General features: G+C 60.2%; 103 protein-coding genes, 2 pseudogenes and 1 riboswitch (2 of these 106 running past the window's edge). Of the genes and pseudogenes, 60 read left to right on the forward strand and 45 right to left on the reverse strand.

Annotated elements, in window-relative coordinates; genetic code table 11:
• The 4 genes from P2T68_RS33530 to P2T68_RS33545 form a co-directional block, all read right to left on the reverse strand.
• A protein-coding gene (locus P2T68_RS33530) for a sarcosine oxidase subunit delta (RefSeq protein ID WP_024077783.1) crosses the window boundary here: on the reverse strand, positions 1-281 show its 5' portion. 22 nt of this gene lie to the left of the window's left edge; 281 of the gene's 303 nt are visible here — the first part of the coding sequence; it begins with the start codon at positions 279-281; its stop codon lies off the left edge, out of view.
• Positions 282-296: 15 nt separating this feature from the next.
• Complete coding sequence (locus P2T68_RS33535) at positions 297-1,547, reverse strand: sarcosine oxidase subunit beta (RefSeq protein WP_010207084.1); 1,251 nt, start codon at positions 1,545-1,547, stop codon at positions 297-299.
• A 22-nt stretch (positions 1,548-1,569) separates the two neighbouring features.
• Positions 1,570-2,823, reverse strand: coding sequence for a serine hydroxymethyltransferase (gene glyA, locus P2T68_RS33540; protein ID WP_024077784.1), 1,254 nt, complete (start codon positions 2,821-2,823; stop codon positions 1,570-1,572).
• A gap of 256 nt (positions 2,824-3,079) precedes the next feature.
• Positions 3,080-3,808, reverse strand: a complete 729-nt coding sequence (locus P2T68_RS33545; RefSeq protein WP_069077123.1) for a TraX family protein — start codon at positions 3,806-3,808, stop codon at positions 3,080-3,082.
• A 90-nt stretch (positions 3,809-3,898) separates the two neighbouring features.
• On the opposite strand from P2T68_RS33545, the gene P2T68_RS33550 reads away from it, so the two are divergent.
• A complete protein-coding gene (locus P2T68_RS33550; RefSeq protein ID WP_003176549.1) occupies positions 3,899-4,939 on the forward strand; it encodes a low specificity L-threonine aldolase in 1,041 nt (346 codons plus the stop codon).
• Between the two features lie 103 nt (positions 4,940-5,042).
• Here P2T68_RS33550 and P2T68_RS33555 read toward each other — a convergent pair whose 3' ends face one another.
• A complete protein-coding gene (locus P2T68_RS33555; RefSeq protein ID WP_024077786.1) occupies positions 5,043-6,860 on the reverse strand; it encodes an NAD(P)/FAD-dependent oxidoreductase in 1,818 nt (605 codons plus the stop codon).
• 277 nt (positions 6,861-7,137) lie between these two features.
• Here P2T68_RS33555 and P2T68_RS33560 point away from each other — a divergent pair, with 277 nt between their 5' ends.
• Complete coding sequence (locus P2T68_RS33560; RefSeq protein ID WP_277378833.1) at positions 7,138-8,583, forward strand: cytosine permease; 1,446 nt, start codon at positions 7,138-7,140, stop codon at positions 8,581-8,583.
• Positions 8,580-9,395 (forward strand): nitrilase-related carbon-nitrogen hydrolase, encoded by an 816-nt coding sequence (locus P2T68_RS33565; RefSeq protein ID WP_277378834.1) that lies wholly within the window; start codon positions 8,580-8,582, stop codon positions 9,393-9,395. Before P2T68_RS33560 ends, P2T68_RS33565 begins: the two co-directional genes overlap by 4 nt.
• A 3-nt stretch (positions 9,396-9,398) precedes the next feature.
• Here P2T68_RS33565 and gbcB read toward each other — a convergent pair whose 3' ends face one another.
• The gene (gene gbcB, locus P2T68_RS33570) at positions 9,399-10,499 is read right to left on the reverse strand and encodes a glycine-betaine demethylase subunit GbcB (RefSeq protein WP_024077789.1); all 1,101 of its coding nucleotides are present in this window, start codon (positions 10,497-10,499) and stop codon (positions 9,399-9,401) included.
• 281 nt (positions 10,500-10,780) lie between these two features.
• Here gbcB and gbcA point away from each other — a divergent pair, with 281 nt between their 5' ends.
• The 14 genes from gbcA (at position 10,781) to P2T68_RS33640 (ending at position 24,059) form a co-directional block, all read left to right on the forward strand.
• Positions 10,781-12,076: a glycine-betaine demethylase subunit GbcA gene (gbcA, locus tag P2T68_RS33575; RefSeq protein ID WP_024077790.1), complete on the forward strand. Its 1,296-nt coding sequence runs from the start codon at positions 10,781-10,783 to the stop codon at positions 12,074-12,076.
• A gap of 809 nt (positions 12,077-12,885) precedes the next feature.
• The gene (locus P2T68_RS33580) at positions 12,886-13,380 is read left to right on the forward strand and encodes a type II secretion system protein (RefSeq protein WP_069077121.1); all 495 of its coding nucleotides are present in this window, start codon (positions 12,886-12,888) and stop codon (positions 13,378-13,380) included.
• The gene (locus tag P2T68_RS33585; protein ID WP_024077792.1) at positions 13,355-13,735 is read left to right on the forward strand and encodes a prepilin-type N-terminal cleavage/methylation domain-containing protein; all 381 of its coding nucleotides are present in this window, start codon (positions 13,355-13,357) and stop codon (positions 13,733-13,735) included. Before P2T68_RS33580 ends, P2T68_RS33585 begins: the two co-directional genes overlap by 26 nt.
• A complete protein-coding gene (locus tag P2T68_RS33590; protein ID WP_277378835.1) occupies positions 13,722-14,228 on the forward strand; it encodes a type II secretion system protein in 507 nt (168 codons plus the stop codon). The genes P2T68_RS33585 and P2T68_RS33590 overlap by 14 nt, the downstream gene beginning before the upstream one ends.
• 74 nt (positions 14,229-14,302) lie before the next feature.
• On the forward strand, positions 14,303-15,799 hold the full coding sequence (locus P2T68_RS33595; RefSeq protein WP_024077794.1) for a lytic polysaccharide monooxygenase: 1,497 nt from the start codon (positions 14,303-14,305) through the stop codon (positions 15,797-15,799).
• Positions 15,800-16,092: 293 nt separating this feature from the next.
• On the forward strand, positions 16,093-16,524 hold the full coding sequence (gspG, locus tag P2T68_RS33600) for a type II secretion system major pseudopilin GspG (RefSeq protein ID WP_069077120.1): 432 nt from the start codon (positions 16,093-16,095) through the stop codon (positions 16,522-16,524).
• Between the two features lie 6 nt (positions 16,525-16,530).
• Positions 16,531-16,995, forward strand: a complete 465-nt coding sequence (locus P2T68_RS33605) for a transglycosylase SLT domain-containing protein (RefSeq protein ID WP_024077796.1) — start codon at positions 16,531-16,533, stop codon at positions 16,993-16,995.
• Positions 16,992-18,176, forward strand: coding sequence for a type II secretion system F family protein (locus P2T68_RS33610; RefSeq protein WP_277378836.1), 1,185 nt, complete (start codon positions 16,992-16,994; stop codon positions 18,174-18,176). The genes P2T68_RS33605 and P2T68_RS33610 overlap by 4 nt, the downstream gene beginning before the upstream one ends.
• 4 nt (positions 18,177-18,180) lie before the next feature.
• Positions 18,181-19,818 (forward strand): GspE/PulE family protein, encoded by a 1,638-nt coding sequence (locus P2T68_RS33615; protein WP_024077798.1) that lies wholly within the window; start codon positions 18,181-18,183, stop codon positions 19,816-19,818.
• Positions 19,799-20,524 (forward strand): hypothetical protein, encoded by a 726-nt coding sequence (locus P2T68_RS33620; protein WP_277378837.1) that lies wholly within the window; start codon positions 19,799-19,801, stop codon positions 20,522-20,524. Before P2T68_RS33615 ends, P2T68_RS33620 begins: the two co-directional genes overlap by 20 nt.
• The gene (locus P2T68_RS33625) at positions 20,521-21,078 is read left to right on the forward strand and encodes a hypothetical protein (protein ID WP_277378838.1); all 558 of its coding nucleotides are present in this window, start codon (positions 20,521-20,523) and stop codon (positions 21,076-21,078) included. Before P2T68_RS33620 ends, P2T68_RS33625 begins: the two co-directional genes overlap by 4 nt.
• A 6-nt stretch (positions 21,079-21,084) precedes the next feature.
• On the forward strand, positions 21,085-21,621 hold the full coding sequence (locus tag P2T68_RS33630) for a hypothetical protein (protein ID WP_069077116.1): 537 nt from the start codon (positions 21,085-21,087) through the stop codon (positions 21,619-21,621).
• The gene (locus P2T68_RS33635; RefSeq protein ID WP_277378839.1) at positions 21,618-22,109 is read left to right on the forward strand and encodes a hypothetical protein; all 492 of its coding nucleotides are present in this window, start codon (positions 21,618-21,620) and stop codon (positions 22,107-22,109) included. The genes P2T68_RS33630 and P2T68_RS33635 overlap by 4 nt, the downstream gene beginning before the upstream one ends.
• A gap of 18 nt (positions 22,110-22,127) precedes the next feature.
• Positions 22,128-24,059 carry a secretin N-terminal domain-containing protein gene (locus P2T68_RS33640; RefSeq protein WP_024077803.1) on the forward strand — a complete coding sequence of 644 codons (1,932 nt, stop codon included), beginning with the start codon at positions 22,128-22,130 and terminating at the stop codon, positions 24,057-24,059.
• 355 nt (positions 24,060-24,414) lie between these two features.
• Here the strand turns inward: P2T68_RS33640 and P2T68_RS33645 are convergent, their stop codons facing one another.
• The 7 genes from P2T68_RS33645 to P2T68_RS33675 form a co-directional block, all read right to left on the reverse strand.
• Positions 24,415-24,636 (reverse strand): EF-hand domain-containing protein, encoded by a 222-nt coding sequence (locus P2T68_RS33645; RefSeq protein WP_024077804.1) that lies wholly within the window; start codon positions 24,634-24,636, stop codon positions 24,415-24,417.
• Between the two features lie 898 nt (positions 24,637-25,534).
• Positions 25,535-26,305, reverse strand: coding sequence for an electron transfer flavoprotein subunit beta (locus tag P2T68_RS33650; RefSeq protein WP_024077805.1), 771 nt, complete (start codon positions 26,303-26,305; stop codon positions 25,535-25,537).
• A 10-nt stretch (positions 26,306-26,315) separates the two neighbouring features.
• The gene (locus P2T68_RS33655; RefSeq protein WP_024077806.1) at positions 26,316-27,536 is read right to left on the reverse strand and encodes an electron transfer flavoprotein subunit alpha/FixB family protein; all 1,221 of its coding nucleotides are present in this window, start codon (positions 27,534-27,536) and stop codon (positions 26,316-26,318) included.
• Positions 27,536-29,479 (reverse strand): dimethylglycine demethylation protein DgcB, encoded by a 1,944-nt coding sequence (gene dgcB, locus P2T68_RS33660; protein WP_024077807.1) that lies wholly within the window; start codon positions 29,477-29,479, stop codon positions 27,536-27,538. Before dgcB ends, P2T68_RS33655 begins: the two co-directional genes overlap by 1 nt.
• Before the next feature lie 171 nt (positions 29,480-29,650).
• Positions 29,651-31,711, reverse strand: coding sequence for a dimethylglycine demethylation protein DgcA (gene dgcA, locus P2T68_RS33665; protein ID WP_102625682.1), 2,061 nt, complete (start codon positions 31,709-31,711; stop codon positions 29,651-29,653).
• A gap of 15 nt (positions 31,712-31,726) precedes the next feature.
• Entirely contained in the window at positions 31,727-32,257 is a 531-nt protein-coding gene (locus P2T68_RS33670) for a 4-vinyl reductase (protein WP_024077809.1), read from the reverse strand.
• 51 nt (positions 32,258-32,308) lie between these two features.
• Positions 32,309-33,286, reverse strand: a complete 978-nt coding sequence (locus P2T68_RS33675) for a dipeptidase (protein WP_024077810.1) — start codon at positions 33,284-33,286, stop codon at positions 32,309-32,311.
• A 219-nt stretch (positions 33,287-33,505) separates the two neighbouring features.
• Here P2T68_RS33675 and P2T68_RS33680 point away from each other — a divergent pair, with 219 nt between their 5' ends.
• Positions 33,506-33,907 carry a lysozyme inhibitor LprI family protein gene (locus tag P2T68_RS33680; protein ID WP_069077113.1) on the forward strand — a complete coding sequence of 134 codons (402 nt, stop codon included), beginning with the start codon at positions 33,506-33,508 and terminating at the stop codon, positions 33,905-33,907.
• A gap of 39 nt (positions 33,908-33,946) precedes the next feature.
• Entirely contained in the window at positions 33,947-34,363 is a 417-nt protein-coding gene (locus P2T68_RS33685) for a DUF3010 family protein (protein WP_277378840.1), read from the forward strand.
• 124 nt (positions 34,364-34,487) lie between these two features.
• Here the strand turns inward: P2T68_RS33685 and P2T68_RS33690 are convergent, their stop codons facing one another.
• Positions 34,488-35,666 carry an AAA family ATPase gene (locus P2T68_RS33690; protein WP_277378841.1) on the reverse strand — a complete coding sequence of 393 codons (1,179 nt, stop codon included), beginning with the start codon at positions 35,664-35,666 and terminating at the stop codon, positions 34,488-34,490.
• A gap of 68 nt (positions 35,667-35,734) precedes the next feature.
• Positions 35,735-36,679, reverse strand: coding sequence for a GlxA family transcriptional regulator (locus P2T68_RS33695; RefSeq protein ID WP_277378842.1), 945 nt, complete (start codon positions 36,677-36,679; stop codon positions 35,735-35,737).
• Between the two features lie 193 nt (positions 36,680-36,872).
• On the opposite strand from P2T68_RS33695, the gene P2T68_RS33700 reads away from it, so the two are divergent.
• From P2T68_RS33700 to P2T68_RS33730, 7 genes and pseudogenes are all read left to right on the forward strand, one after another.
• A complete protein-coding gene (locus P2T68_RS33700; protein WP_024077815.1) occupies positions 36,873-37,817 on the forward strand; it encodes a choline ABC transporter substrate-binding protein in 945 nt (314 codons plus the stop codon).
• 89 nt (positions 37,818-37,906) lie between these two features.
• Positions 37,907-38,794, forward strand: a complete 888-nt coding sequence (locus P2T68_RS33705) for a 3-keto-5-aminohexanoate cleavage protein (protein ID WP_024077816.1) — start codon at positions 37,907-37,909, stop codon at positions 38,792-38,794.
• 128 nt (positions 38,795-38,922) lie between these two features.
• Positions 38,923-39,888: an L-carnitine dehydrogenase gene (locus P2T68_RS33710; RefSeq protein ID WP_069077111.1), complete on the forward strand. Its 966-nt coding sequence runs from the start codon at positions 38,923-38,925 to the stop codon at positions 39,886-39,888.
• 64 nt (positions 39,889-39,952) lie between these two features.
• The gene (locus P2T68_RS33715) at positions 39,953-40,429 is read left to right on the forward strand and encodes a thioesterase family protein (protein WP_277378843.1); all 477 of its coding nucleotides are present in this window, start codon (positions 39,953-39,955) and stop codon (positions 40,427-40,429) included.
• A 9-nt stretch (positions 40,430-40,438) separates the two neighbouring features.
• Positions 40,439-41,599 carry a gamma-butyrobetaine dioxygenase gene (locus P2T68_RS33720; protein ID WP_277378844.1) on the forward strand — a complete coding sequence of 387 codons (1,161 nt, stop codon included), beginning with the start codon at positions 40,439-40,441 and terminating at the stop codon, positions 41,597-41,599.
• Positions 41,600-41,881: 282 nt separating this feature from the next.
• Positions 41,882-42,145, forward strand: a complete 264-nt coding sequence (locus P2T68_RS33725; protein ID WP_024077820.1) for a hypothetical protein — start codon at positions 41,882-41,884, stop codon at positions 42,143-42,145.
• Positions 42,142-42,261, forward strand: a pseudogene (locus P2T68_RS33730) (outer membrane lipoprotein carrier protein LolA); the annotation flags it as partial. The gene P2T68_RS33725 and the pseudogene P2T68_RS33730, both read left to right, overlap by 4 nt.
• Here P2T68_RS33730 and P2T68_RS33735 read toward each other — a convergent pair.
• A complete protein-coding gene (locus P2T68_RS33735; RefSeq protein ID WP_024077821.1) occupies positions 42,260-43,363 on the reverse strand; it encodes a GlxA family transcriptional regulator in 1,104 nt (367 codons plus the stop codon). The pseudogene P2T68_RS33730 and the gene P2T68_RS33735 overlap by 2 nt on opposite strands.
• A gap of 523 nt (positions 43,364-43,886) precedes the next feature.
• Positions 43,887-45,263: an L-serine ammonia-lyase gene (locus P2T68_RS33740; protein WP_024077822.1), complete on the reverse strand. Its 1,377-nt coding sequence runs from the start codon at positions 45,261-45,263 to the stop codon at positions 43,887-43,889.
• Between the two features lie 572 nt (positions 45,264-45,835).
• On the opposite strand from P2T68_RS33740, the gene P2T68_RS33745 reads away from it, so the two are divergent.
• From P2T68_RS33745 to choV, 3 genes are all read left to right on the forward strand, one after another.
• Entirely contained in the window at positions 45,836-46,783 is a 948-nt protein-coding gene (locus P2T68_RS33745; RefSeq protein ID WP_024077823.1) for a choline ABC transporter substrate-binding protein, read from the forward strand.
• 66 nt (positions 46,784-46,849) lie between these two features.
• Positions 46,850-47,695 carry a choline ABC transporter permease subunit gene (choW, locus tag P2T68_RS33750; protein WP_041161040.1) on the forward strand — a complete coding sequence of 282 codons (846 nt, stop codon included), beginning with the start codon at positions 46,850-46,852 and terminating at the stop codon, positions 47,693-47,695.
• Positions 47,692-48,870: a choline ABC transporter ATP-binding protein gene (gene choV, locus P2T68_RS33755; protein WP_024077825.1), complete on the forward strand. Its 1,179-nt coding sequence runs from the start codon at positions 47,692-47,694 to the stop codon at positions 48,868-48,870. Before choW ends, choV begins: the two co-directional genes overlap by 4 nt.
• 286 nt (positions 48,871-49,156) lie before the next feature.
• Here choV and P2T68_RS33760 read toward each other — a convergent pair whose 3' ends face one another.
• Positions 49,157-51,091: a BCCT family transporter gene (locus P2T68_RS33760; protein ID WP_277379786.1), complete on the reverse strand. Its 1,935-nt coding sequence runs from the start codon at positions 51,089-51,091 to the stop codon at positions 49,157-49,159.
• Positions 51,092-51,469: 378 nt separating this feature from the next.
• Between P2T68_RS33760 and betI the strand changes: the two genes are divergently transcribed.
• From betI to yccS, 10 genes are all read left to right on the forward strand, one after another.
• Positions 51,470-52,063 carry a transcriptional regulator BetI gene (gene betI / locus P2T68_RS33765; protein ID WP_024077827.1) on the forward strand — a complete coding sequence of 198 codons (594 nt, stop codon included), beginning with the start codon at positions 51,470-51,472 and terminating at the stop codon, positions 52,061-52,063.
• A 110-nt stretch (positions 52,064-52,173) separates the two neighbouring features.
• Entirely contained in the window at positions 52,174-53,646 is a 1,473-nt protein-coding gene (betB, locus tag P2T68_RS33770; RefSeq protein WP_024077828.1) for a betaine-aldehyde dehydrogenase, read from the forward strand.
• Positions 53,647-53,805: 159 nt separating this feature from the next.
• Positions 53,806-55,509, forward strand: coding sequence for a choline dehydrogenase (gene betA / locus P2T68_RS33775; protein WP_024077829.1), 1,704 nt, complete (start codon positions 53,806-53,808; stop codon positions 55,507-55,509).
• 372 nt (positions 55,510-55,881) lie between these two features.
• Positions 55,882-57,324: a TldD/PmbA family protein gene (locus P2T68_RS33780; RefSeq protein WP_277378846.1), complete on the forward strand. Its 1,443-nt coding sequence runs from the start codon at positions 55,882-55,884 to the stop codon at positions 57,322-57,324.
• Positions 57,324-58,640 (forward strand): TldD/PmbA family protein, encoded by a 1,317-nt coding sequence (locus P2T68_RS33785; protein ID WP_277378847.1) that lies wholly within the window; start codon positions 57,324-57,326, stop codon positions 58,638-58,640. The genes P2T68_RS33780 and P2T68_RS33785 overlap by 1 nt, the downstream gene beginning before the upstream one ends.
• A 282-nt stretch (positions 58,641-58,922) precedes the next feature.
• Positions 58,923-59,813, forward strand: a complete 891-nt coding sequence (locus P2T68_RS33790; protein WP_024077832.1) for an alpha/beta hydrolase — start codon at positions 58,923-58,925, stop codon at positions 59,811-59,813.
• Positions 59,814-59,849: 36 nt separating this feature from the next.
• Positions 59,850-61,277 carry a multidrug transporter subunit MdtD gene (gene mdtD, locus P2T68_RS33795; RefSeq protein WP_024077833.1) on the forward strand — a complete coding sequence of 476 codons (1,428 nt, stop codon included), beginning with the start codon at positions 59,850-59,852 and terminating at the stop codon, positions 61,275-61,277.
• A 130-nt stretch (positions 61,278-61,407) separates the two neighbouring features.
• On the forward strand, positions 61,408-62,745 hold the full coding sequence (gene dbpA / locus P2T68_RS33800; RefSeq protein WP_236646017.1) for an ATP-dependent RNA helicase DbpA: 1,338 nt from the start codon (positions 61,408-61,410) through the stop codon (positions 62,743-62,745).
• A gap of 150 nt (positions 62,746-62,895) precedes the next feature.
• On the forward strand, positions 62,896-64,074 hold the full coding sequence (locus tag P2T68_RS33805) for an NAD(P)/FAD-dependent oxidoreductase (protein WP_193689919.1): 1,179 nt from the start codon (positions 62,896-62,898) through the stop codon (positions 64,072-64,074).
• Between the two features lie 133 nt (positions 64,075-64,207).
• Positions 64,208-66,391 (forward strand): YccS family putative transporter, encoded by a 2,184-nt coding sequence (gene yccS, locus P2T68_RS33810; RefSeq protein ID WP_024077836.1) that lies wholly within the window; start codon positions 64,208-64,210, stop codon positions 66,389-66,391.
• A gap of 42 nt (positions 66,392-66,433) precedes the next feature.
• On the opposite strand, the gene P2T68_RS33815 is transcribed toward yccS, so the two are convergent.
• Positions 66,434-67,171, reverse strand: coding sequence for a transporter substrate-binding domain-containing protein (locus tag P2T68_RS33815; RefSeq protein WP_024077837.1), 738 nt, complete (start codon positions 67,169-67,171; stop codon positions 66,434-66,436).
• A 201-nt stretch (positions 67,172-67,372) separates the two neighbouring features.
• On the opposite strand from P2T68_RS33815, the gene P2T68_RS33820 reads away from it, so the two are divergent.
• Positions 67,373-67,825, forward strand: a complete 453-nt coding sequence (locus tag P2T68_RS33820) for a GNAT family N-acetyltransferase (protein ID WP_069077182.1) — start codon at positions 67,373-67,375, stop codon at positions 67,823-67,825.
• A 119-nt stretch (positions 67,826-67,944) separates the two neighbouring features.
• On the opposite strand, the gene P2T68_RS33825 is transcribed toward P2T68_RS33820, so the two are convergent.
• The 3 genes from P2T68_RS33825 to P2T68_RS33835 are packed head-to-tail and all read right to left on the reverse strand — an operon-like array spanning position 67,945 to position 70,911.
• A complete protein-coding gene (locus tag P2T68_RS33825) occupies positions 67,945-68,241 on the reverse strand; it encodes a winged helix-turn-helix domain-containing protein (RefSeq protein ID WP_024077839.1) in 297 nt (98 codons plus the stop codon).
• A gap of 19 nt (positions 68,242-68,260) precedes the next feature.
• Complete coding sequence (locus P2T68_RS33830; RefSeq protein ID WP_069077183.1) at positions 68,261-68,761, reverse strand: M48 family metallopeptidase; 501 nt, start codon at positions 68,759-68,761, stop codon at positions 68,261-68,263.
• A 44-nt stretch (positions 68,762-68,805) separates the two neighbouring features.
• Positions 68,806-70,911 carry an EAL domain-containing protein gene (locus P2T68_RS33835; RefSeq protein ID WP_024077841.1) on the reverse strand — a complete coding sequence of 702 codons (2,106 nt, stop codon included), beginning with the start codon at positions 70,909-70,911 and terminating at the stop codon, positions 68,806-68,808.
• Between the two features lie 313 nt (positions 70,912-71,224).
• Here P2T68_RS33835 and P2T68_RS33840 point away from each other — a divergent pair, with 313 nt between their 5' ends.
• Entirely contained in the window at positions 71,225-71,890 is a 666-nt protein-coding gene (locus tag P2T68_RS33840; protein WP_069077184.1) for a polysaccharide lyase family 7 protein, read from the forward strand.
• A gap of 191 nt (positions 71,891-72,081) precedes the next feature.
• On the opposite strand, the gene P2T68_RS33845 is transcribed toward P2T68_RS33840, so the two are convergent.
• The 7 genes from P2T68_RS33845 to tkt all read right to left on the reverse strand — a co-directional run bounded on the left by P2T68_RS33845 (position 72,082) and on the right by tkt (position 79,332).
• On the reverse strand, positions 72,082-72,534 hold the full coding sequence (locus P2T68_RS33845) for a hypothetical protein (RefSeq protein WP_277378848.1): 453 nt from the start codon (positions 72,532-72,534) through the stop codon (positions 72,082-72,084).
• 360 nt (positions 72,535-72,894) lie between these two features.
• A complete protein-coding gene (gene fba, locus P2T68_RS33850; RefSeq protein ID WP_003177554.1) occupies positions 72,895-73,959 on the reverse strand; it encodes a class II fructose-bisphosphate aldolase in 1,065 nt (354 codons plus the stop codon).
• 282 nt (positions 73,960-74,241) lie between these two features.
• The gene (locus P2T68_RS33855; RefSeq protein ID WP_024077844.1) at positions 74,242-74,574 is read right to left on the reverse strand and encodes an MliC family protein; all 333 of its coding nucleotides are present in this window, start codon (positions 74,572-74,574) and stop codon (positions 74,242-74,244) included.
• Positions 74,575-74,636: 62 nt separating this feature from the next.
• The gene (locus tag P2T68_RS33860) at positions 74,637-74,864 is read right to left on the reverse strand and encodes a hypothetical protein (protein WP_024077845.1); all 228 of its coding nucleotides are present in this window, start codon (positions 74,862-74,864) and stop codon (positions 74,637-74,639) included.
• Positions 74,865-74,893: 29 nt separating this feature from the next.
• Positions 74,894-76,057, reverse strand: coding sequence for a phosphoglycerate kinase (locus tag P2T68_RS33865; RefSeq protein WP_024077846.1), 1,164 nt, complete (start codon positions 76,055-76,057; stop codon positions 74,894-74,896).
• An 18-nt stretch (positions 76,058-76,075) separates the two neighbouring features.
• Positions 76,076-77,125: an erythrose-4-phosphate dehydrogenase gene (epd, locus tag P2T68_RS33870; RefSeq protein ID WP_024077847.1), complete on the reverse strand. Its 1,050-nt coding sequence runs from the start codon at positions 77,123-77,125 to the stop codon at positions 76,076-76,078.
• A 209-nt stretch (positions 77,126-77,334) separates the two neighbouring features.
• Entirely contained in the window at positions 77,335-79,332 is a 1,998-nt protein-coding gene (tkt, locus tag P2T68_RS33875; RefSeq protein WP_024077848.1) for a transketolase, read from the reverse strand.
• A gap of 272 nt (positions 79,333-79,604) precedes the next feature.
• Here tkt and P2T68_RS33880 point away from each other — a divergent pair, with 272 nt between their 5' ends.
• The 5 genes from P2T68_RS33880 to P2T68_RS33900 all read left to right on the forward strand — a co-directional run bounded on the left by P2T68_RS33880 (position 79,605) and on the right by P2T68_RS33900 (position 84,602).
• On the forward strand, positions 79,605-80,600 hold the full coding sequence (locus tag P2T68_RS33880) for a metalloregulator ArsR/SmtB family transcription factor (RefSeq protein ID WP_277378849.1): 996 nt from the start codon (positions 79,605-79,607) through the stop codon (positions 80,598-80,600).
• A 19-nt stretch (positions 80,601-80,619) separates the two neighbouring features.
• On the forward strand, positions 80,620-81,810 hold the full coding sequence (gene metK, locus P2T68_RS33885; RefSeq protein ID WP_024077850.1) for a methionine adenosyltransferase: 1,191 nt from the start codon (positions 80,620-80,622) through the stop codon (positions 81,808-81,810).
• Between the two features lie 219 nt (positions 81,811-82,029).
• Positions 82,030-82,377 (forward strand): hypothetical protein, encoded by a 348-nt coding sequence (locus tag P2T68_RS33890; protein WP_024077851.1) that lies wholly within the window; start codon positions 82,030-82,032, stop codon positions 82,375-82,377.
• A gap of 95 nt (positions 82,378-82,472) precedes the next feature.
• Positions 82,473-84,137, forward strand: a complete 1,665-nt coding sequence (gene ligB, locus P2T68_RS33895; protein ID WP_277378850.1) for an NAD-dependent DNA ligase LigB — start codon at positions 82,473-82,475, stop codon at positions 84,135-84,137.
• Between the two features lie 69 nt (positions 84,138-84,206).
• A complete protein-coding gene (locus tag P2T68_RS33900) occupies positions 84,207-84,602 on the forward strand; it encodes a DUF1090 domain-containing protein (protein ID WP_277378851.1) in 396 nt (131 codons plus the stop codon).
• 6 nt (positions 84,603-84,608) lie between these two features.
• On the opposite strand, the gene P2T68_RS33905 is transcribed toward P2T68_RS33900, so the two are convergent.
• Positions 84,609-85,058, reverse strand: a complete 450-nt coding sequence (locus P2T68_RS33905) for a cytochrome c (protein WP_024077854.1) — start codon at positions 85,056-85,058, stop codon at positions 84,609-84,611.
• A 128-nt stretch (positions 85,059-85,186) separates the two neighbouring features.
• On the opposite strand from P2T68_RS33905, the gene P2T68_RS33910 reads away from it, so the two are divergent.
• Positions 85,187-86,371 (forward strand): murein transglycosylase A, encoded by a 1,185-nt coding sequence (locus P2T68_RS33910; RefSeq protein ID WP_102623702.1) that lies wholly within the window; start codon positions 85,187-85,189, stop codon positions 86,369-86,371.
• 135 nt (positions 86,372-86,506) lie between these two features.
• Here the strand turns inward: P2T68_RS33910 and P2T68_RS33915 are convergent, their stop codons facing one another.
• Complete coding sequence (locus P2T68_RS33915) at positions 86,507-86,893, reverse strand: MAPEG family protein (protein ID WP_024077856.1); 387 nt, start codon at positions 86,891-86,893, stop codon at positions 86,507-86,509.
• 31 nt (positions 86,894-86,924) lie between these two features.
• Positions 86,925-87,758 carry an EamA family transporter gene (locus P2T68_RS33920; protein ID WP_277378852.1) on the reverse strand — a complete coding sequence of 278 codons (834 nt, stop codon included), beginning with the start codon at positions 87,756-87,758 and terminating at the stop codon, positions 86,925-86,927.
• Between the two features lie 124 nt (positions 87,759-87,882).
• On the opposite strand from P2T68_RS33920, the pseudogene P2T68_RS33925 reads away from it, so the two are divergent.
• Positions 87,883-89,142: pseudogene (locus P2T68_RS33925) on the forward strand (sodium:proton antiporter).
• On the opposite strand, the gene P2T68_RS33930 reads toward P2T68_RS33925, so the two are convergent.
• Together P2T68_RS33930 and P2T68_RS33935 are read right to left on the reverse strand one after the other, a co-directional pair.
• A complete protein-coding gene (locus tag P2T68_RS33930) occupies positions 89,136-90,023 on the reverse strand; it encodes a formate/nitrite transporter family protein (protein ID WP_024077859.1) in 888 nt (295 codons plus the stop codon). The pseudogene P2T68_RS33925 and the gene P2T68_RS33930 overlap by 7 nt on opposite strands.
• A 75-nt stretch (positions 90,024-90,098) precedes the next feature.
• Positions 90,099-90,503 carry a hotdog domain-containing protein gene (locus tag P2T68_RS33935; RefSeq protein WP_041161043.1) on the reverse strand — a complete coding sequence of 135 codons (405 nt, stop codon included), beginning with the start codon at positions 90,501-90,503 and terminating at the stop codon, positions 90,099-90,101.
• A gap of 198 nt (positions 90,504-90,701) precedes the next feature.
• Positions 90,702-90,808, forward strand: a riboswitch (S-adenosyl-L-homocysteine riboswitch).
• Between the two features lie 21 nt (positions 90,809-90,829).
• Here P2T68_RS33935 and ahcY point away from each other — a divergent pair.
• From ahcY to P2T68_RS33960, 5 genes are all read left to right on the forward strand, one after another.
• Positions 90,830-92,239, forward strand: a complete 1,410-nt coding sequence (gene ahcY / locus P2T68_RS33940; protein ID WP_277378853.1) for an adenosylhomocysteinase — start codon at positions 90,830-90,832, stop codon at positions 92,237-92,239.
• A 167-nt stretch (positions 92,240-92,406) separates the two neighbouring features.
• Complete coding sequence (metF, locus tag P2T68_RS33945; RefSeq protein WP_277378854.1) at positions 92,407-93,252, forward strand: methylenetetrahydrofolate reductase [NAD(P)H]; 846 nt, start codon at positions 92,407-92,409, stop codon at positions 93,250-93,252.
• A gap of 78 nt (positions 93,253-93,330) precedes the next feature.
• The gene (locus P2T68_RS33950) at positions 93,331-94,413 is read left to right on the forward strand and encodes a hypothetical protein (protein WP_024077863.1); all 1,083 of its coding nucleotides are present in this window, start codon (positions 93,331-93,333) and stop codon (positions 94,411-94,413) included.
• Between the two features lie 63 nt (positions 94,414-94,476).
• Complete coding sequence (locus P2T68_RS33955; RefSeq protein ID WP_168232796.1) at positions 94,477-95,280, forward strand: transporter substrate-binding domain-containing protein; 804 nt, start codon at positions 94,477-94,479, stop codon at positions 95,278-95,280.
• A gap of 222 nt (positions 95,281-95,502) precedes the next feature.
• Positions 95,503-97,395 carry a DEAD/DEAH box helicase gene (locus P2T68_RS33960; protein WP_024077865.1) on the forward strand — a complete coding sequence of 631 codons (1,893 nt, stop codon included), beginning with the start codon at positions 95,503-95,505 and terminating at the stop codon, positions 97,393-97,395.
• Positions 97,396-97,463: 68 nt separating this feature from the next.
• Here the strand turns inward: P2T68_RS33960 and P2T68_RS33965 are convergent, their stop codons facing one another.
• Positions 97,464-98,060, reverse strand: coding sequence for a YceI family protein (locus P2T68_RS33965; protein ID WP_041161044.1), 597 nt, complete (start codon positions 98,058-98,060; stop codon positions 97,464-97,466).
• Between the two features lie 32 nt (positions 98,061-98,092).
• Complete coding sequence (locus P2T68_RS33970; RefSeq protein WP_024077867.1) at positions 98,093-98,644, reverse strand: cytochrome b; 552 nt, start codon at positions 98,642-98,644, stop codon at positions 98,093-98,095.
• A gap of 274 nt (positions 98,645-98,918) precedes the next feature.
• Here P2T68_RS33970 and P2T68_RS33975 point away from each other — a divergent pair, with 274 nt between their 5' ends.
• Both P2T68_RS33975 and P2T68_RS33980 read left to right on the forward strand, forming a co-directional pair.
• Entirely contained in the window at positions 98,919-100,325 is a 1,407-nt protein-coding gene (locus tag P2T68_RS33975; RefSeq protein WP_024077868.1) for an adenosylmethionine--8-amino-7-oxononanoate transaminase, read from the forward strand.
• Positions 100,326-100,475: 150 nt separating this feature from the next.
• Positions 100,476-101,195, forward strand: coding sequence for a 16S rRNA (uracil(1498)-N(3))-methyltransferase (locus P2T68_RS33980; protein ID WP_024077869.1), 720 nt, complete (start codon positions 100,476-100,478; stop codon positions 101,193-101,195).
• Between the two features lie 69 nt (positions 101,196-101,264).
• Here P2T68_RS33980 and P2T68_RS33985 read toward each other — a convergent pair whose 3' ends face one another.
• The 3 genes from P2T68_RS33985 to P2T68_RS33995 are packed head-to-tail and all read right to left on the reverse strand — an operon-like array spanning position 101,265 to position 103,794.
• Complete coding sequence (locus tag P2T68_RS33985; protein WP_024077870.1) at positions 101,265-102,167, reverse strand: transporter substrate-binding domain-containing protein; 903 nt, start codon at positions 102,165-102,167, stop codon at positions 101,265-101,267.
• 24 nt (positions 102,168-102,191) lie between these two features.
• Positions 102,192-102,542, reverse strand: a complete 351-nt coding sequence (locus P2T68_RS33990) for a RidA family protein (RefSeq protein WP_024077871.1) — start codon at positions 102,540-102,542, stop codon at positions 102,192-102,194.
• Between the two features lie 10 nt (positions 102,543-102,552).
• Positions 102,553-103,794 (reverse strand): D-amino acid dehydrogenase, encoded by a 1,242-nt coding sequence (locus P2T68_RS33995; RefSeq protein ID WP_277378855.1) that lies wholly within the window; start codon positions 103,792-103,794, stop codon positions 102,553-102,555.
• A gap of 107 nt (positions 103,795-103,901) precedes the next feature.
• On the opposite strand from P2T68_RS33995, the gene P2T68_RS34000 reads away from it, so the two are divergent.
• The 4 genes from P2T68_RS34000 to P2T68_RS34015 all read left to right on the forward strand — a co-directional run bounded on the left by P2T68_RS34000 (position 103,902) and on the right by P2T68_RS34015 (position 110,268).
• The gene (locus P2T68_RS34000; RefSeq protein WP_024077873.1) at positions 103,902-104,804 is read left to right on the forward strand and encodes a LysR family transcriptional regulator; all 903 of its coding nucleotides are present in this window, start codon (positions 103,902-103,904) and stop codon (positions 104,802-104,804) included.
• Positions 104,805-105,865: 1,061 nt separating this feature from the next.
• A complete protein-coding gene (locus P2T68_RS34005) occupies positions 105,866-107,614 on the forward strand; it encodes a radical SAM protein (RefSeq protein ID WP_168232799.1) in 1,749 nt (582 codons plus the stop codon).
• A 22-nt stretch (positions 107,615-107,636) separates the two neighbouring features.
• Positions 107,637-108,485, forward strand: coding sequence for a DUF692 family multinuclear iron-containing protein (locus tag P2T68_RS34010; RefSeq protein WP_168232800.1), 849 nt, complete (start codon positions 107,637-107,639; stop codon positions 108,483-108,485).
• A 526-nt stretch (positions 108,486-109,011) separates the two neighbouring features.
• Positions 109,012-110,268 (forward strand): hypothetical protein, encoded by a 1,257-nt coding sequence (locus P2T68_RS34015; RefSeq protein WP_168232801.1) that lies wholly within the window; start codon positions 109,012-109,014, stop codon positions 110,266-110,268.
• A gap of 315 nt (positions 110,269-110,583) precedes the next feature.
• Here P2T68_RS34015 and P2T68_RS34020 read toward each other — a convergent pair whose 3' ends face one another.
• Complete coding sequence (locus tag P2T68_RS34020; RefSeq protein ID WP_024077878.1) at positions 110,584-111,201, reverse strand: hemolysin III family protein; 618 nt, start codon at positions 111,199-111,201, stop codon at positions 110,584-110,586.
• Positions 111,202-111,345: 144 nt separating this feature from the next.
• On the opposite strand from P2T68_RS34020, the gene P2T68_RS34025 reads away from it, so the two are divergent.
• A complete protein-coding gene (locus P2T68_RS34025; protein WP_150054231.1) occupies positions 111,346-112,260 on the forward strand; it encodes a LysR substrate-binding domain-containing protein in 915 nt (304 codons plus the stop codon).
• Positions 112,261-112,612: 352 nt separating this feature from the next.
• Here P2T68_RS34025 and madM read toward each other — a convergent pair whose 3' ends face one another.
• Positions 112,613-113,377 carry a malonate transporter subunit MadM gene (gene madM, locus P2T68_RS34030; protein ID WP_024077880.1) on the reverse strand — a complete coding sequence of 255 codons (765 nt, stop codon included), beginning with the start codon at positions 113,375-113,377 and terminating at the stop codon, positions 112,613-112,615.
• 1 nt (position 113,378) lies between these two features.
• Positions 113,379-113,783, reverse strand: a complete 405-nt coding sequence (gene madL / locus P2T68_RS34035; RefSeq protein ID WP_015886323.1) for a malonate transporter subunit MadL — start codon at positions 113,781-113,783, stop codon at positions 113,379-113,381.
• A gap of 67 nt (positions 113,784-113,850) precedes the next feature.
• Positions 113,851-114,750 carry a malonate decarboxylase subunit epsilon gene (mdcH, locus tag P2T68_RS34040; protein WP_069077209.1) on the reverse strand — a complete coding sequence of 300 codons (900 nt, stop codon included), beginning with the start codon at positions 114,748-114,750 and terminating at the stop codon, positions 113,851-113,853.
• Positions 114,747-115,343, reverse strand: a complete 597-nt coding sequence (locus P2T68_RS34045; protein WP_277378856.1) for a malonate decarboxylase holo-ACP synthase — start codon at positions 115,341-115,343, stop codon at positions 114,747-114,749. Before P2T68_RS34045 ends, mdcH begins: the two co-directional genes overlap by 4 nt.
• Positions 115,337-115,343, reverse strand: partial view of a biotin-independent malonate decarboxylase subunit gamma gene (gene mdcE / locus P2T68_RS34050; RefSeq protein ID WP_277378857.1) — the end only. The gene runs 764 nt beyond the window's last position; the window shows 7 of its 771 coding nt (coding positions 765-771); the start codon falls outside the window, past its right edge; it ends in the stop codon at positions 115,337-115,339. Before mdcE ends, P2T68_RS34045 begins: the two co-directional genes overlap by 7 nt.

Genomic DNA, 115,343 nt, shown 5'->3' on the forward strand with positions numbered 1-115,343 from the left:
TTGGCGGTGAATTGCGGCTTGCTGCCAATCTTGTAGGTTTCAAGAATTTCGTAGGTCACGGTGTCGCGGGTCGCGTTGAAATACTGGCGGCAACCGGCGGCGTGAATCCACAGTTCGTGGTGCAACCCACGCGGGTTATCGCGGAAGAACATGTAGTCGCCCCACTCTTCATCGGTGCAGGCGTTCGGGTCCAGCGGGCGCGGGATGTGCGCTTGGCCGGACGCGTGGAATTCCTCTTCGGAGCGCAGTTCGCCACAGTGAGGACAGAAGATATGCAACATAGGGAATTTCTCCTGTTAGTGGGCGACGGCCGCAGCGCCGTGTTCGTCGATCAACGCACCGTTGTGGAAACGGTCGATGGAGAAAGGTGCAGCCAATGGGTGCATCTCACCTTTGGCCAGGCTGGCGGCAAACACGTTGCCTGAGCCTGGGGTGGCCTTGAAGCCACCGGTACCCCAACCGCAGTTGAAGAACATGTTCGGCACCGGGGTCTTGGAGATGATCGGGCAGGCATCCGGGGTGGTGTCGACGATACCGCCCCACTGGCGGTTCATGCGCACCCGCGACAGCACCGGGAACATCTCGACGATGGCCTGGATGGTGTGTTCGATCACCGGGTACGAGCCGCGCTGGCCGTAGCCGTTGTAACCGTCGATACCGGCGCCGATCACCAGGTCGCCCTTGTCGGACTGGCTGATGTAACCGTGCACGGCGTTGGACATGATCACGCTGTCGATAATCGGCTTGATCGGCTCCGACACCAACGCTTGCAGCGGGTGGGATTCGATCGGCAAACGGAAGCCGGCGAGGGACGCCATGTGCCCGGAGTTACCCGCGGTGACCACACCGACGCGCTTGGCGCCGATAAAACCCTTGTTGGTTTCCACGCCGATGCACACGCCGTTTTCCTTGCGGAAGCCGATCACTTCGGTCTGCTGGATCAAGTCCACGCCGAGGGCGTCGGCCGCACGGGCAAAGCCCCAGGCCACGGCATCGTGACGGGCCACGCCGCCGCGACGTTGCACGGTGGCGCCGAGTACCGGGTAGCGCGTGTTTTTCGAGCAATCCAGGTACGGAATCTCGTCGGCCACTTGCTTGGCATTCAGCAACTCGCCATCCACGCCGTTAAGGCGGTTGGCGCTGACGCGACGTTCGGAATCACGGATGTCCTGCAGGGTGTGGCACAGGTTGTAGACGCCACGCTGGGAGAACATCACGTTGTAGTTCAGGTCCTGGGACAGGCCTTCCCACAGTTTCATCGCGTGTTCGTACAGGTGCGCCGACTCGTCCCACAGGTAGTTGGAGCGCACGATGGTGGTGTTGCGCGCGGTGTTACCGCCGCCCAGCCAGCCTTTCTCGACCACGGCCACGTTGGTGATGCCGTGCTCTTTGGCCAGGTAGTAGGCGGTTGCCAGACCATGCCCGCCGCCGCCGACGATGACCACGTCGTAGACCTTTTTAGGGGTCGGCGTGCGCCACATCTTCTGCCAGTTTTCGTGGTGGCTGAGTGAGTGCTTGAAGAGGCCGAAGCCCGAGTAGCGTTGCATAGTCATTACTCCAAAACCGCGCTCAGCGATAAACCGGGAAATCAGCGCACAGGGCAGACACGTGCTTGGCCACGTTGGCCTCGACGTCGGCGTCGCCGAGGTTATCGAGGATGTCGCAGATCCAGCCGGCCAGCTCGATGCACTGCGGCACCTTGAAACCACGCGTGGTCACCGCCGGGGTGCCGATGCGCAGGCCCGAGGTCACGAACGGCGACTGCGGGTCGTTCGGTACGGCGTTCTTGTTGACGGTGATGTGGGCGCGACCGAGGGCGGCGTCCGCCTCTTTGCCGGTGAGGCCCTGACGGATCAGGCTGACCAGGAACAGGTGGTTATCGGTGCCGCCGGACACTACATCGTAGCCGCGTTTGATAAACACGCTGGCCATGGCCTGGGCATTGTCGATCACTTGTTGCTGGTAGGCCTTGAAGCCTGGCTCCTGGGCTTCCTTGAAGCACACCGCCTTGCCGGCGATCACATGCATCAGCGGGCCACCCTGGGCGCCGGGGAATACGGCAGCGTTGAGTTTCTTCTCGATTTCTTCGTTGGCCTTGGCCAGGATCAAACCGCCACGGGGACCGCGCAGGGTCTTGTGGGTGGTGGTGGTGACCACATCGGCGTACGGCAGCGGGTTCGGGTACAGGCCAGCGGCGACCAGGCCAGCAACGTGGGCCATGTCGACGAACAGCAGCGCCCCGACCTTGTCGGCGATCGCGCGAAAACGTGGGAAATCCAGGGTCTTGGAGTAGGCGGAGAAACCGGCCACTACCATCTTCGGTTTGTGTTCTACGGCCAGGCGCTCGACTTCGTCGTAGTCGATCAGGCCGGTGTCGGTGTTGATGCCGTACTGCACGGCGTTGTACAGCTTGCCCGAGGACGACACTTTGGCGCCGTGGGTCAGGTGGCCGCCGTGGGCCAGGCTCATGCCGAGAATGGTGTCGCCGGCGTTCAACAGCGCCAGGTAAACCGCACTATTGGCGGAGGAGCCGGAGTGCGGCTGTACGTTGGCGTAATCGGCGCCGAACAGCTGCTTGGCGCGCTCGATGGCCAGGGCCTCGACCTTGTCCACGTGCTCGCAACCACCGTAGTAGCGCTTGCCTGGGTAGCCTTCGGCGTATTTGTTGGTGAGGCCGCTGCCCTGGGCTTCCATGACGCGCTTGCTGGTGTAGTTCTCCGACGCGATCAGCTCGATATGATCTTCCTGACGTTGCTCCTCGGCATTCATCGCCGCCAGCAGTGCATCGTCATAACCCTGGATCTGGTCTTTCTTGCTGAACATCGCGTCTCTCCCAGCCTTTCGTATTGTTGAGGCCCGTGCACGGTGGCATAGCCCTTTGATGCGATGGTAGGGCTGGCGCAGGCAGGTCAAATGCCTACGGACGCCACGCAAAGGTGCGTTTACGACATTGCCTGCAAATGACCCTGGCCCCTGTAGGAGCGAGCTTGCTCGCGAAAAACCTGAGGGCGCGGTATTCATTCAGGCAATCCGCATAATCGTTGACGTTTTTCGCGAGCAAGCTCGCTCCTACAGGAGGTCAGGCGATGATCTTGCGGACGAGTAGCAGCAGCAGGAAATGCAGGGGATAGAGGGAATAGGCCCAGCGGCGCATGGCTGGCGGCGAGGCGCTGCGGGCATGTCGCAACAGGACCAATCCCGCCAACGGCGCAATCAGGCACGCCGCCAACCCCATCAGCGCCACCGGCGTGCCGCTATCGAGCAGGATCTGCCATTGGTTGGCGGCCACGCACACCAGGCCCGGCAACAGGCTGAAATACCAAGGCCTGCGAAACACCAGCAGCATCGCCAGTGGCAGCAATACACCAAAGAAACCGAACATTAACTGCGTCGAAAATACCGCGGCTATCGTGACAGCGATCAGCGCCAATCCTCGATCAACCAGCGCCTTCTGCTGCCATCCTCGGGCAACCAGCAACCCCAAGGCCAGGGTCGGCAGCACATTCAACGTATCGGCATCGTCGATAAACATCCGGTACGGCACTTCGCTGATCACACTGAACAGCAACAACCAACCCAGGTAGCGCCACTGGCCGGTCACGGGTGCGTTCCTGACCCGATGCAGATTCGCCGCAATCGCCAGGCAAAACCACGGGAACGCCAGGCGCCCTGGTACATACAGGCCATCCAGGCTCAGGCCGACGTAGCGCAGGTGATCGAGCACCATGCACAGCAGCGCCAGCCACTTGAGCAAATCCAAAGCGCCATCACGGACACGTCCGACAGCCATCGTTTCAGTACCGTGCATAATTCCCCAGTGACTTTGCATTTACAGTGCGTGCGCACGCCCGACAATCTTGGTTAAAGTGCGCACCAACATCGACCACAGGAATGGGCCATGACCGACAAGAGCCAGCAATTCGCCAGCGACAACTATTCCGGCATCTGCCCGGAAGCCTGGGCCGCCATGGAACAAGCCAACCACGGCCACCAGCGCGCCTATGGCGACGATGAATGGACCCACCGCGCCGCCGACGGTTTCCGTAACCTGTTCGAAACCGACTGCGAAGTGTTCTTCGCCTTCAACGGCACCGCCGCCAACTCCCTGGCGCTGTCTTCGCTGTGCCAGAGCTACCATAGCGTGATTTGCTCGGAAACCGCCCACGTCGAAACCGACGAGTGCGGCGCACCGGAGTTTTTCTCCAACGGCTCGAAACTGCTCACTGCCCGCACTGAAAACGGCAAGCTGACCCCGGAATCGATCCGCGAGATCGCCCTCAAGCGCCAGGACATCCATTACCCCAAACCGCGCGTAGTGACCCTGACCCAGGCGACGGAAGTCGGCAGCGTCTACACCCCGGAAGAAATCCGCGCCATCAGCGCCACCTGTAAGGAACTCGGCCTGAACCTGCACATGGACGGCGCGCGCTTTTCCAACGCCTGTGCGTTTCTCGGCTGCTCACCCGCCGACCTGACCTGGAAAGCCGGGGTGGACGTGTTGTGCTTCGGCGGCACCAAGAACGGCATGGCCGTGGGTGAAGCCATCCTGTTCTTCAACCACAAGCTGGCCGAAGACTTCGACTACCGCTGCAAACAGGCCGGCCAACTGGCCTCGAAGATGCGCTTCCTCTCCGCCCCCTGGGTGGGCCTGCTGGAAAACGACGCCTGGCTCAAACACGCACGCCACGCCAACCACTGCGCGCAGTTGCTCAGCAGCCTGGTGGCGGATATTCCCGGCGTGGAGTTGATGTTCCCGGTGCAGGCCAACGGCGTGTTCCTGCAACTGTCGGAACCGGCGATTGCAGCGTTGACGGCCAAGGGCTGGCGCTTCTACACCTTTATCGGCAAAGGCGGCGCACGGTTCATGTGTGCGTGGGATACCGAAGAAGAACGCGTGCGCGAACTGGCGGCGGATATTCGCGAAGTCATGGGTGCCTGAAACGACGGCCGCGCAAGCCCGCGTCGCAGCCTCATGACCTGCGACGCGCAGCTGGAGCCACTTGCGCGCCTATCGCTCCCGCACCTCACTCACACACCTATGCTCACAAGGCTTTGGGCTGAAGCGCTTGCCATTCATCAATGGGGCCGCGGTTGGTGAGCAAGGTCCCACCGTTGAAGTGCACCGCCAGTTTATTTACGGCGTTCAAGGCCGTCGTTACCGCCCCTTCCGCCCAGCCCCCCGTCCAGGAAACATCGTCCCCGGCGAGAATGAACCCATCGGGTTGCCCACTCGACACACCGTTCATGAACTGGGAAAACAGCAAGCGCTGGTACTCGTATTGTCCCGGCAGGTTCATTTTGAACGCGCACAGGAAAAACGGCTGCTCTTCCCAGTTGATCTCGACAAAGGGATTGGTCATGCCGAACTCAGCCGCCAGGTTCAACTGATGAGGGGCGTACACGCTATCCAGCAAGCTTGTGCATAACTGCACATGAGACGGCAGCGGCGCACTGCGATCACCCAGGAATTTGAGGCTGTCGTCATTCCAGGTGTAAGACAAAAACATGCCACTGCCTCTGTGAGGCCCTTCGCTGCGGCCATAGTCCAGCAGGTAGGTGCCACGGGTGATTCGGTCCGACAACGTCACGCTCATCTTGTGCTGCAAATCCACGCCCACGTCGGTCCAGAACGGTCGTTTGGTTTGCGCGAAGATTTTTGCCGACTGCATGTAATGGGTGTACATCACCGCTTCCCATTCCTTGGGGGATAACAGGTCATTCATCTGATTGAAGCGGGCAGCGCCGTCCATATAACGGAATTTATCGAGGATCCGCTTTTGAGGGGTGTAGACCACGGCAGGAAAGGTGTATTGGCGCTCGCCTGCCAGATGATGATCAAACACCCACACGTCGAATTTGCCATCCGGCCGCCGCAGGATCTGCCGCACTTCCTGCTTCAAAGGCTGAGCGATGACCTGGGTGGTCAGGCCTCGGACGGTGGTACCCGCAGGCCAATGAACCATAGCGTCGCCAAAAGTCTCCGGGGCACGCGTCCAAAGTCGGTTTGGCAGCTCACTGGAGCCGTCGTACATCAGCTTGTGGTTGGTATCCAGCCCGGTATACAGCACCCGTAACACCTCCAGGAAGCAGTTCGGGTAATCGGTGTTCCAACCGCCTGTGCCGAAGCCGATCTGGCCGAACAGATCGATATCTTCGCGGCTCCAACCCGCCTGCTCGACCATCGCAGCAAAAAAACTGAGGTTGTCCCAACCCGCATCAAGGATCGCGTTCCACAGGGCTTTGATCTTGGCTTGATCCAGGCTGCCCTCGGACATTGCCGTTTCCATCTCAGTGAACTTGATCGGGTTCTGCTCAAGAAACACGTTGAATAACTTATCCTCGATCTCAGCGTAATCAGGCGGCAGGTTATCGCGTTCGTAATAGACCTGTTGCTGCTGATAGTCGACGACCGTACTGGGGGTAAACGCCGACCCCGGATTGGGAAAATCGGTCGAACGGGCCGTCATGCCAACTTTGTTGAAATAGTGCATCAACGCCTTGCCTGAAACAGGAAAGCGCATGGCGCCCAGCTCGCAGATGACGCTGTTATCCGGATCTTGCGGATTACCTGCCACATGGGAATACAGTCGCCCACCGATGCGGTCACTGGCCTCTACCACCACCGGGTGCAACCCCATGCGCATGACTTCATAGGCCGTCACCAGGCCGGCGACCCCGCCCCCGACGATCAATACCTGGCTGCCATACGCCAGGTGGGATACCCGCGCCAGCGGCGTGCCCTGACTGGCGGCCGTCTCAAGAAACCGGGCGTAATGAAAAGGAAAGTCTGGAATCAGTGCAGTGACATCGTTGGCAAGCAAACGCGCTGCACCTTTACTGCGAGAGGGAATAGCAGACATGGTCATCATCCTTGGCATGAAATGAGGACGTCCACCTACTGCTTCAATGCGAAGGGCGAATACGACGGCTGAGATGCTCAGCGTAGTTAGTTGTAGGAAATGTCTCTATATCACTTGGGAATAAAAAACTGATGCGTCATACAGGCCTTGTGTCAGCAGGCTTCAGGCAATCAGTTCAGAAATTCGTGAAGTGATTATTTGCGAATAGCGATTCAATTGTCTTTTTAGTTACAAGACTCTTCGTAGCCTCACTTAATAAAAACAGACCGTGATGCCTATGAACGCGCCCTCCAACCGATCGGCTGCCCCGCCCTCCGCCACGCTGAAAATCGAAACCCGTTCCATTGACTACGTGCCGCGCAATGAGCGCCACGGCAAGGTCTGGCATCAGGCGCCGTTCTGGTTCACCGGTAACTTCGTACTGACCACCCTGGTCACCGGGTTTACCGGCGCAGCCTTGGGGCTGAGCCTGGTGTACGCGATCCTGGCGATAGTCATCGGCGTGGGCCTGGGCACGTTTGCCATGGCGTTCCATGCCAACCAGGGGCCGCGCATGGGGTTGCCGCAGATGATCCAGTCGCGGGCACAGTTCGGCCTGCGCGGGGCCATCGTGCCCTTTATCGCCGTGGTGTTCGTGTACATCGGCTTTAACGTGTTCAACGTGATCCTGGCGACCGACGCCATCAATACCGTGCTGCCCGGCAACCGTGCACCGTGGTACGCCTTGATGATCATCCTGGCAGTGGTGATCGCCGTGATCGGCCACGACCTCCTGCACACTGTGCAACGCTGGCTGACCTACGTGATGATCAGCGTGTTCGCGGTCCTCACGGTCGCCGCCGTGATGTACCTGCAGGCCGACACCGCGGTGGTCGACGCACATTTTTCCTGGTCGGCCTTTCTGATCCAGCTTTCAGCCGCAGCGGGTTACCAGATCAGCTACGCCGTCTACGTCTCGGATTACTCGCGCTACCTGCCGCATAACACGCCGTCGCGCAGCGTCATCTTCTGGACCTACCTGGGGGCCGCCGGCTCGGCGCTGTGGCTGATGTCGCTGGGGGCCTTCCTCGCCTCGGCGCTGCCCTCGCCCGACGCCATCGGCAGCGTACAGGCCGTGGGCAACCAACTGCTTCCGGGGTTTGGCACCTTTACCGTGTTGATCGCAGTACCCGCGCTGGTCGGCATCATGGCGGTCAACTGCTACGGCGCGATGCTCACCGGGATCAGTGCCATTGACGGTTTTGTACCGATCAAGCCGCGGATCAGGAGCCGCATCGTTGGGATCAGCCTGGTGGCCGCGGTGATTTTTGTGATTGCCTTGAGCATCCCCGAGAGCTACCTGAACAGCTTCAACACCTTCGTCCTCTTGATGCTGTATTTCCTGGTGCCCTGGACAGCCGTCAACCTCGCAGATTTCTATGCCATACGAAAAGGGCACTACGCAATCAGCGACATTTTCAACCCGGCCGGTATCTATGGGCGCTGGTCGAGCGCCGGGCTCATTGCCTATTTCCTCGGCCTGGCGGCAATGATTCCGTTTATGTCGCTGGGTTTTTATCAAGGACCGATCAGCGTGATGCTGGGCGGCGCGGATGTTGCGTTCGTCGTCGGCCTGGCGGTCTCGGCAATGGTCTACTGCATGATGAGCCGCCACCTCGACCACGCCGCCGAAGCGCGGGCCGTGCAAGCCAGTGAGCGAGCGTTGGAAGGAGACCTGTCGTGACCCTGCTACGCGTGGTTTGTCATCAACTGGCGCCGCGTATCGGCGATACCCACTACAACCGGACGCTGACCGAGCGCTCGATTCGCGCAGCGGCCAGCCTTAATGCGCAGGTGATCGTCCTGCCTGAGCTGGTTCAGAGCGGCTACATGTTCACGGACCTGGAGGAAGCCCACGAGGCCTCCGAGACACGCGACGGTCCGACCCTGAGCCTGTGGAAAAGCCTCGCGCAAGCGCTGGGGATCATCATCGTCGCAGGCTTCTGCGAGCGCCTGAGCGCGGGACGCGTTGCCAACAGTGCCGCGCTGGTAGAGCCCAGCGGGCGGGTGACGGTGTATCGCAAGGCGCACCTGTGGGACCGCGAAAAACTGATCTTCACCGCCGGTGATGCGCCGCCTCCGGTGGTCGACACCGCCGTCGGGCGGATCGGCATGATGATCTGCTACGACCTGGAACTGCCGGAGTGGGTACGCCTGGCAGCACTGGCGGAAGCCGACCTGCTCTGCGCCCCGGTGAACTGGCCGGACGGCCCGCGCCCCGTGGGTGAACGGCCGGCAGAGATCGTGCGGGTCCAGGCCAATGCGGCGGTCAACCGCATGTTCATCGCTGCGTGCGACCGTTATGGCGAAGAACGTGGCGTCAATTGGGTAGGCGGTTCGGTCATCGTCGACGCCGATGGCTACCCGCTGGCCGGAGCAGCCTCCCAGCCGATGGAACAACAATGGGTGGCCGACCTGCCACTGGCACAGGCCAGGAACAAGTCAATCAGCGACCACAACCATGTTCATCGGGATCGTCGGCCGGGGCTGTACTGAGTCTCAGAACTCGATGCGCACATCGCCCTTCGGCACACTGCAGCACGACAGGATGTAGCCTTCGGCTTCGTCCTCCTCGGTGATCCCGCCGTTGTGGTCCATCTCGACCTCGCCACCCAGCTTCAGCACCTTGCATGTGCCGCAGATCCCCATGCCGCAGGCTTTCGGGATCAACAGGCCCAGCTTGGCGGCCGCCGCATGCACGGTTTCACCCGGGGCCACGCGAATGCTCTTGCCCGAGGCAATGAATTCCACTTGGTGCAGGTCTGCCAGATCGATTTCCGGCGCATCGGCGGCTTGTTCGGCCTGCTCCACGGCATCCGCCCGCGCTTCCGGCGGCGTAGCGCCAAAGGACTCCTCGTGATACCGCGCCATGTCGAAACCGGCCACTTCCAGCAGGCGCTTCACCGCGTTCATATACGGCGTCGGCCCGCAGCAGAACACTTCGCGCTCCAGGAAGTCCGGCACCATCAGTTCCAGCATCTTGTGGTTCAGATAACCGCGATAACCCGCCCAAGGCTCACCCAACCCGTGTTTCTCGCAGATCAGGTGCAGGCTGAAGTTATCGATCCGCGACGCCATATGCTCCAGCTCGCGGTGGTAGATGATGTCTTTGGGCGAGCGGGCGCTGTGGATAAACGTCATGTCGACGTTGGCGTTGGTGTCGTAGAACCAGCGGGCCATGGACATCACCGGGGTAATCCCCACGCCGCCACTGAGGTACAGCACTTTCGGGCTGGGGAAGTCGATGGCATTGAACAGCCCGACCGGCCCGTGCACCGCCAGCTCCTGGCCCTCATGCAGGGTGTCGTGCAGCCAATTGGAGACCTTGCCGCCCGGCACGCGCTTGATGGTCACCGAGAAGCTGTAGGGCACCGACGGCGAACTGGAAATGGTGTAGGAGCGCATGATCGGCTGGCCGTCGATTTCCAGCTCCAGGGTGACGAACTGCCCCGGCTTAAAAAAGAACAGGATCGGCTGGTCGGCCATGAAGCAGAAGGTGCGCACGTCCCAGGTTTCCTGGATGACTTTGACGCAACGGACAATGTGCCGACCATTGGCCCAGGTCTGGGTGGTTACCGGATTCAGGAAATTATTGGACATGTTGTTCTCCACCGCCGAGGTCGGCCTTATGGTGGCGATTCTGCGTAACGCGAGAACCGCCCACTTACCTATCTGCGACATTCACATACTTATCGCGACCAGCTCCCATACCACGGGGCTTGCGCGTCGGGATCAGAGTGGGCCATGTCGCTCATGGATAAGGTTCGCCGCATCAGCAGCCCCACACTCGCTCCCAACAACGACGCTTTCTTTACGCCTTGCTGCACACCTGATCAGCCACTATTCGCCGGCCACACAGAATGGCCATGAGGACACACACGATGGACGTCACCGCAACCTTAAGCTTGGGCGATCCGCTGGAACCCGCACGCAAGGCCACCGCGCAGATGCTGCAAGAGCGCGAGCGCACGTTTTCGCTGCCACAGCCGTTCTACTCTGATGACCGGCTGTTTGATATCGACATGCAGGAGATCTTCCAGAAAGAGTGGTTGATCGCCGGCATGACCTGCGAGATCCCCACCAAGGGCAACTACCTGACCCTGCAAGTGGGCAAGAACCCGATCATCGTGATCCGTGGCGCCGAAGGCGTGGTGCACGCGTTCCACAACGTCTGCCGCCACCGCGGTTCGCGCCTGTGCACCAGCGACAAGGGCAAGGTGGCCAAGCTGGTCTGCCACTACCACCAATGGACCTACGAACTGGACGGGCGCCTGCTGTTCGCCGGCACCGAGATGGGCGCCGACTTCGACATGAAGCAGTACGGCTTGAAGCCGGTGAACGTGAAGACCGCCGGCGGTTATATCTTTATCAGCCTGGCCGAGAACCCGCCGGCCATCGATGATTTCCTGTCGACCCTGAACCACTACATGGAACCCTACGACATGGAGAACACCAAGGTGGCGGTGCAAACCACCTTGATGGAAAAGGCCAACTGGAAACTGGTGCTGGAAAACAACCGCGAGTGCTACCACTGCAACGCGTCGCACCCGGAACTGCTGAAAACCCTGCTGGAGTGGGACGACGTCACCGACCCGCGCGCCGACCAGGCCTTCAAGGACCACGTGGCCGCCTCCGCCGCTGCCTGGGACGCCGAGAAGATCCCTTACGCCCACGCCAGCTTCGGCCTGCGCAACCGTATCGTGCGCATGCCACTGCTCAAGGGCACCGTGTCCATGACCATGGACGGCAAGCAGGGCTGCGCAAAGCTGATGGGCCGCATCAAGAACCCGGACCTGGGCTCGATGCGCATCCTGCACCTGCCGCACTCGTGGAACCACTGCATGGGCGATCACATCATCGTGTTCACCGTGTGGCCGATCAGCGCCCAGGAAACCATGGTCACCACCAAGTGGCTGGTGCACAAGGACGCCGTGGAAGGCGTGGACTACGACGTGGAACGCATGCGCCAGGTGTGGGACGCCACCAACGACCAGGACCGTCGCCTGGCCGAGGAGAACCAGCGCGGCATCAACTCCAGCGCCTACCAGCCGGGCCCGTACTCCAAGACCTATGAGTTCGGCGTGGTGAACTTTGTGGATTGGTACAGCGAGCGCATGTTGAGCAACCTGGGCGCGGCGCCGGCGCCTTACCTCAAGGGCGTGGCTGCACACGAATAACCGATACCCACCGCTCAAAAATGTGGGAGGGGGATTGCCCCCTCCCACACTTGCCCCCTACTGCTTAATATTTGATCAAATCTCTCGCAGACCACTGCCAGCCTGCCCTCCAGCCTTTGCCCAACAACTTATCCACAAAGCCACCCACAGCAATTGTGGGCAACTGCACCCACTCCGCAAAATAAACCGAAGAAAATCCGTGACTTATTCAGATCACCGGGTTTCGCCGCCCATTGATCACTTTTCGACCAACACCCTGAAAGGCCCGTCGCCTATGGCCTGTAGCTGAACGCAAACACCTTATCCACAGAACCGCCAACAGACTTTGGGGGCAACTTCACGCCTTCTGTGGAAAACTGCTGCAAGACGCGATAAATAGGGGCTTTCAGCCTTTTACAGGCGCAAAAACACACAATCGATCAATATTTAACCAAGACTGGCAAAGCCACGTATTACCTGGCCCGTAGCCGATAGCGAACATCTTATCCACAGAACCGCCAACAGACTTTGGGGGCAAGTCGACCGCAGGCAGCGGCCTTATCCACACTAAAATCCCCGTAAAAACCGTAACTTAGGGTGATCACTTTTCATACAGCGCGCTACAGGCGTGATTTTACGTGGCCTGTGGACAACCGCGAACACCTTATCCACAGCCACGTGCACAGCCATTGTGGGTAACCACCGTTTATCCGCCAGTTGTACAAAAAACACTCTGTTTAAAACTTCATCTACACTCACCCTTGCAGTTACGTCCATTGGCCTGGGTTAGTGCTGAAGTCCTTGGCGGGTTAGAGGGAGGTTGAACAGTGATGTGGCAGGGGCCTCCCAGCCATCACTGCGCTAAAGGTTTTACGCTGATTGAATTGCTACTGACGCTGGCCTTGCTGGCCACGTTGTCGACAGTGGCTTATCCGCTGACGGCGTTGATGGGTAAACGCGATCGAGAACTGGACTTGCAACGGTCGTTGCGGGAAATACGCCGCGCGATTGATTCCTACAAAGAGGCCGCCGACGACGGCCGTATTCAAAAAAGTATCGGCGACAGCGGCTATCCACCCACCTTGCAAGCCTTGGTCGAGGGGGTCACCGACCAGACCGACCTCAAAGGCAAGAAACTCTTCTTCCTGCGCCGCATTCCCCGCGACCCCGTCTGCGAGTGTCCCGAACTGTCGCCTGCCCAAACCTGGCAACTGCGCAGCTACCAGAGCAGCGCCGATAACCCACAAGAGGGGAAAGATGTCTTTGACGTTTCATCCCGCAGCACACGGGAGAGTTTGAATGGAACGTTATACAGCCAGTGGTAATCGGGGTTTTACCCTGATTGAACTGCTGGTGGTCATGGCCATTATCGCCACCCTCATGACCCTGGTGACCCCCCAGTACTTCCGCCAGCACGCCAAGGCCCAGGAAACCGTGCTGCGCCACAACCTGTCTTCCATCCGCCAGGCACTCGACCAATACCGCGAAGACCACGGTGCCAATCCCGAGTCCCTGCAAGCCCTGGTGGACCGCCGCTACCTGCGCGAAATCCCCCTCGACCCGCTGACCGGCAAGCGCGATACCTGGCAATTGCAACCTTCCGACGAACAAGGCCTGGGCGATGTGCGCAGTGGCGCCCCCGGCAATGCGAATGACGGGAGCGCCTATGCGGATTGGTAAACAGCGTCAACACGGTTCGGTGTTCATGGGCATGTTGGTGACGGTAGCGGTGGTGGCCGTGATGTTGATGGAAGTGGGCACGCTCACGGCCAGCGTGTTGCAGCGTGAGCGCGAGCTGGAGCTGCTGGCGCGGGGGAATGAAATCCGCCGCGCGATCGGCCTGTATTACAGCGCCGGCCACACCTTTCCGAAATCCCTCGATGACCTGGTGGTCGACCGCCGCCAACCGACCGTCAAGCGCTACCTGCGCCGGGTCTATGCCGACCCGCTGAGCGGCAGCACCGAATGGGGCGTGGTGGCGGGCCCCGGCGAAACCATCATGGGGGTGTTCAGCAAGGCCAAGGGCACGCCGTTCAAACAAGGTAATTTTTCAGTCAAGGATCAGAGTTTTACAGGGCAAGGTAGTTATCAAGGGTGGGTGTTTCTGTACGGTCCTGGACAGAGTAACCCCGCAACCCGCACCACTCCCATGGGAGATCAGACGACCCGATGATGCCAATGCACTCACACAACTGATCGTTCCAGCAGTTCGGAACTTGTTTATCTGAATTGAAGGTGGATTCGAACATGAATAACTACGCGAAAAGACTTTGCACATGGACATTGGCGGCGCTGTGTCTGGCGCCGGCCTTGAGTTGGGCACATGGCGCGGTGGATCAGCCCATATCACGCCAGGTCTACTGCAGAACGCTCCCGGATTTCTGGTCGGGCAACCCCAGCGATGCCGGTTGCGCTGCCTTAGCCAAGAAAAGTGGTCAGTATCCAGGCCAGCAGTGGAACGAAGTGGCGCATTTGATCAAGGAGCCCGGTTATAACGATCCGGAAACGGTTAAAAGAGAAGTGCCAGACGGCACGCTTTGCGCGGCGGCAGATATAAAAAAAGACGGCCTGAACATTGTGTCAGATGATTGGTATCGGACCGACGTCGTTCCCTCCAATGGCATGATCGACGTTCGCATCATCGGTACAGCGCCGCACGTTCCCAGCTTTGCGAAAGTGTTCCTGACAAGACCTGGTTTTGATCCGACCCGATCACCGTTGACCTGGAATGACTTGGTCCTTATTCACACCGAACAACTGCCCACGGCCCAAACCAACTGGGGCAGCAATCCTCCTGCGCTACCTTCCTCCGGGTATTTCAAGTTCCCGGTACCTATCCCCTCGGGGCAAATAGGCAAAGCGACCCTGTTCGTTCAGTGGCAGCGTATCGATCCGGCAGGCGAGGGTTTCTATAACTGCAGCGATATCAACATTGCAGGGGGTGGAGTCCCGGCACCATGGGTGGATCTGGGTCAATTCATCGATGCTGTCATGAACGAGCTCAAAGCCGGTGATTCCGTGCACTTCCGTATCCTGGACAACACACCGCAAGCCAAAGAAGTCGTAGACATCACCCTCCCCATTACCCCAAGCAACCTGGACCCCAAAATATGGGGCCGGCAGTTGGCGGACCAAATCAATCCAAGCATCGCCAAAGTTGGGGAAAAACAGGGTAGTAACATTGTGTTCAACCCAACTGATCCGAGCGTCAACTCTGTGTTCACAACGGCCAAGGGTTACTCCAAGGCGATGGCCATTATCCCAGGCGGCGAAAAGCCGATCGATCCACGCGCACCTGAAGCCGTGATCGACTCCCACGCGCCCGTTAAATCAGGTGACACGTTCACCATGAACGGCAGAAACTCCAAGTTTTACAACAACGGTCCAATCCGGTGGCAGTGGGACAACGACTTCCTCGGCGGTAACTTTCATGAATCGACAGCCACGTTCACTGCGCCAACGGTGGATAAAACCACCACCGTCAATATCAGCCTGACGGTATATGACGGCAGCAACTATAAAAATGACCGAGCAACGACTACGGTTACGGTCAACCCCGGCAGCGGTGGAGGGGAATACCCTGCGTATGTGCCGGGGACCAATTACAAGGCCGGAGACAAGGTGTCCCATAATGGCAGCAACTATGAATGCAAACCTTGGCCGGCAACCGGTTGGTGCTCACTTCCAGCGTATGAACCGGGGCACGCAAATGGCAATTGGGTAAACGCTTGGGACAAGCTATAACCATTAAGCCGCCTGCTTGATTCATTCAGCGCCGCATACCTTATGCGGCGTTTTTATAGGCGTTATTCATTCACCGGCCCAATATAAGAGCCAAAGGTTATAGCCAAATCCCCGTCCCCCTATATTTATCAACGCTATAATTGAACCCATGCAAAAACCGCGAAGAGACTAAGTGTCACAAGACCCAGCGTTATAGAACATATGAAGTCCTACCGGCGGTGCCCGCCAAACAGCGGGCCGGGAGAGTTACACACAACCGCCGTACCTTGGCACTCCCAACAGGGTATCTCTCCATGCGCACTCGCACCTTTATCCACAGCCCCGCTCGCGGCTTCACGTTGCTGGAGTTGCTGGTCGTCCTGCTGATCATCGCCCTGCTTGCCGGCTACGTCGGCCCGAAGATGTTTGATCGCCTGGAACTGGCCAAGGTCCAGACCGCCCAAGGCCAAATGAAGTCCCTCGCCGATGCCCTGAACCAGTACCGCCTGGACAACGGCAATTACCCGGACGAAACACTCGGCTTGAATGCGCTCACCACACGCCCCGCCAACGCGAACAATTGGCAAGGCCCCTATTTGAAAGTGTTGCCGCCAGACCCCTGGGGCAACCCTTATCTCTACAAGAATCCCGGTACACCGCCCAACGATGCAGAAATCATCTCCTTGGGGCGCGACGGCAAGGCCGGTGGCGTGAACACCTACGCCGACATCGTGTACGGCTTGTGACCCACCATGCACACACTACGAATCGCCCTGACGTTGCTGTGCCTTTCCGGCGTCGCCGAGGCCGACTGCTGGCAGCTGGCAGCCAGCCGCTACCACGTCGACCCCCTCTTGCTGTACGCCATCGCCAAGGTCGAATCCGGCCTCAACCCCAGCGCGCGCAATATCAACAGCGACGGCAGCCAGGACATCGGCCTGATGCAAATCAACAGCCGCCACTTGCCCGCACTGGCTCGATTCGGCATCTCCGAACAGCACCTGCTCACCCAGCCCTGCACCAGTGTGATGGTCGGCGCATGGATCCTTGCCGGTTTTATCCGCGAGCAGGGTTACGGCTGGCAGGCGATCGGTGCCTATAACGCGGGGGCCAAGGCGGATCGACAAGCGCAGCGTTCACGCTATGCCCTGGCGGTATGGCGCTACTACTCCGAGTTGTTGCAGCAACGCCAGCAACTGGCCAGGCAATCACCATGATCGACATCGACGCGCGCATCATCCGCGACGGCCATTTGCAGTCCCTGCGCCTGCAAGCCCTCGATATCGCCCAGGCACGCCAGCAACTGCAGGCCGACGGCGCCCAGGTCATTTCGTTGAAAGCCCGCCGCCCACTCAAACTGCCCAGCCGCCGCACCCGGTTCGCCCTGGGCCTGTTTATCCAGGAACTGGTGGTGCTGCTCGATGCCGGCCTGGTGCTGGTGGAAGCCGTGGAAACCCTGCGCGACAAAGCCCCCCAGGGCATCAACCGGCAGGTCATGAGCGATCTGCTCGCGTCCATGTACGAAGGCAACTCGCTGTCCAAGGCGATGCAGCTCAAGCCACAGACCTTTCCTTCGCTGTTGATCGCCACCGTGGCGTCCTCGGAACACAGCGGCCAGTTGGCCGTCGCCCTGCGCCGCTACCACCATTTCGAGGCGCACCTGGAAACCGTGAAAAAACGCGTCAGCGGCGCCCTGATGTACCCCTTGGTGGTGCTCAGCGTGGGCGCGTTGATCCTGTTGTTCCTGCTGTTTTTCGTGATCCCGCGTTTTGCCTCGGTGTTCGACGCGGTCGCCGACCTGCCAGCGACGGCGCGCTTCATGGTGTGGTGGGGCGCGTTGGTGGAGGCGCGCGGCATGGAGCTGCTGCTTGGCCTAGTGCTGGCAATGGCCGGGCTGGCGTTGCTGTTTCGCAGTGCCGGTTTCAAACGTCGCGCCGCCAGCCTGTTCTGGAAAATCCCCAGCCTGGGCGCCCAGCGCACGTTGTTCGTGCTCGCGCGGTTTTATCGCACCGCCGGCATGCTGCTGATGGGTGGGATGCCAGTGGTCACGGCCGTGCAATTGTCCGGCGCGCTGCTGCCCGTCGAGCGTCAAGCCGACCTGCACCAGGCCCTGACCGATATCCAGGCCGGCCAGCCCCTGTCCACTTCGCTGGCCCGCCACCAACTGACCACCGCCGTCGCCGAGCGCCTGTTGCGCGTGGGTGAGCAGAGCGGCGAGCTGGCGGCCATGTGCGAGCGTATCGCGCAGTTCCACGATGAAGCGCTGGAACGCGCCATCGAGCTGTTCAGCAAGGTCTTCGAGCCCCTGCTGATGCTGGTGGTGGGCGGGCTGATCGGCTTGATCGTGTTCATGTTGTACATGCCGATTTTCGAGTTGGCGGGTTCCATCCAGGGGTAGCGCGATGAGCGAACAGACACGGCAATGGCAAGCACTCGCGGCGCAACGGGGCCTGTCCCTGGCCGATTACCTGCGCGAAGTGCTGCACACCGTGCCCGACCAGTTGCCCATGATCGCCACCACCCTGGGCCTGATCCCCATCGAGCCCGCACACCTGGCCGAGCACTGGCGCTTCGACCTGCTGGCGCTGCCCCAGGCACTGATCCACAACGTGCTGCCTGTGGACTATCAGGGCCGGCCCTGCCTGGTACTCGGAGAGCCTTTCACCCTGCGTGATCGCCACTGGATTCAATCCACCCAAAGCCTGCGTGCCTTGCCCCTGGCCATGAGCCTGCCCGATGCGGTCAAGGCCCAATTGAGCCTGGCCGAAGCGAGCCAGCGGGTCATGCAACCCTTTGGCGAGGACGACGAAAACGTCCGGGTCAGCCAAGCCGCCCAGGAAATTTCCCTGAGCAGCATCGCCCGCGACGACAACCCGGTGGTGCGCCTGGTCAACTCCATGCTGTTCGATGCACTGCAAAGCCGCGCCAGCGATATCCATGTGGAAAGCACGCCCCAGGGCCTGGTGATCAAGTACCGCATCGACGGCGTGTTGCAGCAGATGGGCCAGGCCAGCGGGATGGACATGGCCGAACAGGCGCTGTCGCGGATCAAGGTGTTGTCGGAGCTGGATATCGGCGAGCGGCGGGTCCCCCAGGACGGGCGTTTCAAGATGAAAATCCAGGGGCGCGAAGTGGATTTTCGCGTGTCGATCATGCCCAGCATCCACGGTGAAGATGCGGTGCTGCGGATCCTCGACAAATCCCAGCGCGGCGAGTCCCTGAGCCTGGAAACCCTGGGTTTGAACGCCGATACCATAACGCGCATCCGTGTGTTGGCCAGCGAGCCTTATGGGATGCTGCTGGTGACCGGGCCCACCGGCAGCGGCAAATCCACCACGCTCTACGCCGCCTTGTCGGAGACCAATACCGGCGAGAAAAAAATCATCACCATCGAAGACCCGGTGGAATACGAACTGCCCGGCGTACTGCAAATCCCGGTGAACGACAAGAAGGGGCTGACGTTCGCCCGTGGCCTGCGCTCGATCCTGCGCCATGACCCGGACACCATCCTGGTGGGGGAAATCCGCGACGGTGAAACAGCGGGCATTGCCGTGCAGGCAGCGTTGACCGGGCACCTGGTGCTGTCGTCGGTGCATGCCAACAGCGCCTTCAGCGTGCTGGAGCGTTTTACCTATATGGACGTGGACCCGGCCAGTTTCGTCGAAGCCCTCAATGGCGTGGTTGCCCAGCGCCTGGTGCGGCGCATCTGCCCGGACTGCGGCGTAGACGCGGAGCCCGACGCGGACCTCGCGCGCCTGGCCCAGCTGCCCGAAACCCAGCTCAGGCAAGGCCACTACCGCGAAGGCAAAGGCTGCGAGGCCTGTCGCCATACCGGTTATCGCGGCCGGCTCGCCCTGGCGGAGGTGCTGAGCGTCACCGACAGCATCAAGGAGGGCCTGCTCCATCGCAGCTCGGCGTCAACCCTGCGCGAACTGGCGCGCGAAGCCGGCCACGTGTTCATCCGCGATATCGCCCTGGCCCACGCGGCCCAGGGCGACACCACGCTCAAGGAGCTGCACCGTGTCATTTCCCTTTATTGAGCACGTGGTGTGGCTGCACAGCACCGGTGTCGCCTGGGCCGCGCGCGCCCGCGGGCGCAATGCGAAGGTGTGGGGTGCCCAGCAGGCCGGCGACCCCCTGGGCGCCTGCGCCGAACTGTTGGCACAGGCCCCTCGCGGCCGCGTGCGCTTGCTTGATCGGGCCAAGGTGCTGCTGGGGTTTCCCCACGTGCACTACCTGATGCTGCCGTGGCAAACCGGCCTGTACAGCGCAGGCGACTGGCAAGGTTTCGCCGAGGCCACCTTCAACCAACAGGCCGGCATCGACCCTGAGCGCTGGCAGGTGCAGGTCGCCGCGGGTGCGTTCGGCGATGAGCGCCTGGCCGTTGCCGCCCCACGGGACCTGCTGCACGACCTGCGCGAGCTGTTCAAGCTGCAGCGGTTGCCCCTGGTGACCTGCGCACCGCTGCTGACGGCGGTGGCGCAGCAGTACTGGCGGCAATTGCCGGCTGATTGCGTACTGGCCGTGCCGGAAGCCGAGAGCCTCAGTTGCCTTTATCGGCACCAGGGGCGCGCCGATCAAGTGTGCGTGATATCGACACAGCCCGGCAGCACCTTGAGCGACAACCTGTTCACCGCCGACCTGCTGGCCCAGCGACAGGCGCCCGCCACCCGGGTCGTCGCCAACAGCCCCACCGAGCACTGGCTGGGCCCCCTGCACCCGTGGCTGGGAGCGCCGTTACCATGATTACCCGGCTGACTGCCCGCCTCGCTCGCACCCGGCAACAGGGCTACGCCCCCCACGTCGACTTCCAACGGGCCAGCGCCACCCATCGACCGCTGGTGGCGGCATTGTGGCTCGTGGCGACCCTGCTGATCATCCAGGCATGGCAGCAATGGGACGCCATGGCGCAACAGCAACAACAGACCGATGCCCTGGAGCAGCGCTTTACCCAGTTGACCCGCCGCCAGGAGCAATTGATCCAGGCGGCTATTCGCCTGTCGCCCCGGCAGAAACAACAGGTGGCGGCCTTTACCCAACAGTCCAGCACACCCTTTGCGCTGATGAACGCCGTGGCGCGGGCCTGGTCCGGCGAGGTCGCCCTGACGCGCGTAGAGGTCAACACCCAGGCCCAGTTGCTGCACCTGGACCTGGAAGCCAAAGGGCTGGGTGACGCGTTTCGCTTTGTCGAGCGGCTCAAGGCCCAACCCGGTGTCCAGGTGAACCTGCAACAAAGCGCGCGCAAAACCACTGACCCACAGCACCCGGTGCAGGTCAAACTCAGCGTTGGCGCGAGGTAGCCCGCCATGGACGCCCTCACCCGCCACTGGCCGCGCCTGCGTTGGCACTTGATGCAAGCGCAACAGCGCCTGGGCTTTTGGGGCCTGTTGGCGCTGGGGGTGATGGCCGCGACGCTGGTGATCGAGGTCACGCTGATTCACCCGGCCGGCGTGGCCGACAGCCTGCGTCGCCAGGCCTTGGAGGCTGGCATCGCCGCACACCCCGAGCAGGTCCAGGTCACCGAGCCGGCCGTGGTTGAGCGCTTGCCCAGCGCTGAGGACTTCGCCCCGCGCCTGGAAAAACTGCTGGGCCTGGTCACTCAACGCGGCTTCATCATCGAACAGACCACCCTGGCCTACTCCGCCCCCGGCGACACCGGGTTGCAGCGCCTGGACCTGGAGATCCCCCTCTCCGGCCCCTACCTGCTGCTGCGCAGTACCTTGGTCGACATCGCTAAGGAGCCAGGCGTGCGCATTGAAAGCGTGACCCTGGAGCGCAAGGCAATCAGCAACGGCCTGCTGGACATCAGCCTCAAGCTGAGTGTGCTGGGGGTGGTGGAATGAAACTGCCGCTGTACTTGCGCGTGCTGTTGCTGCTGACCCTGGTCGGCTGCGCCTGGCTGTTCTGGGAGGACACTGCGGACAGCCCCGAGACAGCCTCGACGCCGGCGATCGCGCGGGCCGTCGAAGCGCCCTCGGCCCCCGTCTCACCCGGCCCCCCGGACGAGGTTGAAGGGGTCGACCTGTTTCCCGCCCAGACCTGGACGCCACCGCCGCCGCCAACACCGGTCGACACTTCGCCGCCCCAACCACCGCCGTTGCCGTTCAGCGTGAGCGCGCAGTGGCGCTACGAAAACCAGCCGAAAATCGTGGTGCTGCGCGGCAATGGCCGCCAGTACACCCTGTGCCACCGCTGCGCGGTGCCCGGGCACATTGAGCCGGGCAAGATGCTCGATGCCCAGTACCGGCTGGATAAGCTCACCGACACCGCCGTGGTGCTGACCTTCATGCCGCTCAAGCATGCCAGCACCTTGCGCCTGGACAAACACTGACCGGGGAAGGACAGGATCATGGCGAGACATACGTTATTTCCCCTGAGCCTGGCCCTGACGCTGCTGGGGGCCTGTGAAACCCAGCGCGCCATCGAGCAAAGCGACGCGTTGCGCCAACAGGGCGACATCGTGCGCTCGGTCGAGGTGCTGCAAGCCGAAGCCAAGGAAGCGCCTGACGACGTGCGGTTGCGCACGGCACAATTCGGCAAATTGGAGTTGCTGGTCGCCCAATACAGCCGGGAAGCAAGTGCCGCCTTGCTACGCGGCGATGATGCAGCCGCCATCCGCGCGCTGGAAACCATCCTCAAGTACGACCCCAGCAACCTCGGCGCACGCCAGGAAATCCAGAGCATCCAGGCGATGAAGCAGCTGCGGCCACAGCTGGAGCGGGCCTATGCCCTGCAACAATCGAGACCCGTGGAAGCATTGAACCTGGTGCGCCAGGTCATCGCGCAAAAACCCAATTACCGCGCCGCCCTCGATTTACGCAGTGCCCTCACCCGCCAACTGGTCAGCGCCGACTACCTCAGCCCCGACCTCAGTGACGCAATGCGCAAACCGCTCAGCCTGGACTTCAGCTCGCAGAGCCTGAGCACGATTTTCGAAACGATTGCGCGGCTGTCCGGGGTCAATTTCGTCATCGACAAGGACGTCAATCCCAGCGCCTCGGCAAGCATGAGCGCCAGCAGAACTACCGCCGAAGACGCGCTTAACCTGCTGCTGACCACCCAGGGCCTGGACAAGAAAATCCTCAACGCCAACACCATCCTCATCTATCCCCGGCGGGCGGACAAAGAGCGTGAATACCGTGAGCTGGCAGTGCGCACGTTCTACCTCAGCCATGGCGACCCCAAGGTCGTCGGCGCCGAAATCAAGCAGGTCCTCAAGCCCAAGGAAGTACTGGTGGACGAACGCCTCAACGCGGTGATCGTGCGCGATGGCCTCGACACCCTCAGCGCCGTGGAAAAACTGGTGGAGGCCATTGATATCGCACAGTCGGAAGTGACCATCGATATCCAGGTGCTGGAGGTCAGCCTGAATGACGAACGGAACCTGGGCATCGTCTACCCCGAAAGTATTGGCCTGTCGCTGGGCAACTTCAGCAACCTGCCCGGTGGGCTGGCGGGCACACCGATCAGCGCACTGCGCGGCGTGAACGGCGACAACATCCTGCTCGACGCGGGCAGCACCTCGGCGCGCATCAACATGCTGCAACGCAGCGGCAATACGGTGACCCTGGCCAACCCCAGGGTCCGCGTGCGCAACCGTGAAGAAGCCCAGGTGAATATTGGCGACAAGATCCCGGTGGTGACCACCACCACCGCCAACCAGGTCACCACGTCGTCGGTGACGTACCAGGACGTGGGGCTGCAGATCAACGTCAAGCCCAATATCAGCGTGAGCGACGAGGTGAACCTGGAATTGAACGTGGAAATGAGCCATATCACCAAGCGCATTCCCGGCTCGGACAATGTGCCGGCCACCTTCGAGCTGGGCTCCCGCGCGACCAAGACCTTGTTGACCGCGCGCAACAATGAAACCCAGATCGTCTCGGGGCTGATCCGCACGGCGGATATCGACGAAGGCTCAGGGCTGCCGTGGCTGAGCCAGATCCCGTGGATTGGCAAGAAACTGTTCGGCAGCAACCAGAACACCCAGCAGAAAACCGAGATCATCCTGCTGCTGACGCCGAGGATCGAACGCAACCTGGACCTGCCGATTTCCCAGATCAGCACCTTCCACAGCGGCACGGAGGCACGCAGTTCGACCGAGGGCATGATCCTGCGCGATACCACCAGCAATATGTTGCTCAAGTCCACCGGAGGCGGCGGCGGCACCCCGGCCCTACCACCACCGTTGATACCCCCGTCGGACAGCAACTGGCAGCCCCTGCCACCGCCGCTGCCAGCATTGGTGCCCAAGCCGGAATCGCCCCCGGCCTCACCGTAAGAGTCACGTCCGGGGTCGAGCTTCTGCGGAGGTTTTTGCCCAGGAACTGGTCTGGTATATGGTGCTCGCCGGCTGGAATGCGTGGCGTCATAGACAGCATTGAACCAGAGTGTCAGTGTGCCAAAACTTCCAGCACCTGCTGCTTGGCATACCCAACACTGCTGCACCGCTCGCAGGAGCAACAGCTCTATCTAAAACTCCTATTGCAAAACAATCCAGCCACACATGCCGACACGCACGATCTCTGCCTAAATATTCGTCACAGAAGAAATACAAAACGATCATCCGCCCACGAAGTTAAAATTCAAGGGCGGATGATTAAATCAAATACTTACAATACACCGTATACAACACACTAAAGCCCCAACAGCGCCGAAACCGCCACAAACTCTTTAAAGTCAACTTTACCACTGAGATCAAGATCAAAGCGTATAAGGGCACGCATTATTGCCTGATCATCCATCCCAACCCTAGCGCCAATGGCAACTAATAAATTATGAAGCTCTTCTTCGTTAAGTTGGCCATCACCATCAGCATCGCATTTAATAAATTCCGCCCTTAACTCTTCTCTGTTCATTTTATGTTCACCGTAGTAAGAATTTTCTGAAAGCCGCCATCCTCACCTCTCTCTTCACCCATACGTTAGCTATGAAGGCGACGAATTCTAGGTATGTTGTGCGTCATGCCTGCCATTTACACCTATTGCATCTTCTTGACACCTCTTGAACCCTAAAACTTCACGAGTACAAAATTGCACCAAAGTAGGTGAAAGACCACTGTTATAAACAACAGTCTTTAATACGCTTTTTAAATAACGGGTATAGCTATCTGTTACCGCGAGAAGTGATTGAGAACCGGCTCTTGGTTATTCAACCTGAAGATCCGCACCCGCAGGCGCCCGATATGAACTCTTGAGCCTCTGCCAAAACTCAATCCTCCTTGTACCCTTCACTTTTAAAACCGCCCTGTTTCAATTTTTTCTGCCGTCAACGCTGCTCGGACGGGAGAACTTGGAGCCAAGCAGAAATCCAAAGTTTTCTGGCCATAGGTTCCACTGCCGTTTGGGGCGCGCGTCTTACATGAAGGTGCAAAACCTATGCTCCGCCGTTCTGCACGGCGGTCCACCGAGAATGGGAGGTCCCGCTAAATATCCGACTTAGCGCTGTCGCGCAGCAAACTGGAACCCCTGTGGCGAGCGGGCTTGCCCCAATGCCAGTCAGTTAAGGCTTTTTGTAGGAGCGAGGGGGACGCCTAGTTCTTGCTCGCGAAAAACGTCAACGATAACGCGTGTTTCCTGAATGAACACGGCGCCTGTGAGTTTTTCGCGAGCAAGCTCGCTCCTACAGAAGGCGATAGGCGCTTAACTGACGGGTATTGGGGCTTGCCACAACAAGCCCGCTCACCACAAAAGTGCGGTCGTTTGAGATAAAAGGGGAGGCAAGCCCCTCCCACATTTGTTTTGCAGTGTTTATGCGTTAACGCACCACGCCTTCTTCGATCAGCAACTTGAGAATGGCTTGGGCGCCTTCCTCGGCGCTTACACCCTTGAGCACCTGCCCACCGCCGCCGCTGGCCTTGGCCGTGGCGGCCTTCATGCGGTCGGCGCCGCTCTTGGCCTTGATCACCTTGAGCCGCTTGGGCCGAGGTTTGGCCGGTTGCAGCAGCGCACTGCCGAATAACTCATCCTCTTGAACCTCAACCTCATGGGCCGCCAGCTCACCGCGTTGCGCAGGGCCGTAGGCACTTTGCCGAGGTTTGGGCGCAGCGTTATCCACCGTCGCCAGGAACGGCAGGCGCACTTTCAAGCGGCGGCGTTGGCCACGGGGCAAGGCTTGCAGTACATGGGCCACGCCTGCATCGATGGACTCCACCTGCGCCAGCCCCACAATCAACGGCCAGCCCAGGTGCTCGGCGAGCAGGAACGGCAACATGCCCGAACCCTCGCCGGTTTCCGCCTGGCTGCCGGTCAGCACGATGTGTGCCCCCGCGTCGCGCAGGTAGTCGCTGAGCGCCGGCAACACGTCGGCCCCCAGCGGTTGCTCAAGGACCTGCAGTTGCGGCAACCCCATGCCCAGGTAGCTGCGCAACGTGGGTTCGGCGATGTTACCGGCATGCAGTACCTGCAACGTATCCCCTGCCAGTTGCAAACCCAGTTCCACAGCGCGTGCATCCTGTTCGGCGCGGCGCGGCCGGCCGGAGGTCGGGTGGGCGCCGATGGACACCAGGCTGATTACATTCGTCGTCATGGCCATTTCCTTAAGCCGCATCGCGCTTGGCGCCGCTGCGGTATGTCTGGACCGCGTCGATCAAGGCTTGCAGTATCGCGGCGCTTTCGCCGATCACCGACAGGTCGGCGCGCTTGATCATGTCGCAGCCCGGGTCGAGGTTGATCGCCACCACTTTGTCGCAGGCGCCGATACCTTGCAGGTGCTGGATCGCCCCGGAGATCCCCACGGCCACGTAGACCCGTGCGGTGACCCAGGTGCCGCTGGCGCCCACCTGGCGGTCGCGGGCCATGAAACCGTCATCCACCGCTACCCGTGAGGCGCCTTCGGTCGCGCCCAGTGCGGCGGCGGTCTGGTGGAAGAGTGCCCAGTCCTTGACCCCGTTGCCGCCGGAGAAGATGAATTCGGCCTCGGCCATGGGAATCGCCGCCGGGTCCACCGCCACCGCGCCGAGGTCCTCGATACGCGGCAGGCTGCGCGCCAGGGCTGTGGATAACGCTACCGGCAGCACTTCGTGACGGGTATCGCTGACCGGATCGGCACACTCGGCGGCGGCCAGGATCAGGCGCGGCAGCGGTCGAGCCAAGTCTTGCTGGCCGGCACCCGCGCGGCCGATGCATTCCTCCCCCTTGATCTGCCACACCCGCGTGGCCGGGCGCTCCTTGAGGCTGGCGGCGAAACGCCGACCCAGTTCGCCGCCACCACTGCGGCTGTCGGGCAGCAACCAGTGGCGCGGGTTGAATTGCTGATCCACGGCCCGCAGGCCCTGGACGCGCTGCTCCGGTGAGTAACCGTCGAACTCGTGGCCTTCCAGCACCAGCAGACGATCGACACCTGCCGTGGCAAACGCGCTTTCCTTATGCTCGCCAAACACCACCGCCAGTACCGCGCCGTCGCTGCCGGCCAGTTGTCGGGCCAGGCCGAGCAGGTCTCGGTCATGGCTGCTCAAGCGGCCGCCGACCATGTCCGGCACCACGTTGATGTAGAACGCCGGGCTGGGCACCTGGTGCAACGGCAACTGCACTTCTACCGCGGCTGTACGCTTGGTCGCACCACCCTGCTGGGCGCCGCTGCGGTCGATGCGCTTGATGCCGTTGGGGCCGATAAAACCGACACCGTGCACGTTCTTGCGAATGACGCCGTTGGGCCCCATCCAGCTGTGTTGCAGCGGCTGCATCGCCGCATGCAGCGGGTGCAGACGGTTACGGGCAATCCATTCGGCCCGTGGGTCGCGGCGGATAATGTCGCTCATCAGTGCACCTCCGCAGGTTCACGCGGGATGGGAGCCTTGGCCGGCGTGGCATCTTCGAGCAAAGCGTCGGCCACCAACTCGGCGATGTCCTTGATCAGTGGGCGCGGTTCGACCACGCCTTCGAGCATCGCAGTGCACTGTGGGCACCCCACGGCCACCAGCTCGGCGCCGGTTTCGCGGATGTCGTCCATGCGCATATCCGGGATACGTTGCTTGCCGGGAATGTCCGTAATCGGCGCACCGCCGCCGCCACCGCAGCAGCGTGAACGGAAGCCCGAGCGTTGCATTTCCTTGACCTCGATCCCCAGCGCCCGTAGCACTTGGCGCGGTGCTTCGTATTCGCCGTTGTAGCGGCCGAGGTAACAAGGGTCGTGATAGGTCACGCTGTTGCCCTTGTGCTGGCCCAGACTTAATGCGCCGTCGCCGATCAGTTCGGCCATGTAAGTGCTGTGATGCTGCACCACATAGTCACCGTTGAAGGCGCCGTATTCGTTTTTCAGCACGTGGAAACTGTGCGGGTCGCACGTGACGATGCGCTTGAAGCTGTACTTGGCCAAGGTCTGGATATTGCGTGTGGCCAACAGCTGGAAGGTCGCTTCATCGCCCAGGCGACGGGCCACATCGCCACTGTCGCGCTCCTCGAGGCCAAGCACGGCGAAGTCGACCTTGGCCGCTTTCAGCACTTTGACGAAGGCGCGCAAGGTACGTTGGTTGCGCATGTCGAAGGCACCGTCGCCGACCCAGAACAGCACATCGGCGCTGCCTTTTTCACTGAACAGCGGCAGGTTCAAGTCTGCCGCCCAGTTCAGGCGCCCGCCCGGGGCAAAGCCGCCCGGGTTGTCGGTGGCGATCAGGTTCTCCAGGACTTCGGCGCCCTTGTTCGGTGTGGCGCCTTTTTCCAGGGTGAGGTGGCGGCGCATGTCGACGATGGCGTCCACGTGCTCGATCATCATCGGGCACTCTTCCACGCAGGCGCGGCAGGTGGTGCACGACCACAGGGTCTCGGCGTCCACCAGGCCGTTGACGATCGGTTGATGAGGATTACCGCTGTGTTCGCCGATCGGCTTACCGGGATACGGGCTGCCAGCGAACGCGGCATCGGTGCCGCCGGCGAGGCCGACCACCATGTCCTGGATCAGCTTTTTCGGGTTCAGCGGCTGGCCGGCGGCAAATGCCGGGCACGCGGCTTCGCACTTGCCGCACTGCACACAGGCGTCGAAGCCGAGCAGTTGGTTCCAGGTGAAATCCTTGGGTTTTTCCACGCCCAGTGGCGCGCTTTTGTCGGTCAGGTCCAGCGGCTTCAAACCTGTGGATCGGCCACCGCCAAAACGCTCGGCGCGGCGGTGCCAGGCCAGGTGCAGAGCCCCGGCGAAGGCGTGTTTCATCGGGCCGCCCCAGGTCATGCCGAAGAACATCTCGGACACGCCCCACAGCACGCCAACGCTGAGCAGCGCTGCCAGCAGCCAGCCGCCGAAGTCGGCAGGCAGGATCCCGGCCACCGGCAAGGTCACCAGGAAGAAGCTCACCGAGAACGCCATCAGGCTTTTCGGCAGGCGCATCCACGGGCCCTTGGACAGGCGTGACGGTGGGTTACGCCGACGCAGGTAGACGAACGTGGCGCCGACAAACATCAGCACCGAGGCCAACAGCAAGGCGTAGCCGAGGATGCGATTGTGCAGGCCAAAGCCATGCACCAGGATCGCCAGCAGCGCCGACAGCACAAAGCCCAGCGCCGTAGCGACGTGGGTGTTGGCGATGTATTTGTCGCGGGCAACCACGTGGTGCAGGTCGACCATGTAGCGCTTGGGCATGGCCAGCAGGCCGCCCAGCAGGTCGACCTTGGACGCGCGGCCACGGCGCCACATGTTCACCCGGCGCAGGGCGCCGAGGACGGCGAGGCCCAGGGCGGCAAACAAAAGAATAGGCAGCAAGGTGTTCAACATGGTGAAGCTCCCACAGACCACACAGGTCTACTGTGAAACCGGCCCTGAATGTGGGAGGGGGCTTGCCCCCGATAGCGGTGGTTCAGCAACAGCTGTATCAACTGACACTCCGCCATCGGGGGCAAGCCCCCTCCCACACTTGGACCGAGTACACATTGGTTCAAGGCCGGCTTAGAAATCCTTGCACAGGCGCAGGGCGTCATAGATGGCAGCGTGGGTATTGCGCTGGGCCACACAGTCACCGATGCGGAACAGCAAGTACCCATCGCCCGTTTCGCTCAGGCACGGCTGTGGCTTGATCGCGAACAGGGCTTCAACGTCGATCTGGCCCTTGTTGCGCGAACCTGGCTTGAGGGCGTAGTAGATTTCCTCGTCCGGACGGACACCGTTCTCCACCACCACCTGGTCCACCACCCGCTCCTCCTTGGCGCCGGTGTATTCGTTCTCCAGCACCGCCACCAGCTTGTCGCCTTCGCGGTAGACCTTTTCCAGCATCATGTCGCCGGTCATGATCACTTCCTTGGGGTACATGCTGCGGTAGTAGGTCGGGAACGACGTACCGCCGATGGCCACGCCGGGTTTGATGTCGTCGGTGACGATCTCGACCTGGCTGCCTTTGTCCGCGAGGAAATCCGCCACTGACATGCCGGTGAACTCACAGATGGTGTCGTACACCAGCACGTTCTTGCCCGGCGCCACCTTGCCGTCGAGCACGTCCCAACTGCTCACCACCAGGCCTTCGGCTGCGCCCCAGTGTTCGTTTTGCTCGAGATTCGGATGCCCGCCGACCGCCAGCACGACCACGTCCGGACGCAGGTCCAGAATGGTTTCAGCGTCAGCGGCAACCCCCAGGCGCAGGTCGACTTTCAAACGCGCCAGCTCCAGTTGGAACCAGCGGGTGATACCGGCGATCTGGTCGCGCTGCGGAGCCTTGGAGGCGGTGGTGATTTGCCCGCCGATAAATTCTTTCTTCTCGAGCAGGGTCACGTCGTGGCCACGTTCGGCAGCCACGCGCGCGGCCTCCATCCCGGCCGGGCCGGCACCGACCACCACGACTTTGCGCTTGGGCCCGGTGGACTTCTCGATGATGTGCGGCACGCCCATGTATTCACGCGAAGTCGCGGCGTTCTGGATGCACAGTACATCCAGGCCCTGGTACTGGCGGTCGATGCAATAGTTGGCGCCGACGCACTGTTTGATCTGGTCGATCTGGCCCATCTTGATCTTGGCGATCAGGTGCGGGTCGGCGATGTGCGCACGGGTCATGCCGACCATGTCCACATAGCCGCCTTCGAGGATACGGGTGGCCTGGTTCGGGTCCTTGATGTTCTGCGCGTGCAGCACCGGAACCTTGACCACTTCCTTGATACCGGCCGCCAAATGCAGGAACGGCTCCGGTGGATAACTCATGTTGGGGATCACGTTGGCCAGGGTGTTGTGGGTATCGCAACCCGAGCCCACCACGCCAATGAAATCGAGCATGCCGGTGTCGTCGTAATACTTGGCGATCTGCTTCATGTCCTCGTGGGACAGGCCGTCCGGGTGGAACTCGTCACCGCACAGGCGCATGCCCACGCAGAAGTCGTCACCGACCTCGGCGCGCACGGCTTTCAGCACTTCCAGGCCGAATTTCATGCGGCCTTCGAAGGTACCGCCCCACTCGTCGGTACGCTTGTTGACCCGTGGGCTCCAGAACTGGTCGATCATGTGCTGGTGCACTGCGGACAGTTCCACCCCGTCCAGGCCACCGGCCTTGGCGCGCTTGGCGGCGCTGGCGTAGTTGCCGATCACGCGCCAGATTTCTTCCGGCTCGATGGTCTTACAGGTGGCGCGATGCACCGGCTCGCGCACGCCGGACGGCGACATCAGGGTTGGCCAGTTAAAGCCGTCCCAACGCGAGCGACGGCCCATGTGGGTAATCTGGATCATGATCTTGGCGCCATGCTTGTGCATGGCGTCGGCCAGGTTCTGGAAGTGCGGGATGATGCGGTCGGTGGACAGGTTCACCGAACTCCACCATTCCTGGGGGCTGTCGATGGCCACCACCGAGGAACCGCCGCAGATCGCCAGGCCGATACCGCCCTTGGCTTTCTCTTCGTAGTACTTCACATAGCGGTCGGTGGTCATGCCGCCGTCGGTGGCATACACCTCGGCGTGGGCGGTACTGAGCACGCGGTTGCGGATGGTCAGTTTGCCGATCTGGATCGGCTGGAACATTGCTTCGAAAGCCATGGCAGGGTCCTCGGCTTACAACGGCTTGACGATGAACAGGCCGTCATCGTGGCCCTCTTCGGAGCCTCCGTAGACTTGCTCGGCCACGGTGCGAATCTGGCTACCACGCGCTTGCAGGATCTGGTCCATGGCACCGGCAAACCAGCCGGTGAACATGTAGTCGACCTTGCGCCCGACCTTGCCGTACACGTAGACGAACGCCGAGTGTTCCAGCTTGACGCTGGCGGTGCCTTTGTCGAGGTCGATGTCCTGGATCTTGAACAGGCCCCAGCCGCGTTGCGACAGGCGTTTCATGTAGTGCTCGAACACCGCGACGCCTTCCAGGCCGTGGCATTCGGCTTCTTTTTCACACCAGTGCCAGGCGGACTTGTAGCCGGCCTTGTAGAGGATCTCGGCGTAGGCTTCGGCGCCCAGCACTTCTTCGATGCCCATGTGGTTGTTGACGAAGAAATGGCGCGGTACGTAAAGCATCGGCAGGGCGTCGGAAGTCCAGACACCGGTTTCGCTGTCGACTTCGATTGGCAATTGCGGGGCGATCTTGGCCATGGAAACTTAACTCCAGAAAAATTCGTAGTGGTATGCCCGGGGGTGTTTGGCTTATTCGCCCCAAACGTCCTTCAAGACGTTGACCCAGTTCTCGCCCATGATCTTGCGCACCACACGCTCAGAGTGGCCGCGCTTGAGCAGGGTCTCGGTGAGGTTGGGGAACTCGCCCACGGTGCGGATGCCCAGCGGGTTGATGATCTTGCCGAAGCTGGTCAGGCGGCGGGCGTAGCCCTTGTCATGGGTCAGCATTTCGAAGAAATCCTGGCCATGGCCCTGGGTGAAGTCGGTGCCGATGCCGATGGCGTCTTCGCCGACGATGTTCATGGTGTATTCAATCGCTTCGGCGTAGTCGTCGATGGTGGAATCGATGCCCTTGGCCAGGAACGGCGCAAACATGGTCACACCGACAAAACCGCCGTGGTCGGCAATGAACTTCAGCTCTTCATCGGACTTGTTGCGCGGGTGCTCCTTAAGGCCCGATGGCAGGCAGTGGGAGTAGCACACCGGTTTCTTCGATTCGAGGATGACTTCTTCGCTGGTCTTGGAGCCGACGTGGGACAGGTCGCACATGATGCCGACGCGGTTCATCTCGGCGACGATCTCGCGACCGAAGCCCGACAGGCCGCCGTCGCGCTCGTAGCAACCGGTGCCCACCAGGTTCTGGGTGTTGTAGCACATCTGCACCACACCGACGCCGAGCTGCTTGAAGATCTCGACGTAGCCGAGCTGGTCTTCAAACGCGTGGGCGTTCTGGAAGCCGAAGATGATGCCGGTCTTGCCCTGTTCCTTGGCCTTGCGGATGTCGGCGGTGGTCTTCACCGGGATCACCAGGTCGCTGTTCTCGCGGATCAAGGTCTGGCTGGCGACGATGTTGTTGATCGTGGCCTGGAACCCTTCCCACACCGACACGGTGCAGTTGGCGGCAGTCAGGCCACCTTTGCGCATGTCCTCGAACAGCTCGCGGTTCCACTTGGCAATGATCAGCCCGTCGATAACGATGCTGTCGGCGTGCAATTGCGCTGGGCTCATCAGGCGTCCCCTTATTGGCGATTCATGCGCCGAATCGTCTGCCGGCGCTTTGGGGCCAGCATATGCCCAGGGGCAACCTGAGCCGGGTGCAAAAACGACAGGGGAATTGCCGAAAGCGTCAATCCGCGACAAAGGCTGTTAAGAGGTGTCTGACTGGCGGCTGTTCTTTGTCTTACGCTTGAGCCAGAATTCGGTCATCCACTGATATGAGACGGCGCAATGAAATCGATTTTCCTGGCTTTGGCACTCATCGCAACCGGCGTCCACGCCGCCGAAGACACCGACAGCACGCCGTGCGACGGCATCGAAAACGACAAGCAAACCCTGGAATGCGCCACCTACAACAAAACCACCGCGGAACAATTGCTCAAGGATAACTACCAGGTCCTGCTGGAGCGCATGGGTTCGACCTATGGCCGCAACAAGTCACAGCTCGCCGACATTACCGCTCGTCTGAAGGACGCCCAGCAGAAGTGGGAAAAGCTGCGTGACGCCGATTGCGCGGTGGATACCTTCCCGGCGGTGACAGGCACCAAGGAATATGCAATTGCGCAGAATGATTGCCTGGCGCGGATGAGTGATGAGCGGTCGGAGTTTCTGGAGTCGATTGGGCAGGAATAAGCGACAATCCCTGCCTCTCTCTTTGAACCAAGGCTACTCATGACTCTCTGCGGCATCGAAATCAAAGGCAGCGAAGCGATCTTCGCCGTTGCCTCCCTGGACGACCAGACACTGACCCACGTCGCCCTGGCCACCAAGAAAATCGCCCTTGAAGACGACGATGAAGCCGCCAACGTCAAAGCCTTCGCTGCCCAGGTGAAGGCGTTCGTGCAGGAAAACACCCTCCAGCGCATCGCCATCAAGAAGCGCAGCAAGAAAGGCGAATTCGCCGGCGGCCCGACCACGTTCAAGATTGAAGGGGTGTTTCAACTGCTGGAGGGGGTTGAGGTGACGCTGCTGTCACCACAGACCATCAACGCGCAGAACAAGAAGCACAACTTTGACCTGCCGGCGACACTGAACAAGTATCAGCATGAGGCCTTCAAGACGGCGTGTTCGGCACTGCTGAAGAAATAAACCACACCAAACACCCCATGTGGGAGGGGGCTTGCCCCCGATGACGGACGGTCAGTTGATACAGCTTTGGCTGACCCACCGCTATCGGGGGCAAGCCCCCTCCCACATGGGATGTGTGTTGTCTTTAGTGGGGGGCATGGCGCTTGTGCCGCAGCCAGTCGCCGAATGTCTTGTCTTCCAGGGCATACCCGCCCCGGCTCGATTTCCACACCAGTTCCTTGTCGCGCAGGGCATCAATGCAGGCCTGGATGGTCTGGGTACCCGGTACCACGTCGCTGCCCATATCTTCCAGCGCCTTGCTGACAGCCGTGAGGGTGCTGTCGGTAAATGGCGCGAAGGGTTCGTTGTTTTGGGAGCGCTCCACCATCACCTCCAGCACGGCGCGCTGCGGGATGGTCAGGGCGTTCCAGGCGCTTTCGAACTCGGTCCATACGCCCGCGCGCAACAGCTCGGCGCGGCTGTGCAGGAGTTGGCCGAGGTTACTGGCCTCGCCTAACTCCAACGCGACCTCACCGATGATCGTGCGCAACATCTCGGGGCGCCGGCCTACCAGCTCAAACGCCTCATCAATGTCGGCAGGGTTGAACTGATTGGTTTGCGCCAAATGAGCGTTGAGGTGCACGGTGTACGCCTGGGTGAACTCTTTGCCGAGCAAGGGGAACGGCGTGATGCTGGAGCCGAAGAACGGCTGGCTTTTGCCGAGCACCAAGTGAGCCAGCTTGTCGCGGTTGGAGCCGGTAAACACCAGGCGCAAGCCGCTGCCCTCCTCATCACGGCCTTGGTTGAGCTGATCCCGGGCAGCCTTCAACGCGAACATCGCATTGATACCCGACTCGGTGGTTAATGCGTGCTGCGCTTCGTCAATCACCAGCACAACGGGTTTTTCAGCAGCGCTGTGGAGCAATTCCAACGCTTGGGCCAGCGTCGCCCCGACAGGCAGTTGTGGCTTGGTAAAGTCCCAGGAGAGCGTACGCAGAAAGCTCAGTTTCTCGATGCCGATGTTCTTGGCCAGTTTGCGAATGCCCTTTTCATAGGGAACCAGAGCAGCCGCAATAGCACTGGCAATCAACTCTGCAGGATCTTTCTCTTTGTCAGCCCAGAGATCCACATACACCGTCAGCCAGCCCCGGAGCTGACATTCCGGAATCAAGTCTTCGCGCAGAAAGGTGCTTTTGCCGGTGCGACGGGGCGCCGCGAGAAACAGGCCAGAGGTGAAATCCTGAATACCGGCCCCCACCAGGCCATCGGCAATACTGCGTGCCAGGGTGGGGCGGCGAAACACAAAGCCGCTGTGCTTGGGCATGGTTTTATACTCAATTATGTAAAGGACTATAAATTATAGTAGCGAGTATAATTGACTATAATTGCCCGTCAAACCACCTCCCGTCGCCGATCCTCCCTCGGACACTTGGCAAACCTGGCCCGATAACTCCTGGTGAAATACGACGGCGACTCAAACCCGCAGGCAATGCTCACCTCCAGCACGCTCATGTCGCTCTGGCGCAGCAACTGCCGGGCTTTTTCCAGGCGCAGGCCCAGGTAGAAGTTGCTCGGCGTGTCGTTCAAATGCAGGCGAAACAAGCGTTCCAACTGGCGCCGGGTGACCTTGATCGTGTCAGCCAGGGCCAAGGTACTCAGGGGCGGCTCGGTGTGCTGCTCCATCTCGCCGATCACGTGCACCAGCTTCTTGTTGTTGATGCCGTAGCGCGTGGCGATCTGCATGCGCTGGTGGTCTTTGCGTGGGCGAATGCGCCCGAGCACGAATTGTTCGGAGACCTGGATGGCCAGGTCCGGGCCGTGGGCCTGGGCGATCAGGTCGAGCATCAGGTCGATGGACGCGGTGCCGCCGGCGCAGGTGATGCGGCGGCGGTCGATCTCGAACAGTTCCTGGGTCACGCTCAGGTGCGGATACGATTCCTTGAAGGCATCAATGGCTTCCCAGTGCAGGGTCAGGCGATGGCCGTCGAGCAGGCCCGCCTCGGCGAGAACACAGGCGCCGGTGTCGATGGCGCCAAGGGTGACGCCGTCGTGGTCGAGGCGGCGCAGCCAGTGCTCCAGGGCGGACGTGGCGAACTGGAGCGGTTCGAAGCCGGCGACCACCATCAAGGTGGCACCCTTCTTCAACGGTTCCAGCGCGGCGTCGGCGTTGACCGACATGCCATTGCTCGCCAGCACCGCGCCGCCATCGGCGCTCAATACGTGCCAGCGGTACAACTCGCCACGAAAGCGGTTGGCCACGCGCAGCGGTTCAAGCGCCGAGATAAAACCGATGGCCGAAAAGCCCGGCATCAGCAAAAAGTAGAAATCCTGGGACATGGTGGCGCTCTCGTCGGACGGGCAGCGTGGCACTGTGATACTCCCGTTCTCGGGTGGATTCAAGGGGGCAGGTCGCTGCAGTGCAAGAGTGAGTCGCCGCCGTGCGTTTTGCCGCCCTCCAAGCTGCGTAACGTGATCCCACGGCGCACAAAGACGCCGGCCCCCACAATAACGACCTGCCGAGGGATCCACCATGAATCGACTGATCAGCCGTTGCGTACTCGCACTCAGTGCCAGCGCCCTCTTGAGCACCAATGTCCTGGCCGCCGACGCGGCGTCCTGCCAGAACGTGCGCATGGGCGTGGTGAACTGGACCGATGTCATCGCCACCAGCGCCATGACCCAGGTATTGCTCGACGGCCTCGGCTATAAGACCAAGCAAACCAGCGCCTCCCAGCAAATCATCTTCGCCGGCATCCGCGACCAGCGCCTGGACCTGTTTCTCGGCTACTGGAACCCGCTGATGACCCAGACCATCACACCGTTCGTCAACGCCAAGCAGGTCAAGGTCCTCGACAAACCGAGCCTGGAAGATGCCCGGGCCACCCTCGCCGTGCCGACTTACCTCGCGGACAAGGGCCTGAAAACCTTCGCCGATATCGCCAAGTTCGAGAAAGAACTGGGTGGCAAGATCTACGGCATCGAACCTGGCTCGGGCGCCAATACCCAGATCAAGGCGATGATCGCCAAGAACCAGTTCGGCCTGGGCAAGTTCCAGTTGGTGGAGTCCAGCGAAGCCGGCATGCTCGCCGCCGTGGACCGCGCCGTGCGCCGCAAGGAAGCCGTGGTGTTTTTCGGCTGGGCGCCGCACCCGATGAACGTCAACGTGGCAATGACCTACCTGACCGGCAGCGAGGACGCCCTGGGCCCGAACGAAGGCATGGCCACCGTCTGGACCGTCACCTCGCCGACCTACGCCGAGCAGTGCCCCAACGTGCACAAGCTGCTGAGCAACCTGACCTTCACCGCCGCCGACGAGAGCCGGATGATGCAGCCGCTGCTGGATCACAAGGACGCTCTGGAGTCCGCCAAACAGTGGCTCAAGGATCACCCGCAGGACCAGCAGCGCTGGCTTGAAGGCGTGACCACCTTCGACGGCAAACCGGCCGCCGCCAACCTGCAATTGACCAGCAAATAACCTTTTTTGGACTCCCCGCGTCGCGGTCATCCCTGGCCGCGAACGGCGTCCTACGCCTTGAAATCACACGCCTGTAAGGAACCCACCTCATGAACCACGACGTCATCATCACCTGCGCACTCACCGGTGCTGGCGACACGACCGCCAAAAGCCCTCACGTGCCGGTCACCCCCAAGCAAATTGCCGCCGCCGCCGTGGAAGCCGCCAAAGCCGGCGCCACCGTGGTGCACTGCCACGTCCGCGACCCCGAAACCGGTAAGTTCAGCCGCGACGTCGCCCTGTACCGCGAAGTGATGGAGCGCATTCGTGAGGCTGACATCGACATCATCGTCAACCTCACCGCTGGCATGGGTGGCGACCTGGAGATCGGCGGCGGCGAGAACCCGATGGAATTCGGCCCCAATACCGACCTGGTCGGCCCGCTGACCCGCCTGGCTCATGTGGAAGAACTGCTGCCGGAAATCTGCACCCTCGATTGCGGCACCCTGAACTTCGGCGATGGCGACACCATTTATGTGTCCACTCCGGCCCAACTGCGCGCTGGCGCCAAACGCATCCAGGAGCTGGGGGTAAAAGCCGAGCTGGAAATCTTCGACACCGGCCACCTGTGGTTCGCCAAGCAGATGATCAAGGAGGGCCTGCTCGACAACCCGCTGTTCCAGCTGTGCCTGGGCATCCCGTGGGGCGCGCCGGCCGACACCACCACCATGAAAGCCATGGTCGACAACCTGCCCGCCGACGCGGTGTGGGCAGGGTTCGGGATCGGCCGCATGCAGATGCCGATGGCGGCCCAGGCCGTGCTGCTGGGTGGCAACGTGCGTGTGGGCCTGGAAGACAACCTGTGGCTGGACAAGGGCGTACTCGCCACCAACGGCCAACTGGTGGAGCGCGCCAGTGAAATCCTCAGCCGCCTGGGCGCGCGGGTCATGACCCCGGCCGAAGGCCGCATAAAAATGGGCCTCACCAAACGCCGCTAATCAAAAAATGTGGGAGGGGGCTTGCCCCCGATAGAGGTGTGTCAGTTGAAGGATCTATTGGCTGACACACCGTAATCGGGGGCAAGCCCCCTCCCACAAGGGATCACTGAACGCTTTAGGAATTTGCCATGCGCTTTATTACAGAAATCAAAACCTTCGCTGCCCTCGGCAGCGGTGTCATCGGCAGCGGCTGGGTATCCCGCGCCCTGGCGCATGGCCTCGATGTGGTCGCCTGGGACCCCGCGCCGGGTGCCGAAGCGGCGCTGCGCAAACGCGTCGCCAATGCCTGGGGCGCCCTGGAAAAACAGGGCCTCGCACCCGGCGCATCGCAAGACCGCCTGCGCTTTGTGGCCACCATTGAAGAATGCGTGAAAGACGCCGACTTCATCCAGGAAAGCGCCCCGGAACGCCTGGAGCTGAAACTGCAATTGCACAGCAAGATCAGCGCAGCGGCCAAGCCCAATGCACTGATCGGCTCGAGTACCTCCGGGCTGTTGCCGAGCGAGTTCTACGAGGGTTCGACTCACCCGGAACGCTGTGTCGTCGGCCACCCTTTCAACCCGGTCTATCTGTTGCCGCTGGTGGAAGTGGTGGGCGGCAAGCACACCGCGCCGGAAGCGATCCAGGCCGCGATCAAGGTGTATGAAGCCCTCGGTATGCGCCCGCTGCATGTGCGCAAGGAAGTCCCCGGCTTTATCGCCGACCGCTTGCTCGAAGCGCTGTGGCGCGAGGCGCTGCACCTGGTCAATGACGGCGTGGCGACCACCGGCGAAATCGACGACGCCATTCGCTTTGGCGCCGGGTTGCGCTGGTCGTTCATGGGCACCTTCCTCACCTATACCCTGGCAGGCGGTGATGCGGGCATGCGGCACTTCATGGCGCAGTTCGGTCCGGCGTTGCAGTTGCCGTGGACCTACCTGCCAGCACCGGAGCTGACCGACAAGCTGATCGACGACGTGGTCGAGGGCACCAGCGACCAATTGGGCAAACACAGCATTTCGGCGCTGGAACGCTATCGTGACGATTGCCTGTTGGCGGTGCTCGAAGCGGTGAAGGCGACCAAGGAAAAACACGGCATGACCTTCGCCGAATAACCCTGTGGGAGGGGGCAAGCCACCTCCCACATTCCTGACCGCGTACATAGCCGGAATTCATGTGATGCCTGCACTGACCACCTACGCCACCAAAATCCAACCCGCCTGGGTGGACTACAACGGCCACCTGCGCGACGCGTTCTACCTGCTGATCTTCAGCTACGCCACCGACGCGCTGATGGACACCCTGGGCCTTACCAGCGACAACCGCGAAGCCAGCGGCCATTCGCTGTTCACCCTGGAACTGCACCTGAACTACCTGCACGAAGTGAAACTCGGCGCCGCGGTGGAGGTGCATACGCAACTGATCGCCCACGACGCCAAGCGCCTGCACCTTTATCACAGCCTGCATTTAGTGGGCGACGAGAAAGAACTGGCCGGCAACGAACAGATGCTGCTTCACGTTGACCTGGCAGGCCCGCATTCGGCGCCGTTTGCCGAGGCGACGCTGGAAAAACTCGTTGCGATCAGCGCTGAGCACGCCGATCTGCCAAGGCCCGCCCTTCTCGGCCGAGTGATTGGACTGCCACCGAAAAAATAAGGAGCCATCATGCAAACCGCCGCCGCTGTTGCCGATTTCCGTACTTACCCGAAGCACTGCGACCTCGCCGAGGCGCAGGTGTTGGAAGATCAGATTCGCGTACGCTGGGCCGATGGCCGGGTCAGCCCGTTTCATCATCAGTGGCTGCGGGACAACTGCCCGTGCGCACAATGCGTGTACAGCGTGACGCGTGAGCAGGTGCTGGAAATTGTCGACGTGGATGACGACCTCAGCGCCATCGGCGCGCGGATCGAGCACGGTGTTCTCAGCGTGGAATGGCGTGGCGGCCATCGCAGCCAATACGATCCCGGCTGGCTGCGCGCCCATGCCTATGACGATGAATCCCGCGCCGAACGCAGGGCGGCAAAGCCCCAACCCCAGTTGTGGGACAGCACCTTCGATCTCCCGGTGTTTGACTATACCGCCGTGATGGAAGACTCCAAGGCCCTGCTGCAATGGCTACTGGCACTGCGCGACCGGGGCCTTACCCAAGTCCGTGGCGTGCCCACCGAACCGGGTTCCCTGGCACTGATCGCCAAGCGCATTTCGTTTATCCGCGAGAGCAATTTTGGTGTGCTGTTCAACGTGCAATCCAAGGCCGATGCCGACAGCAATGCCTACACCGCTTTCAACCTGCCGTTGCACAGCGATCTGCCGACCCGGGAGCTGCAACCGGGGCTGCAATTCTTGCATTGCCTGGTGAACGATGCGGACGGTGGCGAGAGTCTTTTTGTCGATGGGTTTGCCATCGCCAATGCCCTGCGCGAGGAAGATCCCGAAGCGTTTCGCGCCTTGTGTGAAATACCCGTGGAGTTTCGCAACAAAGACCGTCACAGCGACTATCGCCGCCTTGCGCCGATCATTGCCCTGGACGCGTTGGGCGAGGTGGTGGAGATTCGCATGGCCAACTTTTTGCGCGGGCCGTTCGAAACGTCGGTGGCGCAGATGCCGTTGCTGTATCGGGCTTATCGGCGGTTTATCGCGATGACGCGCGAGGCGCGCTTTCGGCTGGTCAAGCGCCTGAACCCGGGCGAGCTGTGGTGCTTCGATAACCGCCGCACGTTGCATGCGCGTAATGCGTTTGATCCAACATCCGGGGCGCGGCACTTTCAGGGGTGCTACATCGATCGCGACGAGTTGCTCTCGAGGATCCTGGTGTTGCAGCGGTAGATCGCGGCGCGGCAGCGCAAAAAACCCAGGCAAAAAAAAGCCCCGATCCAGCCGTGACGGGATCGGGGCAGAGCGCTTTGTGTGAGCCGTACATCCCGAGGGTGACCAAACCTTCAAGCTGCTTGCTGGTAGCCAGTGTGCCTATTCCTTCGGTGGGTAAATGACCCGAAAACGACACGCTCATAGCCATCTGAGCCATTCGTGCATTCTGCCCTTGCCGACCAGCCGGGGGCCTACCAGAATCCAGATCAATCCCCCGCTCCCTTCACCAGGATAAACGTCATGATGCATGCGGATTTGATTGACCAGGATGACCTGCTGAGCCAACTGCGCTCGCTGGGTTTCGAGGTATCCAGCGGTGCCAGCGCCGAACAGGCGTGCGAATGCGCGGTACGCGGTTTGAGCGAAGCACGGGCCAAGGCGCTCAAGGGTATGGTTGAGCAGATGTACACCGGCAGTGCGACGATTCTGCCGGCGGTGCGCCAGGCGATCGACAAGCAGTTGTTGCCGGCGTTGGTGCAGTTCAAGCAGAACGCTGGCGCCTGACAGCCACCCTCCCTGTAGGAGCGAGCTTGCTCGCGAAGATCGCCAACAATGACGCGGGGCACCAGGTGCCCCGCGGCGCTCTTGCTTTTTTCGCGAGCAAGCTCGCTCCTACAGTTAGAGCCGTACGCTGGCGAATGTCGACTCGTTGCGCGCCTGGCTCAACGCCGACATCGGCCCCGACAACGGTGACAACACCAACGCCTGCGGAATCGGCATCATCGCCACCTGCTGGGTGGTGTTGGAGCCTACGCGCTCATCCCGTGGCGGAATGCCGAAGTATTCGCGGTAGCACTTGGAGAAGTGCGGCGTGGACACGAACCCGCACACCGACGCCACTTCGATGATCGACATCGGCGTTTGCTTGAGCAACTGCCGGGCGCGAATCAGGCGCAGCTTGAGGTAGTAGCGCGACGGCGAGCAGTGCAGGTATTTCTGGAACAGCCGCTCCAACTGGCGCCGCGACACGGCGACGTACACCGCCAGCTCATCCAGGTCGATCGGCTCTTCGAGGTTGGCTTCCATCAGCGCCACGATTTCCTGCAACTTCGGCTGGTTGGTGCCAAGCATGTGCTTGAGCGGCACGCGCTGGTGATCCTGCTCGTTGCGGATGCGCTCGTACACGAACATCTCGGAGATCGCCGCCGACAGTTCACGGCCATGGTCGCGGCTGATCAGGTGCAGCATCATGTCCAGCGGCGCGGTGCCGCCGGAGCTGGTGAAACGGTTGCGATCGAGGGTGAACAGGCGGGTGCTCATCGACACGCGGGGGAAGGCTTCCTGCATCGACGCCAGGCACTCCCAGTGCACGCTGCAATCGAACCCGTCGAGCAAGCCGGCGCAGGCCAAGGCCCAACTGCCGGTGCACACCGCGCCAAGGCGACGGGACTGACGCGCCTGGCTTTGCAGCCACGACACGTGTTCACGAGTGACGGTACGCTGGATGCCCACGCCGCCGCACACAATCACAGTGTCCAGGGCCGGGGCTTTGTGCATGGAGGCATCGGGGGTGATTTGCAGGCCGTCGCTGGCCCACACCTGGTTCCCGTCGACACTCAGGGTCGTCCAGCGATACAACTCGCGACCGGACAACTGGTTGGCCATGCGCAGTGGTTCCACTGCCGAAGCCAGGGAAATCAGCGTGAAATTGTCCAGCAGCAAAAAGCCGATGGATTGAGGCGCACGGTTCTGGGGTTGAGTCCCGGAGTTGAACGACGTCATGGCGGTATCTCCTCACACAAAGCGGGTGATGGCCTCAGGCGAGGCTCTTGTTATTGCGCGCGTCTGCGATGCAGAGCGACGCTTTGAATTGATAGAGCAAATGCCATGCCTAAAATTGAATGGCTATTCAATAACTCCTGAAAACGACCTCATGACGCGTCTATATAAGCCCACGCAGGAAGTGCGGAATACGACCCGAATTGGTCGTAGGAGCGAGCCTACTCAAGGGCTGTGAGCAGTTCGGTAGCACTTGTGGGAAGGCGCTTTCAGGGCGTAGGAAAAGTCTGTCACCGCACGCACAGGTGACGGGTGGTCGGAGGGGAAATCGTTCGCGAGCTACTTATCTGTTTGCGACGCGCTAAAAGGTGGCGATTTAGGTTGGAGTGTTCACTTTTTGAGCAGCATTGCCTGGATTACAGCCATCGGGGGCAAGCCCCCTCCCACATTTGAAGGTATTCACAATTCAACATGTGGGAGGGACGGTGCAACGATTCGACTTGCCCCCGATGCAGGCATCGCGGTCTCAGCACTCCACCGCACTCACCGCCAACCCACCCCGCGATGTTTCCTTGTACTTGTCATGCATATCCGCCCCGGTATCGCGCATGGTGCGGATCACCCGATCCAGGGAGATGAAGTGCTGGCCGTCGCCGCGCAGGGCCATCTGTGCCGCGTTGATCGCCTTCACCGCCGCAATCGCGTTGCGTTCGATGCACGGCACTTGCACCAGGCCGCCCACCGGGTCGCAGGTCAGGCCAAGGTTATGTTCCAGGCCGATTTCGGCGGCGTTGCACAATTGCTCCGGCGTGGCGCCAAGAACTTCTGCCAGCCCGGCGGCGGCCATGGCGCAGGCTGAGCCCACCTCGCCCTGGCAGCCGACTTCAGCACCGGAGATCGATGCATTCTTCTTGCACAGGATCCCCACCGCCGCGGCGCTGAGCAGGTAGTCGACCACGTTGGCTTCGGTGACTTCGTCGCTGAATTTCATGAAGTAATGCAACACAGCCGGAATGATCCCCGCCGCGCCGTTGGTGGGGGCGGTGACCATGCGTCCACCGGCGGCGTTTTCTTCGTTGACCGCCAGGGCGAACAGGTTGACCCACTCCATCGCGCTCAAGGTCGAGCCGATCACATTGGGCTTGTTCAATTCCTGCAAGCTACGGTGCAACTTGGCGGCACGGCGACGCACGTTGAGGCCGCCGGGCAGGATGCCTTCGTGCTTGAGGCCCTGCTCGACGCATTCTTGCATGGCGCGCCAGAGCTTCATCAGGCCGCTGCGGATTTCGTCCTCGGAGCGCCAGACCTTTTCATTGGCCATCATCAGCTCGGCGACGCGCAGGTTGTGGGTCTTGCACAGCTGCAACAGCTCCACCGCGCTGGAAAAATCATAGGGCAAGGCGGTGCTGTCCATATCGGCCACACCGCTGCGGGCCTGGGCCTCATCCACCACAAAACCGCCCCCCACTGAATAGTAAGTGTCGCGGTGCAGCTCGCCGTCATCGCCGAACACCACCAGGGTCATGGCATTGGGATGGAACGGCAGGTTTTCGTCGAGCAGGCGCATGTCCCGGGCCCATACGAACGGCACGGGCAAACGTCCGTCCAGCAGCAAGGTATCGGTCTCGCGCAGGGTGTGAATGCGCAGGCCGATTTGCGCCGGATCGATCGCGTCCGGCCACTCGCCCATCAGGCCCATGATGGTCGCGGTATCACTGCCGTGACCGATGCCGGTAGCCGACAAGGAGCCGTAGAGCTGAACTTCGACGCGCCGGACCTGTTCCAACAGTTCACGTTCACGCAAAGCCTGGACGAACAACGCCGCGGCGCGCATGGGGCCGACGGTGTGAGAACTCGAAGGCCCGATGCCGATCTTGAACAGGTCGAAAACACTGATAGCCATTGCGGTAGAACTCCTCGATAAGCACGGCCAGGCTTGAACGAGCTGCTACGCTCGTAGCTCGCGTGACCCTTTATTGGTCCCAAGTTCGGATGCCAGGTGCCCATAGACAAGGCGCTGCGACAAGTCATAGCTCCGCTATGGCGAGGAGCAGCAACGCAGGATATGGGTAGCTGGCGCCGAAATTGGGACCAAGAAAGGGTTACGCGAGCTACCGGCCCAGATGGCGGCATCATCAAGCTTTTACCTGCCCTCACGGCGTCTCACACCGACGCACTCATGCTCACCAGCGTCGCTCCCGTGCGATCGCCTGTTTTGGCCGTTTTTAGCGGTGCAGATGGGCAAAAACAGCAGTTTTGACTTGGGAAAAACCTGTAAGCGACGTCACCGACACTGGATACGACCCTCCCTGTACTGGATACGACGCCCCCTGTAGGCGTCAGATTTTCACTGGTACATGATCAGTCTCGACTCGTTTGCAAGGCACCGTGCCAGAGCTGTCGTCGCACGCCCCAACCGCAACACCTAATAAAGCGCGGCGAATGCCGCCAGAAAAGACACAGGAGTCTACCCCGATGAAAGGTTCACCCTCGTTGTTGTTGGCCGCCATGCTGAGTCTGCCAGTCATGGCACACGCTGCAGAACCGGAACAGTGTAAGACCGTCAACTTCTCCGATGTCGGCTGGACCGACATCACCGTCACGACTGCGACCACCAGCGAAATTCTCAAGGGCCTGGGCTACAAGCCACGCACCACGATGATTTCGGTACCGGTGACCTACAAGTCACTGGCAGACGGCAAGAACATGGACATCTTCCTCGGCAACTGGATGCCGACCATGGAAAACGACATCAAGCCGTACCGTGATGCCGGCACCGTGGAAACCGTGCGCGCCAACCTGGAGAACGCCAAGTACACCCTGGCCGTCCCCGAGGCGTTGTACAACAAAGGCCTGAAAGACTTCGCCGATATCGCCAAATTCAAGGATGAGCTGGGCGGCAAGATCTACGGTATCGAACCAGGTAACGACGGCAACCGCACCATCCAGACGCTGATCGACAAAGACGCCTTCGGCCTGAAAACCGCGGGCTTCAAAGTGGTCGAATCCAGCGAAGCCGGCATGCTCTCCCAGGTGGAGCGCGCCACCAAGCGCGACCAGGCCATCGTGTTCCTCGGCTGGGAACCGCACCCGATGAACACCCGCTTCAAGATGAAGTACCTGACCGGCGGTGACGACTCGTTCGGCCCCAACTACGGCCAGGCCACCATCTATACCAACACCCGCAAGGGCTACACCCAGGAATGCAGCAACGTCGGCCAACTGCTGAAAAACCTGGTGTTCACGCTGAACATGGAAAGCACCCTGATGGGGAATGTCCTGGACGACAAAATGAAGCCCGACGCCGCGGCCAAGGCCTGGCTGAAGAAGAACCCTCAGGTGCTCGACACCTGGCTGGCCGGCGTGACCACGGTTGATGGCAAACCCGGCCTGGAGGCCGTCAAAGCTTACCTCGACAAGTAACCGCTGACCCCGGGGCGGTGCGCTGCCCCGGGATGTTTTCCCCTTCGCATGTGGACATTCACTACCATGCTGACTGAACAGAAAATCCCACTAGGCCAGTACATCGCTGCCTTCGTCGAATGGTTGACCAAACACGGTGCCAACTATTTCGACGCAATCGCATCGACACTGGAAACGATGATCCACGGCGTGACGTTCGCGCTGACCTGGTTCAATCCGCTGGCATTGATCGGTCTGATTGCGCTGCTGGCTCACTTTATTCAACGTAAATGGGGCCTGACGGTTTTTGTCGTCGCCTCCTTCCTGCTGATCCTGAACCTTGGGTACTGGCAGGAAACCATGGAAACCCTCGCGCAGGTGTTGTTCGCCACCCTGGTCTGCGTGGTCATCGGAGTGCCGCTGGGCATTGTTGCCGCGCACAAGCCGATGTTCTACACCCTGATGCGGCCGGTGCTCGATCTGATGCAGACCGTACCGACCTTCGTCTACCTCATCCCTACCCTGACCCTCTTCGGGCTGGGTGTGGTGCCCGGGCTGATTTCCACGGTGGTGTTCGCGATTGCCGCGCCGATCCGCCTGACCTACCTGGGTATCCGCGATGTACCGCAAGAGTTGATGGACGCCGGCAAGGCCTTTGGCTGCTCGCGCCGTCAGTTGCTCTCGCGCATTGAACTGCCCCACGCCATGCCGAGCATCGCTGCCGGCATTACCCAATGCATCATGCTGTCGTTGTCGATGGTGGTGATCGCCGCCCTGGTGGGTGCCGATGGCCTCGGCAAGCCGGTGGTCAACGCGCTGAACACCGCCGATATCGCCCTGGGCTTTGAAGCCGGCCTGGCGATCGTATTGCTGGCCATCATGCTCGACCGCATCTGCAAACAACCCGACGCCAAAGTAGGGGGTGATGCATGAGCATTATCCGATTCGACAATGTCGATGTGATCTTCTCCAAAGACCCACGCGAAGCGCTCAAGCTGCTGGACCAGGGCATGAGCCGTAACGAGATCCTGAAAAAAACCGGGCAGATTGTCGGCGTAGAAAAAGCCAGCCTGGATGTCGAGAAAGGTGAAATCTGCGTGCTGATGGGCCTGTCCGGTTCCGGCAAATCGAGCCTGCTGCGCTGCATCAACGGCCTCAATACGGTCAGCCGTGGCCAGCTGTTCGTGGAGCATGAAGGGCGCCAGATCGACATCGCCTCCTGCACCCCGGCGGAGCTGAAAATGATGCGCACCAAGCGCATCGCCATGGTGTTCCAGAAGTTCGCCCTGATGCCCTGGCTGACGGTGCGCGAGAACATCAGCTTCGGCCTGGAAATGCAGGGCCGTCCGGAGAAAGACCGGCGCAAGCTGGTGGACGAGAAACTCGAACTGGTGGGCCTGACCCAGTGGCGCAACAAGAAGCCCGACGAACTGTCCGGCGGCATGCAGCAACGCGTCGGCCTGGCCCGCGCGCTGGCGATGGACGCCGATATCCTGCTGATGGATGAACCCTTCTCGGCCCTCGACCCGCTGATCCGCCAGGGCCTGCAGGACGAACTGCTGGAACTGCAAAGCAAGCTGAGCAAGACCATCGTGTTCGTCAGCCACGACCTCGACGAAGCCCTCAAGCTCGGCAGCCGTATCGCGATCATGAAAGACGGCAAGATCATCCAGTACAGCGTGCCGGAAGAGATCGTGCTGAACCCGGCGGATGACTATGTGCGCACCTTCGTCGCCCACACCAACCCGCTGAACGTACTGTGCGGGCGCAGCCTGATGCGCACCCTGGACAACTGCAAGCGCGTCAACGGTTCGGTGTGTCTCGATCCGGGCGGCGACTCGTGGCTGGACCTGGCCGAAGGCAACACCATCAAGGGCGCCCGCCAGAATGGCGCAGTGATGAACCTGCAGAACTGGGCACCCGGGCAAGCGGTGGAAGGCCTGGGGCGGTTGCCGACGCTGGTGGATTCGAATATCGGCATGCGCGATGCGCTGCAGATTCGTTATCAGACGGGGAACAAGCTGGTGTTGCATGACAACAACCAGGTGGTGGGGATCTTGGGCGACAGTGAGCTGTACCATGCTCTGCTGGGCAAAAACCTGGGCTAATCACCCAGGCCCACTGTAGGAGCGAGCTTGCTCGCGAAGAACGATCAGACAACGCATTAAGCCAGGATACCCGCGTTATCGTTGACGTTTTTCGCGAGCAAGCTCGCTCCTACAGTTCGTCCGTGAAGACGGCGGTGCTCATAGGCCCACTGTAGGAGCGAGCTTGCTCGCGAAGAGCGATCAGACAACGCATTGAGCCAGGATACCCGCGTTATCGTTGACGTTTTTCGCGAGCAAGCTCGCTCCTACAGTTCGTCCGTGAAGGCGGCGGTGCTCATTTCAACTATCAGCTATAGACACGGCCAAGGAGCTGCCGATGGCTTTCAAACTGATCGAGCACGTCCCGGGTGATCTGTTCCTGGGCGAAGCCCATCAGGTCGTACTCCTGAGGCCCGTTATGCAGGTACACCTCAGCACGGTAGTAACGGGTGCGCTCTTCCTCGGGCAGGTCGTCCGACGCCGTCGAGTAGCCATCCAGGCTGACTTCGTAGACAAACGGATTCCCCTCTTCCCTCTCGATGCGCACGCCAATGCAGCGCTTGGATTTGCCCAACAGGGTCTGCACTTCCAGCCCCTGCTCGCGCAACACCATCGCGGCTTCTTCCAACGCCGGCGTTACATGCTTGTCCATAAAGCGTTGCACGGTGGCCTGGCTCGGTTGCAGGTCCAACGCGCTCAGGCGCTCGCTGAAACCACGACGACCACGCTCGGCCAACTGCGCCTGCTCCAGCTCCGTCGCCACGTCCTGGCGCATCGCCTTGTGCAAACCGAACATAAAGAAGATCAGCACCACCGAGAACGGCAGCCCCGCCAGCACCACCATGGTTTGCATGGCTTCGAAGTTACCCGCAAACAGCAGGCCGATCGTCACCAGGGTGATCACCGCCGACCAGAAGATCCGCAGCCAGTGCGGCGCATCCTCATCCACGTTGCCACCCTTGCAGGAAAGGTTCGCCATCATCACCGCGCCGGAGTCCGCCGGGGTCAAAAACAGCACAAAGCCTACAAAGATCGACACGCCAATCACGATTTTCGACGCGGGGTAATGCTCCAGCAGTTGGTAGATGGCCATGGACGGTTGTTCCAGCGCCGTCTTGCCCAACTCTACCGCACCGTGGTTGAGCACCAGGTCCAGTGCCGAGTTGCCGAAGATCGACAGCCACGCCAAGGTAAAGCCCAGCGGGATCAACAGCACGCCGGCGACCAGTTCACGCACCGTGCGGCCCCGGGAAATACGCGCGATGAACATGCCCACGAAAGGCGCCCAGGAAATCCACCAGGCCCAGTAGAACAGGGTCCACAGGCCCATCCAGCGCTCGGTCTTGTCGGCGTCGCCTTCGTACACATACAGGTCGAAGGTTTTCAGGATGATGCCGTTGAGGTAGTCACCGGTGTTCTGCACCAGGCCGTTGAGCAAGTGCAGGGTCGGGCCGAACAACAGCACAAAGATCAGCAGGCCGCTGAACAGCACGATGTTGAGGTTGGACAGGCGACGAATGCCGTTCTCCACGCCCGACACGGCAGCAATGGTCGCCACGGTGCTCATCACGATGATGACGATCAACAGGTTCGTGTTGCTGTGCGCCATGCCGAACAGGTTTTCCAGCCCGGACGACACCTGCATCGAGCCGATGCCCAGGTTGGTCACCAGGCCCAGCAGGGTCACGAACATGCCGAAACCGTCCACGGCATGCCCGGCCGCACCCTTGACCCACCGTTCGCCCACCAGCGGGTACAGCGCCGAACGCAGCGCCAGCGGCTGGTTATGGCGATACGCGAAGTACGCCACGGCCAGGCCGACCAACGCATAGATCGCCCAGCCATGCAGGCCCCAGTGCAGGAAGGTCAGCTGCAACGCCTGGCGTGCCGCACCGTTGCTGGCCGCTGCGCCTTCAGGCGGGTTGAAGTAGTGGTCCAACGGTTCCGATGCACCGAAGTACAGCAACGAAATGCCGATGCCCGACGAAAACAACATGCCGGCCCAGGCGCCGTAGCTGAAGTCCGGGGTGTCGTCCTTGCTGCCTAGTTTCAGCTTGCCGTAGGAGGAAAACGCCAGGCCGACCACGAACACCAGGTAGGCGGCGATGACCACCATGTAGTACCAGCCGAAGCTTTTCGACAGCCACGCCTGTGCGATGCCGAGCATGCGCCCGGCCTCTTGCGGGGCGATGATCAGGATGGCGGTCAACAACAGAATCAATGCGGTGGAGGTGTAGAACACCCAACCGTTGACCCGCACCTTTTCTGGCGGGGTCTTTATAAGAGAGGCAGAACTCATGGCGCAGATGCTCCAGGCAGTGCGAGAGAGAAACACAAGGCAGCGGTTATCCCGCGCCATCGATTTTTCGGCAGTCGACGGACGGGTGTTATAAAGACACCCCGAAAATCCATGGCCCCCGCCGTAGCGGTACAGCGGGTGCTTCAAGGGTTTTCCAGGTGTCAGATGTCGTTGGCCTCGGGTAGGAAATACCTGTAGGCAGCGACCATTTGTCGCAGAGCTTATTCTTTGTTGATTGAACGTTCAATCAAAACAAAATAGACTGGCCTTCAAGTCGACGAACGTTGATCGCGCGTCGGCAGGCCTAAGGAGAGGTGCTACATGCCCAAGGTCGGTATGCAACCCATACGCCGCCAACAGTTGATCGAAGCCACGCTGACGGCCATCGATCAGGTCGGGATGGGAGATGCCAGCATTGCGCTGATTGCCCGTCTGGCCGGTGTTTCGAACGGCATCATCAGTCACTACTTTCAGGACAAGAACGGCCTGATCGCCGCGACGATGCGCTACCTGATGAACGTGCTGATCGAGAACGTCCATGAACGCAGGCTGGCGCTGAAGGATGACAGCCCACGGGCACACATTCAGGTGATCATCGGGGGGAACTTCGATGCGAGCCAGGTCAATGGACCGGCAATGAAAACCTGGCTGGCCTTCTGGGCCGCCAGCATGCACCACCCGTCTTTGCACAGGTTGCAGCGGATCAACGATCAACGTCTGTATTCCAACCTGTGCTGCCAGTTCCGCCGAGTGCTGCCGCTGCCGCACGCACGCAAAGCAGCCCGAGGCCTGGCGGCCCTGATCGACGGTTTGTGGTTGCGCGGCGCCCTGTCGGGAGACGCTTTCGACACGGCGCAGGCGCAACGGATCGCTTACGAATACATGGATTTCCAATTGGCCAAGCAGGTGAGTTAGAGCACACATAACCGCTCAACCCCTGAACGTCCGCCACTCAGTGTTGCCACACCCTTATGGCCCACTTTGCGGCGGGTAACGCCAACCACTTATGCACTTGCGAGGACTTTATGGCCCGTTTCGACCTGCAAAAACTCTACATTGACGGCGGCTACAGCGACGCTGGCAGCGATGCCACCTTCGAAGCCATCAACCCGGCTAACGGTGAAGTTCTCGCCCAAGTGCAACGCGCCACGAAAGACGACGTTGAACGTGCCGTGGTCAGCGCTGAAAAAGGCCAGAAAATCTGGGCCGCCATGACCGCCATGGAGCGTTCGCGCATCCTGCGTCGTGCCGTCGACATCCTGCGCGAGCGCAACGACGAACTGGCCGCCCTGGAAACCCTGGACACCGGTAAAGCCTTCTCTGAAACCCAGTACGTCGACATCGTCACCGGCGCCGACGTGCTGGAGTACTACGCAGGCCTGGTGCCGGCCATCGAAGGCGAGCAGATCCCGCTGCGCGATACCTCGTTCGTCTACACCCGTCGCGAGCCGCTGGGCGTGGTCGCCGGTATCGGCGCGTGGAACTACCCGATCCAGATCGCCCTGTGGAAATCCGCGCCAGCCCTGGCCGCCGGTAACGCGATGATCTTCAAGCCCAGCGAAGTCACCTCGCTGACCACCTTGAAACTGGCCGAGATCTACACCGAGGCCGGCGTTCCAGCCGGTGTATTCAACGTCTTGACCGGCAGCGGCCGTGAAGTCGGCACCTGGCTGACCGAACACCCACGCATCGAGAAAGTCTCGTTCACCGGCGGCACCGACACCGGTAAAAAAGTCATGGCCAGCGCTTCGAGCTCTTCGCTCAAGGAAGTGACCATGGAACTGGGCGGCAAGTCCCCGCTGATCATTTTCGACGACGCCGACCTGGATCGCGCCGCCGACATTGCGATGATGGCCAACTTCTACAGCTCCGGCCAGGTCTGCACCAACGGCACGCGCGTGTTTGTGCCAAAGCACCTGCAAGCCGCATTCGAAGCCAAGATTGCCGAGCGTGTTGCGCGCATCCGCGTGGGCGACCCGCAAGATGCCAATACCAACTTCGGCCCGCTGGTCAGCTTCGCCCACATGGAAAGCGTGCTGGGCTACATCGCCAAAGGTAAGGAAGAAGGCGCCCGCGTACTGTGCGGCGGCGATCGCCTGACCGATGGCGCCTTCGCCAAAGGCGCCTACGTGGCCCCGACCGTATTCACTGACTGCACTGACGAGATGACCATCGTCCGTGAAGAAATCTTCGGCCCAGTGATGAGCATCCTCACTTACGAGACCGAAGCAGAAGTGATCCGCCGCGCCAACGACACCGACTTCGGCCTGGCCGCCGGCCTGGTCACCAAGGACCTGAACCGCGCCCACCGCGTGATTCACCAGTTGGAAGCAGGTATCTGCTGGATCAACGCCTGGGGCGAGTCCGACGCGAAGATGCCGGTCGGTGGCTACAAGCAGTCGGGTGTGGGCCGTGAGAACGGGATCAGCTCGCTGAACAACTTCACTCGCATCAAATCGGTACAGGTTGAGCTGGGCGACTACGCCTCGGTGTTCTAAGACCCGAGTTTTGTATTGCCTGTCAGGCCGCCATCGGGGGCAAGCCCCCTCCCACGTTTGACTGTGTTTACACATCTGAAACTGTGAACACAGTCAGTGTGGGAGGGGGCTCGCCCCCGATGAGGCCCGACCTGACCACACATCAAAGAGGGTGCATTTATGTCCCAAGAATACGATTACATCATTGTGGGTGCCGGCTCCGCCGGTAACACCCTGGCGACCCGTCTGACCGAAGACGAAGGCGTCACCGTCCTGCTGCTGGAAGCCGGCGGTCCTGACTACCGTCTCGACTTCCGTACCCAGATGCCCGCCGCCCTGGCATTCCCGCTGCAAGGCCGCCGCTACAACTGGGCCTACGAAACCGATCCAGAGCCGCACATGAACGGCCGCCGTATGGAATGCGGGCGCGGCAAGGGCCTGGGTGGCTCTTCCTTGATCAACGGCATGTGCTACATCCGTGGCAACGCCCTGGACTACGACAACTGGTCGAAACTGCCCGGTCTGGAAGACTGGACCTACCTCGACTGCCTGCCGTATTTCCGTAAAGCCGAAACCCGCGACATCGGCCCCAACGACTACCACGGCGGCGACGGCCCGGTCAGCGTGACGACGCCCAAAGCTGGCAACAACCCGCTGTTCCACGCCATGGTCGAAGCCGGCGTACAGGCCGGTTACCCGCGTACCGAAGACTTGAACGGCTACCAGCAGGAAGGCTTCGGCCCGATGGACCGTACCGTCACGCCAAACGGCCGACGCGCCAGCACCGCGCGCGGTTACCTGGACACGGCCAAAAAGCGTTCGACCCTGACCATCGTCACCCACGCCCTGACCGACAAAGTGTTGTTCGAAGGCAAGCGGGCCGTTGGCGTGCGTTACCTGATCGGTGCTGCCGAAGAGCGCGTCGAAGCCCGCGCCCGCAAGGAAGTGCTGGTGTGCAGCGGCGCAATCGCCTCGCCGCAACTGCTGCAACGCTCCGGTGTCGGCCCGGCCAAACTGCTGGAAAGCCTCGACATTCCGGTGGTCCATGACCTGCCCGGTGTCGGCGAAAACCTGCAAGACCACCTTGAGCTGTACCTGCAATACGCCTGCACCCAACCGGTGTCGCTGTACCCATCGCTGCTCTGGTACAACCAGCCGGCCATCGGTGCCGAGTGGCTGTTCAACGGCACCGGCATCGGCGCCAGCAACCAGTTCGAGGCCGGCGGTTTTATCCGTACCCGTGAAGAATTCGATTGGCCGAACATCCAGTACCACTTCCTGCCGGTAGCGATTAACTACAACGGCAGCAACGGCGTGAAAGAGCACGGTTTCCAGGCGCACATGGGGTCCATGCGCTCGCCAAGCCGTGGCCGCGTGCAACTGAAGTCGAAGAACCCACGGGACTACCCGAGCATCCTCTTCAACTACATGGCCACCGAGCAGGATTGGCAGGAGTTTCGCGACGGCATCCGCCTGACCCGCGAAATCATGCAACAGCCGGCGCTGGACCCGTACCGCGGCCGCGAAATCAGCCCGGGCATCGAGGTGCAAACCGACGAGCAACTCGACAAGTTCATCCGCGAACACGCCGAAACCGCGTTCCACCCGTCCTGCTCGTGCAAGATGGGCACCGATGAGATGGCCGTGGTCGATGGCGAAGGCCGCGTGCATGGCATGCAAGGCCTGCGTGTGGTCGATGCGTCGATCATGCCGATCATCACCACCGGCAACCTGAACGCGCCGACGATCATGATCGCCGAGAAAATCGCCGACAAGATCCGTGGTCGCAAGCCGCTGCCGCGCAGCACCGCCGACTACTACGTGGCAGGCACCGCGCCGGTGCGTGGCAAGCCGCTGCGTGAAGTGGGGCCGACTGCGCAGTAACCCATTCCCTGTGGCGAGCGGGCTTGCCCTAATGCCGTTCAGTTAAGCGTACATCGCCTTCTGTAGGAGCGAGCTTGCTCGCGAAAAACGTCAACGATAACGCGTGTTTCCTGAGTGAACGCGGCGCCTGTGAGTTCTTCGCGAGCAAGCTCGCTCCTACAAAAAAGCCTTAACTGAACGGCATTAGGGCTTGCCCCGCGTTGGAGTGCGTAGCGCTCCCAAGATTTTTGGGGCCGCTGCGCAGCCCGACGCGGGGCAAGCCCGCTCGCCACAGGGGCACTTGCCACAAAGAATCACCTCTCCTTGATCGCTCCCCAGCCCAGGCCTACTCTGTTTGCCTGCCCGCGCTGAGCCGCCCACAAGGAAGGCCCCATGTTCGAACACCACGCCACACTCAAAAAACATTTCAGTGCCCTGCGCACCACCGCCGACTTCTTCTCCTTGCGCTACGTACGTGAGTCCGGCCACTACCTGTCGGTGCGCAAGAACGTCGCCGAACCGCCACACATGAACCACGACGCAGGCGCCATGCTCACCGTGCGTGTCAACGGCGTCGAAGCCTATGCCGCGACCCACGATATTTCCCTGGCCGGCCTGCAAGCGGCCCTTGAACGTGCCGAACAGCAAGCGCGCCTGATCAAGCCTCACGCCCTGCTCGACCTGCGCGATCAACAAGTCTCCAGCGACGTGGCCGACTACCTGTCACCGAACCTTGCGCAAGCCTTCCCTTCCTTGAGCGACTGCTACCAACTGCTGGGTGATGAATCCGCCGCCGTGCCCCGCGACGAACGCCTGGTCAACTGGGAAGTCAACCTCGGCCTGAGCCACGTCGAGCAGATCTACCTCAACAATGCCGGGGCCGAACTGCGCCAGGCCCAACGGTTCGTATTCCCCGGCGTCAACGTCACGGCCTACGACGGCAACGACAGCCAGACCCGTACCCTCGGCGGCAGCAACTTCGGCCAGCAAGGCAGCTTTGACGTGATCGAGCGTTTTGGCCTGGTCGGCGGCGCACCCCGCATCGCCGACGAAGCCCTGCAACTGCTGCTGGCGCCGAATACGCCCCAAGGTCCGCGCGACCTGCTGCTGATGCCCGACCAGATGATCCTGCAAATCCACGAATCCATCGGCCATCCACTGGAGCTCGACCGCATCCTGGGTGATGAGCGCAATTACGCCGGCACCAGCTTCGTCAAGGCCAGCGACTTCGGCCACCTGCAATACGGCTCCAAGCTGTTGAACGTGACGTTCGACCCGGACATTCCCGAACAACTTGCCAGTTATAGCCATGACGACGACGGCAGCGCCGCCAGCAAGCAGTTCCTGATCCGCGAAGGGCTGCTGCTCAAGCCGTTGGGCGGCGCGCTGTCGCAATTCCGTTCGGGCATGAACGGTGTGGCCAACAGCCGTGCCAGCAGTTGGAACCGCCCGCCGATCGACCGCATGGCCAACCTGAATATCGAAGCCGGCGATAAGAGCCTGGCGCAACTGATTGGCGGCATCGAACACGGCATCCTGATGTCGACCAACCGTTCGTGGTCGATCGACGATGCGCGCAATAAATTCCAGTTCGGCTGCGAGTGGGGCCAGTTGATTGAAAACGGTGAGCTCAAGGGCGTGGTAAAAAACCCCAACTACCGGGCTATCTCCGCGCAGTTCTGGCGCAACCTCAGCGCAGTGGGCGACGCCAGCACCTTCAAGGTCCTGGGCACGCCCAACTGCGGCAAAGGCGAACCCAACCAGGTGATCCGCGTCGGCCATGCCTCGCCCGCCTGTGTGTTCAGCAACGTTGATGTATTCGGGGGAGATGCCTGATGAACAACTTCAAGGCATTGGTGCAGTGGCTCAAGCAGGCCCTCACCGACAAGGAACAATTTCACCTGGGCTATGCCGCCGAATCGTCCGAGTTCGTGCGTTTCAACCACGCCAAGGTGCGTCAGGCCGGGCAGGTGCAACAGGCCAGCCTCACCCTCAAGCTGATCAACGACGGCCGCCATGCCGACCTGGGCATCACCCTGGCCGGCGAACCGGAGCTGGACCGCCAGCGCCTCGCCGACGGCCTGCAACAGTTGCGTGAAACCTTGCCACTGCTGCCGCACGACCCGTACTTGCTGCTCAACCACAACGCCTGGCAAAGCCACAACGAACAGGCGCGCCCCCTGCCCGACCTGGCGCAGGTGCTGGAGGAAATCAGCCAGGCGGCGCACGGCGTCGACCTGGTCGGCTTTTATGCCGCAGGCCCGATCAGCCGTGGCTTTGCCAGTTCCAACGGCGCATTTGGCTGGCACCAGGCCAATAGCTTCAACTTCGATTTCAGCCTGTTCCACGCCAATGGCGAAGCGGTGAAAGCCAGTTATGCCGGGCACACCTGGAACAGCGACGAGTTCGCCCGGCGCTTCCAACTGGCCCGCCAACAGCTGGAGTTCCTCGACCGCCCGCTGCACACACTGGCGCCTGGGCAATACCGCGCCTACCTGGCCCCCGCGGCGCTGGAAGAAATCATCAGCATCATCACCTGGGGTGGTTTTTCCGCCCAGGCCATCGCCAGCAAAGGCAGCTCGTTGCAACGGTTGTATGCCGGCGAACAATCGCTGAGCCCGCTGGTGACGGTGGATGAGCAGATCAGCGGCTCCCTGAGCCAGGCGTTTTCCACCGAGGGCTACCCGCGCAGCGATGTCACGCTGATCAACGCCGGCAAAGCCGATGGCCAACTGGTGAACTCGCGCAGCGCCGCTGAATACGGCCTCAGCGCCAACGGCGCCAGCCGCGACGAATCCCCCAGTGCCTTGCAGATGGCGGCGGGCACCTTGGCCCAGGCCGATATCCTCAAGCAACTGGGCACCGGGCTGTATATCAGCAACCTGTGGTACCTGAACTACTCCGACCTGCCGGCCGCCCGCCTGACCGGCATGACGCGCTTCGCCACGTTCTGGGTGGAAGACGGTGAGATCAAGGCGCCGGTCAGCACCATGCGCTTTGATGACAGCGTCTACAGCTTGCTCGGGTCGCAGTTGGAGGCCCTGACCGCCGAGCGCGAACTGCTGCTGTCGGCCAGTACCTACAGCCAACGCAACACCGCGTCCAACCTGTTGCCGGGCGCCCTGGTTAAACGCCTGACCCTGACCCTGTAAATACAACCCCTGTGGGAGGGGGCTTGCCCCGATGGCGGTGTGTCAGTCAATGAGTACTTTGCTGATACACCGCCATCGGGAGCAAGCTCCCTCCCAACTTGTCCTGTGCTGATTTCAGACATCCCGGTTTCAGCCCTTCCTACCGTAAATTCTCTTCCTCCCAGTCTGCACGGGCAGCCTGTTGTCGCCTGCGAAAAACCTCGTTATAAGAGTTAGTGGCCCCCCGCCACCTCATCCACGAGAGCATGACCTTGCCCGGGAAGGGCAAGCTGGAGCGTTGACATGAACCATGGAAGTTTTGTCATTGAAAAGCTGTTCAAGCACTACAACGTTCATGTTGAGCAGCTAGGAAACGATTCGGAAAAGAAGACCATCTTGATGGTCAATGGCGCACTGTCCACCACACGCTCATTCGCCCGCACCAGCAAATGCCTGGCCGAGCATTTCAATGTGCTGTTGTTCGACCTGCCGTTCTCCGGCTATTCGCGCGAGTACAACACCGACCTGGACCTGGTGACCAAGGACGACGAAGTCCAAATCCTGCGCGCGCTGGTCGAGCGCTTCCAGGTCAACCACCTGGTGTCGGCCTCGTGGGGCGGTATCTCCACGCTGCTGACCCTGGCGCATAACCCGCCGTCGATCGAAAGTTCGGTAGTCATGGCCCTGGCGCCCAACCTGAACCAGGCCATGCTCGACTATGTGGAGCGGGTACGCGTGCTGATCGAGGCCGATGACAAATCCGCCGTCGGCCACTTGCTCAACGAGACCGTCGGCAAATACCTGTCGCCCCGGCTCAAGCGCAACAACCATCGGCACCTGTCGAACATGGCCACCACCGAGTACCGCCAGGCGCGTTTCCATATCCACCAGGTGTTGGCGCTGGGCGATGGCAACTACCTGCCCCAGCTCAAACAGATCGAAACCCCGGTGCACTTTCTCAACGGCACGCTGGACGAATACACCCCGGCCGCCGATGCCCAGTTGTTCAAGCACTACGTCGGCCACAGCAGCTTTGCCGTGGCGGAACATACCGGGCATTTACTCGACCTGGAGTCCCGTGAATCAGCCCTGGCGGTGCACCGCGCGCTGTTGGATTTCTTGGTGGGAGAGCACGCAAAGCTGTCGGATTTAGACGAACCGCCAGTGGGAAAAGGAGCGACGAATGGCGCATAATCGCCGACACATAGCCGGCTAACAAAAAGGTACCCCATGCCAGATCGTGCCCCTCTCGATGCCAAGACTGCCCGCTGGCTCCCCTGGGTAGTAGCGATTGCCTTCTTCATGCAATCGCTGGATGGGACGATTCTCAACACGGCACTGCCGGCCATGGCCCGGGACCTGGCGGAAAACCCGCTGCGCATGCAAGGGGTGGTGATCGCCTACATGCTCACCGTCGCCTTGCTGATCCCGGCCTCGGGCTGGATCGCCGACCGCTTCGGCACCAAGAAAATCTTCTTCGGCGCGATCATGCTGTTCAGCATCGGCTCCTTGCTGTGTGCCCTGTCCAGCAGCCTGACCATGCTGGTGGGCGCACGGGTCATCCAGGGCCTCGGCGGTGCGTTGATGCTGCCGGTTGGCCGGCTCGTGGTTCTACGTGCTTACCCCCGCTCCGAATTGGTGCGGATCATGGGTTTCATTACCATCCCCGGCCTGCTCGGGCCCTTGCTCGGCCCGACCATGGGCGGTTGGATGGTGCAATACCTGACGTGGCACTGGATCTTCCTGATCAACCTGCCGGTGGGCATGATCGGTTGCTATGCCGTGTGGAAACTCATCCCCGACCTGCGCGGCAGCGAACGTACGCGCTTCGATGGCATCGGCTTCCTGCTGTTCGGCGCAGCGATGGTGCTGATCACCATTGCCATGGAAGGCTTGGGCGAACTGCACCTGCCGCACCTGCGGGTGATGTTGCTGCTGTTCGGCGGGTTGGCGTGCCTGGCGGCGTATTGGCTGCGCGCCGGGCATATCGATAACCCGCTGTTCTCGCCGGCGCTGTTCAAGACCCGCACCTTTGCGGTGGGCATCCTCGGTAACCTGTTCGCGCGCCTGGGCAGCGGTGCCTTGCCGTTCCTGGTGCCGTTGCTGCTGCAAGTGGCCCTGGGGTATTCGCCGTCCCAGGCCGGGATGAGCATGCTGCCCCTGGCGGCCGCGGCGATGTTCGCCAAGTCGGTGGCGCGCCCGCTGATCGAGCGCCTGGGTTATCGCGTGGTGTTGACCGGCAACACCCTGGCCCTGGGCATCATGCTGGCGAGCATGGGCCTGGTCAGCGAGCAAACACCCTACCCGCTGTTGCTGGGCATGCTGGCGGTGCTGGGGGCGATCAACTCCCTGCAATTTACCGCCATGAACACCGTGACCCTGATCGACCTCGACGACGCCCAGGCCAGCAGCGGCAACAGTTTGCTGTCGGTGGTGGCGCAATTGTCCCTGAGCCTGGGGGTGGCCTGCGCCGGTGCGTTGCTCGGGGGCTTCACCGCCGAATCGGGCAACGACGGCGTCAGCACGGTACTCGGCGCGTTCCAACTGACCTTCCTCACGGTGGGCATCATGGCGATGCTGGCGGCGGCGATCTTCCTGCAATTGTCGCCAAAAGACGGCAAACGTGTGGTCAGCCGCGAACACCACATCGAGCACTAGCAGGCGTCTCGTCGAGAACTTGCAGGGAAAATCCCATAGGGCTGGTACACTGCGCGACATTTTGTTTTGCAGAGCCAGTCCCGTGACCACCATCGCCACCGCTTTTAATACTTTGCCGCTCTCCGCCGCCATGCTGGCTAACCTCGACTCGCTGGGTTATGCCGAGATGACGCAGATCCAGGCGCAAAGCTTGCCGGTGATCCTCAAGGGGCTGGACCTGATCGCGCAGGCCAAGACCGGCAGTGGCAAGACCGCCGCCTTCGGCATCGGCCTGCTGAACCCGATCAACCCGCGCTACTTCGGCTGCCAGGCCCTGGTGATGTGCCCGACCCGTGAGCTGGCCGACCAGGTCGCCAAGGAAATCCGTCGCCTGGCCCGTGCCGAGGACAACATCAAGGTACTGACCCTGTGCGGTGGCGTGTCCCTCGGCCCGCAGATCGCCTCCCTGGAACATGGCGCCCACGTGATCGTCGGCACCCCGGGCCGTATCCAGCAGCACCTGCGCAAGGGTTCGCTGGTGCTCGATGGCTTGAACACGCTGATCCTCGACGAAGCCGACCGCATGCTCGACATGGGCTTCTACGACGCCATCGAAGACATCATCAGCAAGACCCCGGCACGCCGCCAGACCCTGCTGTTCTCGGCCACCTACCCGGTGAGCATCAAGCAGTTGGCCTCCAAGTTCATGCGCGCGCCGCAGCAAGTCAAAGCCGAAGCCTTCCACTCCGACGACCAGATCGAGCAGCGTTTCTTCGAAATCTCGCCGGAAGAGCGCATGGACGCGGTGACGAAAGTCCTCGCGCACTTCCGCCCGGCATCGTGCGTGGCGTTCTGCTTCACCAAGCAGCAAGTGCAGGAAACCGTCGACCACCTGACGTCCAAGGGTATTTCCGCCGTCGGCCTGCATGGCGACCTGGAACAGCGCGACCGCGACCAGGTACTGGCGATGTTCGCCAACCGCAGCACCTCGGTGCTGGTGGCGACCGACGTCGCCGCCCGTGGCCTGGACATCGACTCGCTGGACATGGTGATCAACGTCGAACTGGCCCGCGACTCGGAAATCCACATCCACCGCGTCGGCCGTACCGGTCGTGCCGGTGAGACCGGCATCGCCATCAGCCTGGTGGCGCCTTCCGAAGCGCACCGCGCCCAGGCCATCGAGCAACTGCAAAAGTCGCCGTTGAACTGGGACCAACTGGACAACCTCAAGCCGCAAAGCGGTGGCCCGCTGCTGCCGCAGATGAGCACCCTGTGCATCGCCGCCGGCCGTAAAGACAAAGTGCGCCCGGGCGATATCCTTGGCGCATTGACCGGGGAAGCCGGCATCCCAGGCGCCCAGGTGGGCAAGATCGCGATCTTTGACTTCCAGGCCTTCGTGGCCGTGGAGCGTGGCGTCGCCAAGCAGGCGTTGCAGCGTTTGAATGACGGCAAGATCAAGGGCCGTTCGTTGCGCGTTCGCATCCTGTAAAAAACCCACCCCCCTTGTAGGAGCGAGCTTGCTCGCGAAAAACGTCAACGATCACGCAGCGCTATCAGGTAGCCCGTGTCGTCTATGGGGTTTTCGCGAGCAAGCTCGCTCCTACAGGGATCGTACTGATTCATAGATGAGGACATTGCTGTGCGCTCGACCGAAGTTGTGATCATTGGCGCCGGCGCCGCAGGCTTGATGTGCGCCCTGACCGCTGCGGGGCGTGGGCGCAAGGTGATGTTGATCGACCATGCCAACAAGGCCGGCAAGAAGATCCTGATGTCCGGCGGTGGCCGCTGCAATTTCACTAACCTGTACACCGAGCCGGCCAACTTCCTTTCGCACAACGCGCACTTCTGCAAGTCCGCCCTGGCCCGTTATACCCAGTGGGATTTCATCGGCCTGGTGGCCAAGCACGGCGTGCCGTACCACGAGAAGAAACTCGGCCAACTGTTTTGCGATAACAAGTCCAGCGACATCCTCGGCATGTTGCTCGACGAATGCATCCAGACCGGCGTGAGCCTGCACCTGGATACGTCTATCCAGGAAATCGCCAAGCTCGATAACGGCTACCAGTTGCAGACCACCTTGGGTGAACTGCGCTGCGAATCCCTGGTGATCGCCACCGGCGGCCTGTCGATTCCAACCCTGGGCGCTACCGGATTTGGCTATCAAGTGGCCAGGCAGTTCGGCCACGAACTGCTGCCGACCCGCGCCGGGCTGGTGCCGTTCACCATCACCGACCAACTCAAGGACTTGTGCGGCGAGCTGTCCGGCACCTCGGTGGATTGCCTGGTCAGCTGCAACGGCCAGAGCTTTCGCGAGAACATTCTGTTTACCCACCGCGGCCTGAGCGGCCCGGCGATCTTGCAGATTTCTTCGTACTGGGAGCCCGGCGACACAGTCGAGATCAACCTGCTGCCCGACCACGACGCCCACAGCTGGCTGCAACAGCAACAGGTCGAGCGGCCCAACAGCGAGCTGAAAACCTTGCTGGGTGAAATCTTCACCAAGAAAATGGCCAACTTGCTGTCGGAAACCTGGTTCGTGTCCAAGCCGATGAAGCAGTACACCCACGCCGAAGTGGCGGATATCGCCAGCAAGCTGGGGAACTGGCAATTGGTGCCGGCAGGCACCGAAGGTTATCGCACCGCCGAAGTGACGCTGGGCGGCGTGGATACGCGGGAAGTGTCGTCCAAGACCATGGAATCACTGAAAAGCCCGGGCTTGTACTTTATTGGGGAAGTGCTGGATGTGACCGGGCACCTGGGCGGGTTTAACTTTCAGTGGGCGTGGGCGTCGGGTTACGCCGCAGCGCAGTACGTCTGAAGGATGTACCCCTCCCACATTTTGATTTGTGGTGTGCCTGGGAATAATTTGCTGTCAGATGTGATCGCCACGCTTGCCGTGGCGTCCTTGATAGCTCAATTTAGCGGCAACGTCCCGGAAGACTCCAGACTTCATGTCATCGACCTCGTTCAAGCAGTCCATGCGGCGCCTGTGGGCGCTGGATAAATTCAGTTATAGCGTGCGGGTCTTCATCGCCCTTACCGGCAGCATGGCGCTGTGCTGGTACCAGGATGAAATGACACTGCTGATCCCACTGTTCCTGGGGATCATCGCCAGTGCCCTGGCCGAGACCGACGACAGTTGGCAGGGCCGCCTCAATGCCCTGGCGGTGACGCTGGTGTGTTTCAGCATCGCCGCGCTGTCCGTGGAGTTGCTGTTCCCCTACCCCTGGATTTTCGCAGTCGCCCTGGCCCTGGCCAGTTTCGGCCTGACCATGCTCGGGGCCCTGGGCGAACGCTATGGCGCGATTGCCTCGGCCACCTTGATCCTATCGGTCTACACCATGATCGGCGTGGACCAGCGCGGCGGCGCCGTCAGCGATTTCTGGCATGAACCCTTGCTGCTGGTGGCCGGTGCCGCCTGGTACGGCGTGTTGTCGGTGCTGTGGCAGGTGCTGTTTTCCAACCAGCCGGTACAGCAGAGCCTGGCGCGCCTGTTTCGAGAGTTGGGGCATTATCTCAAGCTTAAATCGTCGCTGTTCGAGCCGATCCGCCAACTGGATGTGGAGGCGCGGCGCCTGGAACTGGCCCAGCAAAATGGCCGGGTGGTGGCGGCGCTCAATGCGGCCAAGGAAATCATCCTGCACCGCGTCGGCAATGGCCGACCGGGTTCGAAGGTCAGCCGCTACCTCAAGCTGTACTTCCTGGCCCAGGACATCCATGAACGCGCCAGTTCGTCCCACTACCCCTACAACGCCCTGGCCGAGGCCTTCTTCCACAGCGATGTGCTGTTCCGCTGCCAGCGCCTGCTGCGCCAGCAAGGCAAGGCCTGCCAGGCCCTGGCCGAGTCGATCCAACTGCGCCAGCCGTTCATTTATGACGCCCACTTCGCCGAAGCCCTGGGCGACCTGAATGCCTCACTGGAACACCTGCGCATCCAGAGCAACCCGGCCTGGCGCGGCCTGCTGCGCTCGTTGCGTGCCCTGGCGGCCAACCTCTCGACCCTGGATCGCCTGCTGGGCGACGCCAGCAATCCCGACGCCCTGGCCGACGCTACCGACAGCAACCTGCTGGACCGCGCCCCGCGCAACCTCAAGGAGATGTGGACGCGCCTGCGCACCCAGCTCACACCGACGTCGCTGCTGTTCCGTCACGCCTTGCGCCTGGCCCTGGCGCTGACCGTCGGCTATGGCGTCCTGCACGCGATCCACGCGTCCCAAGGCTACTGGATCATCCTCACCACCCTGTTCGTCTGCCAGCCCAACTATGGCGCCACGCGGCGCAAGCTCGGTCAGCGGATCATCGGCACGGCCATCGGCCTCACCGTGGCCTGGGCACTGTTCGACCTGTTCCCCAGCCCGCTGGTGCAATCGATGTTCGCCATCGCCGCAGGCCTGGTGTTCTTTATCAACCGCACCACCCGCTACACCCTGGCCACGGCGGCGATCACCTTGATGGTGCTGTTCTGCTTTAACCAAGTGGGCGATGGCTACGGGTTGTTCCTGCCACGCCTGTTCGATACGTTGCTGGGCAGCGTGATTGCCGGCCTGGCGGTGTTCCTGTTCCTGCCGGACTGGCAAGGCCGCCGCCTGAACAAAGTGCTGGCCAACACCCTGACCTGCAACAGCATCTACCTGCGCCAAATCATGCAGCAGTATGCTGCCGGCAAGCGCGATGACCTGGCCTACCGCCTGGCTCGACGCAATGCGCATAACGCCGACGCGGCCCTGTCCACCACCTTGGCCAATATGCTGATGGAACCGGGGCACTTCCGTAAGGAAGCCGATGTGGGCTTCCGCTTCCTGGTGCTGTCCCACACCCTGCTCAGCTACTTGTCAGGGCTCGGCGCGCATCGGGAAACCCAACTGCCGGCCGAGGTGCGTGAGCATTTGATCGACGGCGCCGGCAAGACACTGGCGGCAAGCATCGATGAGATCGCCGAGGGCTTGGCCAACAAACAGCCGATTGCGATTCAGAGTGATGCCGAGGAAGCGCTGGCAACCGACCTGGAGCAGATGCCGGACGAGATCGATGAAGGGCAACGCTTGGTGCAAACGCAGTTGGCGTTGATTTGCCGGCAGTTGGGGCCGTTGCGCACCTTGGCGGCGCATTTGATCAAGGACACCAGCGCGGCTTAGGTCGCTATCGGGGGCTTGCTCCCGATGAGGCCCGCACAGGCACTACATGCCATGGGCCTTCATCAACCGCGCATAACTGCCATCAGCCTTCATCCTGGCAATCTCGCGGTCAAAGCTGGCGACGATCTGCGCATGCTCAGGGTTCTTCAGGCTGACCAGGATATGCAGGCTATTTTCGCTCAAGGGCTTGGGCAAAAACTCCACCGCATTGCGCACCCGCGCCGATTCGCGTGACAGGTAATAGCGCGCCACATATTCATCCTCCACCGTCAACCGCACGCGCTGCGCCGCAAGCATGCGCACGGCCATGGCAAAGTTATGCACAGGGACTTTCTGCAATTGCGCATCCTGGTCGAACGCCGGCGAATACACGTACCCGCGCACCACGGCGATAGGCTCATCGTGCAATTGCTCAAGGTTCTGGAACTCGATCGGGTCGTCACGGCGCTTGATAAAACGCACACGGTTCACCAGGTATTCCGCGGAAAACTGCCCCAACTGCGTGCGAGCATCGTCGTACCAGGCGTTGATCAGTACGTCATAGCGCCCATCGCCCACCCCCATCAGTGCGCGAGCCCAGGGCACCTGTTCGAAATCACTGGCGTACCCGGCGCGGGCCAAGGCCGTGGTGACAATGTCGGTGGCCAGCCCGCCATTGATCAAGGTGGCATCGGTAAAGGGTGGCCAGGCATCCGCTACCAGGCGCAGACGCTCTGCGAACACTGGCTGGGCCAGCAATAAAACTCCAATCAAAGCAACGGCACGAGAGAATCGCGGCATGCTTAAAGTCCTTGGCAGGCAGGCGGTAGCCCTTACTCAGGCGAGGCCTGAGGCTCTAACAGTAGTTCAGATTACACAAGAAGCCGACGGCAGATGCACACAATGATGGCGAATTGACGTCACTCACAAAAATAGCTGATTTCGACACAAAGGCGTGGCGCGCTTACTATCCAGAACAGACATTGATAAAGAGAACGCACCATGACAGTCGAATGGGTCTGCAAACATCACAATGACCTGGGCAAGGAGCAGCTCTACGCCATCCTGCGCCTGCGCAGCGAAGTCTTTGTCGTCGAGCAGAAGTGCATCTACCAGGACATCGACGGGCAGGACCTGGAAGGCGATACCCACCACCTGATGGCCTGGCAGGACGACCAGTTGGTGGCTTACCTGCGCCTGTTGGACCCGGAGTCCCAGGGCGGCGACGTGGTGATCGGGCGGGTAATCGTGGCCCCCATGGCGCGCGGCACCGGGCTGGGGCACCTGATGATGCAGGAAACCCTCAGGCAGATTGACGATATCTGGCCAGAAACGCCGATATTCCTGTCAGCCCAGGCCCATTTGCAAGGGTATTACGGTCGGTATGGTTTTCTGGTGGCGGGCGAGGAATACCTGGAAGACGATATTCCACATATTGGTATGCGGCGTGTTTGAGGCCGCCATCGGGGGCAAGCCCCCTCCCACAGTTTGAACTGTGAATGCATTCAAATGTGGGAGGGGCGGTGCGACGATTCGACTTACCCCGATGGCGTCAGCCAAATCCCCGCAGAACCTCAGGGATAACCCAATACCTGTTTGATGGACCCGAGATTCACCTCGATCCACCGCCGATCAATCGCGCCCCAATCCCGAATCCGATAATGCCCGGCATGGTTGCGGCCGCCGTCTTGCTGTTCGAACTCACACACGATATCCAGGTCGGCCAGCGCCGCAATCGTGTCCTGCGCCGTGCGCCGGGGCATGCCCGTCAACTCGGTCAGCGCCGGTACGCTGCTGGCTTGCCCGCTGTCGATCAGGTACGCCACATAGAGCCGGCGGTAAAAGCTGCTCTTGGTCTTGCTCACATCCATGGTCGGTCGCCTTGTACGGTTAGGGCTTGCCCTGCAAGTCGCGATAGGTGAGGTACACCCGCAGGTCGAATTCCACCTGATGGTAGCCCGGCATCATGTACTCACAGAGTTTATAGAACGCCTTGTTGTGGTCCGACTCCTTGAAGTGCGCCAGCTCGTGCACCACGATCATGCGCAGGAACTGCGGCGCGGCCTCCTTGAACAGCGCGGCGATGCGGATCTCTTTCTTGGACTTCAGGTTGCCGCCCTGCACCCGGGAAATCGTGGTGTGCAAGCCGAGGGCGCGATGGGTCAGGTCCAGGCGGTTGTCGAACAGCACTTTGTCGATGGCCGGCGCGTTGCGCAGGTGCTCCTGCTTCAGGGCCAGCGCGTAGGCATACAACGCCTTGTCACTCTGCACGGCGTGGCGCTCGGGGTAACGCTGCTCCAGGTAGGCACCCAACTGGTCCTTGGCGATCAGTTGGCGCACTTGCTCCTGGAGGGCTGCGGGGTAGGCCTGGAGGTATTTCAGGGCGGTCATTGGGGGTCTGCAACAGGGTTCGGATGGGCGCCAGTGTAGCGAATTCAACGCACGCGAGCGCGCGCCCAGACGAGCACTTCCTCGGCCATCAACGGCTGCGCCGCCCATGGCCCCTGGATAAATCGGCAACCATTGGCCTTGAGCCACTCGGATTGCTCCTGCGTCTCTACGCCCTCGGCGATCACCAGCACCTCGAAGTGCTCGCACAATTGGATAATGCTGCGGGCCAGTGCGGCATCCCGCGCCGAGCCCGGCAGGCGCGCGACCAGTTGCGGATCAAGCTTGAGGGTGTCGAACTCCAGGTCGCGCAGGTGAGCCAGGGAACAGTGGCCGCAGCCAAAGTCATCCAGGGCGATACGCACCCCGACCTGACGCAACAACTTGAGCTGCTTGGCAGACTCCTCAAGATTGCTCATCAGGCTGTCTTCGCTGATTTCCACCTCCAACTGCCGCCCCTGCAACCCATGCCGCTCCAGCACCTGCTGCAGTTGGCTGGACAGCTGCGGCATATTGAACTGGCTGCTGCTCAGGCTCACGCTCAGCACCAGTTCGTCATCCAAAGCCACCTGCCACATCTGGCGCTGCGCAGCGACCTGCAGGTAAATCCAGGCACTCAACTGGCTGATCAGCCGGGCCTCCTCCAGCAGCGGTAAAAACAGCCCCGGCGGCACATCACCGACGCTGGGGTGCTGCCAGCGCAATAGCGCCTCGACGCCGCGCAAGCGACCGTCCTCCAGGGACACCTGGGGTTGGTACACCAGGGTGAAGTCCTTGTTCTGAATCGCCGTGCGCACGCTGTCTTCAAGCATCAGCCGCGAACGAGCACGCCCGTTCATTTCCTGATCGTAATAGCGGTACTGCTGACGCCCCGCACGCTTGGCTTCGTACATGGCGATGTCTGCCGCACGCAGCAGACCGTTCAAGTCAGAACCGCAATCCGGGAAAGTGGCAATGCCGATGCTGACCCCGAGCATCACATCCAACCCGTCGACCTGCTGGCAAACAGACACACGCTCAATCAGTTTTTCCGAAATTTTCGCGGCCTGTTCCGGGAACTCCAGCTCCAGCAATGCCGTGAATTCGTCGCCGCCCATGCGTCCGAGAATGTCGCTGGCGCGCACGCTGCCCTGCAATTGTTCCGACACCCAGCGCAGCACCCGATCGCCAGCGTCATGCCCCAGTGAATCGTTGACCCGTTTGAACCCATCCAGGTCCAGGTACAGCAACACCAGCGACCGCTCGACGCGTTCGCCGCGCAACAACGCACTCTCTACTGCTTGATAGAAGCCGCGCCGATTCAGCAACCCGGTCAACGGGTCTGTGACGGCCTGAAACTCCAGTTGCTGGTGCAGGTGACGTATTTCGGACATATCCAGCACCGTCACCACCATGGCCTTCTGCTCAGAGGGCAACGGCGCGCACGACAACGCCACCGGCACCTGTTGGCCGCGGCCTGTGCGCAGGATCGCATCATGCAAGCGCCAGGTTTCGCCCTGGCGGTAACCGGCATACATCTGCGAATCCAGCCAGGCAGGTACATGGGGTTTTTGCAGGAAGCCGAGGAACTCCTGGCCTTGCAGTTCCTGGATCGTGGCATTGAGCAGGCGCGAAATCGCCGGGTTGGCGTACTCGATCACTCCCCCCTCCCCCACCACCAGGATGCCTTCGGCGGCGTTGTCCAACACCGAGGCATTAAAGGCACGCGCCGATTCCAGGTCATGACTCAGGCGCTGCAGCGCCCGGCGATTACGCTGGTGCTCCAGCAACGCCTGGACCTTGGGCTTGAGGATATGCGGGTCGAACGGTTTGAACAGGTAGTCGATCGCGCCGCTGGCATAGCCCTCGAGCACGGCGGCGGGCGATTGGGCATTGGCACTGAGGAAGATGATTGGCGTCATCCGGGTGCGCTGGTTGCCGCGCATCAGGCGGGCGACTTCAAAGCCGTCCATGCCGGGCATCATCACATCCAGCAATACCAGATCAACTTCGAGCTGCAGCAGCAATTCCAGGGCTTCAAGACCTGAAGCAGCGGTCACCACATGCCAATCATCACGCTGCAAAAGTGCGCGCATGCTGATCAGGTTTTCCGGGTAGTCATCGACCACCAGAAGAACCGAACTGCCATCGCCGGGGAGTGGTGCGCATTCCATGCTACGTCTCTTCCTAAAGGAGCTGTCCCAGTCACTTCTGACAGAAAACCCGGACAAACTCTGAGGCATCACTCTAGCCTCGGTTCCCAAAAATCAGAAGTCACCGCGATGCCATCATTGCGCCAAAGCCTGGGAAGCCGACTAACGGTCAGTGCCTGCAGCCCACGGTTCATGGGCAACATGGCTTTTTGGCATTCCTTTGGCGCCAATAAATTGCCGAGCAATAATTAACAAGCGAGTGACGACCGCCTATAAAGAACCTGTCTGGCCCAAGGGCCATAGCCTACACCCCTCTGTAAAAAGGCCTACGCCCATGATTGATCTTTCCACCTGGAACCTGAGTATTCCGGTCGGCTCGCCCCCCGCGACCATCGACACCCCGAAGCTGATGAGCGGCTTCAATGACCAATATTTCCAGGCAGAAGGGAGCAATGTGCAATTCTGGACACCCGTCACCGGCACCCGTACCGAAAACGCTGTCTACCCCCGCAGCGAACTGCGTGAAACCTACGCCGACGGCCGCCTGCGTAACTGGACCTACCCTGACGCCGACAACTTCCTGCGCGCCACGCTGACCGTCAACCAGGTACCGTCCACCGGCAAGGTGGTGATCGGCCAGATTCACGCCTATGACAGCCAGAAGCCGCTGATCAAGCTGGAGTATCAATTCAAGGAAAAAACCCAGACCGGCAACATCGTCGCCAAGGTCCGCATGCGTCCGGATGAGGATGAAAGCCGCGTGATCATCGTGGCTTCCAATGTGCCGCTGGAAAAAAGCTTCACCTACGTGATCAACCTCAACAAGGCCGGGCTGCTCAGTGTGTACGCCGCCGACAGTGAGTGGAACGAACGCATCGGTGCGGCGTGGGGCAGCAAACCCCTGTACTTCAAGGCTGGCGCGTATGTTCAGGACAACAGCGGGGATAGCAAGGAAGGCGCACGGGTGACGTTTGCCAAACTGGATATCGACCACGAGTGAGCGGCGCCTCATTTCGCGTGGGCGTTGCCTGCCTGCGCGAACGCCTTGACGCCCCCCCTTGAGCGCCTCGGCCTGGCGGACTTCGCCGAGCGCGATCTGAACAATGTGGCCAATACCGCCTTTACTGGCATACACATGCGCGGCCGCTCACCAAGAGCGGCCGCCACTTTTCACGCGACGAGGTTGCCTGTCTACTGGGCAGGTAATTTCATCTGAGCTGGGCCCTTTGAATTCACCAACTCAAAAGCACAGTCCGCGACCTTACTCGTTGCGCACTCATTATCCTTCCAACCAGAACCTTTAGGCACAGGAGGCAGGACAAACCTCTGGGACAACCTTAGATAGTCATCCTTACCTTTACCACTGTAATTACAGATTACATAGTTATAAGGCAACTTTGTTTCGCTGTCCGTTCCCTGCTTGATTGCCGAGCCCATAAACTTGAACCCTTCGACCATCGATTTATTGTCAATGGACTGCTCACCCTTCCACCCCTCTTCTTCAGCTGAAAACTGAATGCTCACCGCCGTGATGGTTGAAACCTCGGGGCAAGATAACGGCGCCGCATATGCACTCCCCATCAACGCCAACGCGCCAATAGCAGTTAGACACTGAAGCGATTTTATAAGATATGGATGTGACATAGCCGTGTACACCTCTCTTTAATGAGTGACTCCAGCCTAGGCACGATGGCCAACGAGCGATACTGTCAAGGTTGACAGCTTTAAATATAAATTAGAAATAAGCGCCGGTAGTTTAATTGCGTTCAGCACGATCACTGTAACGCCTCATGGATTTAATTACAGTTAAACAAGACGGATCTGAATGACACCCGACACTTAACTGAACCAACGGGCGCACCGAGCATTTTGTCTTATCAACTTGATCAAACTCAAAATGTTCAGCAAAGCATCAAAAAACAACAAAGGGAAAACATTCAGTTCATTTAACTCGGTACCAAAAAAAGCCCGCATCACTGCGGGCTTCTTTTTAACGCCTGAGGCTTAATTCACCTTAGCGTTCAACTCACCTTTCAGGTAACGCTGGTACATCGCTTCCAACGAGATCGGCTTGATCTTCGAAGCGTTGCCGGCAGTACCGAACGCTTCGTAGCGAGCGATACACACGTCACGCATCGCCGTAACGGTTGCGCCGAAGAATTTACGTGGGTCGAATTCGCTTGGGTTGGTGGCCATCAGGCGACGCATCGCACCGGTGGACGCCAGGCGCAGGTCGGTGTCGATGTTGACCTTGCGCACGCCGTACTTGATGCCTTCGACGATTTCTTCAACCGGGACGCCGTAGGTTTCTTTGATGTCGCCGCCGTACTGGTTGATGATCGCCAGCCACTCTTGCGGTACCGAGGAAGAACCGTGCATCACCAGGTGGGTGTTAGGGATGCGCTTGTGGATTTCCTTGATGCGGTCGATAGCCAGCACGTCGCCGGTTGGCGGCTTGGTGAACTTGTAGGCGCCGTGGCTGGTGCCGATGGCGATCGCCAGGGCATCCACCTGGGTCTTCTTGACGAAGTCAGCGGCTTCTTCCGGGTCAGTCAGCATCTGGCTGTGATCCAGCACGCCTTCGGCGCCAATGCCGTCTTCTTCGCCGGCCATGCCGGTTTCCAGGGAACCCAGGCAGCCCAGCTCGCCTTCAACCGACACGCCGCAGGCGTGAGCCATGGCCACGGTTTGTTGGGTCACGCGGACGTTGTACTCGTAGTCGGTCGGGGTCTTGCCGTCTTCGCCAAGGGAACCGTCCATCATCACCGAGCTGAAACCCAGTTGGATGGAGCGCTGGCACACGTCAGGGCTAGTGCCGTGGTCCTGGTGCATGCACACCGGGATGTGCGGGAATTCTTCGATCGCGGCGAGGATCAGGTGGCGCAGGAAAGGCGCGCCGGCGTATTTGCGGGCACCGGCCGAAGCCTGGACGATCACAGGGGAGTCGGTCTTGTCAGCGGCTTCCATGATGGCGCGCATCTGCTCAAGGTTGTTGACGTTAAAAGCTGGGACGCCGTAGCCGAATTCGGCTGCGTGGTCCAGCATTTGACGCATGCTGATAAGTGCCATTGTGTTGTCTCTCCCGGTCGAGGGTCGTTAATCGTGCAAGCCTGCCGTAGCGGCGGCTGCTATTCAAGTTATTGAAGGTCAGGCTTTGCATACCTGGCCTGCTGAATCGTTTTTTGTGAGCCGGACTCAACGCCGACATCACTTTGAAACCGTATCAATGTGGGAGGGGGCTTGCCCGCGATGGCGATTTACCTGTCGACATCGTGGGTGGCTGACCCAACGCTATCGGGGGCAAGCCCCCTCCCACATTGGGATCTCATTAATGTTGAGACCGTGTTCTGTTTACTGGGCCTTGCAGCCCCGCCCGATCAAATCGTCGGTGGCCACCCAGTAAACCAGGCCTTCCTCACCTTTTGTGTGAAACGCCAATTGGTCGTTGCTGTACAGCACGCCCGAGGCGGCAACGTCCTGCTTAAGGCGGTAAACCTGGTCGGAACCGCCGAGGCGTACATCCACCTCGCTGTGGGCCTGGTTAGCAAAGCGCCAGTTGACCTCGGCCTTGCTATCGCAGGTCCAAGTGGTCCATTTGTCGGCAGACTCTGCCTTGTTGAACATGTTCATGCTGCTGCAACCGGCCAGTAACGCCAGTGTTGCCAGGGCGAAAACGCCTTTCATTGCCAATCCTCGAACGGCGCCCCAAAAGGCCGCCACTGCTGTCGGTTAGTTGATCAGACCCGTCAAGGGCAACCCTGTTCCTGACCGTTGGGCGCGGAGTCGTATTTCTCCAGGCGTTCATTGCCGATGCGCTTGTTGATCACCGGCATGGTCTCGGCTTGCCAATCGGCCTGATAGCAGCTTTTTTTCTGCGCTGGCGCGGGCTTGCCAACCTCCGGCGCAGCGTTCGGCGTACTGCCGCAGCCAGCCAACAGGCCCGCTGCGAGCACCAGTGCCAACGACTTGATCATGGGAATGCTCCTTTTCCTGATCGCGCGCCTTAGCCTTTGGCCCGGCTTTCCAGGACTTCAACGGCAGGCAGGACCTTGCCTTCAACGAACTCGAGGAACGCACCGCCACCGGTAGAAATGTAGGAGATCTGGTCGGCAACGCCATATTTATCGATGGCCGCCAGGGTGTCGCCGCCGCCGGCTATGGAGAATGCCGAGCTTTCGGCAATCGCCTTGGCCAGCACTTTGGTGCCATTGCCGAACTGATCGAACTCAAACACACCCACCGGGCCGTTCCACAGGATGGTCTGGGAAGCCTTGAGCAGCTCTGCGAAGTTGGCCGCGGTTTGCGGGCCGATATCCAGGATCATGTCGTCGGCGGCCACATCGTCGATCAGCTTGACGGTCGCTTCGGCGCTTTCCGCAAATTCCTTGGCCACGACCACGTCCACTGGCAGCGGTACGCTGACCTTGGCAGCGATGGCGCGCGCGGTGTCGAGCAGGTCCGGCTCGTACAGGGACTTGCCCACCGGGTGACCCGCGGCCGCCAGGAAGGTGTTGGCAATGCCGCCGCCGACGATCAACTGGTTACAGATCTGGCTGAGGCTATTGAGCACGTCCAGCTTGGTGGAAACTTTCGAGCCGGCCACGATGGCGGCCATTGGCTGTGCGGGCGCACCCAGGGCCTTGCCCAGCGCGTCCAGTTCAGCAGCCAGCAGAGGGCCGGCAGCGGCGACCTTGGCAAACTTGGCCACGCCATGGGTCGAACCTTCGGCGCGGTGGGCGGTACCGAAAGCGTCCATCACGAACACGTCGCACAGGGCCGCGTATTGCTGGGCCAGTTCGTCGCTGTTCTTTTTCTCGCCTTTGTTGAAGCGCACGTTTTCGAACAACACGATGTCGCCAGGCGTGACGTCGACGCCCCCCAGGTAGTCAGCCACCAGTGGCACGTCCCGGCCCAGGGCCTTGCTCAGGTAGTCAGCCACAGGCTTGAGGCTGTTTTCGGCGGAGAACTCACCTTCGGTCGGACGACCCAGGTGGGAGCAGACCATCACGGCCGCACCTTTTTCCAGAGCCAGCTTGATGGTCGGCAGCGAGGCCAGGATTCGCGCATCACTGGTGACAACACCGTCCTTGACTGGGACGTTGAGGTCTTCGCGAATCAGTACGCGCTTACCTTGCAGATCGAGGTCGGTCATCTTCAACACGGTCATGGGAGGCAATTCCTGAGGCTAAAGTTTTGGAGAGGCTGTTTGCAGATAGTGTTCTGCGACGTCCAGCATACGGTTGGCAAACCCCCATTCGTTGTCGAACCAGGCCAGGATGTTCACCAGCCTCGGGCCGGAAACGCGGGTCTGGCTGGCATCGACAATCGCCGAATGCGGGTCATGGTTGAAATCACAACTGGCGTGGGGCAACTCGGTATAGGCCAGAAGGCCCTTGAGCGGGCCGCTGGTGGCGGCGTCACGCAGGATCCGGTTGACCTCCTCGGCATCGGTGTCGCTGACGGTTTGCATGGTGATGTCCAGGCAGGACACGTTCACCGTCGGCACCCGTACGGCTTTGGCCTGAATTCGCCCGGCAAGTTCCGGCAACAGTCGTTCGATGCCGCGCGCCAGGCCGGTGGACACCGGAATCACTGACTGGAACGCCGAGCGCGTGCGGCGCAGGTCTTCGTGGTGATAGGCGTCGATCACCGGCTGGTCGTTCATCGCCGAGTGGATGGTGGTAATCGACACGTAGTCCAGGCCGATCGCCTGATCCAGCAGGCGCAACAGCGGTACGCTGCAGTTGGTGGTGCAGGAGGCATTGGACACCAGCAACTCATGACCGGTGAGGCAATCCTGGTTGATGCCGTAGACGATGGTGGCGTCGACATCCGCCTCGCTGGCCATCGGCTGGGAAAACAACACGCGCGGGGCGCCGGCATCGAGAAAACGCTGGCCATCGGCGCGGGTGTTATAGGCACCGGAGCATTCCAGCACCAGGTCGACGCCCAGCGCCGCCCAGTCGATGCCCTCGGGGGTGGCACTGCGCAACACTTTCACGCAGTCGCCCTTGATATGCAGACAATCGCCTTCGACCCGCACTTCGCCGGGAAAGCGGCCGTGGGTGGAGTCAAAGCGTGTCAGGTATTCGATGCTGGCCATGTCGGCCAGGTCATTGATCGCGACAATTTCAAAACCGGCCGCCGCCCCTCGCTCGAACAGAGCACGCAAGACGCAACGACCAATGCGGCCGTAGCCGTTGAGTGCAACTTTGTAGGGACGCGGTTGGGGCATGGGGTTCTCGCAGTGGGGGCGACATAAACCATCTAACCAATGTAGGAGCGAGCTTGCTCGCGAAGATCGTCAACGATAACGCAGCGTTTCTGATGTGACGCGGCGCTCTCTCGTTCTTCGCGAGCAAGCTCGCTCCTACAGAGGGTGCGATGGGCAGTCGCCAACGCACATCTGTGTGCAGCGGCCAAATTGGCCGCCGCGTTCGCGCTTTAGTCTTCCAGCAGCTCTTCAGCCTGACCCAGGATGTTATCCAGGGTGAAACCGAATTCTTCGAACAACGCCGGTGCCGGCGCCGACTCACCGTAGGTGGTCATGCCGATCACGCGGCCTTCCAGGCCCACGTACTTGTACCAGTAGTCGGCGTGGGCCGCTTCGATGGCGATACGCGCGCTGACCTGCAACGGCAGCACCGACTGTTTGTAGTCGGCATCCTGGGCTTCGAACACGCTGGTGCACGGCATGGAAACAACGCGCACGTTGCGGCCCTGGGCAGTCAGCTTGTCGTATGCCTGGACGGTCAGGCCCACTTCGGAACCGGTGGAGATCAGGATCAGCTCCGGCTCGCCGATGCAGTCCTTGAGCACGTAGCCGCCACGGCTGATGTCGGCGATCTGCGCGTCGGTACGCACCTGGTGTTGCAGGTTCTGACGAGAGAAGATCAGCGCCGAAGGGCCGTCCTTGCGCTCGATCGCATGTTTCCAGGCCACGGCGGATTCGACCGCGTCGGCTGGGCGCCAGCAATCCAGGTTCGGCGTGGTACGCAGGCTGGTCAGTTGCTCGACCGGCTGGTGCGTCGGGCCGTCTTCGCCCAGGCCGATGGAGTCGTGGGTGTACACATGGATCACACGCTTCTTCATCAGCGCCGCCATGCGGACTGCGTTACGTGCATATTCCATGAACATCAGGAAGGTCGCACCGTAAGGCACCAGGCCGCCATGCAGGGACACGCCGTTCATGATGGCGCTCATGCCGAACTCGCGCACACCGTAGTACATGTAGTTGCCGCTGGCGTCTTCGGCCGAGACACCTTTGCAGCCTTTCCACAGGGTCAGGTTGGAACCCGCCAGGTCGGCCGAACCGCCGAGGAACTCGGGCAGCAGCGGGCCAAAGGCGTTCAGGGTGTTCTGGCTGGCTTTACGGCTGGCGATGGTCTCGCCTTTGGCCGCGACTTCGGCGATGTAGGCCGAGGCTTTTTCCGAGAAGTCGGCAGGCAGGTCACCGGCCAGGCGGCGTACCAGCTCGTTGGCCAACTCCGGGAATTCAGCGGAGTAGGCGGCGAAGCGCTGGTCCCACTCGGCTTCGGTGGCCAGGCCTTTTTCCTTGGCATCCCATTCGGCGTAGATGTCGGCCGGGATTTCGAACGGACCGTGGTTCCACTTCAGCGCGGCGCGGGTCAGGGCGATTTCCGCGTCACCCAGGGGGGCACCGTGGCAGTCTTCTTTACCTTGCTTGTTGGGCGAACCGAAACCGATGGTGGTCTTGCAGCAGATCAGCGTCGGCTGCTCGCTCTTGCGGGCGGTGTCGATGGCAGTCTTGATTTCTTCCGGATCGTGGCCGTCGACATTGCGGATCACCTGCCAGTTGTAGGCTTCGAAACGCTTAGGGGTGTCGTCGGTGAACCAGCCCTCGACTTCGCCGTCGATGGAGATGCCGTTGTCATCGTAGAAGGCGATCAGCTTGCCCAGGCCCAGGGTACCGGCCAGGGAAGCGACTTCATGGGAAATGCCTTCCATCATGCAGCCATCACCCAGGAACACGTAGGTGTGGTGGTCAACGATGTGGTGGCCAGGGCGGTTGAATTGCGCGCCCAGGACTTTTTCAGCCAGCGCGAAACCTACGGCGTTGGCCAGGCCTTGGCCCAGGGGACCGGTAGTGGTCTCGACGCCTGGGGTGTAGCCGAATTCCGGGTGGCCCGGGGTGCGGCTGTGCAGCTGGCGGAAGCTCTTGAGGTCATCGATGGTGACGTCGTAGCCGGTCAGGTGCAGCAGCGAGTAGATCAGCATCGAGCCGTGGCCGTTGGACAGCACAAAGCGGTCACGGTCGGCGAACGATGGGTTGCTCGGGTTGTGCTTCAGGTAGTCACGCCAAAGTACCTCGGCGATATCCGCCATGCCCATCGGGGCACCGGGATGGCCGCTGTTGGCTTTTTGCACGGCATCCATGCTGAGGGCACGAATGGCGTTGGCACGCTCACGACGGCTGGGCATCGCTGTTCTCCTGAGGATTTTGAATAGTGAGTGATTAAAAGAAACGGAAAAAAGGACCGGCATTTTCCCTCAGCCACCGCCTGCGGGCAATGACAGATAGTCACTTGCAGGTGTTTTTCCTGTGCTTTGCGCGGCAATCGCTTGCAGAAACCTTTAACCGCTTCGTCTAAAGGTTATAGCGACTGTTTATAACCGCCACTTATCGTCCAATATCAAAACTTTTTGATATTGGCCTTGCGAGGAGACCCACCCGTCACTAGACTGCTGGCCTTATGAACCTACCCGTGCCCTCCCTGCGTCCTGACGACGGCGATGACCTGGCAGCCTTGTGCAAGGCCGCTGGTGACCCGTTGCGCCTGAACGTATTGCGCGCACTGGCCAACGACTCTTTCGGTGTACTGGAGTTGGCGCAGATTTTCGCCATTGGCCAGTCCGGCATGAGCCACCACTTGAAGGTATTGGCCCAGGCCGACCTGGTGGCCACCCGCCGCGAAGGCAATGCGATTTTTTACCGCCGCGCCCTGCCCCACTCCGACGTGCTCGGCGGAAAGCTTCATGCCGCCCTGCTCGACGAAGTGGACAGCCTCAACCTGCCCAACGACGTGCAATCACGCATCGGCCAGGTACACGGACAACGCGCTGCGGCCAGCCAGGACTTTTTCTCGCGGGTTGCCGAGAAGTTTCGTGCCCAGCAGGACCTGATCGCCGGTTTGCCCCAATATCGCGAAAGCGTACTGGCGCTATTGGACAAGCTGAGCTTCAGTCATGAGGCCACGGCATTGGAAGTCGGGCCTGGGGATGGCGGCTTTCTGCCAGAACTGGCGTGCCGTTTCGGCCAGGTCACCGCGCTGGACAACAGCCCGGCAATGCTTGAGCTGGCACGCCAGCTCTGCGAGCGCGAGGCGTTGGGCAATGTCCGCCTGCAGTTGGCCGACGCGCTGACTCATACGGGCCTGAAGGCCGATTGCGTGGTGCTGAACATGGTCCTGCACCATTTCGCGGCCCCCGCCGACGCCCTCAAGCAGATGGCGAACTTGCTACAACCCGGCGGTAGCCTGCTGGTTACAGATTTATGCAGCCACAACCAGAATTGGGCCAGGGAGGCCTGCGGTGATCTCTGGTTGGGTTTTGAACAGGACGACCTGGCCCGTTGGGCCACCGCTGCGGGGCTCGTTCCCGGGGAAAGCCTCTATGTAGGTTTACGTAATGGTTTCCAGATTCAGGTCCGCCATTTTCAGCGACCGGCTGGCGACACTCACCATCGGTAAATATCAGGAAAACATCGAGATGAGCGAATACTCCCTTTTCACCTCCGAGTCCGTGTCTGAAGGGCATCCGGACAAAATCGCCGACCAGATTTCTGATGCGGTACTGGACGCCATCATTGCTGAAGACAAGTTCGCCCGTGTGGCGTGCGAGACTCTGGTGAAAACCGGTGTAGCGATCATCGCTGGCGAAGTGACCACTACCGCCTGGGTTGACCTGGAGCAGATCGTTCGTGACGTGATCACCGACATCGGCTACAACAGCTCCGACGTAGGCTTTGACGGCGCTACCTGCGGCGTGATGAACATCATCGGCAAGCAGTCCCCTGACATCAACCAGGGCGTCGACCGAGCCAAGCCTGAAGATCAGGGTGCCGGCGACCAGGGCCTGATGTTCGGTTACGCCAGCAACGAAACCGACGTGCTGATGCCAGCACCGATCACCTTCTCGCACCAGCTCGTGCAACGTCAGGCCGAAGCGCGCAAATCCGGCCTGCTGCCTTGGCTGCGCCCGGACGCCAAGTCCCAGGTGACCTGCCGTTATGAAGGCGGCAAGGTGGTCGGCATCGACGCAGTCGTCCTGTCGACCCAGCACAACCCGGACGTTTCCTACGCCGACCTGCGCGAAGGCGTGATGGAACTGATCGTCAAGCACGTGCTGCCCGCCGAACTGCTGAGCAAAGACACCCAGTTCCATATCAACCCGACCGGCCAGTTCATCATCGGTGGCCCGGTCGGCGACTGCGGTCTGACCGGTCGCAAGATCATCGTTGACAGCTACGGCGGCATGGCCCGTCATGGCGGTGGCGCGTTCTCCGGTAAAGATCCGTCCAAGGTTGACCGTTCGGCGGCCTACGCCGGTCGCTACGTGGCCAAGAACATCGTCGCCGCCGGCCTGGCCGAGCGCTGCGAGATCCAGGTGTCCTACGCCATCGGCGTGGCCCAGCCTACGTCGATCTCGCTGAACACTTTCGGTACCGGCAAGATCAGCGATGACAAGATCGTCAAACTGGTGCGCGAGATCTTCGACCTGCGCCCTTACGCGATCACCACCATGCTCGACCTGCTGCACCCGATGTACCAGGAAACCGCAGCCTACGGCCACTTCGGTCGTACCCCTGCGCAGAAGACCGTCGGCGACGACACCTTCACCACCTTCACCTGGGAAAAGACCGACCGCGCCAACGACCTGCGCATTGCTGCCGGCCTGTAATCGCTCGCGTCATCCAAAGCCCTGCCGGGTTTTCCCGGCGGGGCTTTTTATTGTCGGGTGAATCGCGGTGACGTTCACATTTTTTGGATCCAAAGCTTGCAGGCCAAATAATGGCCCACTAGAATCCGCGCCCTCTCGGGCCCTCCACCTTAATTGGATATTGCACTGCGCCAGCCCGGGATAGATAAGTGCGCAGGCAATCGAACATTGAGGTTTTTCATGCGCATCTCCACGCTCGTCCCCGCCGCCCTTCTGCTCAGCCTGCTCGCCCTGCCGGCCCACGCCGCCGACCTGAGCGCCCTGAGTGGCGCCCTGACCTCCCAACTGGGTGGCAATGCCGGCGACTGCCAGAAGCAAGCCGCAGACCTGCAAACCAAAATCGATGCGGCCGAAGCCAGCAAAGACACCATGAAAGTGAAGGCATTCAAAGCCGCACAAGACCAGGTCAACAAAGGTTGCAACAAACTCGCTGAAACCCAAGCCAAAGCCGACGCCAAGCAGCAAAACCAGGAAGCCAAGGCGGATAAGCCGGACGCCGTGAAAGCCTTGGGTGGTTTGTTCAAGTAACTGGAAACACCCGGTAAAAAGCCCCGCACTGCCGGGGCTTTTTTGTGGAAGAGAGGATCATTTAGGCTGGGCGCCCTTTTCGAGCAAGGATGCTCATGATGCGTTCAGTGATCACTCTTCTAGTCAGTGCTCTGCCCATTTTGTGTTGGGCAGATGAATGCCCCGATGAAGCCAGGTCGCAGGTCAATACCCTCGCCGAACACATTCGCCTGTGGGATGACAGCTACCATCGACTCGGCCATTCGCCCATCAGCGATGAGCTCTACGACCAGGCCCGCCAGCGCCTGGCCAACTGGCGCCAATGCGTCTCCCCCTCCGCGGCGACCACAGACAAACCGCTGGCCAGTTCACGCGGCACCGTGCCGCACCCGATTGCCCATACGGGCCTGGAAAAACTGCTGGATGAACAGGCCGTTGGCGAATGGTTGCACGTGCGCCAGGATGTCTGGATTCAACCCAAGGTCGACGGCGTTGCCGTCACGCTGGTGTACCGCCAGGGCCACTTGAGCCAAGTCATCAGCCGCGGTGACGGCCGACTCGGCCAGGATTGGTCAGCCTCTTCCAGCAGGATCCCGGCCATCGTCCAACGCTTGCCTGAACCCATCGACCTGGTGTTGCAGGGCGAGCTCTACTGGCGTCTCGACGACCACGTGCAATCGACAGAGGGTGGGCTCAATGCCCGCAGCAAAGTGGCCGGGCTGATGAACCGTCGCCAGCTGAGCGACGCCGATGCAGCCGGAATCGGCCTGTTCGTCTGGGCCTGGCCCGAGGGTCCGGAGGACTTTACCGAACGCCTGGCTACCCTGGCGCGCTGGGGGTTCACGGACAGCCAAGACTACAGCCACCCCGTCGAGAGCCTCACCGAAGCAGCCCATTGGCGCACCCACTGGTATACCCATCCACTGCCGTTCGCCAGCGACGGCGTGGTGTTGCACCAGGCCGTGCGCGCCCCCGCCGAACGCTGGCAGGTCAGTACGCCTTACTGGGCAGTCGCCTGGAAATACCCCGCGGCCAAGGCCCTGGCGCTGGTGCGCAACGTGCAGTTCAAGATCGGCCGCACCGGGCGCATCACGCCGTTGCTGGAACTCGAGCCGGTGCGGCTGGACGACCGGCAGATCAGCCGGGTCAGCGTCGGCTCCCTGAAACGCTGGCAAGCGCTGGACATCCGCCCCGGCGACCAGGTTTCCATCAGCCTCGCCGGCCAAGTGATCCCACGCTTGGACGAAGTCATCCTGCGCAACGAAACCCGAGTCGCCATGGCCGTGCCCCATGCCCGGGATTTTCACGCGCTGAGCTGCTGGCAACTCGACCCCGGCTGCGAAGAACAATTGCTCGCGCGCCTGACCTGGCTGAGCGGCAACCAGGGCCTGGCGTTACCGCATTTGGGCCGCGAGACCTGGAACGTATTGATCCAGGCCGGTCTAATCGCTGGCTTTCTCGATTGGTTAACCCTGGATGCGGCAGAGCTTGCTAACATTGATGGCTTCGGCGATCGCAGCCGTGCGCGACTGCTCGACAGCATTCGCAGCGCGCGGCAACGGCCTTTCGCGCAATGGCTCAAAGCCCTGGGTGTACCGCCCGTGGCACGCAATAACCTGGAAGGCGGCTGGCAGACGCTGGTCGCCCGGGACACCCAAGCCTGGCAGGCCATCGATGGCATTGGCCCGGGTCGCGCAGCGCAATTGAGCGCTTTTTTTCACGACCCACAAGTCCAGGCGTTGGCTGAGACACTCCGCGTGGCCGGGATAGACGGGTTTTGAACCGGCCCGGCCACCTTTAAACCACGGCAGAATTCACCCTGCCATCCGATTGCGACCTTGGAGCTCCACATGAAATTTCTAGCCCCCCTTGCCCTGTTGACCGTCGCAAGCTTCATGGCCACGCCATCGCTGGCGGCCGAAGACACGCAACCCCTGACCGGCTGCGCCGCCAAGCGCCAGGCCATCAGCACCCAGATCGAACAGGCCAAGGCCCATGGCAACAGCGAACAACAGGCCGGCCTGGAAAAAGCCCTGGCTGAAGTCACCGCCAACTGCAATGACGCCGCCTTGAAGAAGGAACGCGAAAACAAGGTGCTCGACGCCAAGCACGAAGTCAGCCGTCGTCAGGCCGACCTCGACAAAGCGATGAAAAAGGGTGACGCGGACAAGATCAACAAGCGCAAGGACAAGCTTGCCCTGTCACGCAAAGACCTGCAGGACGCCGTGGAAGAGCTCGACCAGTAAAATCGGTCAGTGGTCTCGGAACTGTTTATGGCAAGCGCTGCAGGCATCTTCAACTTTCTGCACCGCCGGCCCCAGGTTGGCGGCCTTGTAAGGCTGCACCTGGCTGGCGATCACCAATTCACCGGTGGCCGCTTCAAGGTTGCGCGCCAGCTCCTGGAAACGTGCCTGCTGCTGCCAGACATCGTCCTTTGCGCTGGTGTGATCTTCTTCGCGCACACTCGGAAAATGCTTCCAGGGCTCATGGGACAGGGCATCGAGCTTGACCGCCCCTTCGGCGAACTTTGCGCCGTCGAACGGGATGCGCCCACGCAACATGCCGCCCAGGTCTTCGCCGGTTTTGAGCATCTGCTTGAAGATCGCCTTGCGCTGGCCCAGGGGGGAGTTGGGGTCAACACCGCCACAGGCAGACAAGGCCAGGCAGGCCAGCAATACAACCGTCAATTTTTTAAAAGTCATGGTGGCTCACGGTCACGGAAAACGGCGGCCAGTATCCTCGCCCCGCCCGAAAAGACCAATAGCCCTATTAATAATAAGGGTTGCCCCAACGCGCGATGGCGCAGGCAATCGCTTCAGGAATTACCCCTATGAATGTCACCTTGAAACCCTGGAGCCGCCGCCTGGCGTGGGCTCTACCGATGATCGCGCTGCTGGCCGGCTGCGACGCGGGCAAAGATGCCGGCAAAGATGAAACCGTAAAACCCCATGCCATAGCCACCTACGTGAACGCACCGTGGGAAGCGTTGCCGGCGGTGTCCGACAGCGACCTGCTGGCCGGGTTTGAATCCTGGCGCAGCGCCTGCCAGCGTCTCAAGGCCGACCCTGTGTGGGGCGCCACGTGCACGGCGGCGGCCGCAGTGCCGGGTGATGCCGTGGCAATCCGCGGCTTCCTCAAGGAGCGCCTGGATGTGTTCGGCCTGCGCTCGGCGGACAATAGCCCGAACGGCCTGATCACCGGCTACTACGAACCGGTCTACCCCGGCAGCCTGACCCAGACCGCCAGCGCCCATGTGCCGGTGTACGGCGTGCCGGATGACCTGATCATCGTCAACCTGGAAAGCATTTACCCCGAACTCAAGGGCAAGCGCCTGCGCGGCCGCCTCGAAGGTCGCGTGCTCAAGCCCTATGACGATGCCAGCACGATCAATGGCCAAGGCTCCAGCGCCAAGCCGATCGCCTGGCTGACCAACCCGATGGACCTGCAATTCCTGCAGATCCAGGGCTCCGGCCGTATCCAGCTGGCCGGCGGTCGTCAACTACGCGTCGGCTACGGCGACCAGAACGGCTACCCCTATCGCCCTATCGGCCGCTGGCTGGTGGAACAAGGCGAACTGAAAAAAGAAGACGTGACCATGGGCGCCATCAGCGCTTGGGCCAAGGCACACCCGCAGCGCATTCCCGAGCTGCTGGCGAGCAACCCCAGCTATGTCTTCTTCAGCGCCCGCCCCGACAGCAACGAAGGCCCACGCGGCTCGCTGAATGTGCCATTGACCGCCGGCTACAGCGTGGCGGTGGATCGCAAGGTGATCCCACTCGGTAGCCTGTTGTGGCTGTCGACCACCAAGCCCGATGGCTCACCGATCACAAGGCCCGTGGCGGCCCAGGACACGGGCGGCGCCATTACCGGCGAGGTGCGGGCAGACTTGTTCTGGGGCACGGGCGATGCCGCGGGCGAGCTGGCCGGCAACATGAAGCAGCAGGGGCAGATCTGGATGCTGTGGCCCAAAGGCGCAGCGTTGCCGCAGGTACCGGATGCGCCAGCCGGCAGCTGACAGCCGCTGAACGTCAACGATGAAACCGGCCGTTGTGGCCAGGAAGCTTGCTCCCGTTGGGCTGCGCAGCGGCCCCAGCGGTTTTGGGAGCGCTACGCACGCCCGCGGGAGCAAGCGTGCTCCCGCGAAGCCAGGTCAGATCGAGACGAAGAAGAAACTCGCAATCAGCACCATGCCCACCGTCCACACCAACGAACGCAATATCGCCCAGTCCGCCAGGTAGCAGATGATGTACAGCAGGCGGCTGGTGATAAACAGCACCGCCAGCACGTTGATGGTCACCAGCGACGCCGTACCGGCGATGTGCGCAATGATCACCGCCGCGGCAAACGCCGGGGTCACTTCAAAGCTGTTGAGTTGCGCACTGTGGGCACGCTTGGCAAAGCCTTCGAGGGTATCGAGGAAAGCGCGCGGGTCGTGGTTCTGCCTGAGGCCGAACTTGCCGCCACTGAACTTGGCGACGCCCGTGCACAGGTACGGCAGAAAGATTGCAATCAACACACACCAGAAAGCCGCTGTCATCACTCATTCCTTTTTTGGTTTTATCTGACGGTTAGAGCTTCATCACGAACATGCCGATCAGCACCAACCCACAGGCTATGAGCCGTGGCCGGCCGAAAGGTTCTTTCAGATAACGCATACCGAACAACACCACCAGGATCACGCTGACTTCCCGCAGCGCGGCAGCCTCGGCAATCGAGCCCAACTGCATGGCCCCGAGCACCAGAGCGTAGCTCAACAATACGCAGAACCCCACGCTCAACCCCAGCCGCCATTGGGTGCGCCAAAACAGGTTGAACGCCGCGCGCTTGCGTACCACCGCCAGCAACGGGAATGGCCAGGCGCTGATCAGCGTCAGCCACACCAGGTAATCCAGCGGGTGTGACCAACGCCGCAATGCCTGGCCGTCAAGGAAGGTATAGCAGCCAATGCATAGGCCGATCAGCGCCACTACCGGCAACATCGACCAGGGCAAACGGTCGCCACCACCGCCCTGCCATAGCAGGCACAGCATGCCGAACGGGATCAGCAGGATGCCGAGGATTTGCTGGGTGCTCAGCACTTCACCGGCGAACACCAGAGTCAACGCCAGTACCACCAGGGGCGACAGGCCACGCATCAGCGGATAGACCAGCCCCAGGTCGCCGACGCGATAAGCTTGAATCAGCAGATAACGGTAGAGCAGCTCAAACAGCGCCGAGGCGATGATCCACGGCCAGATGTCCAGCGGCGGCACCGACACAAACCCCACCGCCAGCACCACAAACAGCAAGGCCACAGTGTCCATGCAAGCGATCACAAGCAGGCGCTCGCCGCTGAACTTGATCAAGGTGTTCCAGGTCGCATGCAACAGCGCCGCTACCAGCACCAGAGCTGTCGCTACCAATGCAATCTCCTTAATTGATTCGTGATGTATCAACGCCTGTTTATACTAAACGCCGCCTCGGCGCACCTGCCGCGCCTGCATCTGCCCAGTTGAATCCCCTCTCCCACCTCCCCAAGGACCCCGGATGCTTGAACTTGTCGCCGCCTTCATTTGCCTCACCACCCTGCTCACCTATGTGAACTTCCGTTTTATCGGCCTGCCGCCCACCATTGGCGTGATGGTCACCGCCCTGCTGTTTTCGCTGATCCTGCAAGGCCTGAGCGTGCTCGGCTACCCGGGCCTGGAGGAACGTATCCAGCAGTTGATTGGCCAGATCGACTTCGGCGACCTGCTGATGAACTAGATGCTGTCGTTCCTGCTGTTCGCCGGCGCCTTGCACGTGAACCTCAACGACCTGCGCAGCTACCGTTGGCCCATCGGCCTGTTGGCGACCTTTGGCGTGCTGATCGCCACCGGGGTGATCGGCAGCCTGGCGTACTACATCTTCGCCCTGTTCGGCTGGCACGTGAGCTTCCTCTACTGCCTGCTGTTCGGCGCGCTGATCTCGCCCACCGACCCGATTGCGGTGCTGGGCGTGCTGCGTACCGCCAATGCGTCGAAACCACTGAAAACCACGATCGTCGGCGAGTCGCTGTTCAACGACGGTACAGCCGTGGTGGTGTTTACCGTATTGCTGGGTATCGCACAGTTGGGCGAGACGCCCACCGTGGGCGCCACCGCGATGCTGTTCGCCCATGAGGCAATCGGCGGCGTGGTGTTTGGCGGGCTGATCGGTTACCTGGTCTACCTGATGATCAAGAGCATCGAACAGCACCAGATCGAAGTGATGCTGACCCTGGCATTGGTGATCGGTGGCTCGGCGATGGCCACCGAACTGCACGTCTCGGCACCGATTGCGATGGTGGTGGCAGGCCTGATCATCGGCAACCTGGGCCGCAAGCTGGCGATGAACGATATGACCCGGCGCTACCTGGACGGTTTCTGGGAGTTGCTCGACGACATGCTCAACGCCCTGCTGTTCGCGTTGATCGGCATGGAGTTGTTGCTGTTGCCGTTCAACTGGCTGCATGTGTTCGCGGCCAGCTTGCTGGCGGTGGCGATCCTGCTGTCGCGCCTGCTGACAGTGGCCCCGGCGATCCTGCTGCTACGGCGCTGGCGCACGGTACCTCGCGGGACTATTCGCATCCTGACATGGGGCGGGCTGCGCGGTGGGGTTTCGGTGGCGCTGGCGCTGGCCCTGCCGTTGGGCCCGGAGCGCGACCTGCTGCTGAGCATCACCTACATTGTGGTGCTGTCGTCGATCCTGTTGCAGGGACTGAGCATCGGCAAGCTGGTCAAGCGCGTGACCGAGGGCGAACCCCAGGCCACGCCCGACACTCACTGACCCTTGTCAATCTGCTGCGGATGCCTGGGGTCCGCAGCCTTTTTGCCCGGCAAACTGCTTTCACTGCGAATCTGCGCATGGCTGATCAACGCAAAGATAAAGCTGCCACCGATGATATTGCCGGCCAGGGTCGGCCCGGCGAAGACCAGCCAGAAATCCTTCCACGGCAGCTCACCGGCGAACACCAGGTAGGACACCTCGGCCGAGCCCACGACGATGTGAGTGAAATCGCCCAAGGCCATCAGGTAGGTGATCAGGATGATGATCCACATCTTGGCGCTTTCCATGGACGGAATCATCCACACCATGGTCGCGATCATCCAACCGGAAACAATGCCTTTGGCAAACATCTGGCCGGCATCGTTTTCCATGATCTTGCGCCCGATTTCAAGGAAAGCATGGTCGGTCTTGGTATCGAAGATCGGCAGGTGCAGCATCACGTAGGCCACCAGCAGAGTGCCGCACAGGTTGCCCACCAGCACCACGCTCCACAACCTCAACAAGCGTCCGGCGTTGGCCAATGTAGGTTTGCTCATCACCGGCAACACCGCGGTCAGGGTGTTTTCGGTGAACAACTGCTGGCGTGCAAGGATCACCGCCAGGAAGCCCGCACAGTAACCGAAGCTGGCGATCACCTTGAACGCCTCGCCGTCCGGCAGGCGGGAATTGAGTAGCCCCATGGCCATCAACGACAACCCCATGGTCAACCCGGCGGCCAGCGCCGACCACCACAAGGCAGCGACACTTCGCTCCAGCTCCTGGTCGCCCTGGGTCCGGATGATTTCGTGCAGCACCGCTGCGCGGGGCGGTTGGTTTTTGTCGACGTCGTGCTGTTCTTCCTGCGACAGGTTGGGGGTCTTGCCGTCTTCTTGGGTGGCCATGGTGATACCTGAACGGGGGGCGGTGTTCAGGTACGACCTATCGCCTATCAAGAGCGTTCACTGCCACCCGCAGGATTAATTCTTGATGCCGTCTTCCTGGAATTGGTCCTTGACGTACTTGATCTCGGTACGGCCATGGGGCGCGGGTAAACCGTCCTCGCCGAGGTTGACGAAGACCATTTTTTCCACGGTCAGGATGCTTTTGCGGGTGATCTTGTTACGCACTTCGCAGGTCAGGGTAATGGAGGTGCGGCCGAACTCGGTGGCGGTGATGCCCAACTCGATGATGTCGCCCTGGCGCGAGGCGCTGACAAAGTTGATTTCGGAGATGTACTTGGTCACCACACGCTGGTTGCCCAGTTGGACAATCGCGTAGATGGCTGCTTCTTCGTCGATCCAGCGCAGCAGGCTGCCGCCGAACAGGGTGCCGTTGGGGTTGAGGTCTTCAGGTTTTACCCATTTGCGGGTGTGAAAGTTCATGGTCACTCCAAAGCGCGTGGCGAAATGATGGGCAATATCATGGCAGAGCCTGCCCCCAAGCTCTATGCGCCATTGCCTATCAAGCCGATGAGCGATCTTCATGTCGTCGACAGAAAGGCTTGGGAAGTGCCGCGTACACGGCTATAATCGCCCCCGCTTCAAAACGGTCATCTTCAGTTGATACCGTTCTCCCGCCACCTGTCCGAGGGGCGCTGCAGCAGGCTAGGCCTGTCAGGCTCGGATGGGGCGTTGTCCGGCCTGGTTGTCCTGGCCTGATACTAAACGCACAACGGCGCCCATTCGCACACTACGAATGGAGGCTCTTCATGAGCGCTGTAATTACGCCTGCAGATTTCACCGACTACAAAGTCGCCGACATGTCCCTCGCCGCCTGGGGCCGTCGCGAAACCTTTATCGCCGAATCCGAAATGCCAGCCCTGATGGGCCTGCGTCGCAAGTACGCCGCTGAGCAGCCGCTCAAGGGCGCGAAGATTCTCGGCTGCATCCACATGACCATCCAGACCGCCGTGCTGATCGAAACCCTGGTTGCCCTGGGTGCCGAAGTGCGTTGGTCGTCCTGCAACATCTTCTCGACCCAGGACCAGGCCGCTGCCGCCATCGCCGCCGCCGGTATCCCGGTATTCGCCTGGAAAGGCGAGACCGAAGAAGAGTACGAGTGGTGCCTGGAGCAAACCATCCTGAAAGATGGCGTGCCATGGGATGCCAACATGATCCTCGACGACGGCGGCGACCTGACCGCGCTGCTGCACACGAAGTACCCGCAGATCCTCGACCGCGTCCACGGCGTGACCGAAGAAACCACCACTGGCGTGCACCGCCTGCTGGACATGCTGGCCAAGGGCGAGCTGAAAATCCCGGCCATCAACGTCAACGACTCGGTGACCAAGAGCAAGAACGACAACAAGTACGGCTGCCGTCACAGCCTGAACGATGCCATCAAGCGCGGCACCGACCACCTGCTGTCGGGCAAGCAAGCCCTGGTGATCGGCTACGGTGACGTGGGCAAGGGTTCGTCCCAGTCCCTGCGTCAGGAAGGCATGATCGTCAAGGTTTCCGAAGTCGACCCGATCTGCGCCATGCAAGCCTGCATGGACGGTTTCGAAGTGGTTTCGCCGTTCATCGATGGCGTCAATGACGGCACCGAAGCGAGCATCGACAAGGCCCTGCTGGGCAAGATCGACCTGATCGTGACCACCACCGGCAACGTGAATGTTTGTGATTCGAACATGCTCAAGGCCCTGAAAAAGCGCGCCGTGGTGTGCAACATCGGTCACTTCGACAACGAGATCGACACCGCTTTCATGCGCAAGAACTGGGCATGGGAAGAAGTGAAGCCACAGGTACACAAGGTTCACCGTACCGGCGCTGGCGCTTTCGACCCACAGAACGACGACTACCTGATCCTGCTGGCTGAAGGCCGCCTGGTTAACCTGGGCAACGCCACCGGCCACCCAAGCCGCATCATGGACGGCTCGTTCGCCAACCAGGTACTGGCGCAGATCTTCCTGTTCGGCCAGAAGTACGCCGACCTGTCGCCAGCCCAGAAAGCCGAGCGCCTGACCGTGGAAGTACTGCCGAAGAAACTCGACGAAGAAGTGGCCCTGGAAATGGTCCGCGGCTTCGGCGGCGTGGTGACTCAACTGACCAAGACCCAGGCCGACTACATCGGCGTGACCGTCGAAGGTCCGTTCAAGCCGCACGCTTACCGCTACTAAGTAACCAGCCCGACCTGCTGTACCTGTAGGAGCGAGCTTGCTCGCGAAAAACTCAAAGGCACCGCGTTCATCCTGAATGCACGCGTTATCGTTGACGTTCTTCGCGAGCAAGCTCGCTCCTACAGTGCAGGTGGGTTGCACGCTTCTGAGTTTCAAAGGGTATGACCATGTCCCAAGACCGTCGCTACAGCTTCGAGTTCTTCCCCACCAAGACCGATGCTGGGCATGAAAAACTGATGGCGACTGCCAAGCAGTTGGCCAGCTACAACCCCGACTTCTTTTCCTGCACCTACGGCGCCGGCGGCTCGACCCGTGATCGTACGATCAACACCGTGTTGCAGCTGGAAAGCGAAGTCAAAGTTCCCGCCGCCCCGCACTTGTCGTGCGTGGGCGACAGCAAGGCCGACCTGCGCAGCCTGCTGACCCAATACCAGCAAGCCGGCATCAAGCGTATCGTCGCCCTGCGTGGCGACCTGCCCTCCGGCATGGGCATGGCCAGCGGTGAGCTGCGCCACGCCAATGACCTGGTGAGCTTCATCCGCGAGGAAAGCGGCGATCACTTCCATATCGAAGTGGCGGCTTACCCGGAGATGCACCCTCAGGCGCGCAATTTCGAAGATGATCTGCAGAATTTCGTGCGCAAGGCCAACGCTGGCGCCGACAGTGCGATCACCCAGTACTTCTTCAACGCCGACAGCTACTTCTACTTCGTCGAGCGTGTACGGGCCATGGGTGTGAACATCCCGATCGTGCCCGGCATCATGCCGATCACCAACTACAGCAAGCTCGCGCGTTTTTCCGACGCCTGCGGTGCCGAGATTCCACGCTGGGTACGCAAGCAACTGGAAGCCTATGGCGACGACGTCAAGAGCATCCAGGCGTTCGGCGAACAGGTTATCAGCGAGATATGTGAACAATTGTTGCAAGGTGGCGCGCCAGGGTTGCACTTCTATACCCTGAACCAGGCTGAACCCAGCCTTGCCATCTGGAACAACCTCAAGCTGCCACGCTAAAGCTTGTCCGGCTGTGCCAAGGCCCTCGTTTCTACGAGGGCCTTTGTCGTTTTACATGCCTACGGAACCCAGCAGTTCATGAATACAGCGCCCACGACTTCCCGCCCGCAACTGGTCTACCTGGTCTTTGGCTCCGAGACCTACCACCAGGAGGCGGTATTCAGTATCGCCAGCGCACTGGCGTTTCTGCAGGAAACCCCGGACGCCGCCGTGGACATCCAGGTATTCAGCGACAACCCACAACCCTATCGCCTGCTGCCGGTGCGGGTGCGCCCGCTGGACGAGGCCACGCGCAAACGCTGGAGCGAGCCCCACGGCTATCATTTCCGCACCAAGCACGTGGCGCTGCGCCAAGTGCTGGAAGAGTCGCCGCTGGCGATCCTGATCGACACCGACACCTTCTTCCACCATTCGCCCATGGACCTGTTCGAGCGCGTGCAACCCGGCACGCTGTTGTGCAACGCGTTCTACACCCGGTATGGCGATAACCACGAAAGCGTCCTCTACACCGCGCTGCACCAGCGCCTGCTGGACATGGGCGTGGCCGACGATGACATGATGACCCTCAACTCCGGGGTCATGGGCCTGACGCAACAGGACGCGCATATCCTCGATCGCTCCATTGCGTTGATGGACGAACTGTTCCCCCACGCCCAGGGCGCCTACACCCTGGAAGAGTTCTGCCTGTCGATCGCCGCCTACCGCACCGTCAACGTGCGCGAGTGCCCGGACCTGATCCACCATTACTGGAGCCGCAAGCAACTGTTTCGCGCCAAGGTCAAGGCGTGGATCGCCAAGCACGCAGCCGCCCCCACCAGTGCGCTGGCCCTGGCCGATACTCGCCAGGTCTCGGCGCACCTGCCGCGCCCGCCTCGCGTGCAGCGCCTGATGTACAAGCTGATCACCCTGCTTTTGCCCAAGCACCAGCAGCAGTTCATCCGCGAAATCCTCTATGGCTGCTACGAGCATGAGAACGAATTCGACCAGGCTTGCGGCCCGGTTTGGTGGGACAAGGCCCGGCAGAACCAGGAAGAGCGGCAGAAACGCCCGATCGATGCCCACCAGCTGGAGCATTGGTTCGCCAACCCGGTGGTACGCCTGATTCTCGGCGCTCGACGCGCCGCGATCTACGAACACTTGATGACCTCGCCGGCCAAGTAGCAGCGCCCGCAGAAGCTTGCGCCAGAGCTTCTCTTTAGCGCAGGAGCGTCGTAACCTCCGGGTATGTCTGTCATCCCCAAGCTGTTGACCGTTGCCCTCTTGACTTGCCTGAGCCTGGCCGCTCATGGCGAGAAACTGCGCATTGTCACCGAGCCATGGGCGCCCTATGTGTACGACGATAACGGTGCCATGCGCGGGCTGGACTACGAAACCACGGTGATCGTGTTCCAGCGCCTGGGCGTCGATGTTGAATGGCAATTCCTGCCCTGGAAGCGCTGCCTGGCCATGCTCGAACAGGGCCATGCCGACGGCGCGCTGGATATTTTCCACAGCCACGACCGCGACGCACTGCTGCTGTATCCCAGCGAGCCCCTGTCGGAAGTGGAATTCGTATTGTTCTACGCCAACGAACGCCCTTACCCGGTCCAGACCCTCGATGACCTGCGCGGCCAGACGGTCGGCACCTCGCCGGGCTATCTGTATGGCACCGAATTCACCGACTCCAGCCTGTTCACCCGCGAACCGGCTCCCAGCCATGAAGCCAACTTCGGCAAATTGTTGCTGGGGCGCATCGATCTGCTGATCACCGACAGCCGAGTGGGTCAGCATGTGATCAAGCAACTGGGCCTGGAGGGCAAGGTCAGCCAGGCCCCCCTGGTGGTCAGCCGTCAACAGCAATTCCTCGCCGTGCGCCGTGGCGCGGGCATGGACCTGCTGGTGCAACGCTTTGCCGCTGAACTCAAACGCTTCAAACAAGAGCCGGCCTACACTGCCTTGAGCGCCAAATACGGCGGCCTCCATGCCAAAAACGCTGCCATTACGGCACCTGAACGCACCGTTGAGCAGCAGGAAAGCAGCGCGCGGTGATTGCTCTGTTATACTCCGGCCTTCCCGCCAGGCTTACGCCCGGCCGCTGAGGTCTTGAAAAAGGCACCCAACCCCGCTACTGCGCAGCTTTCAAGCCCGCGCGAGCCGGTGGAGTGCCCGCCAGACGCAGCAGGACCGGACGGGATTGCGCTCCCCTAAGCGCCATTCACGCCCGGCAAGATTATCCCTTTGGGCCAAGCCCTAACTAAAACAGGATTACTCATGTCCTTTGCTTCCCTCGGTCTCTCCGAGGCTTTAGTCCGCGCCATCGAGGCAGCGGGCTATACCGAGCCTACTCCGGTGCAACAGCGGGCCATTCCCGCCGTGTTGCAAGGTCGCGACCTGATGGTTGCGGCTCAGACAGGTACTGGTAAAACCGGCGGCTTCGCCCTCCCGATTCTGGAGCGGTTGTTCCCCAACGGTCATCCGGACAAATCCCAGCGTCACGGCCCGCGCCAACCGCGCGTCCTGGTCCTGACCCCTACCCGCGAACTCGCCGCCCAGGTGCATGACAGCTTCAAGCTGTATGCCCGCGACCTGAAGTTCGTCAGCGCCTGCATCTTCGGCGGCGTCGGCATGAACCCACAGGTTCAGGCCATGTCCCGCGGTGTCGACGTGCTGGTCGCCTGCCCAGGTCGCTTGCTTGACCTGTGCGGCCAAGGCAGCGTCGATTTGTCCCACGTGGAAATCCTCGTGCTGGACGAAGCCGACCGCATGCTCGACATGGGCTTTGTCCATGACGTGAAGAAGGTCCTCGCCCGCCTGCCGGCCAAACGTCAGAACCTGCTGTTCTCGGCAACGTTCTCCAACGACATCACCGCCCTGGCCGGTAAGCTGCTGCACAACCCGGAACGTATCGAAGTCACGCCGCCGAACACCACGGTCGAGCGTATCGAGCAGCGCGTGTTCCGCCTGGCCGCCAGCCACAAGCGTTCGTTGCTGGCGCACCTGATCACCCACGGCGCGTGGGAACAGGTCCTGGTGTTCACCCGCACCAAGCACGGCGCCAACCGCCTGGCCGAGTACCTGGACAAGCACGGCCTGACCGCCGTCGCCATCCACGGCAACAAGAGCCAGAACGCGCGTACCAAGGCCCTGGCCGACTTCAAGGCCGGTGAAGTACGCATCCTGGTAGCCACCGATATCGCCGCGCGCGGCCTGGATATCGACCAGTTGCCCCACGTGGTCAACTTCGAACTGCCAAACGTCGACGAAGACTATGTGCACCGTATCGGCCGTACCGGCCGCGCCGGTCGTTCGGGCGAGGCCATTTCCCTGGTCGCGCCGGACGAAGAAAAACTGCTGAAAAGCATCGAGCGCATGACCAAGCAGAAAATCGCCGATGGCGACCTGATGGGCTTCGATGCCAGCGCCGTCGAGGCTGAAAAGCCTGAAGTACGCGAGCGTCCGGACGTGCGTAACCCACGCAACCCACGCGGTCCGAAGGGCGATGGCCCGAACGGCGGCGGTGGTGGCGGTGGCCGTCGTGACAAGGGCAAGGACAAGGGCGGCAAGGAAAAAGCGCCAACCAACGGCCGTGGCGAACGCCCGGCCCGCGAGCAGAAACCCCGTGAAGGCACCCCGGCCCGCGAACAGCGCCAGCCGAGCCAGCCACCACGCGCCGCATCCGATCGTGCCCCGGACGAGTTCCTCGATGACGACGTGGATAACTTCGGTAACCGCGTCGACTACGTGCCCCAGGCCAAACCGGCCCAGGGCCGTGGCCGTCGTCCAGGCGCACCGGCACAAGGTGCTGGCGCTGGTGCTGGTGCTCCACGTGGCGGCCAGCCGCAGGGCGGTCGTCAGAACGGCCCTCGCAACAGCAGCGGCGGCACCACCGGCACACCACCGGCCAAGCGCAGCGGCCCGCGTAATGGCGCACCCCGTGATGGCCAGGCGCGTCGCGAAGATTCGCGCAGCAACAACCGCCGCCCGGCCCGTGACGACCAGCCACGCTTGTCCGAACCCGCCGTGCAGAACCCACGCGGTGGCCCGGCGCCAAAGATCATCCACAAGGAGTCGAAAGCCGACCGCTTCCCGACACCGGAGCAGTTGGATCAACTGCCAGGCCGTCCTCGTGGTGAAAAACCAGCGCTGCTGACCCGCAACCGCTGAGTTTCAAAGCACCATAAAAAATGCCCCGCATCCAAAGATGCGGGGCATTTTTGTATGCGAGGCGAAAATTACTTCGCTTTCACACCTTCAAACGTGACGTACAGTTCAACCGTGTTGGACGCTGGGCCCAGGTCCATCTGCTTGCCGAAGTCCTGGCGATTGAAGCTGGTGGTGCCTTCAAAGCCAGCACGGTAGCCGCCCCATGGGTCCTTGCCTTCACCCAGGAAAGTCGCCTTGACGACGATCGGCTTGGTCACACCGTGAAACGTCAGGTCGCCGGTCACGTCAGCAGTGACTTGGCCTGCAGCATTTTTACCGGTGGTTTTAACACTGGTGGAGACGAACTTGGCATCGGCAAACTTGCCCACGTCCAGGAAGTCTTTGCTGGAGATGTGCTTGTCACGTTCGGCGTGGTTGGTGAACACGCTGGCGGTACGGACATTGAACTCAATCTTGCTGTCTTCAGGCTTGGCGGCATCGAAGCTGAACTTGCCGTCCAGATCCTTGAAGGTACCGGTGATGTAGCTGTAGCCCAAGTGGCTGATCTTGAAATCAACGAAGGCGTGCTGGCCTTCTTTGTCGACAACATAATCAGCGGCCATCACCTGGCCTGCCGACAGCAGAGCAGAACCGATTGCCAGCGCGGCGAGTGTCTTTTTCAACATGCTTTCTATTCCTTGTGAGTCGAGGTTGAACATCAGGCTTTGCGCCCCAGCATTCGCTTAAGGGTCGCATCACGATCGATAAAGTGGTGTTTCAAAGCAGCCACGCCGTGCAAGCCGGCAAAGACCACCAACACCCAGGCGAGGTACAGGTGCACCACGCCAGCGGTGTCCGCCTGGTCCGGTAGACCGGAAACCACGGCAGGAATGTCGAACAGGCCAAACACCGGGATCCCGACACCGTCTGCGGTGGAAATCAGGTAACCGGCAATCATCACGGCAAACAGGCCGATATACAGGAACGCGTGGCCAAACGCGGCGCCGATACGAGTCAAGCGGCTGTAGCTGGCCAACGGTGGCGGCGGCGGGCTGATCAAACGCCAGACGATACGTACCAGCATGATGGCGAACAGTGTGATGCCAATACTCTTGTGCAGGTCCGGCGCGTCTTTGCGCCAGGCGCTGTAGTAGTCGAGCCCGACCATCCACAAGCCCAGGGCGAACAGGCCAAACACCACCAGGGCCACGCCCCAGTGCAAAATCATACTGACCCAGCCGTATCGGGCCGGAGAGTTACGTAGCTGCATGTACTTAATCCCGTAAGAACTGTGCCCAAGACTAGCGATTTACCTATCGAATTAAAGCGGAAAATTTTGCTTTGAAATATCGAGAAATACGATCTTGAGGGTATGAAGAGTAAATTAACCAAGGATTAAGGACTATCCAGAAGAAACGTGACAGACCGTCCTGCGTTTACTGCCAATTCATACATAACAGGTTGTGACAAACCCGCCCATTGCATAGGCTTGCGCGATTGTTTCACCTGCGCCAGTTGCAGGACCGCTTCGAGGAGATAACCCGATGGGCTTGAACAACCAGTGGATGCAACGCGACCTCGCGGTGCTGTGGCATCCCTGCACCCAGATGAAAGACCACCAGCAACTGCCGCTGATCCCGATCAAGCGCGGTGAAGGCGTGTGGCTGGAAGACTTCGAAGGCAAGCGCTATCTCGACGCCGTCAGCTCCTGGTGGGTCAACGTCTTCGGTCACGCCAACCCGCGCATCAACCAGCGCATCAAGGACCAGGTCGACCAGTTGGAACACGTGATCCTCGCCGGCTTCAGCCACCAGCCGGTGATCGAACTGTCCGAACGCCTGGTCGCGATGACGCCCGAAGGCCTGACCCGCTGCTTCTATGCCGACAACGGTTCGTCGTGTATCGAAGTCGCCCTGAAGATGAGCTTTCACTATTGGCTCAATCGCGGCCTGCCGAATAAAAAGCGCTTCGTGACCCTGACCAACAGCTATCACGGCGAAACCATCGCCGCGATGTCGGTGGGCGACGTGCCGCTGTTTACCGAGACCTACAAGGCGCTGCTGCTGGACACGATCAAGGTGCCCAGCCCGGATTGCTACCTGCGCCCCGCCGGCATGAGCTGGGAAGAACACTCGCGCACCATGTTCCTGGCCATGGAGCAGACCCTGGCGGACAACCATGACACCGTCGCCGCCGTGATCGTCGAGCCGCTGATCCAGGGCGCGGGTGGCATGCGCATGTACCACCCGGTGTACCTCAAGCTGCTGCGCGAAGCCTGCGACCGCTATGGCGTGCACCTGATCCACGACGAAATCGCCGTGGGCTTCGGTCGCACCGGCAGCATGTTTGCCTGTGAGCAGGCCGGCATCCGCCCGGACTTCCTGTGCCTGTCCAAGGCCCTCACGGGTGGCTACCTGCCGCTGGCGGCGGTGGTGACCACCGAAGACGTCTACGCGGCCTTCTACGACGACTACCCGACCCTGCGCGCCTTCCTGCATTCCCACAGCTACACCGGCAACCCGCTGGCGTGCGCGGCAGCATTGGCGACGTTGGATATTTTCGAAGAAGACAACGTCATCGAGAACAACAAGGCATTGGCCCAGCGCATGGCCACCGCCACCGCGCACCTGGTCGACCACCCGCACGTATCCGAAGTGCGCCAGACCGGTATGGTACTGGCCATCGAGATGGTCCAGGACAAAGCCACCAAGACCGCCTACCCGTGGCAGGAACGCCGTGGCCTCAAGGTGTTCGAACATGCTCTGGAACGTGGCGCGCTGTTACGGCCGCTGGGCAGCGTGGTGTATTTCCTGCCGCCCTATGTGATCACGCCGGAGCAGATCGACTTTCTGGCAGAAGTCGCCAGCGAGGGCATCGATATCGCGACCAACAGCCAGGTCAGTGTGGCGGTGCCGAAGGACTTCCACCCAGGTTTTCGTGATCCGGGCTGATCATCCCGCGCCCCTGCAGGAGCCGGCTTCCTGTGGCGAGGGCGCTTGCTCCCCCTGGGGTGCGAAGCGCCCCAACAGCCGGCGACTGCTGTGCAGTCGAACGGGAGCAAGCCAGCTCGCGCCTACAGAACACTTTTCCAGAGAACAGAAATGAGACTGTCCCGTTTTTTCACCGACACCCCGCTGAGCCTCGGCGACCATGAACTGCCGGAAGCCCAGGCGCACTACATCAGCCGCGTGCTGCGCATGGGCGAAGGTGACGCCGTGCAATTGTTCGACGGCTCCGGCCAGGAGTTTCGTGGCACGCTGCTGGAGGTCGGGAAAAAACGCGTCACCGTGCAACTGACCGAAAGCTTTGCCGGGCAGAGCGAATCGACGCTGCATATCCACCTCGGTCAGGGTTTATCCCGAGGCGAGCGAATGGATTGGGCGATCCAGAAAGCCACCGAATTGGGGGTCAACGCCATCACGCCGATTTTCAGCGAGCGTTGCGAAGTGCGCCTCAAGGACGAACGCGCCGACAAACGCCTGCTGCACTGGCGCCAGGTGGCGATCAGCGCCTGTGAGCAATGCGGGCGTTCGACGGTGCCGGTGATTCATCCACCGTTGTTGCTGGCGGACTGGTTGAAGCAGGTCGAGGCGGACCTGAAGCTGGTGCTGCACCCGGTGGCCGAGCCGATGATCAGCCATGCCAAGCCTGGGAGCCTGGCGTTTTTGATCGGGCCGGAGGGTGGGCTGACCGACAACGAAGTCGACACTGCCCAAGGCGCCGGCTTCCATGCCGCCCGCCTCGGCCCACGCGTGTTGCGCACCGAGACCGCGCCAGTGGTCGCATTGGCGGTCGCCCAGCAGTTATGGGGCGACTTCTAACCCCCCATTGCGAACCCAATCAAAAATGTGGGAGGGGGGTTTGCCCCCTCCCACATTTGGATGCGGTGATCACTCCACCGGATCGCTGACCGGCTTGGCGATGATCGCCTTCAGCTCACTGGTCATCGGGAATTCCAGGTTCAAGCCCTTGGGCGGAATCGGCTGTTCAAACCAGCGCTGGTAAATCCCATTGATCTCCCCCGAGCGGTACAAGTCCCCCAGCGTTTCGTTGACCACCGCGAGAAACTGCGGATCATCCTTGCGCACCATGCAGCTGTAGATTTCCCGCGATTGCTCTTTGCCTACCACGACCCAGTTGTGCGGGTCCTTGGCCTTGGCCCGCTCGCCATAAAGCAATGCGTCGTCCATATAGAACGCCACTGCGCGGCCGGTCTCGAGCATCTTGAACGCCTCGCCATGGTCCTTGGCGCTGATCACGAACATATTGCTCTTGTGCTCGGCGTTGTAGCTCTTGAGAAAGCGCTCATTGGTGGTGCCGGCGGTGGTGACCACGTTCTTGCCCTTGAGGTCGTCAAAACCGTTGATGCCACTGTCTTTGGCGGTCAGCAATTGGCCCTTCACGTAGATAAACCCATAGGAAAACGCCACCTGCTTCTGCCGCTCGGCGGTTACCCCGGTGGAGCCGCATTCCAGGTCGACGGTGCCGTTCTGTACCAGCGGGATACGGGTCTGGGAGGTCACCAGGTTGTACTTCACGTTGAGGTCGGCAACCCCGGTTTTCTGCTGCACGCGCTCGACGATCTTGCTCGCCAGGTCCACCGAATAGCCCATGGGTTTGCCGCTGTGGTCACCCACATAGGAAAACGGCACCGAGGCGTCACGGTACCCCAGGGTGATGGACTTGGCGCTGGCGATCTTGCTCAGCGTGCCGCCCAGCGCCGGTTCGTTCGCCTGAACCTGTGCGCCGAACAAAAGCCCCAGGGTGCAACCGGTCAACAGGATTGTTCTCATTGTTATGCTCCGTTGGTCTTTGAGTTACTGACGTACTGCAATCACGCTGATTTCCACCAGCACGTCAGGGCGTGCCAGTTCCGCTTGCAGGGTGGTCCGGGTAGGCGCCATGCCTGGCGAAAGCCACGCGGACCACTCCGTGTTCATCGGCGCAAACCCTTGCGCGATATCCTTCAGGTAGATGGTCGCGTTGAGCAGATGATCCTTGTCGCTGCCTGCTTCAGCCAGCAGCGCATCGATCTTGGCCAGCACCTCGCGAGTCTGGCCCGCCACATCCTGGGCGTCTCCCGGCACCTGGCCGGAGAGGAATACCAGGTCCTTGTAGGTCACGGCACCCGAGAGACGCTCATTGCTGCTGATTCGGTTGATGGTCATCGGTGCATCCTCAAGCGGCGCGGGGCGCCAGGCCCTGCATATCAATGGAAGGAAGGTGTTGGTCGATCAGCTCGGCCAGCAATTGGCCGCTGCCGCATGCCAGGGTAAAGCCGAGGGCGCCGTGGCCCAGGTTCAGCCACAGGTTGCGGTAGGCACTGGCGCCAATCAGCGGCACACCGGTTGGCGTGGCCGGGCGCATGCCGGCCCATTCAATCGCCTGGGCATAGTCGCCGGCCATAGGAAATGTCTCGAGCGCCTGGCGCTTCATCAGCGCCAGGCGCTTGGGCTCAAGGCTGGCGTCGAAGCCGACGATATCCACCATGGCCGCCACCCGCAGTTGCTCGCCAATACGCGCGTAGACCATCTTGCGGTCGTAGTCCGTGATGCTCACCTTCGGCGCCTGGTGCTGCGCGCCAATCGGCACGCTAAGGCTGTAGCCCTTCAGCGGATAAAGGGGCAGCGACAACCCTGGCAAGCCCAGTTCAGCGCTGCGATGCCCGGCGGCCAGCACCAGGTGCTCCACCGGCATCACCTCATCGCCCACCTCGATGGCCTGCACCACGCCGCCGGCATGGCGAATCGCGGTGACCTTGCGGCCCAACAAAAAGCGGCAACGCCCCGACGCATCAAGCCGCGCTGCCAGGCGCTGGCAGAAGGCATGACAATCGGCCACTTCCTCATTCGGTGTGTAGATACCGCCGACAAAATCACCCTCGGCCAGCGCCGGTTCCACGCGCGCGCAATCCGTGGCCGACAGCACCTGTTGTTGGAGGATATCGGCGACCTTGCCGCGCGCATGCTCGAAGCTGGCGGCATGACGAAACGTCACCAGCTTGCCGTTGCGACGCCAGTTGAAGCCCTCCAGGCGATCATCCTCGCGCCATTGCTGCAAGGTGTCCTGGCTCAGGGAAGCCAGGCGCAGCAGGTGGGCCGCATTGCGCTTGTTCACCGAGCCACGGCAAGCACGCAGGAACGCCGCCATCCAGCGCCATTGCTGGGGGTCCAGGCGCGGGCGCAGCTTCAACGGCGAATCCCCCCGCAGCAGCCAGCCAATCGCTTGCAGCGGCACCCCGGCATCCGCCAGCGGCGCAACATAGCGGTAGGACAATTGCCCGCCATTGGCGAAACTCGTCTCGCGACCCAAGGCGTCGCGTGCGTCGATCACTGTCACCTCATGGCCGGCGCGCACCAGCGCATAGGCGCTCGCCAAGCCGATGACCCCGCCGCCGATGATGCAAACCTGCTTGGCCATGCCAGCCCCCGACCGTTGATTAAGAGAGGCCAAGCCTAGGGGCAGGTGACAGGCCACCGACAATGAATAAAGATGGGTCACCTATAAACAAAGGTTATGAACCTGCCATGCGCTTGCGTCATATCGAAATCTTCCAGGCCATCCGCCAGACCGGCTCCGTCAGCGCTGCTGCGCAGTTGCTGCACGTCTCGCAACCGGCGGTGACCAAAGTATTGCAACACGCCGAATTACAGTTAGGCTTCCCGCTGTTTCTGCGGGTGCGCGGTAAATTGCAGCCAACACCTGAAGCCCTGGCGCTGGAACGCGAAGTCGAGAAAGTCACCGAGAGCCTGCAAGGCGTGCGACGCCTGGCCAAGAGTTTGCGCCGTGCACCTGAGCAAAGCGTGCGGATCGGGGCTATTCCGGCGTTGGCGCTGTCGCTGCTGCCACCGGCGATTCTGGAATGGAAACGCGAATACCCGGACATCGCCTGCGAGCTGTCCAGCGACCATAGTCGCGAGCTGGTGCAGAAACTGTTGATGCGCGAGATCGACCTGGCGCTGACCCTCAATTTCTCCGGGCATCCAGGGTTGACCACACAGGTGCTGGCCAACGGTGTGCTGGTGGCATTGGCCTCAAAGGGCTATTGGCCCGACGCACAAATGCACACCCCCTTACCACTGGCTGACCTGGCGGGGGCACCGCTGATTGGTCTGTCCAGCGCCGACCCGTTGGCGGCCAAACTCGACAGCTACCTGGAAAACGTCGAGCCGCCACCGCGCGTGACCATCTCGGTGCAAACCTATTCCCTGGCCCGCGCCATGGTCGAATCGGGCGCCGGCCTGACCGTGATCGATCCGTTCACGGCGTTGGGCGCCTCAACGGCCACCACCTGCATCCGCACACTCACGCCACCGCTGCCGATCACCCTGTACGCCCTGACCCGTGCCGATGAACCGCCGCCGCATATGTTGGCCAAGCTGCTGGATATCTTCGGCAACCGCGCCCGGGAACTACTGGAACGCTTGTAAGCGCACTGAAGACCCAATGTGGGAGGGACAAGCCCTCCTCCATCTATATGTCTCATTGGCTGTTAAAGCACTTACTTAGTACATGAATTGGAACCTGGGTATCGGTTGCAGAAGCCGATCGGATTGGGCTTTTTACAGTCCAAGAAGTAGGACTCGAATTTGCTGGTGCGGCTGGCGAACTGTCGAGTGCATGCCGCTCGCCAGTCTGGATAAACCTCATATTCGACAGGCGAGTCATGAGAGAGCAACACAAAAATATCCGCACGACGTAACGGTTTAAAAATTCTTAAAACTTGGCTAATAGAGCTTTGCTATAACGACCCAGCAATTAATTCGTTTTTTGCAAGCAAAAAAATAAAACAAATTCCGGGACTCAAAAATAATCGACTACATTTGCATAACCTCCCCTTCCTACATGTACGTAGGAGTTATCTTTCAAAGTGGGACCATTCTTACAAAAAAACAAAAACCCTAGGAAATTTCTGAAATTTCATTTTTTATTTGACTCACAGAATATTAGGGGCTTTTATATAAGAGCCACCAAGCTTCTTGCTGGCATACAAGACACTTAATTAATCCGACTGGTTATTCTTACAGCCATCTCCATTCATAAATTAAACACCACTGCTCTTTTGTGTAGTAAACAGAAACCAAAAATAAGAAGGGGTAATATATGAAAGACGAAAACGATGATGAATACCTGGATGAACTGGCCTCTGATGTCGAGACCTTAACCCCGGTATCAGACGGAAGTTACGACATGGTTGCTGGAAAAACGGCTCCCGAATTCTAATGAAGCACTAACTAATTGGGCACTGTAAAGCCGGTGCCCAATTATTGGGAGTGGATGGATAAACATCGTATGAGAATAAAAACGAAGCCCGAAGTAATTTGCCTAACTGAGCTAGGGTATTGCTTTTTTCACAACGGGACGCACCTTCTGAAAATATCGAAAAGAAAGTTTATTGACGCACTAGAATCTGACGAAAAGTCTGCGCTCATAGCGGAGCGCTATCCAGATTTTTTTAACCTGGCTAACGCCAATGAAGCGAGGAGTTATTATGAAAAAAGCTCCCTACTTTTCAGCGACTCGCACGAGTGAGCCTGTCGAGCTCTGTCGGCTCGCATTAGTAGCTTTACCCTACGGCGAAGGCCCACAAAAAGTAATGCCGCTTGGCCTGCAGAATATCTCAGCGTATGTAAAAAAAAATGCCAAGCATGCAACTTGTAAAATCTTTGACTACTCCGATCTATACACATCAGATATTAACGAGCTATCCGATTTAATCAACTGGGCTCCACACCTTGTTGGGATCTCAATATATAGCAGTCATGTGCAAGCAGCAATCACGTGGGGAGGCACAATAAAAAATGCCTTGCCTGGAACATTCATTTTCTGTGGAGGCCCTCATATAAGTCTAGCAGCGGAAGATTTCCTGCGTGCGGCCAAAGGGATTTTTGAGTTAGCGTTACGTGGCGAGGGCGAGCATTCAACTGCCAGACTTATAGTACTATTTAATAAAGTTAATACGCAGACCTCACTTAAAACAAAATCAAAAAAACAAAGAAAAAAATACATATATAAAAATCACTTCAATAAAGTACCAAACGCAGTGTGGCTTACCGCATCTGGAAAGCTTAAAGAGTCCTATATAGAAAAAATACAGCTTCCCACAGCAGACTGGGAGAACCCACTCCTTGAATACTCCTCAGAACGTTTACAAAACCTTTATTTCACAGATAGAAATGATGCTAAAAAGAGAAAAGCCATAGCATTGACGAGCAGTCGAGGCTGCCCATTAGCATGTTCCTTTTGCGCTATTGTCGCAGCAGACAAGGAGGGTCCAAAATGGCGAGCCATCGACGCCACGACGCTTGTTAACTGGATAGCAGAAGCCTATACACAGTACTCGTTCGAACACATATACATGATGGATGCGAATTTTTTTGTTCGAAAAGATAGAGTGCTGGAGTTCTCAGAAAAACTGTACAACTTATTCGAAGGTCGAGTCACATGGAGCAGTTCCTCCACCGTAGGCTATCTTCTAAAATTGCAATCCGAACTACCAAAATTAGTAAGGCAGGGATTAAGGCTTGTCGAGATGGGAGTCGAGTCCGGCTCACAGTCCCAACTAGACTACATGAACAAAAAGGTCACTGTACAAAACAATATTGATGCCGTAAGAGCCCTACAAAACAACAGAATAGATGTCGGCCTTGACTTTATAATGTTTTATCACGACCAACAAAAAAGAGAAATCATTGAGAACTTAGTATTCTTGGTTAAATCCGGACTGACCGAACACGAATCCTTAGATCACTACTTCAACATTATGATGTTGTATCCAGAAACCCCCGTAAGAAAAAATCTGGAGAGAAAGATAGGTACAAAGCTTGACTTGATACAGCTACCAAACAGCAGAGCATTTATTGAAAATCACGAAGTATATAAAATATATACTGCCTATATAGACAACTTTGCAAAACCCATACTAAACCAACTCGAGCAAGCAATTGCATCAAACATTGAAAAGGTCGGGACATCCACTTCACTTACCGAAGTTGCCTACTTATCCTTGCTAAATATTCACTTAAAACATATGCCATTCCAAGTATTATGGTGGCTTTGTCACAACCCAGATAAAACAACTGAAATTAACCGTAAGAATTTTTTTATTAACTATGTAACTAAAATCAATAAAGCTATCGCCAATGACAATGCAATCAACGCCCCCAAACTCAAAATTCTAGAAACACCGACAACTGGTTCAGGAGGGAGAAAAGGTGAACTCATAGGTAAATCTTTATAACCAGCCTTCAAACAGGTGTTTTATGAAAGAACGTTCAATTCGCATAGGCGTTAGCGGCGACATAGAAAAACTAAAACAGTTCATTCAGCATCGCAATGACATCAACCATATATATCATCACACACCGATTCGTCACTTTAGTTTGGGCATACGCCCATGGGACAAAATAGAAAATTCGTTAGTTGAGACATGCCTATCCGCAGATTTTACAATGTCAGCACACCCCGTAGACATCAATTTTTCTGGGGTTATTGACATGGCGGATTTAAAAAGCCTCAAGGAGGCACTGGCCACACTTCCTATCATTTATATAGAGGAAGATATCGGAATATGGAGGAACGGCAACCTCTTTTTGGGCGCCCATCAAACCAATCCACCCATGAACAAAACAACATTAAAAACCACTGCTGACAATGCCAGAATCATAAATGACTACTTTCAAATACCCATAGTCTTAGAAAACCCGCCAATCTATAGCGAATTTGGAAATATAGAGTTTTGGGGATTTTACCTAGAGCTATGCAGGCGCTCTGAATGCATGATGGCGCTTGATATTGGACATTATCTGGGCTACTGCAAAACTAAAGGCCTAGCGTTCGATTTACCCTGCGCTACCCACGAAATCTGGAATCTAATTAAAACTGTACACATCTCAGGAGTAAAGTCTTGGCTATGGAATGGTATTCCCGTCTGGCTTGACCAACACTCAGACCCTTTCAACAATGAACTCATGGAGGCCTTCAAAAATACGATAATAAAAACCCGAAAAACACATAACGTCTTATTGGAAATGGAGGGAGCACCATTAGAAGTTGAAAACAGCAATATATCCCTCATAAAAAATGCGCTTAGGGATGCGAATAAAAAATGAAAGAAACCTGCAAACTCTCAACAACTATGCTTTTCTCAAAAATATATGAATCTAATAACTTATTATCAAATCCAACATCCCCAGAAGAAAAACACTTCTCATTTGAAAGCATCAGAAGGTATTTAGACATCTCTAGGCACATTAGTAGACGCTGGCCACATACGATCAGATACTTAGAATCCATTCACGGGGAGGACGTTCTAATCGACGTATTTGATCGCTTTGATAAAACCTCGAAAATCTACAAAAACCTAAACGCCGCCGCGTGTGAAATTTTTTTCAAGAAGATAAACACTCAGTTTCCACCCATCGATTCCGAACTACTATTTTACGAAGACTTTCGAAACGGGAGGGACAAGTACTACAAATACACTTCCGTCCTGCCCTTAGGATACCCTCACACTTTAGTCCCCTTCGACCTTGACTCTATTTACACGACACTAATGTTTTATGGTCGAGCTCATGCCCCGTCAATCCTTTATAGAAATCTAGTTCTTGAACCCGGCAAAACTTTCAGAGTCAGCCTATGAAAAGCGCCGCCAATATCGTCTCCCGCTCAGACGCACTATATGGTGGCATCGCGATGGGTGTAACAATACTAGAGTTGGCTCTGATAGCAACCAACCCTAAACTCGGAAGTTTTTCCTTAGAATTTTCACTTATCACACAACTGTTAATTTCCTTGGTTATTGAATTTTACACTGGACATTCGTTCGTAAACCGATTTGGTACGGCCAGCACAACAATTTACGGATTCACATTCAAGCTAGCAAGCGCTGTTTTTTTAACCGCTGGATTCTATTTTGTATTACTCGACTACTGGTATATTAGTTGGTGCTTTATACTCATTTCATTCACCTTAGACTCACTAGGCACTGGCTGCCTGAGGTCATCTTTCAGGCCAGCCTACAACGACCTCCATCTGCACCTCACTGGACATAGCGCAGATTATGTGGGTGCCTTTAAAAAACACCTGCACATACGCATAGGCACTCCATTAACTTTATTACTGATAGCCTCACTCATGATGAGTGGCGGATATTACTTGTATGCTATGTTAGTGACGATGTTGCCAATATTACTATGCCGCTCTATTCAGATTTACTTCTCTCACCATGACCTCAGGCCAATCCTCACTAAAAGAAATAGTTCAGAACATCGAATCCACCTTAACTACATGCAGCACTTTACAATAATATTTAAATACCCCAGCCAGTTTTTTGGATATATAGCAGGCAACACTTTTGAAATGTTGATCCTCATGTACGCAATCGGCTTACTATATCGCCACAACTCCTCTACAGGCATACCTGAAAGCTTATATTGGCTAGGAAGCTCACTAACAGCCTTTTTAGTTTTTTTGGCGTCTACGGCTATCGGAGCAGCCGGGCTATCCAAGCTAACTTTTAAAAAATCCAGCTCAGCACTTTCATCTTTTTGTTTTTTAATGACTATTGCCATATCTCTGGCAATGGCCACTGAAAGCACGGATAGTTTATATTTTTATATACTTTCCGCCTTTTGTTTTCTTGGGACTGGGATCGGAATCATATTGACCCGAGTAACATCAAATGAAATTCTAGATCATGCATGCAGAGAGGAAATATTCTCTTTCTTTTTAATCACAGAACTCATAACGACAGTTTCAGTTATATTCACCGTCACGGCAAGCAGCCTTCTCTTTTCTCCAGAAAAAACAATGAATGGGCTAAGCTACGGCTTAACAATACTCATGGGGGCTTACTGCTTTTCCACTACTTACAAAAAGCCGAAAGAAAAGTAGACTACCGTTGCAAACCAACGCCAAACATAAGCAACAGTTCCGAACCCAGAACAACACAACGTCTCAGGACTGTTCGCTCTTGAATAAACATGGAAATTTTATCGATACACGCCAGAATCGTATCAATAAAATCGACCTTACTGGCAGCATTTCAGCAGGCAGCCCTATCCCCCCTTAGTGTTGATGGCACAGCCCCGTTATTTGCCCAGCGAAATGAGTTGCCCCATTACAGCTGTAAATAAAAAACTCCAAATCCAATGGAGATCCAATGTGGGAGGGGCTTGCCCTCTCCCACATTTTTTACCTCATTGGCTGTTAGAGCACGTACCGCATGATCGCCACAAAGTGCAGCAGGCTGCCGCCGATCACAAACAAATGCCAGATCCCATGGGAATGCCGCAGGCGTTCCTCCAGGGCAAAAAAGATAATGCCGACGGTGTACAGCACCCCGCCCGACGCCAGCCAGATAAACCCCGCCGTGCCCAGCGCGGCGAGCAACGGCTTGACCGCCACCAGCACGATCCAGCCCATCACCGCATAGATCACGATCGACAGGATGCGGGCCTCGGAACGTGGCTTGATTTCCTGCAAAATGCCGATCACCGCCAGCCCCCACACGATGCCGAACAGCGTCCAGCCCCACGGCCCTCTTAAGGTCACCAGGCAAAACGGCGTGTAGCTGCCGGCGATCAACAGGTAGATCGAAAAGTGATCGACCTTCTGCATGATCGCTTTTCGCCGCCCCTGCACGCTGTGGTACACGGTGGATGCGCTGTACAGCACCATCAGCGTAAAGCCATAGATCGCGACGCTGACAATCTTCCAGGGGCTGCCGTCCAGGCTCGCCACCACCAACATCCACACAGCGCCAATACACGCCGCGACAGCACCGAGCAAATGGCTCCAGGCGTTGAATCGTTCCCCGTGGTACATCTGACACTGACCTCCTGTAACCGTTAACCGCAGGCTGGCAAGCCTCCCGCCTTGCACATAAGAGTGCAAGGGCCTTGTGACGTTCCGGCGACGCCGGGCGGTTTTGCGGGCACAATCGAGCGCATTCGAACAAGAGTCATGGCCATGCTGATCGACGAAGAATTCACCCTCAAGAAGCTGGAAGTCTTCCTGGCGTTCATGCGCACCGGCAACCTGGCCCGCGCCGCCGCCGAACTGCAAACCAGCAACGTCAGCGTGCACCGCGCCATCCACTCTTTGGAAAATGCCCTGCGTTGCCCGCTGTTCAAGCACGAAGGCCGCAACCTCACACCGTTGGAAAGCGCCTACGTGCTGGAAGAACGTGCGCAGAAACTGGTCGCCGATGTGGTCGACAGCGTGCGCCTGACCCGCGAAGCCGCCGGTTTCTCCGCCGAGCGCTTCAAGCTCGGCTCGCTGTATTCGTTGACGGTCAAGACCGTGCCGCAACTGATCATGGGCCTGAAAATCAGGCGCAGCGAACTCAATATCGACTTGATCCTGGGCTCCAACTTCGACCTGCTCTACAAGCTCAAGAACATGGAAGTGGACGCGATCCTCATCTCCCTCGACGAACACGCCAACGACCCCGACTGCGAGCAGATCGCGCTGTTCTCCGACGACATCTTCCTCGCCACCCCGGCTGACTCGCCCTTCGATCGCGACCAGGAAATCGACCTGGCCGACGTGCGCGACGCCACTTTCATCACCCTCACCCAAGGCTTCGCCACCCACCAGGATGGCAACCGTGTGTTCAAGCAGGCGGGGTTCGAGCCCAAGGTGGCGATGCAGGTCAACGACATCTTCACCTTGCTGAGCATGGTCAGTTCAGGGGTGGGCTATGCGTTGCTGCCGGGGCGGATTGCGGCAGTCTACGAGAACCGCGTGAAGCTGATACCGCTGCAGGCGCGGTACCGGCTGCAGCAGCATATCGGCGTGGTGTTCCTGAAGGCCAAGGAGCGCGACCCGAACTTGCTGGCGTTATTGGCGGAGTGTCGGATGTATGCCAATCGGCAGGCTTGAGATAGCCATCGGGGGCAAGCCCCCTCCCACACTTGAATGTGTTCGCAATTCAAAATGTGGGAGGGGGCTTGCCCCCGATGAGCATGGGTATCTACACAACTTTTCAGCCCCTGACAAATCTCCCTGTGGCGAGCGGGCTTGTCCCGCGTTGGGCTGCGTAGCAGCCCCAAAACCAGCCTCTGCAGAGTGTCTGATACACCGCGTTCTTCTTGACTAGGGCTGCTACGCAGCCCAACGCGGGACAAGCCCGCTCGCCACAACAGCCCTATTTTCCGGGCATTCAGCGTTGAGCCAACGTTGTGTAGATACCTATGCCCCGATGAGGCCAAACCAGACAACACAACGTCCAAAGCTAGCCAACCAACCCGCGAACAATGAAGTACAGCAACGAAGGCCCAAGCAAACACCCAAGCCCGGTGTGGAACGTCGCCGTCAGCGCACCATACGGCACCAACCGACGATCCGTCGCCGCCAGCCCCGCCGTCACGCCACTCACGGTCCCGGCCAAGCCACCAAACACCATCGCCGAACGCGGGTTATCCAACCCCATCCAACGCGCCGCTACCGGCGTGCCGACCATCACCAGGATCGCCTTGATCAGGCCGGTGGCGATCGACAGCGCCATCACATCCGAGGTCGCACCAATCGCCGCACCGGTCACCGGGCCAACGATGTAGGTCACGGCGCCCGCGCCGATGGTGGTCATGCTGATCGCATCCCGATAACCAAAGGCCCAGGCCATGCTCGCACCGACGATAAACGGCAGGATCGTGCCGAGCAGCAGCGCAATCACGCCGATCATCCCGGCTTTGCGCGCTTCGGTGGCTTGCACTTCAAACGCCGTGGCGACAATCGCGAAGTCGCGCAGCATCGCCCCGCCCATCAGGCCGATGCCGGAGAACAGCGACAGATCCGCCAGGCCTTTTTGCCCGCCAGTCATGGTGCCGCCGACCCAGGCCAGCACCAGGCCGATCACGATCGCAATCGCCGAGCCATGGATGCGCCCGAACGTCAGGCGCTTGGACAGCACCACGGAAATCCACATGACCACGCCGACGAAGGCAAACGCGGTGATCAGGCCGTTATGTTCCAAACCTTTTTCAATGAGATCCCACATATCAGCGACCTCCCACTGGCGCGATCAGCGGCTCTTCATCGGGTAACGGTTCACCCTTATGAGTGCGGCTGATCAGGGCGATGGTGCACCCACACACCACCACCGAACCAATGGCCGCAAGCACCGCGACCGGGCCACCGTGCAGGGCGGTGACCACGTTTTGTTGCGCCGCCATCGCAACCACCACGGGGATATACATCGCCCCCCAGAAGCCGACGCCCATTTCGCAGTCCTTGGTCATGCCGCCACGCTTTTGCATCCACAGGCGTGCGCAGATCAACAGGATCATCGCGATCCCTACCCCGCCCACATTGGATTTCACGCCGAGCAGTACACCGAGCATGTCGCCCATGATCACGCCCGCCAGCGTGCAGATCGCCAGCAATGCCACACCGTAAATAATCATTGTTGTTGTCCTCAAAGTGCTCGATCGAAATTGTTGTTGTTGTGCTTCGAAAGCCTTGGGTGGTGCTTTATCGGTGGCGGCGCTCCTCCTCTTCCAACAGGGCCTGCAAGGTGTCCAGGCGTGCGCCTTCGCAGGCGATCACCGTGCCTTGTTCAAATACTCGGCGTGACAGGCCGGTGAGTACGCTGCCTGGGGGCAGTTCGATTTGCAGGCGCACGCCGCGCTCATAGGCGCTTTGCACGGTGCCGCGCCAGTCGACGACGCGGCACATGTTGAAGGCCAGGTCGTCGCGCAAATGCTCGGGGTTGTGAATGGGACGCGCCCGGGTACTGCTCAGGTAAGTGATGCGCGGCGCTTTAAGCGTGACAAACGCCTGGGCCAGTGCCCGGGCAGGTTGTTCCAGCAGCGCGCAATGGGACGGCACGCTCACGGCCAGGCGCTTGGCGATGCCGTTGCCTTTGATGCGTGCCGCGACCAGCTTCATCGCCTCGTCGCTACCGGCAATGACGGTCTGGTTATCGGCGTTGATATTGGCCAGGTATACCGGGGTCTGCGGGCTGTGGATATCGGCCAGCAGGGCTTCGACGGTGGATAACTCAGGGCCGACCAGCGCGGTCATGCCGTAGCCTTGTGGATAAGCGTGCTGCATCAGTTCACCCCGCAGGCTGACCAGCCTGACAGCGTCCGCAAAGTCCAGGGCACCGGCAATGACCGCCGCCGGATACGCCCCGATGGACAAGCCCGCTACGTAATCCGGTGTGCGCTCCAGCAAGCGCGCATGGGCCACACCCGCGATCAACAGACACAGCTGCACCGCGCGGGTACTGGCCAAGGCTTGCGCCGAATCGAGCTGGCGCACGTCTTCACCAAGGGCATCGCTGGCTTCATCCAGTACCGAGACGGGCAACCGCGTGAGCATGCCCGGACGCTGCGCGCCCTGCCCCGGAAACACCAGCAGGCTGCTCATGCCACGGCCTGCCAGGGATCGAGCACAAGGTGTGCGCCACGCGCGGTTTTCAACAGCACCCGCCGCGAGCCGCTGGCCCATTCGCGCAAGGCGACGGCGCCGAACGGGGTTTGCAGTTGCAGGTCCACGGCACAGGCCGCGGTGTCCAGGATCGCCAGCAGGTCTTGCGCATCCCGCCGGTCAAGCGGCGCGGGCGTACGCAGGAGCAAATCCAGATCGCTCATTGCATGCAGTGCCTCAATGCCCGTGGCCAACTCGAAACCCGCGCTGCCCGTGACGCCCCAGGTCTGCTGCGCCAACACCGGCCGCAGTTGATCGAGTGCGCGCAACGCCGGCAAATCCCGGGGCGAGATCGCGTCGCGCAGGGCTTCCGGCGCCACACTGCGCTGCACGGCGGCCAGGGGCATTGCCGTCGCAAAACGCTGCTCACGCAGACGCCCGCGCACACCGACCGCCACCTGGCCCGGCTCGGCCATGGCGCGACGCACCACCACCGGGTGACCGGCGCCGATGGCCTCCAGCGCCCAGCCCGGCGCGTCGCTGGGCAGATGCGCAGGGGTCATGCCCCAGAGCAAATCGTGAGCGTTCACCAT

It is taken from the genome of Pseudomonas sp. G11, from assembly GCF_029457515.1.
Lineage (GTDB): Bacteria > Pseudomonadota > Gammaproteobacteria > Pseudomonadales > Pseudomonadaceae > Aquipseudomonas > Aquipseudomonas gorinensis.

Bases quoted from the DNA above. Each gene is read 5' to 3' on its own strand.
- metF (WP_277378854.1), top strand. From the start codon at position 92,407: ATGTCCCAAGACCGTCGCTACAGCTTCGAGTTCTTCCCCACCAAGACC.
- P2T68_RS33555 (WP_024077786.1), bottom strand. From the start codon at position 6,860: ATGTCTGCTATTCCCTCTCGCAGTAAAGGTGCAGCGCGTTTGCTTGCC.
- metK (WP_024077850.1), top strand. From the start codon at position 80,620: ATGAGCGAATACTCCCTTTTCACCTCCGAGTCCGTGTCTGAAGGGCAT.
- P2T68_RS33965 (WP_041161044.1), bottom strand. From the start codon at position 98,060: ATGTTGAAAAAGACACTCGCCGCGCTGGCAATCGGTTCTGCTCTGCTG.
- yccS (WP_024077836.1), top strand. From the start codon at position 64,208: ATGTCATCGACCTCGTTCAAGCAGTCCATGCGGCGCCTGTGGGCGCTG.
- tkt (WP_024077848.1), bottom strand. From the start codon at position 79,332: ATGCCCAGCCGTCGTGAGCGTGCCAACGCCATTCGTGCCCTCAGCATG.
- dgcA (WP_102625682.1), bottom strand. From the start codon at position 31,711: ATGGCTTTCGAAGCAATGTTCCAGCCGATCCAGATCGGCAAACTGACC.
- P2T68_RS33655 (WP_024077806.1), bottom strand. From the start codon at position 27,536: ATGAGCGACATTATCCGCCGCGACCCACGGGCCGAATGGATTGCCCGT.
- P2T68_RS34045 (WP_277378856.1), bottom strand. From the start codon at position 115,343: ATGGTGAACGCTCACGATTTGCTCTGGGGCATGACCCCTGCGCATCTG.
- mdcH (WP_069077209.1), bottom strand. From the start codon at position 114,750: ATGAGCAGCCTGCTGGTGTTTCCGGGGCAGGGCGCGCAGCGTCCGGGC.
- P2T68_RS33855 (WP_024077844.1), bottom strand. From the start codon at position 74,574: ATGAAAGGCGTTTTCGCCCTGGCAACACTGGCGTTACTGGCCGGTTGC.
- P2T68_RS34000 (WP_024077873.1), top strand. From the start codon at position 103,902: ATGCGCTTGCGTCATATCGAAATCTTCCAGGCCATCCGCCAGACCGGC.
- P2T68_RS33825 (WP_024077839.1), bottom strand. From the start codon at position 68,241: ATGGATGTGAGCAAGACCAAGAGCAGCTTTTACCGCCGGCTCTATGTG.
- P2T68_RS33955 (WP_168232796.1), top strand. From the start codon at position 94,477: ATGTCTGTCATCCCCAAGCTGTTGACCGTTGCCCTCTTGACTTGCCTG.
- P2T68_RS33780 (WP_277378846.1), top strand. From the start codon at position 55,882: ATGTTCGAACACCACGCCACACTCAAAAAACATTTCAGTGCCCTGCGC.
- P2T68_RS33585 (WP_024077792.1), top strand. From the start codon at position 13,355: ATGGAACGTTATACAGCCAGTGGTAATCGGGGTTTTACCCTGATTGAA.
- P2T68_RS33845 (WP_277378848.1), bottom strand. From the start codon at position 72,534: ATGTCACATCCATATCTTATAAAATCGCTTCAGTGTCTAACTGCTATT.
- dgcB (WP_024077807.1), bottom strand. From the start codon at position 29,479: ATGTTGAACACCTTGCTGCCTATTCTTTTGTTTGCCGCCCTGGGCCTC.
- P2T68_RS33890 (WP_024077851.1), top strand. From the start codon at position 82,030: ATGCGCATCTCCACGCTCGTCCCCGCCGCCCTTCTGCTCAGCCTGCTC.
- P2T68_RS33865 (WP_024077846.1), bottom strand. From the start codon at position 76,057: ATGACCGTGTTGAAGATGACCGACCTCGATCTGCAAGGTAAGCGCGTA.
- P2T68_RS33980 (WP_024077869.1), top strand. From the start codon at position 100,476: ATGAGACTGTCCCGTTTTTTCACCGACACCCCGCTGAGCCTCGGCGAC.
- P2T68_RS33685 (WP_277378840.1), top strand. From the start codon at position 33,947: ATGACTCTCTGCGGCATCGAAATCAAAGGCAGCGAAGCGATCTTCGCC.
- P2T68_RS33860 (WP_024077845.1), bottom strand. From the start codon at position 74,864: ATGATCAAGTCGTTGGCACTGGTGCTCGCAGCGGGCCTGTTGGCTGGC.
- glyA (WP_024077784.1), bottom strand. From the start codon at position 2,823: ATGTTCAGCAAGAAAGACCAGATCCAGGGTTATGACGATGCACTGCTG.
- P2T68_RS33610 (WP_277378836.1), top strand. From the start codon at position 16,992: ATGATCGACATCGACGCGCGCATCATCCGCGACGGCCATTTGCAGTCC.
- gbcA (WP_024077790.1), top strand. From the start codon at position 10,781: ATGGACGTCACCGCAACCTTAAGCTTGGGCGATCCGCTGGAACCCGCA.
- P2T68_RS34025 (WP_150054231.1), top strand. From the start codon at position 111,346: ATGCTGATCGACGAAGAATTCACCCTCAAGAAGCTGGAAGTCTTCCTG.
- P2T68_RS33820 (WP_069077182.1), top strand. From the start codon at position 67,373: ATGACAGTCGAATGGGTCTGCAAACATCACAATGACCTGGGCAAGGAG.
- P2T68_RS33790 (WP_024077832.1), top strand. From the start codon at position 58,923: ATGAACCATGGAAGTTTTGTCATTGAAAAGCTGTTCAAGCACTACAAC.
- P2T68_RS33690 (WP_277378841.1), bottom strand. From the start codon at position 35,666: ATGCCCAAGCACAGCGGCTTTGTGTTTCGCCGCCCCACCCTGGCACGC.
- P2T68_RS34020 (WP_024077878.1), bottom strand. From the start codon at position 111,201: ATGTACCACGGGGAACGATTCAACGCCTGGAGCCATTTGCTCGGTGCT.
- madL (WP_015886323.1), bottom strand. From the start codon at position 113,783: ATGATTATTTACGGTGTGGCATTGCTGGCGATCTGCACGCTGGCGGGC.
- P2T68_RS33950 (WP_024077863.1), top strand. From the start codon at position 93,331: ATGAATACAGCGCCCACGACTTCCCGCCCGCAACTGGTCTACCTGGTC.
- gbcB (WP_024077789.1), bottom strand. From the start codon at position 10,499: ATGTCCAATAATTTCCTGAATCCGGTAACCACCCAGACCTGGGCCAAT.
- P2T68_RS33650 (WP_024077805.1), bottom strand. From the start codon at position 26,305: ATGACGACGAATGTAATCAGCCTGGTGTCCATCGGCGCCCACCCGACC.
- ahcY (WP_277378853.1), top strand. From the start codon at position 90,830: ATGAGCGCTGTAATTACGCCTGCAGATTTCACCGACTACAAAGTCGCC.
- P2T68_RS33830 (WP_069077183.1), bottom strand. From the start codon at position 68,761: ATGACCGCCCTGAAATACCTCCAGGCCTACCCCGCAGCCCTCCAGGAG.
- P2T68_RS33960 (WP_024077865.1), top strand. From the start codon at position 95,503: ATGTCCTTTGCTTCCCTCGGTCTCTCCGAGGCTTTAGTCCGCGCCATC.
- choV (WP_024077825.1), top strand. From the start codon at position 47,692: ATGAGCATTATCCGATTCGACAATGTCGATGTGATCTTCTCCAAAGAC.
- P2T68_RS33700 (WP_024077815.1), top strand. From the start codon at position 36,873: ATGAATCGACTGATCAGCCGTTGCGTACTCGCACTCAGTGCCAGCGCC.
- gspG (WP_069077120.1), top strand. From the start codon at position 16,093: ATGCGCACTCGCACCTTTATCCACAGCCCCGCTCGCGGCTTCACGTTG.
- P2T68_RS33785 (WP_277378847.1), top strand. From the start codon at position 57,324: ATGAACAACTTCAAGGCATTGGTGCAGTGGCTCAAGCAGGCCCTCACC.
- P2T68_RS33640 (WP_024077803.1), top strand. From the start codon at position 22,128: ATGGCGAGACATACGTTATTTCCCCTGAGCCTGGCCCTGACGCTGCTG.
- P2T68_RS33635 (WP_277378839.1), top strand. From the start codon at position 21,618: ATGAAACTGCCGCTGTACTTGCGCGTGCTGTTGCTGCTGACCCTGGTC.
- fba (WP_003177554.1), bottom strand. From the start codon at position 73,959: ATGGCACTTATCAGCATGCGTCAAATGCTGGACCACGCAGCCGAATTC.
- P2T68_RS33910 (WP_102623702.1), top strand. From the start codon at position 85,187: ATGAATGTCACCTTGAAACCCTGGAGCCGCCGCCTGGCGTGGGCTCTA.
- P2T68_RS33990 (WP_024077871.1), bottom strand. From the start codon at position 102,542: ATGACCATCAACCGAATCAGCAGCAATGAGCGTCTCTCGGGTGCCGTG.
- P2T68_RS33735 (WP_024077821.1), bottom strand. From the start codon at position 43,363: ATGACGTCGTTCAACTCCGGGACTCAACCCCAGAACCGTGCGCCTCAA.
- P2T68_RS33715 (WP_277378843.1), top strand. From the start codon at position 39,953: ATGCCTGCACTGACCACCTACGCCACCAAAATCCAACCCGCCTGGGTG.
- choW (WP_041161040.1), top strand. From the start codon at position 46,850: ATGCTGACTGAACAGAAAATCCCACTAGGCCAGTACATCGCTGCCTTC.
- P2T68_RS33680 (WP_069077113.1), top strand. From the start codon at position 33,506: ATGAAATCGATTTTCCTGGCTTTGGCACTCATCGCAACCGGCGTCCAC.
- P2T68_RS33645 (WP_024077804.1), bottom strand. From the start codon at position 24,636: ATGAACAGAGAAGAGTTAAGGGCGGAATTTATTAAATGCGATGCTGAT.
- P2T68_RS33705 (WP_024077816.1), top strand. From the start codon at position 37,907: ATGAACCACGACGTCATCATCACCTGCGCACTCACCGGTGCTGGCGAC.
- P2T68_RS33840 (WP_069077184.1), top strand. From the start codon at position 71,225: ATGATTGATCTTTCCACCTGGAACCTGAGTATTCCGGTCGGCTCGCCC.
- P2T68_RS33970 (WP_024077867.1), bottom strand. From the start codon at position 98,644: ATGCAGCTACGTAACTCTCCGGCCCGATACGGCTGGGTCAGTATGATT.
- P2T68_RS33675 (WP_024077810.1), bottom strand. From the start codon at position 33,286: ATGAGCCCAGCGCAATTGCACGCCGACAGCATCGTTATCGACGGGCTG.
- P2T68_RS33935 (WP_041161043.1), bottom strand. From the start codon at position 90,503: ATGAACTTTCACACCCGCAAATGGGTAAAACCTGAAGACCTCAACCCC.
- betA (WP_024077829.1), top strand. From the start codon at position 53,806: ATGTCCCAAGAATACGATTACATCATTGTGGGTGCCGGCTCCGCCGGT.
- P2T68_RS33740 (WP_024077822.1), bottom strand. From the start codon at position 45,263: ATGGCTATCAGTGTTTTCGACCTGTTCAAGATCGGCATCGGGCCTTCG.
- P2T68_RS33615 (WP_024077798.1), top strand. From the start codon at position 18,181: ATGAGCGAACAGACACGGCAATGGCAAGCACTCGCGGCGCAACGGGGC.
- P2T68_RS34005 (WP_168232799.1), top strand. From the start codon at position 105,866: ATGAAAAAAGCTCCCTACTTTTCAGCGACTCGCACGAGTGAGCCTGTC.
- dbpA (WP_236646017.1), top strand. From the start codon at position 61,408: ATGCTGGCTAACCTCGACTCGCTGGGTTATGCCGAGATGACGCAGATC.
- ligB (WP_277378850.1), top strand. From the start codon at position 82,473: ATGATGCGTTCAGTGATCACTCTTCTAGTCAGTGCTCTGCCCATTTTG.
- P2T68_RS33580 (WP_069077121.1), top strand. From the start codon at position 12,886: ATGTGGCAGGGGCCTCCCAGCCATCACTGCGCTAAAGGTTTTACGCTG.
- P2T68_RS33695 (WP_277378842.1), bottom strand. From the start codon at position 36,679: ATGTCCCAGGATTTCTACTTTTTGCTGATGCCGGGCTTTTCGGCCATC.
- P2T68_RS33975 (WP_024077868.1), top strand. From the start codon at position 98,919: ATGGGCTTGAACAACCAGTGGATGCAACGCGACCTCGCGGTGCTGTGG.
- P2T68_RS33670 (WP_024077809.1), bottom strand. From the start codon at position 32,257: ATGGCCAAGATCGCCCCGCAATTGCCAATCGAAGTCGACAGCGAAACC.
- mdtD (WP_024077833.1), top strand. From the start codon at position 59,850: ATGCCAGATCGTGCCCCTCTCGATGCCAAGACTGCCCGCTGGCTCCCC.
- P2T68_RS33720 (WP_277378844.1), top strand. From the start codon at position 40,439: ATGCAAACCGCCGCCGCTGTTGCCGATTTCCGTACTTACCCGAAGCAC.
- P2T68_RS33560 (WP_277378833.1), top strand. From the start codon at position 7,138: ATGAACGCGCCCTCCAACCGATCGGCTGCCCCGCCCTCCGCCACGCTG.
- P2T68_RS33595 (WP_024077794.1), top strand. From the start codon at position 14,303: ATGAATAACTACGCGAAAAGACTTTGCACATGGACATTGGCGGCGCTG.
- P2T68_RS33900 (WP_277378851.1), top strand. From the start codon at position 84,207: ATGAAATTTCTAGCCCCCCTTGCCCTGTTGACCGTCGCAAGCTTCATG.
- P2T68_RS33590 (WP_277378835.1), top strand. From the start codon at position 13,722: ATGCGGATTGGTAAACAGCGTCAACACGGTTCGGTGTTCATGGGCATG.
- P2T68_RS33815 (WP_024077837.1), bottom strand. From the start codon at position 67,171: ATGCCGCGATTCTCTCGTGCCGTTGCTTTGATTGGAGTTTTATTGCTG.
- P2T68_RS33915 (WP_024077856.1), bottom strand. From the start codon at position 86,893: ATGACAGCGGCTTTCTGGTGTGTGTTGATTGCAATCTTTCTGCCGTAC.
- betB (WP_024077828.1), top strand. From the start codon at position 52,174: ATGGCCCGTTTCGACCTGCAAAAACTCTACATTGACGGCGGCTACAGC.
- P2T68_RS33545 (WP_069077123.1), bottom strand. From the start codon at position 3,808: ATGCACGGTACTGAAACGATGGCTGTCGGACGTGTCCGTGATGGCGCT.
- P2T68_RS33710 (WP_069077111.1), top strand. From the start codon at position 38,923: ATGCGCTTTATTACAGAAATCAAAACCTTCGCTGCCCTCGGCAGCGGT.
- P2T68_RS33930 (WP_024077859.1), bottom strand. From the start codon at position 90,023: ATGGCCACCCAAGAAGACGGCAAGACCCCCAACCTGTCGCAGGAAGAA.
- P2T68_RS33605 (WP_024077796.1), top strand. From the start codon at position 16,531: ATGCACACACTACGAATCGCCCTGACGTTGCTGTGCCTTTCCGGCGTC.
- P2T68_RS33625 (WP_277378838.1), top strand. From the start codon at position 20,521: ATGATTACCCGGCTGACTGCCCGCCTCGCTCGCACCCGGCAACAGGGC.
- P2T68_RS34010 (WP_168232800.1), top strand. From the start codon at position 107,637: ATGAAAGAACGTTCAATTCGCATAGGCGTTAGCGGCGACATAGAAAAA.
- P2T68_RS34015 (WP_168232801.1), top strand. From the start codon at position 109,012: ATGAAAAGCGCCGCCAATATCGTCTCCCGCTCAGACGCACTATATGGT.
- P2T68_RS33905 (WP_024077854.1), bottom strand. From the start codon at position 85,058: ATGACTTTTAAAAAATTGACGGTTGTATTGCTGGCCTGCCTGGCCTTG.
- P2T68_RS33630 (WP_069077116.1), top strand. From the start codon at position 21,085: ATGGACGCCCTCACCCGCCACTGGCCGCGCCTGCGTTGGCACTTGATG.
- P2T68_RS33725 (WP_024077820.1), top strand. From the start codon at position 41,882: ATGATGCATGCGGATTTGATTGACCAGGATGACCTGCTGAGCCAACTG.
- P2T68_RS33985 (WP_024077870.1), bottom strand. From the start codon at position 102,167: ATGAGAACAATCCTGTTGACCGGTTGCACCCTGGGGCTTTTGTTCGGC.
- P2T68_RS33745 (WP_024077823.1), top strand. From the start codon at position 45,836: ATGAAAGGTTCACCCTCGTTGTTGTTGGCCGCCATGCTGAGTCTGCCA.
- P2T68_RS33995 (WP_277378855.1), bottom strand. From the start codon at position 103,794: ATGGCCAAGCAGGTTTGCATCATCGGCGGCGGGGTCATCGGCTTGGCG.
- betI (WP_024077827.1), top strand. From the start codon at position 51,470: ATGCCCAAGGTCGGTATGCAACCCATACGCCGCCAACAGTTGATCGAA.
- madM (WP_024077880.1), bottom strand. From the start codon at position 113,377: ATGTGGGATCTCATTGAAAAAGGTTTGGAACATAACGGCCTGATCACC.
- P2T68_RS33880 (WP_277378849.1), top strand. From the start codon at position 79,605: ATGAACCTACCCGTGCCCTCCCTGCGTCCTGACGACGGCGATGACCTG.
- epd (WP_024077847.1), bottom strand. From the start codon at position 77,125: ATGCCCCAACCGCGTCCCTACAAAGTTGCACTCAACGGCTACGGCCGC.
- P2T68_RS33535 (WP_010207084.1), bottom strand. From the start codon at position 1,547: ATGCAACGCTACTCGGGCTTCGGCCTCTTCAAGCACTCACTCAGCCAC.
- P2T68_RS33835 (WP_024077841.1), bottom strand. From the start codon at position 70,911: ATGGAATGCGCACCACTCCCCGGCGATGGCAGTTCGGTTCTTCTGGTG.
- P2T68_RS33550 (WP_003176549.1), top strand. From the start codon at position 3,899: ATGACCGACAAGAGCCAGCAATTCGCCAGCGACAACTATTCCGGCATC.